This is a genomic window from Rhizobium ecuadorense, from assembly GCF_001187535.1.
Lineage (GTDB): Bacteria > Pseudomonadota > Alphaproteobacteria > Rhizobiales > Rhizobiaceae > Rhizobium > Rhizobium ecuadorense.
Window position 1 is genome coordinate 165511 of record NZ_LFIO01000381.1, and the last position, 112579, is coordinate 278089.

115 protein-coding genes (2 of these 115 running past the window's edge) are annotated in these 112579 nt (G+C 61.7%); 72 read left to right on the plus strand and 43 right to left on the minus strand.

The features are described 5' to 3' along the window. Positions 1–58 carry the end of a L,D-transpeptidase gene (locus tag AF337_RS09015; protein WP_049731878.1) on the plus strand. 371 nt of this gene lie to the left of the window's left edge, so 58 of the gene's 429 nt are visible here — the last part of the coding sequence; its start codon lies off the left edge, out of view; its stop codon occupies positions 56–58. Here AF337_RS09015 and AF337_RS09020 read toward each other — a convergent pair. Further along, positions 48–770 (minus strand): Crp/Fnr family transcriptional regulator, encoded by a 723-nt coding sequence (locus AF337_RS09020; RefSeq protein WP_049731879.1) that lies wholly within the window; start codon positions 768–770, stop codon positions 48–50. The two genes, AF337_RS09015 and AF337_RS09020, sit on opposite strands and share 11 nt — an antisense overlap. Before the next feature lie 441 nt (positions 771–1211). Between AF337_RS09020 and AF337_RS09025 the strand changes: the two genes are divergently transcribed. The 7 genes from AF337_RS09025 (at position 1212) to AF337_RS09055 (ending at position 7712) form a co-directional block, all read left to right on the plus strand. Next, positions 1212–1490, plus strand: a complete 279-nt coding sequence (locus AF337_RS09025; protein WP_003540486.1) for an acyl carrier protein — start codon at positions 1212–1214, stop codon at positions 1488–1490. Between the two features lie 115 nt (positions 1491–1605). After that, positions 1606–2088 carry a 3-hydroxyacyl-ACP dehydratase FabZ family protein gene (locus AF337_RS09030; RefSeq protein WP_049731880.1) on the plus strand — a complete coding sequence of 161 codons (483 nt, stop codon included), beginning with the start codon at positions 1606–1608 and terminating at the stop codon, positions 2086–2088. Next, the gene (locus AF337_RS09035) at positions 2085–3290 is read left to right on the plus strand and encodes a beta-ketoacyl-ACP synthase (RefSeq protein ID WP_049731881.1); all 1206 of its coding nucleotides are present in this window, start codon (positions 2085–2087) and stop codon (positions 3288–3290) included. Before AF337_RS09030 ends, AF337_RS09035 begins: the two co-directional genes overlap by 4 nt. A gap of 12 nt (positions 3291–3302) precedes the next feature. Next, the gene (locus tag AF337_RS09040) at positions 3303–4589 is read left to right on the plus strand and encodes a beta-ketoacyl-ACP synthase (protein ID WP_049731882.1); all 1287 of its coding nucleotides are present in this window, start codon (positions 3303–3305) and stop codon (positions 4587–4589) included. Between the two features lie 151 nt (positions 4590–4740). Further along, entirely contained in the window at positions 4741–5769 is a 1029-nt protein-coding gene (locus AF337_RS09045) for a zinc-binding dehydrogenase (protein WP_049731883.1), read from the plus strand. 7 nt (positions 5770–5776) lie between these two features. Beyond that, positions 5777–6712, plus strand: a complete 936-nt coding sequence (locus AF337_RS09050; protein WP_049731884.1) for a lipid A biosynthesis lauroyl acyltransferase — start codon at positions 5777–5779, stop codon at positions 6710–6712. Positions 6713–6995: 283 nt separating this feature from the next. Further along, the gene (locus tag AF337_RS09055; protein ID WP_049732039.1) at positions 6996–7712 is read left to right on the plus strand and encodes a PAS domain-containing protein; all 717 of its coding nucleotides are present in this window, start codon (positions 6996–6998) and stop codon (positions 7710–7712) included. Between the two features lie 14 nt (positions 7713–7726). Here the strand turns inward: AF337_RS09055 and AF337_RS09060 are convergent, their stop codons facing one another. The 3 genes from AF337_RS09060 to AF337_RS09070 form a co-directional block, all read right to left on the minus strand. Next, a complete protein-coding gene (locus tag AF337_RS09060; protein WP_049731885.1) occupies positions 7727–8086 on the minus strand; it encodes a VOC family protein in 360 nt (119 codons plus the stop codon). Continuing rightward, a complete protein-coding gene (locus AF337_RS09065) occupies positions 8087–8485 on the minus strand; it encodes a polyketide cyclase (RefSeq protein WP_049731886.1) in 399 nt (132 codons plus the stop codon). A gap of 70 nt (positions 8486–8555) precedes the next feature. Continuing rightward, positions 8556–9347, minus strand: a complete 792-nt coding sequence (locus AF337_RS09070) for a helix-turn-helix domain-containing protein (RefSeq protein WP_049732040.1) — start codon at positions 9345–9347, stop codon at positions 8556–8558. A 204-nt stretch (positions 9348–9551) separates the two neighbouring features. On the opposite strand from AF337_RS09070, the gene gndA reads away from it, so the two are divergent. The 5 genes from gndA to AF337_RS09095 all read left to right on the plus strand — a co-directional run bounded on the left by gndA (position 9552) and on the right by AF337_RS09095 (position 13619). Beyond that, complete coding sequence (gene gndA, locus AF337_RS09075; protein WP_193393590.1) at positions 9552–11003, plus strand: NADP-dependent phosphogluconate dehydrogenase; 1452 nt, start codon at positions 9552–9554, stop codon at positions 11001–11003. A gap of 102 nt (positions 11004–11105) precedes the next feature. After that, a complete protein-coding gene (locus tag AF337_RS09080) occupies positions 11106–11864 on the plus strand; it encodes a carbon-nitrogen hydrolase family protein (protein ID WP_049732041.1) in 759 nt (252 codons plus the stop codon). Positions 11865–11877: 13 nt separating this feature from the next. Beyond that, on the plus strand, positions 11878–12384 hold the full coding sequence (locus AF337_RS09085; protein ID WP_049731888.1) for a GNAT family N-acetyltransferase: 507 nt from the start codon (positions 11878–11880) through the stop codon (positions 12382–12384). A 13-nt stretch (positions 12385–12397) separates the two neighbouring features. Then, entirely contained in the window at positions 12398–12907 is a 510-nt protein-coding gene (locus AF337_RS09090) for a GNAT family N-acetyltransferase (RefSeq protein ID WP_049731889.1), read from the plus strand. A gap of 94 nt (positions 12908–13001) precedes the next feature. Beyond that, positions 13002–13619: a class I SAM-dependent methyltransferase gene (locus AF337_RS09095; RefSeq protein ID WP_049731890.1), complete on the plus strand. Its 618-nt coding sequence runs from the start codon at positions 13002–13004 to the stop codon at positions 13617–13619. Between the two features lie 31 nt (positions 13620–13650). On the opposite strand, the gene AF337_RS09100 is transcribed toward AF337_RS09095, so the two are convergent. The 3 genes from AF337_RS09100 to AF337_RS09110 are packed head-to-tail and all read right to left on the minus strand — an operon-like array spanning position 13651 to position 15910. Beyond that, the gene (locus AF337_RS09100) at positions 13651–14184 is read right to left on the minus strand and encodes an AAA family ATPase (protein WP_049731891.1); all 534 of its coding nucleotides are present in this window, start codon (positions 14182–14184) and stop codon (positions 13651–13653) included. 2 nt (positions 14185–14186) lie between these two features. Beyond that, entirely contained in the window at positions 14187–15263 is a 1077-nt protein-coding gene (locus AF337_RS09105) for a D-alanine--D-alanine ligase family protein (protein WP_049731892.1), read from the minus strand. A 32-nt stretch (positions 15264–15295) separates the two neighbouring features. Further along, positions 15296–15910 carry a C39 family peptidase gene (locus AF337_RS09110; protein ID WP_049732042.1) on the minus strand — a complete coding sequence of 205 codons (615 nt, stop codon included), beginning with the start codon at positions 15908–15910 and terminating at the stop codon, positions 15296–15298. Positions 15911–16083: 173 nt separating this feature from the next. Here AF337_RS09110 and AF337_RS09115 point away from each other — a divergent pair, with 173 nt between their 5' ends. After that, positions 16084–17001, plus strand: coding sequence for a LysR family transcriptional regulator (locus AF337_RS09115; protein WP_049731893.1), 918 nt, complete (start codon positions 16084–16086; stop codon positions 16999–17001). Positions 17002–17031: 30 nt separating this feature from the next. Here the strand turns inward: AF337_RS09115 and AF337_RS09120 are convergent, their stop codons facing one another. Next, complete coding sequence (locus tag AF337_RS09120) at positions 17032–18069, minus strand: LacI family transcriptional regulator (RefSeq protein WP_049731894.1); 1038 nt, start codon at positions 18067–18069, stop codon at positions 17032–17034. A gap of 453 nt (positions 18070–18522) precedes the next feature. Here AF337_RS09120 and AF337_RS09125 point away from each other — a divergent pair, with 453 nt between their 5' ends. The 12 genes from AF337_RS09125 to AF337_RS09180 all read left to right on the plus strand — a co-directional run bounded on the left by AF337_RS09125 (position 18523) and on the right by AF337_RS09180 (position 33675). Then, on the plus strand, positions 18523–19758 hold the full coding sequence (locus tag AF337_RS09125; protein ID WP_049731895.1) for an ABC transporter substrate-binding protein: 1236 nt from the start codon (positions 18523–18525) through the stop codon (positions 19756–19758). A gap of 166 nt (positions 19759–19924) precedes the next feature. After that, a complete protein-coding gene (locus AF337_RS09130; protein WP_049731896.1) occupies positions 19925–20833 on the plus strand; it encodes a carbohydrate ABC transporter permease in 909 nt (302 codons plus the stop codon). Beyond that, complete coding sequence (locus AF337_RS09135) at positions 20826–21770, plus strand: carbohydrate ABC transporter permease (RefSeq protein WP_049731897.1); 945 nt, start codon at positions 20826–20828, stop codon at positions 21768–21770. Before AF337_RS09130 ends, AF337_RS09135 begins: the two co-directional genes overlap by 8 nt. Positions 21771–21774: 4 nt before the next feature. Beyond that, positions 21775–22881, plus strand: coding sequence for an ABC transporter ATP-binding protein (locus tag AF337_RS09140; RefSeq protein WP_049731898.1), 1107 nt, complete (start codon positions 21775–21777; stop codon positions 22879–22881). A gap of 294 nt (positions 22882–23175) precedes the next feature. Then, the gene (locus AF337_RS09145) at positions 23176–25635 is read left to right on the plus strand and encodes a beta-mannosidase (protein WP_049731899.1); all 2460 of its coding nucleotides are present in this window, start codon (positions 23176–23178) and stop codon (positions 25633–25635) included. Positions 25636–25673: 38 nt separating this feature from the next. Continuing rightward, positions 25674–26435 (plus strand): sugar phosphate isomerase/epimerase family protein, encoded by a 762-nt coding sequence (locus tag AF337_RS09150; protein ID WP_049731900.1) that lies wholly within the window; start codon positions 25674–25676, stop codon positions 26433–26435. 8 nt (positions 26436–26443) lie between these two features. Then, positions 26444–27577 (plus strand): Gfo/Idh/MocA family protein, encoded by a 1134-nt coding sequence (locus AF337_RS09155; RefSeq protein ID WP_049731901.1) that lies wholly within the window; start codon positions 26444–26446, stop codon positions 27575–27577. A gap of 206 nt (positions 27578–27783) precedes the next feature. Further along, positions 27784–28815: an L-glyceraldehyde 3-phosphate reductase gene (gene mgrA / locus AF337_RS09160; protein WP_049731902.1), complete on the plus strand. Its 1032-nt coding sequence runs from the start codon at positions 27784–27786 to the stop codon at positions 28813–28815. A 249-nt stretch (positions 28816–29064) separates the two neighbouring features. Then, positions 29065–30678 (plus strand): glycoside hydrolase family 43 protein, encoded by a 1614-nt coding sequence (locus AF337_RS09165; RefSeq protein ID WP_049731903.1) that lies wholly within the window; start codon positions 29065–29067, stop codon positions 30676–30678. A gap of 466 nt (positions 30679–31144) precedes the next feature. After that, positions 31145–32071 carry an ABC transporter ATP-binding protein gene (locus AF337_RS09170; protein ID WP_049731904.1) on the plus strand — a complete coding sequence of 309 codons (927 nt, stop codon included), beginning with the start codon at positions 31145–31147 and terminating at the stop codon, positions 32069–32071. Further along, positions 32068–32829: an ABC transporter permease gene (locus AF337_RS09175; protein WP_049731905.1), complete on the plus strand. Its 762-nt coding sequence runs from the start codon at positions 32068–32070 to the stop codon at positions 32827–32829. Before AF337_RS09170 ends, AF337_RS09175 begins: the two co-directional genes overlap by 4 nt. 108 nt (positions 32830–32937) lie before the next feature. Next, positions 32938–33675, plus strand: coding sequence for an SDR family oxidoreductase (locus tag AF337_RS09180; RefSeq protein ID WP_049731906.1), 738 nt, complete (start codon positions 32938–32940; stop codon positions 33673–33675). Here AF337_RS09180 and AF337_RS09185 read toward each other — a convergent pair. The 5 genes from AF337_RS09185 to AF337_RS09200 all read right to left on the minus strand — a co-directional run bounded on the left by AF337_RS09185 (position 33638) and on the right by AF337_RS09200 (position 36995). Then, positions 33638–34564, minus strand: a complete 927-nt coding sequence (locus AF337_RS09185; protein WP_049731907.1) for a LysR family transcriptional regulator — start codon at positions 34562–34564, stop codon at positions 33638–33640. The genes AF337_RS09180 and AF337_RS09185 overlap by 38 nt on opposite strands. A 114-nt stretch (positions 34565–34678) precedes the next feature. After that, complete coding sequence (locus AF337_RS09190; RefSeq protein ID WP_049731908.1) at positions 34679–35116, minus strand: EamA family transporter; 438 nt, start codon at positions 35114–35116, stop codon at positions 34679–34681. A 161-nt stretch (positions 35117–35277) separates the two neighbouring features. Continuing rightward, positions 35278–35979 (minus strand): TIGR02281 family clan AA aspartic protease, encoded by a 702-nt coding sequence (locus tag AF337_RS09195; RefSeq protein WP_049731909.1) that lies wholly within the window; start codon positions 35977–35979, stop codon positions 35278–35280. Next, positions 35976–36194, minus strand: coding sequence for a DUF1289 domain-containing protein (locus AF337_RS40010; RefSeq protein ID WP_082336779.1), 219 nt, complete (start codon positions 36192–36194; stop codon positions 35976–35978). Before AF337_RS40010 ends, AF337_RS09195 begins: the two co-directional genes overlap by 4 nt. Positions 36195–36212: 18 nt before the next feature. Then, complete coding sequence (locus AF337_RS09200) at positions 36213–36995, minus strand: adenosylcobinamide-GDP ribazoletransferase (protein ID WP_049731910.1); 783 nt, start codon at positions 36993–36995, stop codon at positions 36213–36215. A 188-nt stretch (positions 36996–37183) separates the two neighbouring features. Between AF337_RS09200 and cobT the strand changes: the two genes are divergently transcribed. Then, complete coding sequence (gene cobT / locus AF337_RS09205; protein WP_049731911.1) at positions 37184–38200, plus strand: nicotinate-nucleotide--dimethylbenzimidazole phosphoribosyltransferase; 1017 nt, start codon at positions 37184–37186, stop codon at positions 38198–38200. Between the two features lie 127 nt (positions 38201–38327). Next, the gene (locus AF337_RS09210; protein WP_049731912.1) at positions 38328–38717 is read left to right on the plus strand and encodes a diacylglycerol kinase; all 390 of its coding nucleotides are present in this window, start codon (positions 38328–38330) and stop codon (positions 38715–38717) included. Positions 38718–38765: 48 nt separating this feature from the next. Here AF337_RS09210 and AF337_RS09215 read toward each other — a convergent pair whose 3' ends face one another. Beyond that, complete coding sequence (locus tag AF337_RS09215) at positions 38766–40301, minus strand: sensor histidine kinase (RefSeq protein ID WP_049731913.1); 1536 nt, start codon at positions 40299–40301, stop codon at positions 38766–38768. Between the two features lie 106 nt (positions 40302–40407). Here AF337_RS09215 and AF337_RS09220 point away from each other — a divergent pair, with 106 nt between their 5' ends. From AF337_RS09220 to AF337_RS09240, 5 genes are all read left to right on the plus strand, one after another. Then, a complete protein-coding gene (locus AF337_RS09220) occupies positions 40408–40965 on the plus strand; it encodes a thermonuclease family protein (RefSeq protein ID WP_049731914.1) in 558 nt (185 codons plus the stop codon). A 4-nt stretch (positions 40966–40969) separates the two neighbouring features. Then, complete coding sequence (locus AF337_RS09225; protein ID WP_049731915.1) at positions 40970–41602, plus strand: uracil-DNA glycosylase family protein; 633 nt, start codon at positions 40970–40972, stop codon at positions 41600–41602. A 69-nt stretch (positions 41603–41671) separates the two neighbouring features. Then, positions 41672–42160 (plus strand): Lrp/AsnC family transcriptional regulator, encoded by a 489-nt coding sequence (locus AF337_RS09230; protein ID WP_003540387.1) that lies wholly within the window; start codon positions 41672–41674, stop codon positions 42158–42160. A 660-nt stretch (positions 42161–42820) separates the two neighbouring features. After that, positions 42821–43843, plus strand: coding sequence for a porin (locus tag AF337_RS09235; RefSeq protein WP_049731916.1), 1023 nt, complete (start codon positions 42821–42823; stop codon positions 43841–43843). A gap of 449 nt (positions 43844–44292) precedes the next feature. Beyond that, positions 44293–45192, plus strand: coding sequence for a LysR substrate-binding domain-containing protein (locus tag AF337_RS09240; protein ID WP_049731917.1), 900 nt, complete (start codon positions 44293–44295; stop codon positions 45190–45192). A 45-nt stretch (positions 45193–45237) separates the two neighbouring features. Here AF337_RS09240 and AF337_RS09245 read toward each other — a convergent pair whose 3' ends face one another. Next, a complete protein-coding gene (locus AF337_RS09245) occupies positions 45238–45921 on the minus strand; it encodes a DNA alkylation repair protein (RefSeq protein ID WP_049731918.1) in 684 nt (227 codons plus the stop codon). Then, positions 45918–46787 (minus strand): NAD(P)-dependent oxidoreductase, encoded by an 870-nt coding sequence (locus AF337_RS09250; RefSeq protein ID WP_049731919.1) that lies wholly within the window; start codon positions 46785–46787, stop codon positions 45918–45920. Before AF337_RS09250 ends, AF337_RS09245 begins: the two co-directional genes overlap by 4 nt. Positions 46788–46948: 161 nt before the next feature. On the opposite strand from AF337_RS09250, the gene AF337_RS09255 reads away from it, so the two are divergent. The 9 genes from AF337_RS09255 to AF337_RS09290 all read left to right on the plus strand — a co-directional run bounded on the left by AF337_RS09255 (position 46949) and on the right by AF337_RS09290 (position 55936). Further along, positions 46949–47320, plus strand: coding sequence for a hypothetical protein (locus AF337_RS09255; RefSeq protein ID WP_049731920.1), 372 nt, complete (start codon positions 46949–46951; stop codon positions 47318–47320). Positions 47321–47670: 350 nt separating this feature from the next. Further along, on the plus strand, positions 47671–48846 hold the full coding sequence (gene ssuD, locus AF337_RS09260; protein ID WP_049731921.1) for an FMNH2-dependent alkanesulfonate monooxygenase: 1176 nt from the start codon (positions 47671–47673) through the stop codon (positions 48844–48846). Between the two features lie 476 nt (positions 48847–49322). Continuing rightward, on the plus strand, positions 49323–51005 hold the full coding sequence (locus AF337_RS09265) for a molecular chaperone HscC (protein WP_049731922.1): 1683 nt from the start codon (positions 49323–49325) through the stop codon (positions 51003–51005). Positions 51006–51009: 4 nt separating this feature from the next. Further along, on the plus strand, positions 51010–53790 hold the full coding sequence (locus AF337_RS09270) for a hypothetical protein (RefSeq protein WP_049731923.1): 2781 nt from the start codon (positions 51010–51012) through the stop codon (positions 53788–53790). Positions 53791–54001: 211 nt separating this feature from the next. Beyond that, positions 54002–54325, plus strand: coding sequence for an ArsR/SmtB family transcription factor (locus tag AF337_RS09275; protein ID WP_003594094.1), 324 nt, complete (start codon positions 54002–54004; stop codon positions 54323–54325). Continuing rightward, the gene (locus AF337_RS09280; RefSeq protein WP_049731924.1) at positions 54322–54732 is read left to right on the plus strand and encodes an SRPBCC family protein; all 411 of its coding nucleotides are present in this window, start codon (positions 54322–54324) and stop codon (positions 54730–54732) included. The genes AF337_RS09275 and AF337_RS09280 overlap by 4 nt, the downstream gene beginning before the upstream one ends. A gap of 35 nt (positions 54733–54767) precedes the next feature. Then, entirely contained in the window at positions 54768–55016 is a 249-nt protein-coding gene (locus AF337_RS40020) for a hypothetical protein (protein WP_082336771.1), read from the plus strand. Further along, positions 54986–55456 (plus strand): DUF1801 domain-containing protein, encoded by a 471-nt coding sequence (locus tag AF337_RS09285; protein WP_049731925.1) that lies wholly within the window; start codon positions 54986–54988, stop codon positions 55454–55456. The genes AF337_RS40020 and AF337_RS09285 overlap by 31 nt, the downstream gene beginning before the upstream one ends. A 36-nt stretch (positions 55457–55492) precedes the next feature. After that, complete coding sequence (locus AF337_RS09290; RefSeq protein ID WP_049731926.1) at positions 55493–55936, plus strand: DUF1801 domain-containing protein; 444 nt, start codon at positions 55493–55495, stop codon at positions 55934–55936. Positions 55937–55952: 16 nt separating this feature from the next. On the opposite strand, the gene AF337_RS09295 is transcribed toward AF337_RS09290, so the two are convergent. From AF337_RS09295 to AF337_RS09310, 4 genes are all read right to left on the minus strand, one after another. Further along, positions 55953–56429: an SRPBCC family protein gene (locus AF337_RS09295; RefSeq protein WP_049731927.1), complete on the minus strand. Its 477-nt coding sequence runs from the start codon at positions 56427–56429 to the stop codon at positions 55953–55955. Then, positions 56426–56767: an ArsR/SmtB family transcription factor gene (locus tag AF337_RS09300; RefSeq protein ID WP_049731928.1), complete on the minus strand. Its 342-nt coding sequence runs from the start codon at positions 56765–56767 to the stop codon at positions 56426–56428. Before AF337_RS09300 ends, AF337_RS09295 begins: the two co-directional genes overlap by 4 nt. Beyond that, positions 56764–57450 (minus strand): glutathione S-transferase family protein, encoded by a 687-nt coding sequence (locus AF337_RS09305; protein ID WP_049731929.1) that lies wholly within the window; start codon positions 57448–57450, stop codon positions 56764–56766. The genes AF337_RS09300 and AF337_RS09305 overlap by 4 nt, the downstream gene beginning before the upstream one ends. Before the next feature lie 102 nt (positions 57451–57552). Beyond that, complete coding sequence (locus AF337_RS09310) at positions 57553–58371, minus strand: class I SAM-dependent DNA methyltransferase (protein WP_049731930.1); 819 nt, start codon at positions 58369–58371, stop codon at positions 57553–57555. 114 nt (positions 58372–58485) lie between these two features. On the opposite strand from AF337_RS09310, the gene AF337_RS09315 reads away from it, so the two are divergent. After that, complete coding sequence (locus AF337_RS09315; RefSeq protein ID WP_049731931.1) at positions 58486–59211, plus strand: DUF2270 domain-containing protein; 726 nt, start codon at positions 58486–58488, stop codon at positions 59209–59211. Between the two features lie 16 nt (positions 59212–59227). On the opposite strand, the gene AF337_RS09320 is transcribed toward AF337_RS09315, so the two are convergent. From AF337_RS09320 to AF337_RS09335, 4 genes are all read right to left on the minus strand, one after another. Beyond that, positions 59228–59494 (minus strand): usg protein, encoded by a 267-nt coding sequence (locus AF337_RS09320; RefSeq protein WP_003594110.1) that lies wholly within the window; start codon positions 59492–59494, stop codon positions 59228–59230. Between the two features lie 172 nt (positions 59495–59666). Continuing rightward, the gene (locus AF337_RS09325; protein ID WP_049731932.1) at positions 59667–60497 is read right to left on the minus strand and encodes an ABC transporter permease; all 831 of its coding nucleotides are present in this window, start codon (positions 60495–60497) and stop codon (positions 59667–59669) included. Next, on the minus strand, positions 60494–61300 hold the full coding sequence (locus AF337_RS09330) for an ABC transporter permease (RefSeq protein WP_049731933.1): 807 nt from the start codon (positions 61298–61300) through the stop codon (positions 60494–60496). The genes AF337_RS09325 and AF337_RS09330 overlap by 4 nt, the downstream gene beginning before the upstream one ends. A gap of 113 nt (positions 61301–61413) precedes the next feature. Beyond that, positions 61414–62187, minus strand: coding sequence for a transporter substrate-binding domain-containing protein (locus AF337_RS09335; RefSeq protein ID WP_049731934.1), 774 nt, complete (start codon positions 62185–62187; stop codon positions 61414–61416). A gap of 330 nt (positions 62188–62517) precedes the next feature. On the opposite strand from AF337_RS09335, the gene AF337_RS09340 reads away from it, so the two are divergent. Continuing rightward, positions 62518–64713 (plus strand): OmpA family protein, encoded by a 2196-nt coding sequence (locus AF337_RS09340; RefSeq protein WP_049731935.1) that lies wholly within the window; start codon positions 62518–62520, stop codon positions 64711–64713. 88 nt (positions 64714–64801) lie between these two features. Here the strand turns inward: AF337_RS09340 and AF337_RS09345 are convergent, their stop codons facing one another. Together AF337_RS09345 and AF337_RS09350 are read right to left on the minus strand one after the other, a co-directional pair. Then, positions 64802–65560 carry an alpha/beta fold hydrolase gene (locus AF337_RS09345; protein WP_049731936.1) on the minus strand — a complete coding sequence of 253 codons (759 nt, stop codon included), beginning with the start codon at positions 65558–65560 and terminating at the stop codon, positions 64802–64804. A gap of 53 nt (positions 65561–65613) precedes the next feature. Next, positions 65614–67380 carry a cytochrome c biogenesis protein DipZ gene (locus tag AF337_RS09350; protein WP_049731937.1) on the minus strand — a complete coding sequence of 589 codons (1767 nt, stop codon included), beginning with the start codon at positions 67378–67380 and terminating at the stop codon, positions 65614–65616. Between the two features lie 327 nt (positions 67381–67707). Between AF337_RS09350 and AF337_RS09355 the strand changes: the two genes are divergently transcribed. The 9 genes from AF337_RS09355 to AF337_RS40025 all read left to right on the plus strand — a co-directional run bounded on the left by AF337_RS09355 (position 67708) and on the right by AF337_RS40025 (position 75039). After that, positions 67708–68742 (plus strand): alpha/beta fold hydrolase, encoded by a 1035-nt coding sequence (locus tag AF337_RS09355; protein WP_049731938.1) that lies wholly within the window; start codon positions 67708–67710, stop codon positions 68740–68742. Between the two features lie 114 nt (positions 68743–68856). Beyond that, positions 68857–69597, plus strand: coding sequence for a response regulator (locus AF337_RS09360; RefSeq protein WP_049731939.1), 741 nt, complete (start codon positions 68857–68859; stop codon positions 69595–69597). Next, positions 69594–70916 (plus strand): sensor histidine kinase, encoded by a 1323-nt coding sequence (locus tag AF337_RS09365; protein ID WP_049731940.1) that lies wholly within the window; start codon positions 69594–69596, stop codon positions 70914–70916. Before AF337_RS09360 ends, AF337_RS09365 begins: the two co-directional genes overlap by 4 nt. A 211-nt stretch (positions 70917–71127) precedes the next feature. Continuing rightward, positions 71128–71547: an organic hydroperoxide resistance protein gene (locus AF337_RS09370; protein WP_049731941.1), complete on the plus strand. Its 420-nt coding sequence runs from the start codon at positions 71128–71130 to the stop codon at positions 71545–71547. A gap of 31 nt (positions 71548–71578) precedes the next feature. Continuing rightward, positions 71579–71731, plus strand: a complete 153-nt coding sequence (locus AF337_RS43600) for a hypothetical protein (protein WP_167347735.1) — start codon at positions 71579–71581, stop codon at positions 71729–71731. Continuing rightward, complete coding sequence (gene maiA, locus AF337_RS09375; RefSeq protein WP_049731942.1) at positions 71728–72363, plus strand: maleylacetoacetate isomerase; 636 nt, start codon at positions 71728–71730, stop codon at positions 72361–72363. The genes AF337_RS43600 and maiA overlap by 4 nt, the downstream gene beginning before the upstream one ends. A 285-nt stretch (positions 72364–72648) precedes the next feature. Continuing rightward, positions 72649–73779 (plus strand): RNA ligase, encoded by a 1131-nt coding sequence (locus AF337_RS09380; RefSeq protein ID WP_049731943.1) that lies wholly within the window; start codon positions 72649–72651, stop codon positions 73777–73779. 61 nt (positions 73780–73840) lie between these two features. Continuing rightward, complete coding sequence (locus tag AF337_RS09385) at positions 73841–74149, plus strand: hypothetical protein (RefSeq protein ID WP_049731944.1); 309 nt, start codon at positions 73841–73843, stop codon at positions 74147–74149. A gap of 230 nt (positions 74150–74379) precedes the next feature. After that, a complete protein-coding gene (locus AF337_RS40025; RefSeq protein ID WP_082336772.1) occupies positions 74380–75039 on the plus strand; it encodes an IMP cyclohydrolase in 660 nt (219 codons plus the stop codon). A gap of 106 nt (positions 75040–75145) precedes the next feature. On the opposite strand, the gene AF337_RS09395 is transcribed toward AF337_RS40025, so the two are convergent. Then, positions 75146–76135, minus strand: coding sequence for an aldo/keto reductase (locus AF337_RS09395; RefSeq protein ID WP_049731946.1), 990 nt, complete (start codon positions 76133–76135; stop codon positions 75146–75148). Between the two features lie 117 nt (positions 76136–76252). Next, the gene (locus tag AF337_RS09400; protein WP_049732043.1) at positions 76253–76648 is read right to left on the minus strand and encodes a (R)-mandelonitrile lyase; all 396 of its coding nucleotides are present in this window, start codon (positions 76646–76648) and stop codon (positions 76253–76255) included. Positions 76649–76797: 149 nt separating this feature from the next. On the opposite strand from AF337_RS09400, the gene AF337_RS09405 reads away from it, so the two are divergent. The 3 genes from AF337_RS09405 to AF337_RS09415 all read left to right on the plus strand — a co-directional run bounded on the left by AF337_RS09405 (position 76798) and on the right by AF337_RS09415 (position 81496). Further along, positions 76798–77691 (plus strand): LysR family transcriptional regulator, encoded by an 894-nt coding sequence (locus AF337_RS09405; protein WP_049731947.1) that lies wholly within the window; start codon positions 76798–76800, stop codon positions 77689–77691. A 159-nt stretch (positions 77692–77850) separates the two neighbouring features. Next, positions 77851–79362 (plus strand): ATPase domain-containing protein, encoded by a 1512-nt coding sequence (locus AF337_RS09410; protein WP_049731948.1) that lies wholly within the window; start codon positions 77851–77853, stop codon positions 79360–79362. Continuing rightward, positions 79355–81496, plus strand: a complete 2142-nt coding sequence (locus tag AF337_RS09415; RefSeq protein ID WP_280138838.1) for an ATP-binding protein — start codon at positions 79355–79357, stop codon at positions 81494–81496. The genes AF337_RS09410 and AF337_RS09415 overlap by 8 nt, the downstream gene beginning before the upstream one ends. On the opposite strand, the gene mobB is transcribed toward AF337_RS09415, so the two are convergent. Genes mobB through AF337_RS09430 form a run of 3 tightly spaced genes read right to left on the minus strand, consistent with a single transcriptional unit; the run spans position 81431 to position 83493 of the window. After that, positions 81431–81949, minus strand: coding sequence for a molybdopterin-guanine dinucleotide biosynthesis protein B (gene mobB / locus AF337_RS09420; protein ID WP_049731950.1), 519 nt, complete (start codon positions 81947–81949; stop codon positions 81431–81433). The two genes, AF337_RS09415 and mobB, sit on opposite strands and share 66 nt — an antisense overlap. Continuing rightward, entirely contained in the window at positions 81946–82575 is a 630-nt protein-coding gene (gene mobA / locus AF337_RS09425; RefSeq protein ID WP_049732044.1) for a molybdenum cofactor guanylyltransferase MobA, read from the minus strand. Before mobA ends, mobB begins: the two co-directional genes overlap by 4 nt. 9 nt (positions 82576–82584) lie before the next feature. After that, positions 82585–83493 (minus strand): DMT family transporter, encoded by a 909-nt coding sequence (locus AF337_RS09430; protein WP_049731951.1) that lies wholly within the window; start codon positions 83491–83493, stop codon positions 82585–82587. Between the two features lie 342 nt (positions 83494–83835). Between AF337_RS09430 and AF337_RS09435 the strand changes: the two genes are divergently transcribed. Then, complete coding sequence (locus AF337_RS09435) at positions 83836–84603, plus strand: SDR family oxidoreductase (RefSeq protein WP_049731952.1); 768 nt, start codon at positions 83836–83838, stop codon at positions 84601–84603. A 213-nt stretch (positions 84604–84816) separates the two neighbouring features. Here AF337_RS09435 and AF337_RS09440 read toward each other — a convergent pair whose 3' ends face one another. Further along, positions 84817–85479 carry a GntR family transcriptional regulator gene (locus AF337_RS09440; protein WP_049731953.1) on the minus strand — a complete coding sequence of 221 codons (663 nt, stop codon included), beginning with the start codon at positions 85477–85479 and terminating at the stop codon, positions 84817–84819. Between the two features lie 417 nt (positions 85480–85896). Here AF337_RS09440 and AF337_RS09445 point away from each other — a divergent pair, with 417 nt between their 5' ends. The 5 genes from AF337_RS09445 to AF337_RS09465 all read left to right on the plus strand — a co-directional run bounded on the left by AF337_RS09445 (position 85897) and on the right by AF337_RS09465 (position 92276). Then, positions 85897–87153 carry an NRAMP family divalent metal transporter gene (locus AF337_RS09445; RefSeq protein ID WP_049731954.1) on the plus strand — a complete coding sequence of 419 codons (1257 nt, stop codon included), beginning with the start codon at positions 85897–85899 and terminating at the stop codon, positions 87151–87153. A gap of 124 nt (positions 87154–87277) precedes the next feature. Next, positions 87278–88042, plus strand: a complete 765-nt coding sequence (locus AF337_RS09450) for a LamB/YcsF family protein (protein ID WP_049731955.1) — start codon at positions 87278–87280, stop codon at positions 88040–88042. A gap of 20 nt (positions 88043–88062) precedes the next feature. Then, positions 88063–88869 carry a putative hydro-lyase gene (locus AF337_RS09455; protein WP_049731956.1) on the plus strand — a complete coding sequence of 269 codons (807 nt, stop codon included), beginning with the start codon at positions 88063–88065 and terminating at the stop codon, positions 88867–88869. A gap of 7 nt (positions 88870–88876) precedes the next feature. After that, positions 88877–90508, plus strand: a complete 1632-nt coding sequence (locus AF337_RS09460) for a 5-oxoprolinase subunit B/C family protein (protein ID WP_049731957.1) — start codon at positions 88877–88879, stop codon at positions 90506–90508. Positions 90509–90518: 10 nt separating this feature from the next. Continuing rightward, a complete protein-coding gene (locus tag AF337_RS09465; protein WP_049731958.1) occupies positions 90519–92276 on the plus strand; it encodes an acetyl/propionyl/methylcrotonyl-CoA carboxylase subunit alpha in 1758 nt (585 codons plus the stop codon). On the opposite strand, the gene AF337_RS09470 is transcribed toward AF337_RS09465, so the two are convergent. The 5 genes from AF337_RS09470 to AF337_RS09490 all read right to left on the minus strand — a co-directional run bounded on the left by AF337_RS09470 (position 92266) and on the right by AF337_RS09490 (position 97621). Continuing rightward, entirely contained in the window at positions 92266–93048 is a 783-nt protein-coding gene (locus AF337_RS09470; RefSeq protein ID WP_049731959.1) for a glucose 1-dehydrogenase, read from the minus strand. The two genes, AF337_RS09465 and AF337_RS09470, sit on opposite strands and share 11 nt — an antisense overlap. Before the next feature lie 229 nt (positions 93049–93277). Then, positions 93278–94066, minus strand: coding sequence for an SDR family oxidoreductase (locus AF337_RS09475; RefSeq protein ID WP_049731960.1), 789 nt, complete (start codon positions 94064–94066; stop codon positions 93278–93280). Between the two features lie 22 nt (positions 94067–94088). Beyond that, entirely contained in the window at positions 94089–95567 is a 1479-nt protein-coding gene (locus AF337_RS09480; protein ID WP_049731961.1) for a sugar ABC transporter ATP-binding protein, read from the minus strand. Between the two features lie 28 nt (positions 95568–95595). Further along, complete coding sequence (locus AF337_RS09485) at positions 95596–96525, minus strand: sugar ABC transporter substrate-binding protein (RefSeq protein ID WP_003540275.1); 930 nt, start codon at positions 96523–96525, stop codon at positions 95596–95598. 115 nt (positions 96526–96640) lie between these two features. Continuing rightward, the gene (locus tag AF337_RS09490) at positions 96641–97621 is read right to left on the minus strand and encodes an ABC transporter permease (RefSeq protein ID WP_049731962.1); all 981 of its coding nucleotides are present in this window, start codon (positions 97619–97621) and stop codon (positions 96641–96643) included. A gap of 211 nt (positions 97622–97832) precedes the next feature. On the opposite strand from AF337_RS09490, the gene AF337_RS09495 reads away from it, so the two are divergent. From AF337_RS09495 to AF337_RS09510, 4 genes are all read left to right on the plus strand, one after another. Next, complete coding sequence (locus tag AF337_RS09495; protein WP_049732045.1) at positions 97833–98642, plus strand: transketolase; 810 nt, start codon at positions 97833–97835, stop codon at positions 98640–98642. After that, the gene (locus AF337_RS09500; protein ID WP_049731963.1) at positions 98642–99598 is read left to right on the plus strand and encodes a transketolase family protein; all 957 of its coding nucleotides are present in this window, start codon (positions 98642–98644) and stop codon (positions 99596–99598) included. Before AF337_RS09495 ends, AF337_RS09500 begins: the two co-directional genes overlap by 1 nt. Before the next feature lie 69 nt (positions 99599–99667). After that, the gene (locus AF337_RS09505; RefSeq protein WP_049731964.1) at positions 99668–101134 is read left to right on the plus strand and encodes an FGGY family carbohydrate kinase; all 1467 of its coding nucleotides are present in this window, start codon (positions 99668–99670) and stop codon (positions 101132–101134) included. A gap of 21 nt (positions 101135–101155) precedes the next feature. Beyond that, the gene (locus AF337_RS09510) at positions 101156–102106 is read left to right on the plus strand and encodes a sugar-binding transcriptional regulator (protein WP_049731965.1); all 951 of its coding nucleotides are present in this window, start codon (positions 101156–101158) and stop codon (positions 102104–102106) included. Between the two features lie 348 nt (positions 102107–102454). On the opposite strand, the gene AF337_RS09515 is transcribed toward AF337_RS09510, so the two are convergent. The 3 genes from AF337_RS09515 to AF337_RS09525 are packed head-to-tail and all read right to left on the minus strand — an operon-like array spanning position 102455 to position 105414. After that, complete coding sequence (locus AF337_RS09515) at positions 102455–103207, minus strand: ABC transporter ATP-binding protein (RefSeq protein ID WP_049731966.1); 753 nt, start codon at positions 103205–103207, stop codon at positions 102455–102457. Then, positions 103201–104271 (minus strand): FecCD family ABC transporter permease, encoded by a 1071-nt coding sequence (locus tag AF337_RS09520; RefSeq protein ID WP_049731967.1) that lies wholly within the window; start codon positions 104269–104271, stop codon positions 103201–103203. The genes AF337_RS09515 and AF337_RS09520 overlap by 7 nt, the downstream gene beginning before the upstream one ends. A 6-nt stretch (positions 104272–104277) precedes the next feature. Then, complete coding sequence (locus AF337_RS09525) at positions 104278–105414, minus strand: ABC transporter substrate-binding protein (RefSeq protein WP_049731968.1); 1137 nt, start codon at positions 105412–105414, stop codon at positions 104278–104280. 115 nt (positions 105415–105529) lie between these two features. Here AF337_RS09525 and AF337_RS09530 point away from each other — a divergent pair, with 115 nt between their 5' ends. Next, positions 105530–106315 carry a class I SAM-dependent methyltransferase gene (locus AF337_RS09530; RefSeq protein ID WP_049731969.1) on the plus strand — a complete coding sequence of 262 codons (786 nt, stop codon included), beginning with the start codon at positions 105530–105532 and terminating at the stop codon, positions 106313–106315. Between the two features lie 192 nt (positions 106316–106507). On the opposite strand, the gene moaA is transcribed toward AF337_RS09530, so the two are convergent. Then, positions 106508–107554 (minus strand): GTP 3',8-cyclase MoaA, encoded by a 1047-nt coding sequence (moaA, locus tag AF337_RS09535; protein WP_049731970.1) that lies wholly within the window; start codon positions 107552–107554, stop codon positions 106508–106510. Positions 107555–107686: 132 nt separating this feature from the next. On the opposite strand from moaA, the gene AF337_RS09540 reads away from it, so the two are divergent. The 3 genes from AF337_RS09540 to AF337_RS09550 are packed head-to-tail and all read left to right on the plus strand — an operon-like array spanning position 107687 to position 109654. Beyond that, positions 107687–108064: a gamma-butyrobetaine hydroxylase family protein gene (locus AF337_RS09540; protein WP_193393591.1), complete on the plus strand. Its 378-nt coding sequence runs from the start codon at positions 107687–107689 to the stop codon at positions 108062–108064. Between the two features lie 23 nt (positions 108065–108087). Further along, complete coding sequence (locus AF337_RS09545) at positions 108088–109278, plus strand: low temperature requirement protein A (protein ID WP_049731971.1); 1191 nt, start codon at positions 108088–108090, stop codon at positions 109276–109278. A gap of 13 nt (positions 109279–109291) precedes the next feature. Next, positions 109292–109654, plus strand: coding sequence for a pentapeptide repeat-containing protein (locus AF337_RS09550; protein ID WP_049731972.1), 363 nt, complete (start codon positions 109292–109294; stop codon positions 109652–109654). A 46-nt stretch (positions 109655–109700) separates the two neighbouring features. Here the strand turns inward: AF337_RS09550 and AF337_RS09555 are convergent, their stop codons facing one another. After that, a complete protein-coding gene (locus AF337_RS09555) occupies positions 109701–110168 on the minus strand; it encodes a MarR family winged helix-turn-helix transcriptional regulator (RefSeq protein ID WP_049731973.1) in 468 nt (155 codons plus the stop codon). A 47-nt stretch (positions 110169–110215) separates the two neighbouring features. On the opposite strand from AF337_RS09555, the gene AF337_RS09560 reads away from it, so the two are divergent. Beyond that, complete coding sequence (locus AF337_RS09560) at positions 110216–111196, plus strand: alpha/beta hydrolase (RefSeq protein ID WP_049731974.1); 981 nt, start codon at positions 110216–110218, stop codon at positions 111194–111196. A 35-nt stretch (positions 111197–111231) separates the two neighbouring features. Next, entirely contained in the window at positions 111232–111843 is a 612-nt protein-coding gene (locus AF337_RS09565; RefSeq protein WP_049731975.1) for a pyridoxamine 5'-phosphate oxidase family protein, read from the plus strand. 49 nt (positions 111844–111892) lie between these two features. Here AF337_RS09565 and AF337_RS09570 read toward each other — a convergent pair whose 3' ends face one another. Beyond that, positions 111893–112579, minus strand: the 3' portion of a protein-coding gene (locus tag AF337_RS09570) for a GGDEF domain-containing protein (protein ID WP_049731976.1). Its footprint extends 381 nt past the window's final position; 687 of the gene's 1068 nt are visible here — the last part of the coding sequence; its start codon lies beyond the right edge, outside the window; the stop codon is at positions 111893–111895.

Sequence of the window (112579 nt, forward strand, 5' to 3'; positions counted from 1 at the left end):
CTTCTCGCTGGCGCGCCAGGCCGGCCTTGCCAATACCCGTGTGGTGATTACGCGCTGATTTTCTTTTCCAGTTCATCCATATCGGGGACGACGATATGCCGGATGTTCTCGATGCGGATGACGCCGCTCTTGCGCAGCCGGGTCAACTGGCGGCTGACGGTTTCGATCGTCAGCCCGAGAAAATCGGCGATCTCGGTGCGCGATAGCGGTAGGTCGAAGGCGGTGCTGGTGGCCGTTTCCGGCTCGGCGTGCGTGGCGATGAGGTAGAGCAGGCTTGCGACCTTCTCCTCGGCGGTGCGCCGGCCGAGCGTCAGCATCCATTCGCGCGCGGCATCCAGTTCCTTCAACGCCTGACCGTGCAGGCTGCGCTGCAGTTTCGGCGTCTCCAATATCATGCGGTCGAGCAGATTGCGGGGGAAGACGCAGATCTCCGCATCGGTCGCAGCCTCGGCCGACAGCGTGCTTTCGCGCATGAAGGGCCTGCCGACGAAATCGGGGGCGAATTGCAGGCCGACGATCTGCTGGCGGCCGTCCGGCATCACCTTGCAGAGCTTCACCACCCCGCGCATGATGTTCGAATAGAAAGAGCTTTCCGACCCCTGAGCGACGATCTCTGAGCCGGCATCGATTTTGCGGCGCAGCGAGTGGCGGCCGAGTTCTCGCAGCTGGCTGCTCGACAAGGCGCCGCAGACGACGCCGTGCCGCGCCTGGCAGGAACGGCAAGCGACAGGCGTGCCGGCCTCGGAAACCTCACGGCGTGCGACGTCCATCTCCTGATCCCTTCGAAATCCTGGCATGCCCGGGCATGGCCAGCATGCCGAGAGGCATGGCTGACGCTTCCGAGACGATGACGCCGCGATTGCGGGTTCGGATATCCCGATCTCTTCCCGCGCCGCTTGATGATTATCAAATTCGCCGGGCTTGCGATTTGATCCAGATCAACTGTCCGTGCTTGCGGCTCCGGCCGGGAAGGGCGCTCGCGCCGAGGCGAGACCGTATGCGGCTTCGATTCGGACGGCTTGTTTACGCCGCCGGCGCAGGGGGCTGCAGCGGCATCGCCGCGCCTCGGGTGATTGCAACGGCCTGCATTCCATTGCTGTTTAGGCAACACCCGATCGCCAAATTGCCGCAACGCCCGGACGAAAGCATTGGCTTTTGAAATGGATTTGCCTATGAGGGGATTTAAATCGTCATTTCATGAGGTACAGCGCGTGACCGCTACATTCGATAAAGTTGCCGACATTATTGCAGAAACCAGCGAGATCGACCGCGCGACGATCACGCCGGAGAGCCATACGATCGACGACCTCGGTATCGACAGCCTCGATTTCCTCGACATCGTCTTTGCGATCGACAAGGAATTCGGCATCAAGATTCCGCTCGAAAAGTGGACGCAGGAAGTCAACGAGGGCAAGGTTTCCACCGAAGAATATTTCGTGCTGAAGAACCTCTGTGCCAAGATCGACGAGCTTAAAGCAGCCAAGGCCTGAGGACATAATCGTCTTTTTTGACCGCCCTGCCGCCTGACTATGGCGGCCGGGCGGTTTCGTTCCTAACTAGGCGTCACCGGCGGGCGGATCTGGCCTGTCGGGCCGGAGGATCCGAATGCTGCTGGAATATTTCCAGATGATTGACCGCGTCGAAGCGGTGGACCTGAAGAAGGGCACGCTGAAGGCGCGATCCGTCGTGCCGGCCAAGAGCCCTGTCTTCGAGGGTCATTTTCCCGGCATGCCGCTCGTTCCCGGTGTGCTTTTGATCGAGACCATGGCGCAGGCCTCCGGCATGCTGGTGCTTGCCGTCACCAATTTTGCCGCCATGCCCTTCCTGATGACGGTCGATGGCGCCAAGATGCGCACCTTCGTCGAACCGGAAGCCGTGCTCGATATCGAGGCGGTGCTCGAACACGACGGTTCGGGTTTCGCGGTTACCAAGGCTAAAATCACCAGCGCCGGCAAGAAGGTCTGCGATGCGCAGCTAAAGCTTCGCACTATGCCGTTTTCCGAGGTGCCGCTCGGCGATATCGTGAAAAAACGTGCCGGCGAGATCGGGCTTCTCGAAGCGATCGCGGCGCAGGGAGTGATTGGATGAGCAAGGCTGCAAACGACGTCGTCATCTCGGGCATCGGCATCGTCACCTGTCAGGGCGTCGGCAAGGATGCGCATATCGCCCTTCTCCAGGCCGACAAAGCTCCGAAGGCGATCGTCGAAACCGAGAAGTTCAAGCCCTATCCGGTGCATCCGCTGCCCGAGATCGACTGGTCGCAGCAGATCGCCAAGCGCGGCGACCAGCGCCAGATGGAAAACTGGCAGCGCATCGGCGTCTTCGCCGCCGGCTTGGCACTCGACGATGCCGGCTTTAAGGACGATCTCGAGGCCTGCGGCACGATGGACATGATCGTGGCGGCCGGCGGCGGCGAGCGCGACATCAATGTCGATACGCTGATCGTGGACGAGGCGCTGAAGCGCAACGACCGCGAATTGCTGCTGAACGAGAAGCTGACGACGGAGCTCAGGCCGACGCTGTTCCTCGCCCAGCTTTCCAACCTGCTCGCAGGCAATATCTCGATCGTGCACAAGGTCACCGGTTCGTCGCGCACCTTCATGGGCGAGGAAGCGGCAGGCATTTCAGCCGTCGAGACCGCCTTCTACCGTATCAAATCGGGCGAATCCTCGCATGCGCTGGTTGGCGGCGCCTTTGCGGCGGAGCGGCCTGATATGATCCTGCTCACCGAAGCGATCGGCGCTCATGCACGCGGCGACTGGGTGCCGCTCTGGTCACGCAAATCAAGCGACGGCGGCGGGATGATCACCGGTTCGGCCGGCGCCTTCCTGGTGATGGAATCGCGCCAGCATGCGGAAGCGCGCGGCGCTCACATCTATGCCGTCATCGACGCGGTCGAGGGCGACCGCGGCAACCGCAATGCCGGCAATCTCGAGGTCCGGTTGGAGCGGCTTTTAGCACCCGCCGCCGAGCTTGCCGCCGAAAGCACGGCGATTTTTTCCGGCTCGACCGGCATGCACGACCTTGCCGCCCGCGAGCGGGCGGTGCTCGAACACCAGCTGCCGGGGGCCGCCATCCGCGGCTTCGGCGGCGTCACCGGCCATACGATCGAAACGCAGTTCACGCTGGGTCTGGCGCTTGCAGCACTTGCCGTCGACGGCAAGGCCAAGGTTCCGCCCTTCGATGCCGCCCATGAGGCGCCGATGCGGGCAGGCGCCACCGCCGCCGTCGTGACCGCGGTCGGACACCAGCGCGGCGAGGGCGTCGCCGTCCTTTCCGCAAATGCGTGAGGAGTGAAAGATATGACAGCTTCCGCTTACAGGGATCATCTCGGCCGCCCTATCGTGGCCGTGACCGGCATGGGTATCATCACCTCCCTCGGTCAGGGTCTCAGCGATAACTGGGCAGCGCTTTCGTCAGGCACGTCGGGTATTCACGAGATCAATCGTTTCCCGACCGAGGGACTGTCGACGCGGATCGCCGGCACCGTTGATTTTATCGGCATCCCGGCCCCGAATGCCGTCGAGCGCTCCTACGCCTTCGCCCGCGAGACGACGATCGAGGCGCTTGCCGATGCCGGCCTTTCCGGCGATTTCAACGGCCCGCTGTTCCTGGCCGCCCCGCCGATCGAGCCGGAATGGAGCGCGCGTTTCGAACTTGCCGACCGTTCGCCGGCCTCCGAGCGTCCCGGCGACGCCTATGAGCGTTTCCTGACGGCGCTACGCCAGCGGCCGGACCCGGCCTTCCATGAGGCGGCCCTGTTCGGCGCTATTTCCGAGCGGCTTGCCGACCGGTTCGGCACACGCGGCCTTCCCGTCACGCTGTCGACGGCCTGTGCTTCCGGCGTCACCGCGATCCAGCTCGGCATCGAGGCGATCCGCCAGGGCCGGACAACCCGCGCGCTGACGGTTGCAACCGACGGCTCTCTGAGCGCCGAAGCGCTGATCCGTTTCTCACTGCTCTCGGCTCTTTCGACGCAGAACGATCCGCCGACCAAGGCCTCCAAGCCGTTCAGCAAGGATCGCGATGGTTTCGTCATCGCCGAAGGTGCGGCGACCCTGGTGCTGGAATCGCTGGAAGCGGCGGTCGCCCGCGGCGCCAAGGTGCTCGGCATCATGAAGGGCGCCGGCGACAAGGCCGACAGCTTCCACCGCACGCGGTCGTCGCCGGATGGCGGACCGGCGATCGCGACGATCCGCGCAGCCCTTGCCGATGCCGGCATCGACGAGAGCGGCATCGGCTATATCAATGCCCATGGCACGTCGACGCCCGAGAACGACAAGATGGAATATGGGGCGATGTCGGCCGTCTTCGGCGAACGGATCGCCGGCATCCCGGTTTCCTCGAACAAGTCGATGATCGGCCATACGCTGACGGCGGCGGGCGCAGTCGAGGCGGTGTTCTCGCTGCAGACGATGCTGACAGGCACGCTGCCGCCGACGATCAACTATACCAATCCCGATCCGTCGATCGTTCTCGATGTCGTGCCGAACAAGAAGCGGCAAGCGCAGGTTTCCGCCGTGCTTTCCAACTCCTTCGGCTTCGGCGGGCAGAATGCCAGCCTTGTCATGGCGCTCGAACCGGCTTAGAGACCCTCCTTGATTTTGGGACGAAGTGGTTTTTAACGTCATCCTCGGGCTTGTCCCGAGGATCTACTTGCATCACTCAATGACCGCTGGCAGATGCTCGGGACAAGCCCGAGCATGACGACGATCCACGTAGAAGAAAGAACTATAAATCATGCGCGCTTTGCAACTGATCGATGACCGCAAGCTTGAGATCACCGACCTGCCGGAACCGGATGCGCCTGCCGCCGGCGAGGTGACGCTGCGCGTCAAGGCGGTGGCGCTCAACCATATCGACGTCTGGGGCTGGCGCGGCATGGCTTTCGCCAAGCGCAAGATGCCGCTGGTCATCGGTGCCGAGGCTTCCGGCGTCGTGGAAGCGATCGGCGCGGGTGTCGCCAATGTGCTGCCGGGCCAGCTCGTCTCGATCTACGGCGCGCGCACCTGCGGTCTCTGCCGCCCCTGCCGCGAAGGCCGCGACAATCTCTGCGAACATGTCTCCGGCGTGCACGGCTTCCATCTCGACGGCTTCGCGCAGGAGAAGGTCAACCTTCCCGCGCGGCTGCTCGTGCCGGCTCCTCCCGGTGTCGATGCGATCGGTGCTGCACTTGCGCCCGTCACCTTCGGCACCGTCGAGCACATGCTGTTCGACAATGCCAGGCTCGAGCCCGGCGAGACGATCCTCGTCCACGCCGGCGGCTCGGGTATCGGCACGGCGGCGATCCAGCTGGCCAAGAAGATCGGCTGCACTGTCATCACCACGGTTGGTTCGGACGACAAGATCGAAAAGGCCAAGGCTCTCGGCGCCGATCACGTCATCAACTACCGCACCGACCGCTTCGAGGGCGTGGTGCGCAAGCTCACCAAGAAGAAGGGCGTCGACGTCGTCTTCGAACATGTCGGCAAGGATACCTGGGCAGGCTCGATGCTCTGCATGAAGCGCGGCGGGCGGCTCGTCACCTGCGGCTCGACCTCGGGTGTTTCCACGGAGATGAACCTGATGATGCTGTTCCAGCAGCAGCTGAAGCTCTTCGGTTCCTTCGGCTGCCGGATGGAGAACATGGCCGATGCGATGCAGAAGATGGGCCGCGGGCTCGTGCATCCCGTCATCGACACCGAGGTCAGCTTCAGCGATATCGACCGGGCGCTGGAGCGGATGGAATCGCGCCAGATCTTCGGCAAGATCATCCTGAAGATGGATTGAGCCCCAAGTGAAGCTCTTCATCACCCGGATCGTTCTGGCGCTCAGGCACTTCCAGCAATGGCTGGTGGCGCAGGTGATGTTCGGTTTTCTGAACGTGCTGAAGCTGTTTCCGGCTGATGGCGCGATTCGCTTCGCCGACAGGATGATGCGCCGCCTCGGCCGGCGGACACGCCGCCACAGGCTGATGCTCGTCAATCTGCGCAACGCCTTTCCCGAGAAGAGCGAGGCCGAGATCGAAGAGATCGCGCTCGGAAGCTGGGGCAATATGGGCCGGCTTGCGGCCGAATACGTGTTCCTCGACCAGTTGTTCGACTACGACCCTGAAAAATCGGAGCCGGGCAGGGTGGAGGTGTCGGGTATCCCGATCTTCCTCGATCTGCGCGACAATCCGCGCCCCTTCATCGTCTTTACCGGCCATACCGCCAATTTCGAGCTGCTGCCGGTGGCCGGCGCCGCCTTCGGGCTTCATGTGACCGTGCTCTTCCGGCCGCCGAACAATCCCTATGTCGCCAAGAAGGTCTTCGATTTCAGGAGCGCGCGGATGGGCAAGCTGGTGCCCTCGCATGCGGGCTCCTCCTTCGCGCTCGCCCGTCAGCTGGAAGCCGGCCAGGGCGTGGGCGTGCTCGTCGACCAGAAATTCCGCAAGGGGCTGAAGGGCACTTTCTTCGGGCGCGACGTCAAGACCAATCCGCTGCTGCCGAAGCTGGTGCGCCAGTTCGACTGCGAGGTCTATCCGGCGCGCTGCGTCCGGCTGCCCGACAACCGCTACCGGCTGGAAATCGAGCCGCGGCTGGACATGCCGCGCGATGCCAAGGGCAATCTCGACCTGCCGGCGGCAGCCCAACTGCTCAACGACAAGGTGGAAAGCTGGGTGCGGGAATACCCGGAACAGTGGCTCTGGTATCATGACCGCTGGCAGATCAAGCAGACGCTCGACTCCTAGCACGCGTCGCGATCTTTCGGATTCGCTCTTCGCGCTTCTTGTTTTGACGCATGTCGTTATCGCAAAACCGCGACGCACTTTTGCGAGACATGCTCCAGGAATATCCACCCTCATTTATCAGCGGTGAAAAGCGGCAGGTGCTCGCGGATTGAAACTGAGTGTAAATTCATGGTACCCGTCGCTACCAAAACGCGAACAATGTCTACCGAAAGGCGCATTTTTCGAAAGATGCAGCCATGTCAGGTCTCGGACATGTCTCTTGGGCCAATGGGAGTTGGGCGTCTTGCTGGAGCTTTTTCGAGCTTTTTCCTTGCGTTGCACGCAGATAGAGGAAGCCATACGCTTGGGTGACGATCAGCGCGTCACGGCGCTCGACGGCCATGTCGAGCCGCTGGTCGAGGCAATCCTCGCCCATCAAGCGGTCAATCTGCTCGAAGCCTACATGCAGCTGCAGTTTGTGACTCATCTGATCGGCCAGGACGCCGACGACAGCGCCAGCGTCGCCGAGCACACGACGGTCCTTTCCTACCTGCTCGACCGCTATTTCGGCACGCATGGGCCGGACTGGCGTGTGCCGTCGCCGCAGGACGTGCGCATCGAGCCGCCGCCGGCCTATGTGCCGGATACCGACAACGGCCAGTTCCTCAATTCGGCGATCCTCGAAAGCCTGCCGGACCGGGTGGCGGTGCTGACCAAGGACTATCGCTTCCTCTATTCCAATCCAGCCAACTGCGCCCATCTCAACAAGAAGCCGATGGAGCTTATCGGCCGCCATCTTTCCGAATTCATCGGAGAGGAGCTGTTTGCCGCGTGCGCCAAATACAAGCTCGACGCCTGCTTTGCCGGTGAGCAGATCGACTATGCCTATAAATGTCCGGACGGCAACGGCGGATCAGGGCAGGTGCGCTGTCGCATGTCGCCGCTGCGCGATGCCGGCGGTACCGTGATTGGCGCGCTGCTCGTCATGGAGGATATCGATCGACAGCGGCCAACTGGCTGATCAATCGGCCGCCTTCAGGCGGCCGCCCAGACGGCGAGCTCATACCCGTCGCGGTCGAGGAAGTGGAAGCGCCGGCCGCCTGGGAAATCGGTGATCGGCCGGACGATCGTGCCGCCAGCCCTCTCGACCGAGATCAGCACCTCTTCGAGATTCCTGGCATAGACGACGACCAGCGGGCCGCCCGGCCGCACGGGGCCGAAATCGGTGAAGCCGCCCTTCAGCCGGCCATCGTCGAATTCGCAGTAGTTCGGGCCGTAATCGGTGAAACGCCAGCCGAAGGCCGAGCCGTAAAAGGCTTTGGCGGCGGCGATGTCGGCGACGTTGAATTCGACATAATCGATGCGGCGGTCGTTGTTGTCTGATTTGACGGTCATCTATCTCTCCATCAGGGCTTTCAGCATGTCGAGATCCTTCTCGACATGGGCGGCATCGGCTGAAAACTGCGCATCGGTCATGCCGGGCAGCCGCAACAGCGTGAACATGACCTCGCAGCCATCGCCGTTCGGCACAATGCGCAGCGCATTATAGACCCTGAGGCCGGATTCGATCGTCACCGTGTGGTCGATCACACCGAATTCATTGCCGGGCACGAAGCTGATCTTGATGGTTCCGAGAGGGCCGTCGGCGATCCAGTCGGCGCCGTGAGGCTCGAGGCCGCTTGCAAGGCCGGAGGCCCAGAGCGGCATGTTCTCCGGCTTGCCGGCGAAGTCGTAGACGTCGCGCCAGTCGCGCTCGATCGATTGGTGGATGATTTTCGCGGGCATCGTCGACATGGCTTGCAGGTCCTTGATATCGGGTCTCGCTGTCGTAGCAGGCTGATCTGCGGCGTCTTGAACAAAACGGTCAGCCTGGTCTTTTCGGCATGCCGAGTTGGCCGACAATGACGGCGGGTGTCAGGCTCGAGAGTTCGCCGACCTCGCGCGTCATGTGGGCCTGATCGGCAAAGCCCGCTTCGAGCGCAAGGCGGGCAAGCGGCATCGTGCCCGCCTTGCGGCAGAGATCGAGGAAACGCTGGAACCGGCGGATGCGTTCCAGCGTCTTGGCGCCATAGCCGAAATGGTGGTGGCAGCGGCGGCGCAACTCCCTTTCGCTCACGCCGAGCCGGCTGAGCAGCTCGGACGCCGGACGGCCGCCATCGGCGGCGGCGAAGATAACCGCGGCGTCCCGGGCCGGTTCGTCGGTATCGCGCGCGGCCTCTTCGAGCAAGCGGGCGAATAGCGCCATGGCATTCGAGGGATCGGGACAATCGCCAAGCCGTGCCTCGAATTCGGCCGTGTCCTTCCAGCCGATTTCGGCAAGCGGCACCGAGCAGCCGACCAGCGCCGAGAGCGGCGTCTTCAGCCAGGGCGCGGCGGCGCCCGGCGCAAAACGTGCGCCGATGATGGTCGCGTCCGGCCGGAGAACGGGAAAGGCCGCCGTCCTGTCGGGTCCGGCAACGGCCAGCCGGCCGTCGATCCAGAGGAGGTCGCAATAGCCGTCCGGCACGATTGCCACATGTGCCGGCGGTCCGTCATGGAGCGTATGTGACCAGAACCGGCTGAAATGGCGCCGCAGCGGCGGCGACGGCGCATATTCGCGGTAGCGGCCGGCACGGGCGGCGAGCAGGGCCGTATCTTTTCGTCTTCCCGATTCCAAGGCGAGATCTCCCGAAATGCCGATGATACCACCAGATAGGGCATCAAGGGCAGGTCGCGAAAAAACTTGGTTGCCGATCAGCCGGCGCAAGCGGTTGTCGGACAAGTCGCGATATTGCAAGCTTCATTTCATTGTTTTTGCGAACCGATTAGACCCTTGCGAGACTTGCCGTTTGACCGAGACAGTGCCACAACACCGGTCCAAATGACACATCGGAGGTTTGTCGTGGAAAAGGCAGAAATCGGACTGATCGGTCTTGCGGTCATGGGCTCAAACTTGGCGCTCAACATCGCGGAGAAAGGCAATAAAATTGCGGTCTTCAACCGTACGCCTGAGAAAACCGACGAATTCTACGAAAGCGCCGGCGATCTGAAAAAGCAGATCATTCCCTGCAAGACGATCGAAGAGTTCGTCGATGCGATCCGGCCGCCGCGCCCGATCATCATCATGATCAAGGCCGGCGATGCCGTCGATCAGCAGATGGAGGCGTTGCGCCCGCATCTGTCCAAGGGCGACATCATGATCGATGCCGGCAACGCCAATTTCCGCGATACCGTCGCCCGCTTCGACCGCCTCAAGGACACGGATCTGACCTTCATCGGCATGGGCGTTTCCGGCGGCGAAGAAGGTGCGCGCCACGGCCCGTCGATCATGGTCGGCGGCACCGAGGAATCCTGGAAGCGCGTCGAGAAGGTGCTGACCTCGATTGCCGCCCGCTACAATGACGAGCCCTGCGTTGCCTGGCTCGGCAATGACGGCGCCGGCCATTTCGTCAAGACCATCCATAACGGCATCGAATATGCCGACATGCAGATGATCGCCGAAATCTACGGCATCCTGCGCGACGGTCTCGGCAAGAGCGCCTCCGACATCTCCGGCATCTTCGGCGAGTGGAACAAGGGCCGGCTGAACTCCTACCTGATCGAGATTTCCGAGAAGGTGCTTGCCGCGACCGATCCGGTTTCCGGCGGGCCGATGGTCGACATGATCCTCGACAAGGCCGGCCAGAAGGGCACCGGCAAATGGTCGGCGATCGAAGCGCAGAACATGGGCATTCCGGCAACGGCAATCGAGGCCGCGGTCGCCGCTCGCAGCCTCTCCTCGATGAAGTCGCAGCGCGAAGCCGCCGAAAAGATTTTCGGCACGCAGGCCGCATCCTTCCCGATCGCTTACGGTCCCGAACTCAACAAGGATCTGGAGCTGGCGCTGTTTGCCGCCAAGATCGGCGCCTATGCGCAGGGCTTCGCGGTGATGGCGGAAGCCTCGCGCGAATTCAACTGGTCGCTGCCGATGCCGACGATTGCCAGGATCTGGCGCGCCGGCTGCATCATCCGCTCGCAGTTCCTCGACGAGATCACCTCGGCCTTCACCAAGGCGCCTGATGCCGCCAACCTGATCGTCACGCCGGCCTTCTCCGACATGGTCAAGGAATCGATCCCGGCGCTGCGCCGCGTCGTCGCCGCCGCCATTTCCTCTGGCCTGCCGGTGCCGGCGCTGACCTCGGCGCTGACCTATTTCGATGCCTACCGCCAGGGCAGGGGAACGGCCAACCTCATCCAGGCTCAGCGCGACTTCTTCGGCGCCCACGGCTTCGACCGCCTGGATGGCAAGGACTTCCACCACGGCCCCTGGGGCAGCGGTGCGGCGAGCTTCTAAGGTTTGCCGAGGGAAGACATCAAGGAAGAGCCCGGCCGTCGCGCCGGGCTTTTTCGTAGCTTTGGCCGCTCGGACGGTGAGACGTTCGAAAGGGAGATCGACGTGGGAAGCATCCGGATAGCCGCTGCGCAGACGCCGGAATTTCGGGAAAATGTCGGGGCGGCCTTGGATTATGCCATTGGGATCGCAGCACTGGCCGAGACCGATGGCGTGGCCTTGCTGCTCTTTCCCGAGGGGTTTCTCCAGGGCTACCTGACCGATGAACCGTCGGCACGTCGCGTTGCCCTCGATCTCGCATCGCCTGCGTTCGTGGCGGTCCTGGATCGGTTACCGAAGTCAGGACCGATGCTGGTCATGGGGCTGATCGAGATCGATGACGGGCGATTGTTCAACACAGCCATCGTCGTCGAACGCGGCGTTCTCCTCGGCCGCTACCGGAAAGCCCATTTGCTGCGTGGCGAACAGGCCTTCGAAGCGGGGGAAGAGAGTCCACTCTTTGCGATCGGCGATCTGCGCTTTGGTATAAACATCTGCTACGACACCAACTTTCCTGAAGCGGCCGCAAAGCTCGAAGCGCTGGGTGCATCCCTGATCTTATGTTGCTCCAACAATATGATGCCACGAGATAAGGCGGAAATATTCAAGGAGCGGCACAATGTGGTCCGCGCCGAGAGATGCCGTGAAACAGGCCTATGGATGATATCGTCCGATGTGACGGGCGAGCGCGACGGGCGCGTCGCCTGGGGACCGACGGCGGTGCTGAACGCGGAAGGGCAGATCGTGGCGCAATTGCCGCTGGAAGAACCCGGCTTGCTGATTTTCGACTATCACTGCACGGCATCCGCGGTAGATCAGGCATGAGGAGTTGACCGCGATGCTCATCCGATATGAAACACCGGCGGATATCGATGCGATCCATGATCTGACCGAGGTAGCGTTCAAGCCAATGCCCTACAGCGACGGTACCGAAGCGGAGATTGTCAGCAGGCTTCGCGCAGCGGGCGATCTGACGATATCGCTGGTTGCTGAAGAAGAAGGCGAGATCCTGGGGCATGTCGCATTTTCGCCGGTGACGATCGACGGCGTGCATGGTGGCTGGTTCGGACTGGGTCCGATATCCGTCAAACCGGAGAGACAGCGGCAGGGGATCGGCAAGGCGTTGATTGTCAGGGGATTTGACCTGTTGAAGGAGAGCGGTGCCGCCGGCTGTGCGTTGATCGGAAACCCAGACATCTATAGCCGCGTCGGTTTCAGCAACGATGGGCAGCTGACGTATCTCGACTTCGATAGGCGGCTCGTACAACGGATTGTTTTCCGCGGGACCACGCCAAGCGGAATGCTGCAATTTGCCCCAGCCTTTGAAACGCCAAACCCCATCTGACAGAGGCGACGACATGTCCGAAACCGGCGCGATAAAAATCCGAACCGAGCGTCTGAGACTTCGCATGCCTAGTATAGACGATTTCGCCGCCTATGCGCGGCTCATGGCCTCGCCGCGGTCGGCCGGGATGGGCGGGCCGTTCGATCTGCGCGCGGCCTGGGGAATGTTCTGTCACGACGTGGCGCTCTGGCAACTGTTCGGGCACGGGGCGCTGATGATCGACCTTGCCGAGACCGGCGAATGCGTCGGTCAGGTGGGGATCAATCACGGGCCGCTCTTTCCGGAAAAGGAGCTGGGCTGGTTCGTCTATGAGAGCCATGAGGGCAGGGGGTATGCGACCGAGGCGGTCATGACGTTACGAGACTGGGCCTTTGCGACGCTCGGCCTGCCGTCGCTCGTCAGCTATATCGCCCCCGGCAACAAAGCCTCGATTGCCGTGGCGGAGCGGCTGGGGGCGCGTCTCGATCCGACGGCATCTCGAACCGATCCCGCGGATCTCGTTTATCGTCATTCCGCTTCCTGATAAAATGGTCATGGGAACGGCGCTTGGAGGCAGACGTCTCAATCCTTACATGTTGATCGGTCAGGATCGGGCGCTGCAAAAATGGGGATGCCGGATGACGGAGGCGAAGCGGGAGCATTGGGACGCGGTCTACCGCACGAAAGCTGCCGACAGCGTCAGCTGGTATCAGCCGACGCCCGAGCCTTCCCTGCGGGCGCTTGACGCGCTGCAACTGCCGGTCACGGCTTCGCTGATCGATGTCGGCGGCGGCGCATCGAGCCTTGTCGATCGTCTTCTCGAGCGCGGATGGTCCGATCTCACCGTTCTCGACATCGCTGCGCCGGCGCTCGATGTTGCCAAGGCGCGGCTGGGGGACGAGGCGGCCCGCATCGCCTGGATGATTGAAGATGTCACCGTGTGGCGACCAGGACGTCAGTACGATGTGTGGCACGACCGCGCCGTCTTTCACTTCCTCACCGAGCGCGAGCAGCGGCTGGCTTATCGCCGCGCACTCGAAACCGGCACGGCGCCGGGCAGCGCCGTGATCATTGCCTCTTTCGCACCGGACGGGCCGGAACGATGCAGCGGCCTGCCGGTCGAACGTTACGACGCGGCCGCTCTTGCACGCGAAGTCTCGTCCGCCTTCGCGCTTCAACGCGACTGGCGCGAGGAGCACACGACCCCCGGCGGTGGCCGGCAGTCGTTTCAGTGGTGCGTCTTCCGCAGGCGCTGAGGTTCCCCTTGAGAAAGCAGCCGAGAGGCGGCTACCTCGTTTTTAGTCGATCGAGGATGAAATCCGCCCGGTCGGCGACCGCGATTTTCGGCAGCATGACGACGTCGTAGCCAAGCGCCGGATAGATTGCGACAAGCCGGTCATATTCGGCGACCGCCTCGTCGAAGCCATGGCGCCGCTCGCGATCGGTGACGTAGATTTCCGGCCATGGCGGGGTGAGAAAAACGCTGCTGTTATAACGGTGGAGGGCGCTTAGTCTTTCCAGGACCGGTTCCCCGGTCAGGTGCTGAAGCGCTGCTGCGGCATCGATCAGCCCTCGGTCGAAAAACGTCCAGCCGGCCCGCCCGCACGCCGCCGCGTGGTCGGCCGTTGCGAACTCGATGGCGCGGCGGGCGAAGGCCGCCATGTCGATCCAGGGCAGGGCTGAACCGTCGCTTTCGAGCTCCTGCCTGACGATCCGTCGGCCCGGTTCTTCGACGATCGCATGACCGCGACGGCCAAGTTCGGCCAGCAGCGTCGATTTCCCGCCGCCGGAACAGCCTGAAATCAGGACCGACCTGTTCATGCTCAGGCAGCCCGGCCGGCGCGCGCCAGGCCGTGATCGACGAGGCGGTCGATGATCTCGGCGTAACCGACGCCGCTTGCCGCCATCGCCTTGGAATACATGCTGATATCGGTGAAGCCGGGGATGGTATTGAGCTCGTTGACGAGGAACCGCATGTCATCCGTCAGGAAGAAATCGACGCGGGCCATGCCGTCGCAGCCGACCGCCCGGAAAGCTCTCGCGGCCATGTCGCGCATGGCGGCCTCGACCTCCTCAGGCAGGTCGGCCGGGACTTTCAGCGCCGCGCCCTGTTCGTCGATATATTTGGCATCGTAGCTGTAGAAGCCATGGCTTTCGGCCGGCACGATCTCGCCCGGCCGGGAGACGAAGAGTTCGCCGGCCGCATCCTCCAGCACGCTGAATTCGATCTCGCGGCCGGCAACGAACTCCTCGGCGAGCAGTATCCGATCGTGGCGGAAGGCCTCGGCAAGGGCGCCTGCGAATTCCTGGCTGGCATGGACCTTGGCGACGCCGACCGACGATCCCTGCCGCGCCGGCTTGATGAAGAGCGGCAGTCCAAGCTCGCTTTCGAGAGCTGCCAGCGAGGGGGCAGTATCCTCGCGCACCGTCACGGCACGCGCCACCGGCAGGCCGGCCGCCCTGAGCAGGCGTTTGGCGATGTCCTTGTCGAGCGCCGCGGCCGAGCCAAGAATGCCGCAGCCGGCGAGCGGCACGCGCGCCACCTCCGCCAGACCCTGCACCGATCCGTCTTCGCCATGCAGGCCGTGCAGCACGGGAAACAGGATGTCGATCCCCGGCAATTCATGGGCCGCGCCATGGGCCGGGATCGCTAGCATCCGGCCGCGTCCGCCCGGCACGAGGCAGATTTCGACGCCTGATGACGGTGTCGCCAATATGCCGTCCTCAAAATTGCTCAGCAGCCATTGTCCCTCGCGGGTGATGAAAACGGGGATGGCATCATATTTCTCGGGCTTGAGCGCGCCCATGACATTGGTTGCCGAAAGGATGGAAACCTCATGCTCGGCCGAGCGGCCGCCGAAGAGCACGGCGATGCGCAGCCTGTTTGGGGAAGGGGTCATGCAAGCCTCCGAAACGATCTGGTGTTGAAAGGTCAGGCGTCGACAGATATGCCGCGATTGGCGAAGAAGCGGTCGAAGACGGCAAGCGGCAGCGTCACATCAGCCTGGCTCGCCTCATCATGGCCGGACGGGTTGTGGAAGCGGATCGTCTCGTCGCTTGCTGCTGTCACCAGCACCAGATGCCCGCCCTTCGAAGGTGGCTGGCGCTCCGGCCAGCGGATGCCCGAATGCACAGAGGCGATGAAGAAGCGCCGTTTCGATAGAAGCTCTGGAATGGCCGATGTCTCGACGCCTGTCATCGTCTCCGCATTCAGCGCGAATCGGTCGGCGGCGAAGCGGACGAAGGGTGCGTAGATCAGCCCCTTGATCGAGGCATCGATCTCGCTGACGACATAACCGCCATATCTAGTGCAGGCCCGGGCAAGCTCGAGGGTCGGATGGGTCTCACCGCGGGCGGCCAGGATCATCTTCAAGCAGGCCATGCCGCAGACATTGACGGCCCAGCGCGCATATTCCTCGATCGTCGCGGCGCCGGAATGGCGCCAGAGCGGATCGCCGAGCAAGGCCTGCGACCCCTCGGCAAGCACCGGCAGCGTCATGCCCGGTGTTTCCCATTGGCTGAAATAGGGCACGCTGCTTTCTTGCATTCTGTCGATATCTCCGTAACTGGCTGCGAGATGGCGGAACATCTTGGCTTTTTTCGAGTCAGGCCGTTTGCGATTTTCCACGCTAGGAAGAGATTTTCTTCAGGTCCACTTAATTAAAATAAGAATATAGTTTAGAAATTTTGGCTGATTGATCGGCTGGAGAGGAGCAGGGTTTGGACTTTTTCAGATTGCGCACACTTCGCGAACTCTCACGCCGCGAAACGATGGCGGCGGTCGCCGATGCGCTCGGCATTTCGTCGTCTGCGGTTTCCCAACAGATCGCCCAGCTCGAGGATGAAGTCGGCATTGCACTTGTCGAGCGGCGCGGGCGAGGGGTGACGCTGACACCGGCCGGCCAGCGGCTCGTCCTGCATGCCGACCGGATATTTGCCGTCGTCGAGGAAGCCAGAACCGATATTGCCGAGCTGCAAAACATTGTCGCGGGTGAACTCCGGATCGCCGCCCAACCCTCGGCGGCGTCATCCTTCATTCCGGTTGCGATGCGTCAGCTTGCGCTCGACCATCCGCATCTCGACATCGTCATGACGACGATGGGACCTGCTGAAGGGGTCGCGGCGCTTAGAGCTTGGCAGGCCAATATCGTCATTGCCGACGACATATCGTTCGATCCGCATACCTTGGCGGACACGGTCGATCCGCTGTTCCTGTGCCGAGACCAACTCTTCGTGCTTCTACCCCCCGGCCACAGGCTGGAAGCCGAGGCGGTCATCGACCTCGCACAGTTGAGGAATGAATGCTGGGCGCTCGACGTCGCCTCCAGCGCATATTGCCAGATGATGCGCCAAGTGTGCCGCGATACGGGTTTCGAGCCTGTCATCAACGGTTTCAGCGACAGTTTCGAAGTGGTGTTTGCGCTTGTCGAAGCCGGTTGCTCGATTTCGGTGATGCCGGGACTGGCGCTTCGGGAGTTTGGCGAAAGCCTGATCGTCAAACCGCTCGCGCCACCGGTCTATCGCGGTATCCATGCCATCACGCGGCGCGGCGAGGGACGCAACCCGAAGATCGCGGCGGTGCTGGGGCAGTTGGCGAGGAGCGCACCGCGCGGTCTGGAGGCGGTTCAAACAGGCTGAGATCAGCCGTCCACCTCCGCCAATCCCAACTTACTTCCCGCCCTCCGGCCAGATCGGCTGGCTGATGCTCTGCAGCAGTTCCGGTTCGACGCCGTCGATGCGGGCGATGACGGCTTTGGCCATTTCGCGGCCGGCCTGGCGCACGTCTTCCTGGACGGTGATGATCTCGGGGCGGATCCAGTTGAGGATCGGCACCGATTGCTTCGACACCATGTCGAGATCGCGGCCGAGCGCCTTGCCGGCAGCCTCGATGCCGGCATTGACGGCGATTGCCGCGCTGCCGGCGGAACAGACGATGCCGTCGGGGGCATTGGGTGAGCGCATCATCACCTCGACGACATCGCGGATGTCGGCGAGCGGCGCATCGCTGTTGATGCGCAGCGGCACTTCCTCGGCGCCGTAGTCATGCAGGCCGGTCTGGAAGCCGATGCGGATATGGGCGTAATAGGTGAGCTTGCTCGGCGGCTGCAGCAGGGCAATGCGCCGCCGGCCGCGCTTGACCAGCCGCTCCACCGCCTGGTGGGCGAAGGCTTCGTTGTTGAAATCGTGGAAGGGGTGGGTCAGACCCGCATCGGTGCGCCCATGAGTGGCGAAGGGCATGCCGCGCTCGGTCAGCAGCCGCACGCGCGGATCGTCCGGCTCGATGCGCGAGATGATGACGCCGTCGGCCGAGCCGGTATCGAGGATATAGCGCACCGGCAGCATCGGATCCTTGCTGTGGGAATGCGGCGTGACGACAATATGATAGGGCGTGCCGGACAATACCTCGGAGATGCCGAAGACCATCTGGCTGGAGAATCCCATGATCTCCTCGTCGATGCTGAGGACCAGGGCGATGACGTTGGTCTTGCCGGTGCGCAGGCGCACACCCGCCCTGTTCGGCTGGTAACCGAGCTGGCGGGCGACCATGCGCACCCGCTCCTTGGTCTCAGCCCCGATGTCGGGCGCATCCTTCAGCGCACGCGACACCGTGGTCACGCCAAGGCCGGTCATGAAGGCGATCGTCTTCAGCGTGGGGCGCTCGCGCGACGCCGGCGCCGCTTGCCCGAAATTTCCGTTGTTTTCCATCCCTGTAGGCCTGCCTCGCGCGAATTGGTGTCGCTTATAGAGGCTTTTTCAAGCGCCGTAAGCCCGCCGCCTGCCAAAATCGCGCCTCCCTAAGGGATACAATCTGTAACGATACAGTAGAAATGTCGAGGGCTTTTTCGTGTGTGCGCTGCGGTGTTGTGCGCATAGGTTGAATTTTTGATTCATCTCTATTTTTCTGCACTTGCGAAGAGGGTGAAGCGGATGAAGAAGCCAATAACAAAAAATTTATACATATTTTCAATGTGATAAATTGATTGTGCATATGCGGAATCGTGGGGCCGGATGTGCGTTAGAAGGCTCTTATGATCCGACTGGAAACAGGTACAAGTAGCAATTCCCGTTCTCGCGGAAAAATTTGGAGGCGGACGGTTGCGCGCTCAAATCGATTGATCTAAGTTTTTCCGGCAACGTTTCAGTGAGGGAGGAAAACTCATGAAAATCCGTATCACGGTGGCCGTGCTTGCCGCTTCGGTCGCGCTTCCGTTCGGCGCCGCCAATGCTACCGATCTCGAAGTCACGCATTGGTGGACTTCAGGCGGCGAATCGGCTGCCGTCGCCGAGCTGGCAAAGGCGTTCGACGCCACCGGCAATCACTGGGTCGACGGCGCTATCGCCGGTTCCGGCGGTACTGCCCGTCCGATCATGATCAGCCGCATCACCGGCGGCGACCCGATGGGCGCCACCCAGTTCAACCACGGCCGTCAGGCCGAGGAACTCGTCCAGGCCGGGCTGATGCGCGACCTGACCGACGTGGCGACCGCCGAGCACTGGAAGGACATCATTCGTCCGGCAAGCCTGCTCGATTCCTGCACTATCGACGGCAAGATCTACTGCGCCCCCGTCAACATCCACTCCTGGCAGTGGCTGTGGCTTTCGAACGCCGCCTTCAAGAAGGCCGGCGTGGAGGTTCCGAAGAACTGGGACGAGTTCGTCGCTGCCGCTCCGGCTCTCGAAAAGGCCGGCATCATTCCGCTCGCCGTCGGCGGCCAGCCGTGGCAGGCGACAGGCGCCTTCGACGTGCTGATGGTCGCCGTCGCCGGCAAGGATACCTTCAACAAGGTCTTCAAGGACAAGGATGCGGAAGTTGCTGCCGGTCCTGAGATCGCCAAGGTGTTCAAGGCGGCCGACGATGCACGGCGCATGGCCAAGGGCAGCAACGTACAGGACTGGAACCAGGCCACCAACCTCGTCATCACAGGCAAGGCCGGCGGCCAGATCATGGGTGACTGGGCGCAGGGCGAGTTCGCGCTTGCCGGCCAGAAGGCCGGCGCCGACTATACCTGCCTGCCGGGCCTCGGCGTCAACGAGATCATCTCGACCGGCGGCGACGCCTTCTACTTCCCGCTGCTGAAGGACGAGGAAAAGTCCAAGGCGCAGGCCGTTCTTGCCAAGACCCTGCTGGATCCCAAGACCCAGGTTGCCTTCAACCTGAAGAAGGGCTCTCTGCCGGTTCGCGGCGATGTCGATCTCGCCGCCGCCAATGATTGCATGAAGAAGGGTCTCGATATCCTGGCGAAGGGCAACGTGATTCAGGGCACCGACCAGCTGCTTTCGGCCGATAGCCAGAAGCAGAAGGAAGACCTCTTCTCCGAATTCTTCGCCAACCCATCGATGACGCCGGAAGACGCTCAGAAGCGCTTCGCCGGGATCATCGCTTCGGCTGACTGATCGATAGATACGCTGCCTTCACGATCCGGCTCCGCAAGAGCCGGATCGTACCCGGACAAATGTTCGGGCGGCGGCGTCTCTCCGACATCCCGGCAAGCCGGGCAGGGATGGCAGACGGCAAATCCGCTCTGTCACGGTCGCGGCTGCGATTTGAGGAGAAGAGTTCATGACGACGGGTCAAGCGCAAGCAGGCCGGCCAATCAAGTTACTGCGCAATCTGAATGCCAAGATTGCGTCCATACCGATGATCCTGACGGCGCTGGTGATTTTTGTCGGCGGCACGTTCTGGACGGTCTTTTATTCCTTCACCAATTCCAAGCTCCTTCCGCGGTTGAGTTTCGTCGGCATCGATCAGTACGAACGCCTCTGGGCGGCACCCCGCTGGGTGACGGCGATCGAGAACCTGGCTCTCTACGGCGTGCTCTCGCTGATCTTCAGCCTGGTCATCGGTTTCATGCTCGCCGCGCTGATGGACCAGAAGATCCGTTTCGAAAACACCTTCCGCACCATCTTCCTCTATCCCTTCGCGCTGTCCTTCATCGTGACGGGCCTCGTCTGGCAATGGGTTCTGAACCCGGATTTCGGCATTCAGTCGGTCGTGCGTTCGATGGGCTGGACGAGCTTTACCTTCAATCCGCTCTATACGCCTGAAATCGTCATCTACGGCATTCTGATCGCCGCGCTGTGGCAGGGAACGGGTCTCGTTATGTGCCTGATGCTGGCCGGCCTGCGCGGCATCGACGAGGATATCTGGAAGGCCGCGCGCGTCGACGGTATCCCGATGTGGAAGACCTATCTCCAGATCGTCATTCCCATGATGCGGCCGGTTTTCATCACGACGATCGTCATCATCGCCTCCGGTATCGTCAAGGTCTACGACCTCGTCGTGGCGCAGACTTCGGGCGGACCGGGCATTTCGTCGGAAGTGCCGGCGAAATATGTCTACGACTACATGTTCCAGGCGCAGAACCTGGGGCAGGGCTTTGCTGCCTCGACCATGATGCTCGTCACCGTCGCGATCATCATCGTTCCGTGGGCCTATCTGGAATTCGGCGGAGGGCGCAAGCGTGGCTGATGTAGGAACTCTCAACACCACCGCTGCCGGCATCGATGCCGTCGCACCGAGACTCGGCGAAGGCCCGAGCGGCGCGAAACCGCGCCCGGCGCTGTCGTCGCGCAACATCGTGCTCTACGGCACGCTGACCGTCGCCGCGCTCTACTATCTGCTGCCGCTCTACGTGATGGTCGTGACGTCGCTGAAGGGCATGCCGGAAATCCGTCTCGGCAACATCTTCTCGCCGCCGATGGAGATCACTTTCGAGCCTTGGGTGAAAGCCTGGGCCGAAGCCTGCACCGGCCTCAACTGCGATGGCCTGTCGCGCGGTTTCTGGAACTCGGTGCGCATCACGGTGCCATCGGTGATCATCTCGATCGCGATCGCCTCTGTGAACGGCTACGCGCTGGCGAACTGGCGTTTTAAAGGATCCGAGCTTTTCTTCTCGATCCTCATCATCGGGGCGTTCATTCCCTATCAGGTGATGATCTATCCGATCGTCATCATCCTGCGCGAAATCGGCATCTACGGCACGCTGACCGGCCTCGTCATCGTGCATTCGATTTTCGGCATGCCGATCCTGACATTGCTGTTCCGCAATTATTTCGTCTCGCTGCCGGAAGAACTGTTCAAGGCGGCGCGTGTCGATGGGGCGGGCTTCTGGCAGATCTTCCTGAAGATCATGCTGCCGATGTCGCTGCCGATCTTCGTCGTGGCGATGATCCTGCAGGTGACCGGCATCTGGAACGACTTCCTGTTCGGCGTCGTCTTCACCCGGCCGGATACCTATCCGATGACCGTGCAGCTCAACAATATCGTCAATTCCGTCCAGGGCGTGAAGGAATACAACGTCAACATGGCGGCAACGATCCTGACGGGTCTGGTGCCGCTGATCGTCTATTTCGTGTCGGGACGGCTTTTCGTCCGCGGCATCGCCGCCGGCGCAGTGAAGGGTTGATCGCATGAACATGAATTCGAGTGTCTCCAATTCAAGTGTTTCCATCAGGGATCTGTCGCTGAACTTCGGCGCGGTCAGCGTGCTGAAGGATCTGAACCTCGACATCAATGACGGTGAATTCCTGGTGCTGCTCGGCTCGTCCGGCTGCGGCAAGTCGACCTTGCTGAATTGCATTGCCGGCCTGCTCGATGCCTCGGAAGGGCAGATCTTCATCAAGGGAAAGAACGTCACCTGGGAGGAGCCGAAGGACCGCGGCATCGGCATGGTGTTCCAGTCCTATGCGCTCTATCCGCAGATGACCGTCGAGAAGAACCTTTCCTTCGGCCTTCGGGTCGCCAAGGTCCCGCAGACCGAGATCGACAAGCGGGTGGCGCGTGCCTCCGAGATCCTGCAGATCCAGCCGCTCTTGAAGCGCAAGCCGGCCGAACTATCCGGCGGCCAGCGCCAGCGCGTGGCGATCGGCCGGGCGCTGGTGCGCGATGTCGACGTCTTCCTGTTCGACGAGCCGCTGTCCAACCTCGACGCCAAGCTCCGCTCGGAGCTGCGCGTCGAGATCAAGCGCCTGCACCAGTCGCTGAAGAACACGATGATCTATGTCACCCACGACCAGATCGAGGCGCTGACGCTCGCCGACCGCATCGCCATCATGAAGAGCGGCATCATCCAGCAGCTCGACGATCCGACGACGATCTACAACCGGCCGCGCAATCTTTTCGTCGCCGGCTTCATCGGCTCGCCGTCGATGAATTTCCTGCGCGGCGAGCTGGTCAAGTCAGGCGACGGCATTGCCTTTTCCGCCAACGGCGTCATTTTCTCGCTCGCTGCTTACGAGGCCAGCGAGGCGCTGCAGCCCGGCCGCAAGGTGGTGCTCGGCGTTCGCCCGGAGCACATCAAGGTCAACGAGAATGCCGGCGGCGAAGAACATGACGCCACCGTCGATATCGAGGAGCCGATGGGCGCGGACAATCTTCTGTGGCTGAAACATGCCGGTCACACGATGTCGGTACGCGTCAATGGTGCCCGCCGCTTCAACGTCGGAGCCAAGGTGAAACTGAGCTTCGACATGACGGTCGCTTCGGTGTTCGATGCCGAGAGTGAGTTGCGGCTCTAGGAGAGGTTCTGCGGGCGGGGCCGGATGGTGCCACCTGCTTGCAAGGCTGTTTGTATGAATTCGACTAACGCTCCACCCTCCCTCAGGCCGGCGCGAGCTTGGCAAGAGGCCAACTCCGCTCTCCGTCATCCTCGGGCTTGACCCGAGGATCCATGCCGCGGCTGCTGCTGGATGCCGAGTGGATGCTCGGGTCAAGCCCGAGCATGACGGAGGAGAAGGGGTCACAACGAACGACAATGACCGGACGGCGATCATGCGCCATCCATTTCAAAAACGTGAATCGGAATTGAAATCGTGACTCAACAACCGCCCCCCTCCAGCATCGACCTTTCCGGTTCGTGGCAGCTCGCCTCCGTCGACGGTGAGATTCGCACTGCGATCATGCTGCCGGGCGACGTGCATACCGCGCTTCACCGGGCAAGCCTGATCCCCGATCCCTATTTCGGCCGCAACGAGGAAAAGGTGCAGTGGGTTGCCCAGCGCGAATGGGTGGTCGAGCGCAGCTTCACGCTGCAGGAGGTCGAAGGCGACTGGTATCTCGATATCGATTATCTCGACACGGTCGCCAGCGTCCATGTCAACGGCGTCCTGGCGCTCGAAGCCGACAACAGCTTCCGCCGCTATCGGCCTGACGTGTCGAGCATGCTGAAATCCGGCGACAATGTCATCCGTATCGTCTTCGCCTCCAACCCCGCCGTTGGCGCCGAGCGCCAGAAGAAGCAGCCTTTCTATATTCCTTACAGTACCGGCAATTCGCCGATCCCCGACGGCAACATGCTGCGCAAGCCGCAATGCCATTTCGGCTGGGACTGGAATATCGCCATTGCGCCGCTCGGCCTTTACGGCACGATTGCGCTGAAAAAGCTCGAGACCGCGCGCATCGAGCATGTGGTTACCCGCCAGAGCCATAATTTCGATGGTTCGGTCGATCTGATGGTGACGGCGACGCTCCATTCCAAAGGGCCGAGCATTGCCCAGGTCTATTTCGATCTCGACGGCGAGCGGGTGCGCCTCGATGTCGGCGTCCATGGCGAGACCCATGTCAACCACCTCTTCCATATCGACAATCCGCGGCTTTGGTGGCCTTCCGGCAGCGGCGAGCAGGCGCTCTACAGGCTGTCCGTCGCATTGCCGGCGGACGAGGTGACGAAGCAGATCGGCCTTCGCACCATCGAGCTGATCACCGCGCCGGATGCATCAGGCAGCCGTTTCGCCTTCAAGGTCAACGGCCGCGAGATCTTCTGCCGCGGCGCCAACTGGATCCCGGCCGACGCGCTCTATTCGCTGTCCTCGCCCGAGAAGACCGAAGATCTCCTGCAATCGGCGAAAGCCGCCAACATGAACATGATCCGTGTCTGGGGCGGCGGCTTCTACGAGCAGGATCATTTCTACGATCTATGCGACCGGCTGGGCCTGATGGTCTGGCAGGACTTCATGTTCGCCTGCAACCTCTATCCCTCGACCGACGACTTCCTCGGCAATGTGGCTGTTGAGGTCGATTACCAGGTGCGCCGGCTTTCGTCGCACCCGTCGATCGTGCTCTGGTGCGGCGATAACGAACTTGTGGGAGCACTCACCTGGTTCGAAGAATCGCGCAAGGACCGCGACCGTTATCTCGTCTCTTACGACCGGCTCAACCGGACGATCGAGCAGGCGGTGAAGAAGGCGCTGCCGGGCGCGCTTTGGTGGCCGTCGAGCCCGGCCTCGGGCTATCTCGATTTCGGCGATGCCTGGCATGCCGACGGATCCGGCGACATGCATTACTGGTCGGTCTGGCACGAGAACAAGTCGTTCGACAATTACCGTTCGGTGCGGCCGCGCTTCTGTTCGGAATTCGGCTTCCAGTCCTATACCTCGCTGCCGGTCATCAAGACCTATGCCGAGGAGAAGGACATGAATGTCGCTTCCCCGGTCATGGAGCTGCACCAGAAGAACGCCGGCGGCAATGAGCGCATCGCCGGCACGATGTTCCGCTATTTCCGTTTCCCCAAGGATTTTCCGAACTTCGTCTATCTCTCGCAGATCCAGCAGGGGTTGGCCATCAAGACGGCGGTGGAATACTGGCGGTCGCTGAAACCCCATTGCATGGGCACGATCTACTGGCAGCTGAACGACACCTGGCCGGTCGCCTCGTGGTCGAGCCTCGACTATGGCGGCCGCTGGAAAGCGATGCATTATCTGGTCAAGCGCTTCTTCCAGCCGGTCGCGGTCGCCGCCATTCCTTCCGAGGACGGCAAGACGATCCGCTTTTCGCTGGTCAACGACACGCTTGAAGATGTCAGCATCGATCTTTCGATGTCTATCCTGACGATGAAAGGCGAACGTCGGCACGTGAAAGACGTGCAAGCCGTATGCTCGCCGGATGCGGCGGTTACGGCTGCGACAATCGACGTCTCCGACATTGACGAGGGCACGCTGCTTGCCTGGCATTTCACCGCATCGAACGGCATGGGCGGCGAGGGGCATTACGTCAACGGCACCTATAAGGCGTTGGAATTGGAGCCTTCGGGCCTGACCATTACCCACGAATATGTCGAGGCGAGCGGCGCGATCGATATCAACGTCACCGCCAGGGGACTTGCGCTCTTCGTGATGATCGAGAGCGAGACGGACGGCAAATATTCCGACAATGCCTTTGATCTTGCGGCCGGCGAGAGCCGCCGCATCAGCTTTACCCCGGCGCGGCCGCTCGATCGCGGCGCGCTTCCGGAGTTCCGGTTCTACGACCTGCATTCCTGCCAATCGGCGGATTGATCTTCCCAAGCATGGGCACGAGGCCCAAGGAGAATATGATGACGAAACTTAGCTACCAGCTGTACAGCGCCCGCAATTTCCAGCCTTATTCAGTGATTTTCGAAAAGCTCGGCAAGGCGGGCTATGCCGAGGTCGAGGGCTTCGGCGGCATTTATGCCGATCTCGACGATGCCGGGCTGAAGAGCCTACGCGCCGATCTCGACAAGAACGGCCTGGTGATGGCGACCGGCCATTTCAGCCCTGATTTCCTGGAGAAGGACGTGCAGAAGTCGCTGAACATTGCCAAGATTCTCGGCATGGATTCGATCTATGCGCCGCATCTGGCAGCTGACCAGCGCCCATCCGATGCCGCCGGCTGGACCGCCTTCGGCAAGCGGCTGCAGGAGATGAGCAAGCCCTACAAGGAAGCCGGCTACGAGTTCGGCTGGCACAATCATGATTTCGAATTCGTCAAGCTGGCCGACGGCTCGCTGCCGATCGAGCGCATCTTCGAAGGCGCGCCCGACATTTCCTGGGAAGCCGATATCGCCTGGGTCATCCGTGGCGGCGCCGATCCGTTCGCCTGGGTCGAGAAGCTCGGGCCGCGCATCACTGCAGTCCACGTCAAGGATATTGCGCCGGCCGGCGAAGCGACGGATGAAGACGGCTGGGCCGATGTCGGCCATGGCAAGGTCGAGTGGGCGAAGCTGATTGCGGCCCTGCGCGCCACCAAAGCCAAGCACTTCGTCGTTGAACATGACAATCCCAAAGACATCGACCGCAACATCAGCCGTTCGATTGCATCCTTTCAGACTTATTGAGGCACATCATGACCAGGGAACTTGGCGTCGGCATCATCGGATGCGGCAATATCTCCACCACCTATTTCTCGCTCGCACCGCTCTTCAAGGGGCTGAAGGTGCTGGCCTGCGCCGATATCAATCTGCAGGCCGCCGAGGCGCGCGCCAAGGAATATGGCGTCAAAGCACAGACGATCGACGCGCTTCTCGCCAATGACGAGATCGACGTCGTCGTCAACCTGACGATCCCGGATGCGCATTTCCGCGTGTCGAAGTCGATCCTCGAGGCCGGAAAACACGTCTATTCGGAAAAGCCGCTGGTGCTTTCGCTCGAAGAAGGCGAGGAACTTCGCCGTATTGCCAAGGCGAAGAACCTCGCCGTCGGCTGCGCGCCTGACACCTTCCTCGGCGGCGCCCACCAACTCGCCCGCAAGTTCATCGACGATGGCGGCATCGGCCGGGTGACTTCGGGAGCCTGCTACGTGATGAGCCCCGGCATGGAGATGTGGCATCCGAACCCGGATTTCTTCTTCCTGCCGGGCGGCGGCCCGATCCTCGATCTCGGCCCCTACTACATCGCCAATCTGATCAATCTGATCGGCCCGGTCAAACGTGTCGGCGCCATGACTTCGATGGCGTCGCCGACCCGCACCATCACGAGCGAGCCACGCAACGGCGAGATCATCCCGGTCAAGACGCCGACGACGATCCAGGCGCTGCTCGAATTCGTCTCCGGCGCCACCGTGACGCTGACGGCGAGCTGGGATGTATGGTCGCATCGTCACGCCAATATGGAGCTCTACGGCACCGACGGCTCGCTCTACGTGCCGGATCCGAACTTCTTCGGCGGTGTCGTCGAGGCAAGCGGCCGCGACAAGGAGATCAAGCCGCTCGACGTCTGGGAGCATCCATTCGGCAAGATCAACCAGGAAAGCCCGAGCGGCTCGCGCGCCAACTACCGCACCGCCGGCCTTGCCGACATGGCGATGGCGCTGATTGAAGGCCGCGACGCGCGCTGCTCGCTCGACCGCACGCTGCACGGCGTCGACGTCATGACCTCGATCCTGAAGTCGGGCGAGGAAGGCCGTTTCATCGACCTGACCACGACCTGCACGCAGCCGGCGGCACTCGGTATCGAAGAGGCGCAGGCGCTGTTGAAGTGATAGGATAGCGCGCATCCGCCCGGCGCGCGCTCCCAAGCTTCCGTTATCCTCGGGCTTGTCCCGAGGATCTGCCGCGCTGTTAGTAGATCCTCGGGACAAGCCCGAGGATAACGACGTTGGAAGGTGGAGATGTTTTTAGCTTTCGGCCGTCGCTCAGGACGGATACGAAAGGGAAGCAATTTTAGACAGGTTCAGGAGACTTCCAAATGAGCTGGCAACCAGCCGCAGACCGTTATTCGAAGATGAAATATAACCGCACGGGCCGTTCCGGCCTGAAGCTGCCGGCCGTCTCCCTCGGCCTCTGGCACAATTTCGGCGGCGACACGTCGCATGACCGCAAGATCGACATGTGCCGCACGGCCTTCGACCTCGGCATTACCCATTTCGACCTCGCCAACAATTACGGTCCGCCTCCCGGCAGCGCCGAGACCGCTTTCGGCGAGATCCTGCGCACCGAATTTTCCGGGCTTCGCGACGAACTGATCATCTCCTCCAAGGCCGGCTACGATATGTGGCCGGGCCCTTACGGCGAGTGGGGCAGCCGCAAATATCTGATCGCCTCCTGCGACCAGAGCCTGAAGCGCATGGGCCTCGATTATGTCGACATCTTCTATTCCCACCGTTTCGACCCCGAAACCCCACTCGAAGAAACCTGCGGCGCACTCGACCATATCGTCCGCTCCGGCCGGGCGCTCTATGTCGGCATCTCCTCCTACAATTCGCAACGCAGCCGCGAAGCCGCCGCCATCCTCAAGGATCTCGGTACGCCCTGCCTGATCCACCAGCCGAGCTATTCGATGCTCAACCGCTGGGTCGAGGACGACAGACTGCTCGATACGCTCGACGAGGTCGGTATGGGTTCGATCGTGTTCTCGCCGCTCGCCCAGGGCATGCTGACGACAAAGTATCTCGGCGGTATTCCCGATGACAGCCGCGCGGCGCAGAACCATTTCCTGAAGCGCGACTTCATCCGCCCTTCGATCATCGACAATATCAGGAAGCTCAACGACATCGCCGAAAGGCGCGGCCAGACGCTGGCGCAGATGGCGATCGCCTGGGTGCTGCGCGGCGGACGCGTGACCTCGGCACTGATCGGCGCCAGCCGCTCGTCGCAGATCGTCGATTGCGTCAAGGCGCTGGATAATCTTGAATTTTCGGCCGAGGAGCTCGCCGAGATCGACGTCTATGCCCGTGAGGCGGATATCAATCTCTGGGCGAAGTCGGCGGAGCGGGAATAGGTAGGTCGAGCCGGAGTTTGGGGCGGCACGATGCAACACCGCCCTCATCTCTGTGACCTCAGGGCTTGCCTGAGGGATGCCACAGAGATCCAGCCAGCCCAAGTCCTTGGGCGGAATGGGTTCTTTTCGCCGCGCGGACGCGCGGCGGCTGGATTCCTGCGACGAGCACAGGAATGAGGGTGGGGAGGTGAAGTAACCGCCCACATTTGACGTACGTACCACAACAATAATCTCGGAGGAGGCCGCATTATGATTCGCAATCCCATCCTGCCTGGGTTCAACCCTGATCCGTCGATCTGCCGCGTCGGCGCGGATTACTATATCGCGACCTCGACCTTCGAATGGTATCCCGGCGTGCAGATCCACCATTCGCGGGATCTGGTGAACTGGACGCTGGTGCGCCGGCCGCTGGAGCGCCGGTCGCAGCTCGACATGCGCGGCAATCCCGACAGCTGCGGCATCTGGGCGCCGTGCCTTTCCTATGCCGACGGGCAGTTCTGGCTTGTTTATACCGACGTCAAGCGTTTCGACGGCAGTTTCAAGGATGCGCCGAACTACATCGTGACGGCGCCCTCGATCGAGGCGGAATGGTCCGACCCCGTCTATGTCAATTCCTCCGGCTTCGATCCCTCGCTGTTCCATGACGACGACGGCCGCAAGTGGTTCGTCAACATGCAGTGGAACCACCGCACCGAAAGTTATGGCGGCTCGCCGAAATCGCCAGCCTTCGACGGCATCCTGCTGCAGGAGTGGGATCCGGCGACGAAGGCGCTGAAGGGCCCGATCAAGAACATCTTTGCCGGTAGCCCGCTCGGCCTCGTCGAGGGCCCGCATCTCTTCAGGCGCAATGGCTGGTATTATCTGACGACAGCCGAAGGCGGCACCGGCTACGACCACGCCGTCACCATGGCGCGCGCGCGCCGCATCGAAGGGCCTTATGAGATGCATCCGAACATGCATCTCATCACCTCCAAGGATCATCCGGGGGCGGTGCTGCAGCGGGCAGGTCACGGCCAATATGTCGAGACGCCGGACGGTGCGGCCTATCACACCCATCTCTGCGGCCGGCCGCTGCCGCCGAAACGGCGCTGCACGCTGGGGCGAGAGACGAGCCTGCAGAAGTGCGTCTGGCGCGACGATGACTGGCTCTATCTCGAGAACGGCACCTCGGTGCCCGATGTCGATGTGCCCGGTCTGTTCGGCGCTGTGCCCGCGGAAAAGCCGATGCGCAGCGAATACGGCTTCGACGGCGGCACGCTACCGGCCGATTTCCAGTGGCTGCGCACGCCCGAGCCCGCGCGCATCTTCAACCTGATGGACCGTCCCGGCCATCTCAGGCTGATCGGGCGAGAAAGCGTCGGTTCCTGGTTCGAGCAGTCGCTGGTCGCCCGCCGCCAGGAGCATCACAGCTTCCGCGCCGAGACCGTGGTCGAGTTCTCGCCCGACACCTATCAACAGGTCGCGGGGCTGGCGCATTATTACAACCGACACAAGTTCCACGCCGTTGCCGTGACGCTGCACGAAACACTCGGCCGCTGTGTGACGATCCTCTCCTGCAACGGCGATTATCCGAACGGACGCCTCAACTTTCCTGCCGAAAGCGGTGTGGCGATCCCAGCCGATGGCCGCGTCCAGCTCGCCATGGAAATTCGCGAGAACGACCTGCAATTTTTCTGGCAGACCGAAGGCAAGGGCGCCTGGCAGCCGATCGGCCCGATCCTCGACGCCGGCATGATTTCCGACGAAGGCGGACGCGGCGAACACGGCTCCTTCACCGGCGCCTTCGCCGGCATGTTTGCCTTCGATACGTCGGGGCGAGGGAAGGTCGCGGATTTCGACTGGTTTAATTATGACGAGTTGTGAGGGGACACTCTCGCTTTCCTCCCGAAGGGACATTGAAGGCCGAGGACGGCCACCGTCCAGTCCCCGCAAAAAGAAAGCCGGCGCAGGGCCGGCTAAGACGAACGCGGCCGACAGGGGATGCGGGCCGGTTCCAAGCACTTCGTGACTGAACAATAACTTTCACTATATGCCGAGGCAGCAAAAAAGGGGTGCAACGAGAACACCCGGAGACGGATCCGCAAAGGGGTAGGCGGCGGGGCGGATGCCGGTGCTGGCCTCGGCTCTGTTATGGGGCACGAAGATCACCGGATGATGACATCCGAAATCGGCCGCAGCCTTTCTCTCTCGCGGCCGAATAGCCTACGCCGATGGCCGACGGTGTTGGCGGGGCGTGAATGCTGTGTTCACGTTCCCAAGGATGTCAAAGCGTCATGAAGGCATTATATAGCGGGCCGAAGTAACACTTAAGAATCCGCAAGAGTACCGCATGGCCCCCATCATTTCCGTTCAGAATCTCACCAAGACCTACGCCAATGGGTTCGAGGCCCTGAAAGGCATCAACCTCGACGTCGAAAAGGGCGAGATCCTGGCGCTGCTCGGGCCGAACGGCGCTGGCAAGACGACGCTGATCTCGATCATCTGCGGCATCGCCAATCCGAGCGGCGGCCAGGTGCTGGTTGCCGGCCACGATGTCGTCAAGGATTTTCGCGCCACCCGTGGAATGATCGGGCTGGTGCCGCAGGAACTGACCACCGATCAGTTCGAGACGGTGTTCAATACGGTGAGTTTCTCGCGCGGACTGCACGGCAAGAAGGCCAATCCAGCCCATATCGAGAAGGTGCTGCGGGCGCTTTCGCTCTGGGACAAGAAGGACAATATGCTGCGCCAGCTCTCCGGCGGCATGAAACGGCGGGTGCTGATCGCCAAGGCGCTTTCGCATGAGCCGGATATTCTTTTCCTCGATGAACCCACAGCCGGCGTCGACGTGACGCTGCGCAAGGACATGTGGAATGTCGTTCAGGAGCTGCGGGCCTCGGGCGTCACCATCATCCTGACCACCCATTATATCGAAGAGGCGGAGGAAATCGCCGACCGCGTCGGTGTGATCAATGGCGGGCAATTGCTGCTCGTCGAGGACAAGGCGGCGCTGATGGCCAAGCTCGGCCGCAAGCAGCTCATTCTCGATCTCACCGAGCCGCTCGAGCGGCTTCCGGATTGTTTTGCCGGCAACGGACTGACGCTGGAAGCCGGCGGCAGCCGGCTGACTTATGATTTCGACGCCGACAACGAGCAGGAGAGCATCGCGACGCTGCTGACCCGGCTCGGTGAAAACAATATCCATTTCAAGGATCTCTCGACGCGGCAGAGCACGCTGGAAGACATCTTCGTGGCGCTGGTAGGAGCGGACAAATGAACATCGAGGCGATCAAATCGATCTATTTTTTCGAGATGGCACGCACGCGCCGCACGTTGCTGCAAAGCGTCATCTCGCCGGTGATTTCGACCTCGCTCTATTTCATCGTCTTCGGCGCCGCGGTCGGCTCGCGCATCCAGGAGGTGGAGGGCGTATCCTACGGCGCCTTCATCACGCCCGGCCTGATCATGCTGACGCTGCTCGGCCAATGCATCAGCAACGGCTCCTTCGGCATCTATTTCCCGAAATTCACCGGCACGATCTACGAGGTGCTGTCGGCGCCGGTGGCGATGACGGAGATCCTGCTCGGTTACGTCGGGGCCGCCGCCACCAAGGGGATGCTCATCGGCTTCATCATCCTGCTCACAGCCAATCTCTTCGTCGATGTCAGGATCGAACATCCCTTCATGATGATCCTGTTCTTCCTGCTGACGGCAATCACGTTCAGCCTGTTCGGCTTCATGATCGGCATCTGGGCCGGCAATTTCGAACAGCTGAACCTCATTCCCATGCTGGTCGTGCCGCCGCTGACCTTCCTCGGCGGCAGCTTCTACTCGGTCAATATGCTGCCGCCCTTCTGGCAGGCGGTCAGCCATCTCAACCCGGTGCTCTATCTCGTCAGCGGTTTCCGCTGGAGTTTTTACGGTATTGCCGACGTCAACCCGGCAATCAGCCTGGCGATGATCACGGTGTTCCTGGCGATCTGCCTGGGCACGCTCGGCTGGATCTTCAGGACCGGCTACCGGCTGCGCAATTGATCGCTTCCTGAGTAGCATCATCGGGAAAGCCGATGATGCTATCGGTTTCTTCCGTTTTTCTTCCGCTTCGATCCGAGGCATCTGCTCTCTCATTCAAGGAGATGCGAGATGACTGAAATCAGGATCGAAGGTGCGAAGGTGTTGATCGTCGGCGGCAGCTCGGGCATGGGACTGGCGCTTGCCAGGCGCCTGCTCGACGAGGGGGCGTGGGTGACGATCGCGGGGCGCAGCAAAGAGAGGCTTGCGGCGGCTTGCCACCAGCTCGGCGCCCATCCGAAACTCGGGACGTGCGCTGCCGATATATCGCGGGAGGAGAAGGTCGCGGCGCTGTTTCGGGATAGCGGACCGGTCGACCATATCGTCAGCACGGCGGCCGATATTGAAGGCGCCTATCAGTTGCTGCCGTCGATCGAGCTTGCCGCAGCGCAACGGGTGGTCGAGAGCAAGTTCTACGGGCCGCTGCTGCTGGCGAAATATGGCGCCGCCCACCTGCCGCCGGCGGGATCGATCACCTTTACGTCAGGTATCGCCGCCTATCGACCGGCGGCGCGCGGATCTGTGGTCGCCGCCGTCAATGCGGCGCTCGAAGGCCTGGTAAGAGCGCTTGCCGTCGAGCTGGCGCCGCTCCGTATCAATGCCGTGTCGCCGGGGTGGGTGGATACGCCGATCTGGAATTCCGTTGCCGGTGACGCCAAGCAGGCAACGCTCGACGCGATGGCGCAACGGCTGCCGGCCGGGCGTGTAGGCCAGCCGGAGGATATCGCCGATGCGATTCGCTTCCTGATCGGTAACGCTTTCACCACAGGCACTATCCTGCATGTCGAAGGCGGGCATCGGCTGGTCTGAGGGGCAAAAATTCTTCGCTGGCCGATTGCAGCAGGAGGGCGAGCGCCGGCGGCTGCACGCGCCGGCGCCGCCACATCATCATCAGCGAGGCGGCCGGGGGAGCGCCGCCCGGCCACGGCAGTTCGACGACATCGCTGCGCGCAGCGGCCGGGCCGACTGCAAGACGCGGGACGAGGCCGTAACCGGCGCCCGATGCAACGAACCGGATGATCGTTGCGATACTGTCGGCTTGCGCGACGATGGGCGGTGCCGGCAGGCCTGCTTCTTCAAAAGTGGTGTCGAAAAGGTAGCGATAAACGCAGCCGGTTTCGGTCGCGACGAAGGGCGCCGTGCTCAGCGCCGCGAGACTTTCAAATGATGGGGCCTGCGAATTGCGGCCGGCGATCAACACCAGCGGCTCGCTGGAGATGCGGCGCGTCGCGAAGCGCTCGTCCTGCTGGCCGCGATCGAAGGTGAAGGCGACGTCGATCGAGCCGTGCTGCAATTGCGATTGCAATTCGCCGCTGCCGCCGATCTTGATTTTGAGAGCAAGGCCGGGGTTCTGCCTGCGGAAGAGGGAGAGCCAGGGCGCCAGCCTTTCGGCGGCAATTGTTTCGAGCGTGCCCAGGATGATGGACTGCTCGCTTCTGCCGACTGCAGCATAGACGGCGGCCTTTGCCTCGTCATTCAGCGCCAGGATCTCCTCCGCATAGGCCTTTAGGGCCACACCCGCCGGCGTCGGGGCGACACCCTGGCGGGAGCGGAAGAGGAGCTCGACGCCGAGTTCTTCCTCCAGCGCCTGTATCTGGTCGCTGAGGCTCGATTGGGCGAGATTGACCTCGGCAGCAGCGCGCGTGAGGTTTCCATGGCGGATCACCGCAAGGAATGTCTTCAATTGTCGTGGATTCATCTCGAGCTCCGGTGGGCGCGCAGGCGCCTTGACGCAAGATATTAATAAAGCGGAACCTGCTGCAACGCAGGAGCATTTTCGACGAAGGGCCCGTCTGTGTTGCGCCCTTTCTCCTCAGGCGCTGCTGACGAGCAGGGCGCCTGAGATGATGAGGAGAGTGCCGGCGACGAGCTTCGCGATGTTCAACTCGGCGGCTTCGCCGAGAAACAGAGCACCGATTGCCAGCGTCACCAGCACGTTGCAGCTCCAGATCGGGGCGAGTTTCGAGACAGGGATGCCGTAAGCGAAGAGCGCGAAGCTGATGAGGCCGGTGCCGAAAGCGAAGCAGGCGCCTGCGGTGGCGGCAAAACCAATACCTTCGACCGTCCAGGGGGCGGGGCGCCAGATCAATGCGGCGATCAGGCCGGCCAGCGCACAGGCGGCGCCGAAAGCGATCAGATAGACGGCGGAGCCGGTGGCTGATGTGGCGCTCTGCTTCTGAAAGATGGCGGTGATGCCCCAGAATAACGCCGGCAAAACGCCGCCGATGACGATCGGCCAGAGTGAATTCATCGCGAAACTCCTGTCGTACCCGTGGATCAGGGGCCTCGCCGAAGGCGAAAGCCGGTCGAACGTGCGGTGCCACCAGACTAGGAGTTTCTTTTTGCTCTTTGTGGTCTTGTTGTTGCGTTTGAAGGTGACAGATCCGAATGCCGGCGTAAAGCTGGGCCGGTTCAATTCCGCATGCGGAGCTCGTCGGTCTGCATCTGCAGCGAACCCAGCGTTTCCAGGAAGCTCATACCGAGCAGGCTCTGGTCGAGCCGGCCGTCCTCGGCGACGCTGGCTGCGACATTGTTGCGGACGATCGGGCCGATCGCCACCTGGTCGAGCGTGACGGGTGCTGCGCGGCCGCGGCCGTTGGCGGTCATGACGGTCATGGAATAGCTGAGGCGGGAAAGGTCGATGCCGATCCGCTCGGCATCTTCGTGCGACAGCGCCACCATGCTGGCGCCGGTATCGACGAGCATCTCGATCGTCTGGCCGTTGACGGCGACATCGGCCTCGAAATGGCCGTTCAGCAGCTTATGCAGAATGATCTCCTGGCCGCCTTCGCTTGTGGTGACGACGACGGCGCGGCCGGGAACGAGGCCGGCGAGCAGCCGGTTGCCGACGCCGAGTGCTTCCTGGCGATAGAGATAGACGGTGACGAGCGCCAGGATGATCACCAGCCAGATCATCATGTGGCGCATCGTTTCGCCGAGGTTGCGCCGGCTCGCCCAGATGCCGGCCGACAGCATCAGCGCAATCGGCAGCAGATAGACGACGCGGACGAAATCATCACTCTGCAGGCCGATGATCCGGCTGCTGTCATTGTTGACGATCAGCACGGCAAGGCCGATGCCGATCACGACGAGGACGACGGTCAAACGGATCATAAAGGCCGCTCCGGCCCGCTGGTGAGGCCTGTTTCCATGTGGTTCGATACCGCGGCGGCGCCTGCAAGCCTTGCCGGCAGCAGCGCCATGATCCGGCTTCGCTCGATGTCGGAGTAGCTCACCCAGTTGCCGATTTCCTGGAGAGTCCGGCCGCATCCGGCGCAAAATCCGGTGGCTGAAACCAGTGAGCAGACGTGAATGCAGGGTGTTTGCATGAAGGACATATCGGAGTTTCAAAGAGCCGTGGCAAGGGCGCAAAGGGTGGCGATCTCGCAAATTTGCTGTGTCGCGCCCAGCGTGTCGCCGGTGTGGCCGGCAAGCTTGCGGCGGATGAAAGCGGTAAAGGCAAGTGCGGCGATGCCGGTGGCGAGCAGGCTGGCGACCAGCGGCCGCAGGCCGAAGGCCGGCCAGATCAGAAGCGCTGCGACGAGGCCGGCCGAGGCGAGGGCAAATTGCATCGCCGCTTCATCCGGCTGGCCGGTCGAAGCGGCGATGCCATCGGCCTTGGCCGGCGGCAGCCGCTGCCAGTGCCAGGCGATGGCGCCACGGCTGAGCGCGGCGACGGCGGGAATGGCAAGGGCCGACGTGAGCGGCGAGGCGTGGCGGGCAATGGTGGCAAGTGCTGCGGCGCGGATCGCGAAGGAGAGGATCAGCGCGATCGCTCCATAGGTGCCGATCCGGCTGTCCTTCATGATGGCGAGGCTGTGCTCGCGGCTCTTGCCGCCGCCAATGCCGTCGGCGGTATCGGCCAGACCATCCTCGTGCAGCGCGCCGGTGACGATGACCTGGATGGAAAGGGCGATCAGGGCGGCCATCAGCGGATCGGCGCGCAGCCCCAAAGCCAAGAAGAGGGCGAATGCGGGAACGAGGCCGATGACGATGCCGGCGAAGGGAAAGGCGCGCACCAGCCGGCCGAGCCTGCCGTCATAGGTTTTGAACAGCGATTGCGGCATGGGAATGCGGCTGAGAAAGGCGACGGCGCGGGCGGTATCGACCGCATGGTCCTTGATCTTCATTCTGCTTCGTTCTGCTCAAGGTTTCGGCTTATCACGTTGGCTTATGGTCGCGGCGGTACTTTTGGTGTTGTTCGCCCCGTCGGCCCGCTTTAAGAGAATTGCGACCCGCAAAGAAGCTGATTTGCTCGACGCAAACAAGTGGTTTGCGTGAAAACAAGAATACCCGGATTCATAGGAAAACCGCACAGATGAGCGTTTCAGGCCTGCCGTTCGACGATTTCCGTACCCTGCTCCGCGACCTGCCGGGGCCGGACGCCCGTGCGCTGGTGGCCGCGCGCGAACGCGACGCGCAGCTGACCAAGCCGCCGGGCGCGCTCGGGCGACTCGAGGAAATCGCCTTCTGGCTTGCCGCCTGGACGGGCCGCTCCCCTGCCGTCAACCGGCCGCTGGTGGCGATCTTCGCCGGCAATCACGGCGTCACCAAGCAGGGAATCACGCCCTTTCCGCCGGCTGTGACGCAGCAGATGGTGGAGAATTTCGCCGCCGGGGGGGCTGCGATCAACCAGATCTGCGTCGCTTACGATCTCGGGCTGAAGGTGTTCGATCTGGCGCTGGATTACCCCACCGGCGACATCACCGAGGAAGCGGCGCTTTCCGAGCGCGATTGCGCCGCAACCATGGCTTTCGGCATGGAGGCGATTGCCGGCGGCACCGACCTGCTCTGCGTCGGCGAAATGGGCATCGGCAATACGACGATTGCCGCGGCGATCAATTATGCGCTCTATGGCGGTTCGGCGCGGGACTGGGTCGGACCCGGCACCGGCTCGGAAGGCGAGATGCTGGAGCGCAAGGTCGCGGCGGTGGAAAAGGCCGTCGAGCTCCACGGCGATCATCTCGACGATCCGCTGGAAATCATGCGACGCCTCGGCGGCCGTGAGATCGCGGCGATGGCCGGTGCCATCCTTGCCGCGCGGATGGAGCGCATTCCGGTGCTGATCGATGGTTATGTCGCGACTGCTGCTGCGGCGATCCTCAAAGCCGCCAATCCCTCCGCGCTCGATCATTGCCTGATCGGCCACGTTTCCGCAGAGCCCGGACATCTGCGCGCGATCGAGATGCTCGGCAAGACGCCGCTTCTGGCGCTTGGCATGCGGCTCGGCGAAGGCACGGGCGCAGCGCTCGCCGCCGGCATCGTCAAAGCCGCCGCTGCCTGCCATTCCGGCATGGCGACGTTTGCCCAGGCCGGTGTGAGCGGCAAGGATTGACGCGCGGTCGGCGCCGCCGATCCGCACGCGGCTTCGCTTGCGCCGCCCAGATGGATTCGGTATCTGCGTATTCGGTCATCAAGCGGGGCGGCAAAGCCTTTCCCGGTCTGCGAGAGGAGAGGGCGCCTTGACGAAGCCTGCGGTGACGAAAGAGACCGGAATTCGGCACTTCATCGCCGCCGCCAGCTATTCCTGGGCAGGCTTCCTGCGAGTTCTAAGAGAGGCAGCCTTCCGCCAAGAACTCGGGTTCTCAGTCATTTCGATCGCGGCGCTGGCGCTGGTCGGGGCGAGCGCCGGCGAGATCGTCGTTGCAGTGTTGCTGTTTCTCGGGCTGTTTTCGATGGAGGCGATGAATACCGCCGTCGAAGAGGTGATCGACCGGATTTCGCCCGAGATTTCGATCGTCGGCAAACATGCCAAGGATCTCGGCTCCTTTGCGGTGAGCTGCATGATCGCAGCCTGCTGCCTCTATCTCGGCTTCATCCTCGGCAAACATATCTTCTTTGGATCCGCATGATGTCGTCCGAAAACCGCTCACACTTTTCGGCATTATGCTTTAGCTGAATCAGGCGAAACTCTTGCGCTTGCGGGCGACGGCCTGGGCCTCTTCCACGGCCGGCAGGCTTTGGAGCACGCGCTTGGCGGGCAGGATGGCGATGACCTCGGTGCCCTCGCGCAGCTTCGATTTCAGCAGGAACTGTCCGTCATGCTTGGCAAGGATCGCCTGGACGATCGGCAGGCCGAGGCCGGTGCCCTGTTCGGCGCTCTTGATGGCGATCGAGCCCTGGCCGAAGGCCGACAGGACGACGGGAATCTCTTCTTCCGGAATGCCGGGGCCGTTGTCCTTGATCGAAATGTACTGACCGCCGCCGGCCGTCCAGCCGACCTTGACGTTGATTTCGCCGCCCTGCGGGGTGAACTTGACCGCATTGGAGAGAAGGTTGAGCACCACTTGGCGCATCGACTTTTCGTCCGCCCAGATGGCCGGCAGCTGCCGCTCGAATTGATCCGAAATGGCGATGTTCTTGGCGCGGGCGCGCAACTGCACCATGCCGATGCAATCCTCGGTGATATCGAGAAGCGATATCGCCTCCTCGCTCAACTCGTATTTGCCGGCCTCGATGCGGGAGAGGTCGAGGATCTCATTGATGAGATCGAGCAGATGCTGGCCGGAGCGGTGGATATCGCCGGCATATTCCTTGTAGGTCGGATTGGCGAGCGGCCCCATGACTTCGGCCGACATCACCTCGGAGAAGCCGAGGATAGCGTTGAGCGGGGTCCTGAGCTCGTGCGACATGGAGGCAAGGAAGCGGGACTTGGCGAGGTTTGCCTCCTCGGCGCGGCGGCGCGCCTCGTCCGACATCGATTTCGCCACTTCAAGCTCGGCGATCAGGTCGTCCTTTTCCGACTGGTAGGAAAGGATCCTGAGGTTCGACTTGAACAGCCGGTCGCTGATATAGTTGAAGAAGACGAGGGTGCTGGTGAAGAGCCCCGTCAGGCTGATTTCGAGAAGGTCGCGGGACAGGCCGCTCTTGGCGGCGAGGGCCAGAACCGCCGGCGCGAAGGTAGCGAGCACGGCAGGCGTCAGCATGAAATTCGACATCGCCGTGACGGAGAGCGCGATCAAAAGCGTCGCACCTTTATAAAGGATGAAGCTCGACGGCTCGCAGGTATCGCAGCCCTGCAGCGCGAAGACCGCCCAGCAGCAGCCGAGCAGCAACTGGCCGAGCAGCAGCAGGCGGCGCCATTTGCGGGCGCTCTCGGAGGTGATTTCCTGACGGCGCGCGCGCCGCGCCAGCAGGATATTGCCGGTGTGACAGGTGAGCGTCAGCAGCGCCCACAAAAGCAACTGCGTATCCTGCGTGAAATAAACACCGAGGGCGGTGATGATGACGACGAAGAGCGGCATGATCGTCGCGCTCTGCAGCATCGACGCCACATACATCTTGAGCGCGTCACGGTCGAAGGAGGAATTGGACGCATGGCCGGACTGAAGACGTTCGCGCGTTTGCCGCACGGCCTTGGAAACGGCCTTGTTGCGGTGGCTGCGCGACCTGTCGACGATAATCTTGTCGGTCGATGTGCTTACGCCGGTACTCATGTGCACGTTGAAACTTCATCCCAGGGTGGATAAGAGCTTAACCGGCAATTCTTAAGAAGATGTTTGCCATCTTTGCCAAGGATTTGTTTTTTAAGGAGGCGAAAGCGTGACACGGAGCCTGCGCCTGATTCGCGACGGCGTGACCGCTCTTGCCCTGCTGGCGCTCCTGGCGCTGATCGCCGCCAAGCTCAACGATGCAGGAAGAATCGAACATGCGGGCGCTTTCCATGCTGCCGATGGCGACAGTCTGACTTTAGGAGAGGAACGTTTGCGCCTCGAAGGCATCGATGCACCGGAGCTCAACCAGAGCTGCGAGCGCGCGGGACATGCCTGGGCCTGCGGGCGGGCGGCGCGTGAGGCGCTGCAGGGCATGGTTCTGGCATCGGGAACGCTTTGCCGGGGCAGCCGGCGCGACCGCTACGACAGACTGCTTGTCATCTGCCGGAGCGGGACGATCGGCGACATCAACGCCGCTATGGTGCGCCGGGGCATGGCAATCTCCTATGGCGATTACGGCAAGGAGGAGGCCGAGGCGAGGGCCGCGAAGGCGGGGCTCTGGGTGGGGACTTTCGAGCGACCGCGCGATGTGCGCGACCACGCGCGCCAGAGGTCTGCTTCCGATGGCCCCCTGCGCTTCATCAGGCGGATCGTCGGATGGGAGTGAGGTCATGACGAATGAAATCGGACTGGAAGGCATGCGGCTGGAAATCGCCTCCTGCCGTATCTGTCGTGACGCGCCGTTGAAAGGCCTCGCATATCGGCTGCCGCACGAGCCGCGGCCGGTGGCAGTGATTTCGTCGAGCGCACGCATCCTGATCGCCGGGCAGGCGCCCGGGCTTCGGGTGCATGAGAGCGGCCTGCCGTTCGACGATGCTTCGGGCGACCGGCTGCGGTCATGGCTCGGCGTTGATACAGCAAGCTTCTACGACCGCGACCGATTCGCCATCGTGCCGATGGGTTTCTGCTTTCCCGGCTATGACGCCGAGGGCGCGGATCTGCCGCCGCGTCGCGAATGCGCGCCGTTCTGGCGGCAACGGGTGATTGCGGCCATGCCGCAGATCGAACTGGTGCTGGTCATCGGCCAATATGCGCAGGCCTGGCATATGGGGGCGGAAAGGCGGGGCAATATGACTGAGACGGTGCGGGCGTGGCGGGACAGCCTTCTGTCCAATCGGTCGCCGGCGGTGCTGCCACTGCCGCATCCGAGCTGGCGCAACAGCGGCTGGCTGAAGCGCAATCCGTGGTTCGAGGAAGAATTGCTCCCGGTCTTGCGGGATCGGACAAAAATGCTGCTTTCCTGAAACAAAATTCTTTTCGTCGGGCGGAATCGCGTTATACAAAGAAAATAATTCGAAAGGACTGTTGCTCGCATGGATCGCCTCGACCGAAAAATACTGCGTCTTCTACAAGAAGATTCGACCCTGGCCGTGGCCGACCTCGCCAAAAAAGTCGGGCTGTCGACGACGCCATGCTGGCGGCGCATCCAGAAAATGGAAGAAGATGGCGTCATCAAGCGCCGAGTCGCCATCCTTGATCCGGAGAAGGTCAACACCAAGGTCACGGTCTTCGTGTCGATTCGCACGGCCACCCATTCGATCGAATGGCTGCGGCGCTTTTCCGAGGTGGTCGCCGAATTCCCCGAAGTGGTGGAATTCTACCGGATGAGCGGCGATGTCGACTATCTCCTGCGAGTCGTCGTGCCGGATATCGCCGCCTATGACGCCTTTTATAAGCGGATGATCGCCAAAATCGAGATTCGCGACGTCTCCTCCGCCTTTGCGATGGAGCAGATCAAGTATTCGACGCAACTGCCGCTCGACTATATGATTCTCGACAATGCCAAATCCAATGAGGATTGAAATCGGCGTTCGGCGCACGACCCGAAGGCCTGAGGATTGTGCTATCTGAGTCGATCCGGCCACATCTGAGTGCGCCAATCCGGTAAGTGCGGAGGGGTGAAATGCGATCAAGACTGCAGAAAAGCCTCAGAAATAGCGAAAAAACGCTCGAATCCCGCCTAGGTTCGGAAAAATACATAGCCTGGTAAGAAATACGAGGCTATGTTGAATGGAACCAGTGCGCGTTGTGTCATCATTTCGTCTCATTGGTATCGAATTCAGGACACGATGTTCTAAACTGCTGCCTTGTATGTGTTGATTAGCCGGCGGTAGAGTTTATGCACTTCACCAATATGTTCGACGGGGGTCGAACGGTGGAGAATTTGACAAATGGGGCGTAGCGTTTGCGGCTTGCGATGGAGGATTTCCGTCGCGAGGCCGCTTGGCGTTTCTGTCGTCTAGATAATTGAAATTGTTGTATAAAAATCACGTTGCCGGGGAAACTTGCTCTAGGGGGGCCATCTTGCGTGTGTCGAGAATTGCTTGAGAGGACCTCATATGGGATGACGGTTTGGCGGTTCGATCGATCCGCACGCCGAGATGGCTGTTCAAACTGGGCCGGCTTCAAATCGACTACCCGATTGGAAGCCAGCCCCGATCGACAAAGGAATGGATTGGTAAATGAACATCAGAATGGTTTTGCTTGCATCAGCAGCAGCATTTGCTGCATCGACGCCGGTTCTTGCAGCTGACGCTATCGTTGCTGCTGAGCCGGAACCGGTTGAATATGTTCGCGTCTGCGACGCTTACGGCACCGGCTACTTCTACATCCCGGGCACCGAAACCTGCCTCAAGATCGAAGGTTACATCCGTTTCCAGGTTAACGTCGGCGAAGATGTCGGCGGCGATTCGGACTGGGATGCCGTTACCCGCGGTCAGGTTCAGTTCACGGCCAAGAGCGACACCGAGTATGGTCCGCTGACCGGCGTCATCGTCATGCAGTTCAATGCTGACAACGCCACCGATCAGGACGCCATCCTCGACTCCGCTTACCTCGACATCGCGGGCTTCCGCGCTGGTCTGTTCTACAGCTGGTGGGACGACGGCCTCTCCGGCGAAACCGACGACATCGGTTCTGTCGTAACGCTGCATAACTCCATGCGTTACCAGTATGAAAGCGGCACCTTCTACGCCGGTCTCAGCGTCGACGAACTGGAAGACGGCGTTTACAAGGCTGGCGAAGAAGCCAACAACGTTGGCGTTGCCTTCGGCGTCGGCGGCACGGCTGGCGCGTTCAGCTACCAGGTTACTGGCGGCTGGGACTTCGACAACGAAGATGGCGCAATCCGCGCAATGGGTACGGTTGACATCGGCCCCGGCACGCTCGGCCTCGCTGGCGTATACTCCTCCGGCCCGAACTCCTACTACTCTTCGGCTGAGTGGGCTGTTGCTGCCGAATACGCCATCAAGGCAACCGACAAGCTGAAGATCACCCCGGCCGTTCAGTACTACGGCAACTACTTCGGCGGTGGCAAGGCTGTTCCGGATGACTACGACGGTCTCGGCGATGCTTGGAAGGTCGGTCTGACGGTTGATTACCAGATCGTCGACAACTTCTATGCCAAGGCTTCGGTTCAGTACCTCGATCCGGATGATGGCGACGACTCCACGACGGGCTACTTCCGCCTGCAGCGTTCGTTCTAATCCACTTAGTGGATGCTCCCGGTCTTCGGACCGGGGGCACTTCAAATCAGTTTCTGATCCGAGTGACCTCCGATCAGCTACGGGGACGGGTCCGGTCTTCCCTGCCGGACCGTCCTTGCAGCGTGTTTGACACGCAGTCCTCTGGGCATCTTTCAGAAGCCTTTTCTGAGGAGCCGAACCGGTTCGGTGCGTATCGCACGCCGGTTTCTTGCCAAGTTTGTTCTAGAGACACTCCCATTTCAATTTTCAAGCGAGCTGGATCGGTCGACAGCATCGTCGCGCGCACGCAACTGTTGGTCTCTTCCGTTTTGGCCGTCGGCCGGCGTTGCCGTAACAGGTCGCGCAAAGAAAATCCAATGCCGACAATGTGATTACAGCTTTTTGGGAGAGGGGATACAACCTCTGCAGGGGGCCGGCATTCATTTCCTCCTCGCGGGCAGCTTGTTCTTATGGACGATCTCAATGACTACTATTATTTCGCCGCTGTCGTCTCCAGCGGCGGCTTCGCTTCTGCAAGTCGCGATCTCAAGATCCCGCGATCGAAGCTGAGCAGGCGGGTCAGCCGCCTTGAGGAAGGGCTTGGCGCAAGGCTAATAGAACGCTCGACACGCCATTTCCGGGTGACGGAGATCGGTCAGGCTTTCTACGAAAGATGCCAGACCATTTTACAAGAAGCCGACCGCGCCAAGTCGATCGTCAGCGAGGCTCAATCCGATCCGCAAGGTGTGGTGCGGATGGGCTGCCCGCTCGGCCTCGTCGATATCTCCGTCGGCGGAATCCTGCCTGAATTCCTGGAACGCTATCCGAAGATCAAGCTGCAGATCATCGGCTCCGACCGGCGCGCCGACCTCATCAACGAACGGATCGATCTTGAGGTGAGGGCAACCAACGAGCCGGAGACGCAGACGAGCTTGACGATGCGCAAGCTCGAGCGGGCGCGGCGTATTCTGGTCGCAAGTCCCTCGCTGGTCGAGCGCACCGGCGGCCTGAATTGTGTGGACGAACTCGCCGAGCTTCCGACGCTGGCCATGACGTCATGGGTGTCGTTCCACAGCTGGGAATTGATCGGACCGAATGATGCCAAACGGGTGATTCGGCATCAGCCGCGGCTCACCTGCCGCAGCATGACCGCCATCCTCGACGCGGCCCGTGCCGGTCTCGGCTTCGGGCTTTTGCTCGAAAGCGCCTGCGAAGCCGATCTCCAGACCGGCAGACTGGTGCGGGTGCTGCCGGATTGGCAGTCGGAGGAGAGCCAGTTTTATATCGTCTTCACGACCGCCAAGGGCATGCCGCCGGCAGTGAGGGTGCTGATCGATTTCCTGGTCGAAAAATCCCGGCAGCATTCATAAGGCAGCATTGACGAAGAAGGGCTTCAGCTTGACGCCTGCATGCGTTTATTTCAGCCGTGTCGTTAGCTTTTCGCCGGCCAATTCCTTGACGGCGTCCTTGCCGATCCAGCGGGCAGTTTTGTCAGAGCTTTCCGCGAGCGCCCTTGCAAGGGCGAGCGCCGGCGTATGGCAGGCGAGATTGCGCTTGCCGATGCTGCGGAGCGCCCAATTGATCGCCTTGCGCACGAAGTTCCGAGGGTCGCCCGAATGGGCTCTGATCAGCGGCAGCCAGGCAAGGATGCTGGTGTCGGGCTCTGTCTTGCGATGGACGGCGGCGCCTGCAATCATGGCGAAGGCAGTGCGCCTGACAAATTCGCGCTCGTCGTCAGCGAATTCTGCGATGAGTTCGTCCAGCCGGGCCTCGACGAAAAGGTCGGCAGCGCAATCGACGATTTCCCAGGAGTTGAAATCATTGGTCCAATTCCGGGCTTCTTCCGCCGTCAGCCGGCTCGGCTCGGCTGTAAAGAGGGCGAGCAGACGGGCTTCGCGGATGTCGCTACGCCAGAGATTCATTGCTCTGGCGTGATCCTTCTTCGCTTGCCTGGCGATCGCCTTGACATCGGGATTGGGAATGCCGAGGGCGCTGGTGGTGACGATGCCGAAGCGCGCCATGCCGGCGATATTCTCCTCCGAACGCAGCGTTTCGAGATGCGCGATCAGTTCGGCTGCATCGGAGGAGGGGGCAATCATTTTTCGAGACGGGCGAGCAGCGAGGATGTATCCCAGCGATTGCCGCCCATCGCCTGGACGTCGCCATAGAACTGGTCGACGAGGGCGGTGACCGGCAGCTTGGCGCCGTTGCGGCGGGATTCGGTGAGCACGATTCCGAGATCCTTGCGCATCCAGTCGACCGCGAAGCCGAAATCATATTTGCCCGCGTTCATGGTCTTGTGGCGGTTTTCCATCTGCCAGGAGCCCGCCGCACCCTTGGAAATCACCTCGACGACCTTTTCGATATCAAGGCCGGCGCGCTTGCCGAAATGCAGCCCTTCGGCAAGCCCCTGGACGAGGCCGGCGATGCAGATCTGGTTGACCATCTTGGTCAGTTGGCCAGAGCCTGCCGGCCCCATCAGGCCGACCATGCGGGCATAGGCGTCGATAACGGGCCTGGCGCGTTCGAAGGCGGCCTCGTCGCCGCCGCACATCACGGTCAGGACGCCGTTTTCAGCGCCGGCTTGGCCGCCGGAAACGGGAGCGTCGATGAAATCGACGCCTTTTTCCTTGGCCGCGGCATAAAGTTCGCGGGCGACCTCGGCGCTGGCGGTGGTGTTGTCGATCAGCACCGACCCCGGCCTCATGCCGTGCAGGACGCCGTTTTCTCCCGATGTCACCGACCGGAGATCTTCGTCATTGCCGACGCAGACGAAGACGAAATCGGCGCCTGCGGCAGCCTCGGCCGGGGTGGATGCGGATTTGCCGGAGAATTTTTCTGCCCAGGCGACGGCTTTTTCGGCCGTACGATTATAGACGGTGACATCGTGGCCGCCCTTCGTCTTCAGATGACCGGCCATGGGAAAACCCATGACGCCGAGACCGATGAATGCGACTTTAGCCATATGTCCTGTCCTTATCCGGAGTGCGAGGCCCTGAGGATTAACCGAAACGGCCGGGGCAGAAAAGCCGTGAAGACGGACTTCCTTGCGATAGACGGATATGAGGCTGGTCGCCGTTCGCCTCAGCCCTAGATGGGAACCAGGCAAATGTGTACGGGGATGACATGCGCGAAGTTCCGACGATCGAGCCGCGGCGTAAAGGCCGCAGTGGAATGCAGTCGATGCTTATTCCATCGCAGCAGATGGTCGCAGAAGAGATTCGATCGGCGCAGCAAGGTGTTTTCACCGAGCTTGGCATCCTTCGCCGCCGCCTCGCTGCCGAATACGGGGCGGACGCCTGTTGTCCGGTCACCGTGCAGCGGCATCTGCGCGCGATTGCCGATCTGTCCTTCCTCGCGCTGCAAAAGGGTGAACCGGTTTCGACGATCACGCCCTATTGGCGCATGGTCGATCCCACCAGCCTGCTGGCGAGGCGCCTTGCCGGCGGGGCCGGCTTTATCCGGGAGCGGCTGGCTGCCGAACGTCGGGAGGGATAGCGAAAGAAGGCCGCTATCGGCAGGCGCTTGCCGACGAGCAACAGAACGGGAAAAATTATTCCTCGAAGCGGACGACAATGGAAAATTGATATTGTCGATATAATTTGTAGTCTATGGCAATATTCCGGCGATCGAAGGCGACTCCCGCTTCCTGCCAGCCGCGATCGATCGACAGGATATTTCAGATGTTCACGCGCAACCAAAGCCCCGGCATTCGCTCCGCCGCCACCGCGATCCTCCTAAGCATCCGCGTGGCGGCGCGCCAGATATGTCCTGCATGTGGTCGCATGCCGGAGGCCAGCTAAACCGCGCGGGCTGATTTTCGAATTTCGCAGCAAAGGACCGTTTCCATGACCGCCACATCCGATCCCATCAATTTCCTCTGGTTCATCCCGACATCGGGCGACGGCACCTATCTCGGTTCCGCCGATCTCAACCGCGCGCCCGAGATCGGCTATCTCACGCAGATCGCCCAGGCCGTCGACCGGCTCGGCTATTCCGGCGTGCTGTTGCCGACAGGGGTTGCCTGCGAGGAATCCTTCGTGACGGCAGCGGCGCTCGCAGCCAAGACCGAGAAGCTGCAGTTCCTGGTGGCGATCCGCCCCGGCACGGCGTCGCCGGCCTATTACGCGCGCCTGGCGACGACGCTCGACCGCATCTCCAACGGCCGCCTGCTGCTCAATATCGTCGTCGGCGGCAGCCCGGCCGAGCTTGCCGGTGACGGCATCCATCTCGAACATGACGAGCGTTATGCCCATGCCGAGGAGTTCTTCACCGTCTTCGAGGAACTGCTGGACAAGGGCACGGCGAGCTTTGACGGAAAATATATCAAAGCGACCAACGCGCGCCTTGGCTTTCCCTCGGTGCAGAACCCGCGCCCGCCGCTCTATTTCGGCGGCTCGTCGGATGCCGGCATCGATTTCTCGGTCGGCCGCGTCGACAAGTATCTGACCTGGGGTGAGCCGCCGGCGCAGGTGGCCGAAAAGGTCGCCAAGGTGCGCAAGGCCGCCGCCGAGCGTGGCCGTGAGGTGAGCTTTGGTATCCGCCTGCATTTCATCGTGCGCGAAACCGACGAAGAGGCATGGGAGGCGGCGGAGCGGCTGATCCGCCACCTCGACGACGATACCATCCGCGAGGCGCAGGAGCGCTTCGTCCATGAATCCGACTCGGTCGGCCAGAAGCGCATGGCTGCCCTTCACGGCGGCCGCCGTGACAAGCTCGAGGTCTCGCCGAATCTCTGGGCTGGCGTCGGTCTGGTGCGCGCTGGCGCCGGCACGGCGCTTGTGGGCTCGCCGAAGACGGTGGCCGCGCGCCTTGCGGAATACCAGGAGATCGGCATCGATACGGTGATCGGCTCCGGTTATCCGCACCTTGAAGAAGCCTATCGCGTCGCCGAGTTGCTCTTCCCTGAGCTCGGCATCACCCGCGAGCAGCAGCGCCTGGCCTTCAACAACGAGTTCGGCCGCAAGCAGGTTTTCGCAGGCGGCAGCCATGGCGGCAATCTGAAGGTCGTTTCCGGTTCCTGAGGTCGAACGAAGCGGGTAAGTCTGAATCGCCGGAAGCCGCCCGTGGCTTTCGGCGTTTTTACTGTATGAGGTGCTGGCGAGTTAGGTCGTGTCTGACGGCGATCCTGCCGCGACTGTCCGGAGGGCCGGTTATGATTGCGCGACCTGACGCCAAGCCGGACTCTGAAGGTCAACACATCCATCTATAAATTTTTATCGGCTTTTTGAAGCATGTTGCAATTTAGATCAACTATGAGATGTATAAAGACATCTCGCCTGTTATTGAGAATGCATCCCACACCCTCCAAATATCCAGTTCCCGTCAATCGTTGGTCGCCCAAAGCGCATTTTTGCTCGCCGCCCGGCTTCATGCCGTACCGAGTCGAACACGCAGTGCGGCCAGTTCTCGAACTAGGATGACCCGCGCGGGATAGAAGACGACCCATTGTTTCCATCCAGGTAGCGGGCGCGCCACCCTATTCGTATTTGAGGTTTTTATGGCAATTGTCGGTATCGATCTTGGCACATCCAATTCGTTGGTGGCGGTCTGGTCCGAGAGTGGTGCGGAACTCGTTCCCAATGCGCTTGGCGAAACCCTGACGCCGTCGGCGGTCAGCGTTGCCGATGACGGCGTGTTGCTGGTGGGACGGGCGGCGGCCGACCGGTTGATCACGCATCCGGAGCGCTCCGTCGCCTCCTTCAAGCGGTGGATGGGAAGCGCCAACAGCGCACAGCTCGTCGGCAAGTCCTGGCGGGCCGAGGAACTGTCGGCGCTGGTGCTGAAGTCGCTCAAGGACGATGTCGAGGCCAAGCTTGGCGAAAAGATCGTCGAGGCGGTGATTTCGGTTCCCGCCTATTTCAACGATCCGCAGCGCAAGGCAACGCTGGATGCGGCGCGGCTCGCCGGTCTGAATGTCGAGCGGTTGATCAATGAGCCAACAGCAGCGGCGCTGGCGCATGGGTTGGAGGCGACCGGAGACGGTTGTTTCCTGATCCTCGACCTTGGTGGCGGAACGTTCGACGTATCGCTTCTGCACAAGTACGAGAACGTGATGGAAATCCGGGCGTCTGCTGGCGATTCCCTGCTTGGCGGCAATGATTTTCGTGATGTGTTCGTCGAATTCCTGGTCAAGCGGCATAAGTTGAACGAAGCCAGGCTCGATCCGGCCGAGCGGGCGCGACTGCTGCGCGAGGCGGAAGCGCTCAAACTCGCGCTGACCGACAAGGCGGAAGCGGCTTATGATTTCTCGCTCGGCAAGACCCAATGCGCAGGGGAAGTCAGCCGTGCTGCATTCGAGGAGGCGGCAGCGCCGCTCTTGAGGCGGATGCGTACGCCGATCGAAAGCGCCGTTCGCGACGCCCGCATCGACATTGCCAAGATCGATCAGATCGTCTTGGTCGGCGGCGCCACAAGGATGCCGCTGGTGCGCAACCTCGTTACTAGGCTGTTCGGCCGCTTTCCGTTGATCCATGCGCGGCCCGACCACGCCATTGCGATCGGTGCAGCGGTGCAGGCGGGCTTAAAGCATCGCCGCGGTGCTCTCGATGAAATCATCATGACCGATGTATGCCCCTTCACCCTGGGGACGTCGGTCCTCGATCCAAGGGCGCCTGATGGTGTCATTCTGTCACCAATCATCGAGCGCAATGCCGTAGTCCCCATCAGCCGGGAAAATATCTATTGGACGGCGTCGAACATGCAGACGCACGTAAGCATCGAGGTGCTGCAGGGGGAGCACATGCGGCCGTCCCAGAATGTGCGGATCGGCACCGTGGATGTATCGGTCCCGCCGGGGCCAGCCGGCCGGGAATCTGTAGGCGTACGATTCACCTATGACATCAACGGTGCCCTGGAAGTCGAGGTCAAGGTGACTTCGACGAAGCATGTCGAACGGAAAGTCTTCCGCAACCAATCCAATCTCAGCGACCACGAACTCGACAAGAGCTTCGCGGCACTCGCGTCCATCAAGCTAGCGCCACGCGACCAGCAGGAAAATCGTTCGCTGATCGCGCGGGCGGAAAGACTATACGTCGAATCGCTCGGACCCGTGCGGGAGCATATCGCGCAGCTTCTCCTACAATTCGAAACCGCGCTGAACGATCAGGCGAACCACGATCTCGGAGCCGTACGCCGCGCATTCGCCGAAACATTGAACCAGTTCGAACACAGAATGCTTTGATCCCATGGCTGAAACTTGCTGGACGCTCCTGCAGATCGCACCGACTCAGGATGAGAACGACATTCGACGCGCCTATGCCCGGCGGCTGCGCGATTTTCGGCCCGATGAGGATCCGGAGGGATTCCAGCGGTTGGTCGGCGCGAAAGAAGCGGCGCTGAACTGGGCGAGTGCGCAGCATGTCGACTTGCCGGCTTTGACCATCGAGGGGTGGGACGATCCGGAGAGGAATGCCGACCTTGCGCTGCTGACGAGGACTGATGCCGCCGACGACTCGGATGAGCAGCGGAAATTGGATAAGCCGGGCGAAATGCCGCAACCCGAAACACCGGCCGTAAAGCCTGCGGAATTTTCGCTCGAGATCGAGCCGAACGATGACGGGGATGATGGTTTAGTCTTTGTGCGCTTGAACGAAATTGTGGCCCGGGAAAAAGGGCGCCCCTGGGGAACTGATCCGGCGCAGTACGAGGCTCAACCGTGGATCGAGCTGTTTGATCTCGCTGCGGGAATGAGCCTGCAACGTCACGAGCTTTTCCTCGAAGCTATTGGTCGCGAGTTTCCATCGATTCTTCCGCAAATCGGGCTTCAAGGGCTGGAAACCGTAAGGGAGTTTGCCGAAGGGCACGGCATTTCTGCTGTCGTTGAAGCGATCGAGCAGCAATGCAGATTTGGGGAGCGTCCGGCCACCCTTGTGCATCTTTGCGGTCAAGAGACCGCGATGATTTATTTCTCGTGGCTGGCGCATGCGCAATCGGCTCGTAGCGTATTGCAACGTCGAGCGGCCGGGCGGGCCGCCTATTCGGACGGACGCACTGGGATGCCGGTCTTTCCGGCAGAAGACAGGCTTTTCGCCTTGGAAACGGCTGAGTTGGTCAAATTCCACAAGGAAACGGTCGACCGTGGTCGCTGGCCGTTCCGTATTGACTTCAAAACCTTAGTCATTCCGACAACGCGGTTGGTATCTGCCGGATTGGCCTGGCAAGGTGGCCTTTTTCTTCTGGTTCTGGCAGCGATTGCGATGGGCGGCTTCTCGTTGGCCAACGACACCGCGCAGATCAGTGCCTTGGCAGCCATTCCTGTTCTATTCGGCGGCCGCATCGCTATGGCGTTCTTGCTCAACCGACTGGCGGTCGGAGCGGCGCTGCAGCGGGTGATGTATGCCGACCGTCTTGGGCTGTGGTCAAGGAAACCGAGACCGGACGCCTTGCGCAATAATTGGCGCGAGTACGAGCGCCCCATTTTCCTGTGCGAGCTCTTTGTGTCCTTGATGGTGCTCGTCTCGATACCGATCGCAATCTCGAACTTCTGGCAGCTGAAGGATGACCTGGATAAGCCCGTCGAAACCGTCGTTTCCGAGATTGTTGTCTCTGCGCTCAATAGCGTTGCAAGCGACGATCGGCTGCCTGACAGTACGCTCTTCGATTTGATAGACTTCGTCGTCAAGTCCGAGCAGACGAATTTCAGCGATCGCGGCAAGGACGCCGACCTACTCGTGCGCGATGTCAAAAACCGCGGATGGCTGGCCGAACTGCGCCGCCGCCAGGATCAACTGCTCGGCGAGAGCTGGCTGCGAGGCTCGGAGCGAGTATTGATTGGTCCCACTATCGCAACGGTAGCAGCAGAACGTGAACGCAAACTGCGGGTCCTTGCCGACCTATACCACGCGGCAACGCCGGAGGCGCGCATGCAGATCGAACGATCGCTTGCATCCTGGAAGCTGACGCTCAACTTTGCAAAGGACCCACAAACCATCGCAGCAGTATGGGCCGCCATTCCGCCGCGCAGCAACGGTTCAAACCTGGACGCCTTCCCGGAGGAAATGCGAAGGCTGCTGATTAGTAAATTCCTGTCGAACGCGATCGGCAATTTTGTCGATGGCGATGTCCAACTCGCCAGTCAATTCCATTGGCTGCTGACGGCTCCGGCCGATAGGCTTTACGACGTGGGGCCACTCCGGCCGTTCGATTCGACCGCTCTGGTTCCGGCGGGCGGAAACGAAGCGACTGTTATTGGCGGTGATGCGGCAAGCGGTCCGCCTCTGGCGGCCGGCGGTCAGAAAGAAAACGTCGTTGCACGCTATTCCAAACAGCAGGGCGATCGCCCGGCGTCCGAAGCCTACTTGCCGGCCCTGTCTCGCATGGATGCGGCACTGGCGCGCTCAAGCTATTTCGATATAGCCCGCACGTGCTTTGACGTAACCAGCGAAAAGGATCGATTATATATGCGCGAGGTGTTCGCCCGATCCCTGGCAAATCCCCCTGACGCCGCCATTTCGTCGAGCGCCGATCTTTGGCTGAGACTGGGACGGGCCGCGCTCGCAGAACCTGCGTGCTATCGTATGGCTTCCGTAACTGGAAGAGTGGCCGGGGCTGAACTGCCGCTCCGCCAGGTGGATGATCAGTTCGACGCCATTGATGATGAACTGGATCATTTGGCCGAGGCCGAACCGGACGCCGTGGGAGAAGTTCTCCAGTTTGTTGTCCCGCAAGAAGGCATTTACAGTTTTACCCGCAATCGAGTGGTCTCGCATGCCCATTTTCTGCTTGGCAACTGGTTCCTCAACAAGCGGGAGTATCGCAGCGCGATTCTGGAGTACGATCAGGCGCTGAAAGCGAAGCAGTGCAACGAGTTTTATGTTCGTCGAGGCGAAGCGCTTCGGGCAGCAGGCGATGAAAAACGGGCAAACGCAGACTTTCAGCTGGCACGCGAGACCTCCCAATGGTGCCTGATTGGCGGCACGGATGGCTTGCAGTCGTTGCGTACGGCGTTGGAAGAGAACAGCCATTGATCCCAGTCCGGCTACGGTGCCGACGATATTCCACGGCGAAAGAAGATTATAGGAATGTATAGCTTGTAGGCTATCCGTTGTCCGTGGATAAATTATATCAGGATCTTGCGGCGTACTGCCTGTTTTCTTTCTCGCTCCAGCTTGATCGCTTGACTCACCCATACCTCTGTGGCTATACGTTAATTCATAGCTGAATAGGTATGAATTACAAATGTCCGATGCTCAAGACGCGCTGTTCAAAACGCTCGCTGATCCGACCCGGCGGGCTCTGTTCGAGCGGTTGTGCCGGGAAGGGGAGAAGACGGTGGGGGCTCTGACGGCTCGGGCCGGGGTCTCGCAGCCGGTCGTTTCAAAACATCTCGGCATATTGAAGCAGGCCGGATTGGTACGCGACCGCCATGAGGGCCGCCAGACGCATTATAGCGCGCAGCTCGGTGCGCTTGCTCCGCTGGTCGACTGGACCAGCGAGATGGCCGGGTTCTGGCAAAACCGCTTCAACGATCTCGAAGATTTGCTGAAAAGGATGGATCAATGACCGACATATCGACAGAAACGCGCTCCGTCGTCATCGAACGGGAAATCCCTTTTCCTTCGGAAAAGATCTGGCGGGCGCTGACCCAGCCGCACCTGATCCAGGAGTGGCTGATGACAAGCGACTTCAAGCCGGCCGTTGATCATCGCTTCAGCTTCAACGCCGATTGGGGCTCGGTCGACTGCAAGGTTCTGGAGGTCGAGCCGAACAAGACCCTGTCCTATAGCTGGGATGCCTACGGTCTTGAAAGCACCGTCACCTGGACTCTCACTCCGACCGGCACGGGAACGCATCTGCGTATGGAGCAGTCGGGTTTCCGGCCGGATCAGCGGCAGGCTTACGGCGGCGCCAGAAGCGGGTGGACGCAGTTCCTTGGAAATCTGGAGCAGGTGCTGGCGCGGATAGAGTGAGGCCGCCCGGGCTGATTTAAACGGGGGAGGCCCTATTGAGCTGGAGCAACTGGTTGCGGCAGATCCCCCGCTGGCTGTCCGTTGCCTTTACCGTGGCGGTCATTCTCAATATTATCGCCATGGTACAGGAGAGATCGACCGTCTGGGGCGGCGTCTTGGCACTGCTGCCGCTTGGCCCGCTGTTGCTGGCCGGTCTTTACCTCTTCCTGCTGCCCTATGCCGGCAGATGGTGTGGGAGATTAGGAGTGACGCAATGGCCGGCAAGACGTCCAAGACCCAAATGACGCTCACCACGAAGACCGTCGCCAAGCCGACGGCTGCGGAGCCGACCCTTCTTTCGGGCGGCAATCCGCAGATCGCCAAGGGTTACGGCGAAGCTCCGGTGCAGGCCTATATCGCCGCGATGCCGGGCTGGAAAAGCGACGTCGGGCGCCGCCTCGATGCACTGATCACACGCACCGTGCCCAATGTATATAAGGCAGTTAAATGGAACTCGCCCTTCTACGGCATTGAGGGCGAGGGCTGGTTCCTGGGCGTTCATTGCTTCACGAAATACGTCAAGGTGGCATTCTTCCGGGGCGCGTCGCTGCAGCCTCTGCCGCCCGGTCATTCCAAGCAGAAGGAAGTTCGTTACCTCGACATCCGCGAGGACGACGAAATCGATGAAGCCCAGCTTGCCGCCTGGGTGGAGCAGGCGAGCCGATTGCCCGGCGAACGGATGTGATAACCAATACCCCTCGATTGGTGGGCGGGAGGAACCATGAAGAAGCCGACAGCAGCCATGAAGAAGAGCGATTCCCGGGAAGCAGAGGGGGGAGCCTCCCCATCTCAGCTGATCGATGCGAGGATCGAGGAACTCGGCGATTGGCGCGGCGAAGTGCTCGCCCGGGTTCGGGCGCTCATCAAGCAAGCCGAGCCCGCGGTGGTCGAGGAATGGAAGTGGCGAGGGGTTCCGGTGTGGGAGCGTTCCGGCATCATCTGCACCGGCGAAACCTATAAGAGCGCGGTGAAGCTGACCTTCGCCAAGGGCGCCTCATTGGAGGATCCTTCAGGTCTCTTCAATTCCAGCCTCGACGGCAACACGAGGCGCGCCATCGATTTCCATGAGGGCGACGAGATCGACGAGGAGGCGTTGAAGGCGCTCTTTCGCGCCGCTGCGGCATTGAATATGTCAGCAAAGGCTGCGGCCTCCCGGAAGAGGTGAAGCGGTTGAGATTCGGCTAGTGGATCGGGCTCGCCTCGCGCTCGAGAAAGAGTTCGAGATTGTCGAGGCCGATCTCGGTGCCCTGGAGGCGGGCGCCGTTGTCGGCGTAGCCGTCGAGAAAGACCACCTGCTCGGTGAAGACCATCCTGGTGCCGTCGGCTTGGGCTTCGAAGGTGACGGTGGTGAGCGAGGCGGAGATACGGGTTTCGCCGAGCTTCATCTCATAGGCATAGATGATGCGGGTATCCGGCACGATATCGATGTAATGGGCGTCATAGGCGTGCAGAAGCCCATCGGTGTCCGCGACGTGGTTCCTTTCCGTACCGCCCGGTCTGAAATCGAGCCCGTATTCCAGCGGCAGCCATTCGCCGTGGCAGGCGAACCACTGGCGCTTGGCCTCCGGCGTCGACCAGGCGCGGAAGACGCGAGAGACCGGCGCCTTCAGGTGGCGCTCGATGACGAGGGTGGCGTGTTCGGTGGATCGTGTCGTCATTCGGAAAAGGTCTCCGGTTCTTCGGCGAGATATTGATCCAGCCTGTCGAAGCTGGCGGTCAATCGGCTCTTTCGCTGTTCCACCCAGCGTTCGACGGCGGCAAGCGCATCCTGCTGCAGGCGGTAGGTTCGCACCCGGCCGGATTTTTCGGAGAGTACGAGGCCGCTTTCCTCCAGCACCTGCAGATGTTTCATTACCGTCGGCAGGGCGACCGCAAGCGGCGCGGCCAGCTCGGTGACGGAAGCCGGGCCGCGGCCGAGGCGGTCGATCATGCCGCGGCGACTGCGGTCGGAAAGCGCGTGGAACATGCGGTCAAGACCCGCCTGGCCGTCGATCATCCCGCCGTATCCCGGAAGCGGCCAGGCAGCCTGTCATGGTAGGGATAGAACTTGAAATAGGGGCGGGCTTCCTCCAGCGCCCTTGCAAAGGACGGGCGGGCGAGAAGCCGGTCGTAATAGGCGCGAAGCTTCGGCTGCTCCTCTAAAAACGGGACCAGCGTCTCGGCGTAGAAGAGGGCGGGGGCTGCGGCGCAATCGGCCATGGTAAAGGCCTCGCCTGAGATCCATGGGCTTTCGGAGAGCTGTTTTTCGATCATCGCATAGGCGGTGGCAAGCGTTGCCTTGCAGGCGGCCACCTCCGTCTCGTCCTCCTTGCCCTCGGGGCGCCGGCGATTGCTGACGATGGTCTGCATCGGCGCCTGGACGTAATGGTCGAAGAAGCGATCCCAGAGGCGGACCTGCAGCGCCCGGTCGATTTCCAGCGGCAGCAGGGAAACGGGGCCGGGATAATAATGGTCGAGATATTCGATGATGATCGACGTCTCGGGAACCGTGCTGTCGCGCGCTTCGTCCCTGAGCAGCGGCATCTTGCCGATCGGCCAGAAGCGGAAAAGATCGGCGCGCGAGGCCTCGTCGGACAGATCGACGAGGCGATTTTCGAAGGGCGTGCCGTTTTCGTAAAGCGCGATCAGCACCTTGTGGCAGAAGGAGGCGAGCGGATGCCCATAGAACACGAGCGACATGCGGCGACCTTTCCTGTTTGGTGGAAAACTTTACCGACCGACTAAGTATCAGGCCGGAAAGGAATACGCAACAGATAGTTCGCCGATCGTGTAACTATTATCTCAGGAGATATATCTGGCGATCACCAGATGGCCGGGTGTCGGCTGGCCGTCTTCCATGCGCACGTTGATATCCGATATCTCGACGAGTTCGAAGCCGGTGGCCGCCAGGCGTTCTTTCACATAGGCGTCGGCATGGGCGAAGCGCTGGTGCGGGCCGACCATGTAGGCGCGGCCGGCGAGGGTCTCTTCAGGCAGGGTCTCCGAGGAGAAGATGAACAGGCCGCCCTGCGTCAGGTTCTCGGCGGCGCCGAAGAACAGCGGTTCGAGTGCGCCGAGATAGGGCAGCACGTCGGTGGCGGTGATGATGTCGAAGGCTTCCTCATCATTGTCGTCGAGGAAATCCTCGACCTCGGCGACGAAAAGCGTCTCGTAGAGATCCTTCTCATGGGCGATCTCGACCATCTTCTCCGAAAGGTCGATGCCGGTCATATCCTCGCAGAGGTCGCGTAGCGCGCCGCCGGTGAGGCCCGTGCCGCAGCCGAGATCGAGCAGCCGCTTGAACGGCCCAAGTTTCAGCGCCTGCAGGCGCTGGCGTACCAGCATCGGCACGTGATAGCCGAGTTGCTCGACGAGCACATCCTCGAAAACCTCGGCATGCTGGTCGAACAGGGTCTCGACATAGGCATCGGGCGCCCTGACCGGCGTTTCGCCGCGGCCCATCGCGGCGATGCGCACGGCGGCACCGCCGTGATCGTCAGGATCGATCGCCAGGACTTCCTCATAGGCCGCAACGGCCGCGTCGACATCGCCGGCCTTCTCCAGCGCCAGCGCGCGGTTATAGGCTTCGCCAAGGGCTTCTTCGTCGATCTTCTTTGCCATCGCGGTCCATCGTCCTTCTGTTTCAGCCATGGCTCTAAGGCGGCTTTCGATGTTTTGCAATGGCGTGGCGACTGGCGCAGAATGGCAGAAAAGAAGACCAAGGGAGGAACAGCCATGGATATGGAGCAGGACACGGTGCCATCGGCAAGGGAAGGCGAGGGCGCACGAACCCTGCTGCTGCCCAGCACGCCGGGCGAGGTCACCAATACGCTCATTCATTATTACCGCGGCGAACTGGGTCGGATGACGAGCTGGCGCGACCGCATCGACCGGACGTCGAACTGGGCGATCACCGTGGTGGCAGCTCTGCTCTCGGTGTCGCTGTCGACGCCGACCTCGCATCACGGCGTGCTGTTGTTCGGGATAATGCTGGTGACGCTGCTTCTGATGATCGAGGCACGGCGCTACCGCTTCTTCGATATCTACCGCGCCCGCATCCGGCAGATCGAGCGCTGCTATTTCGCGCAAATCCTAGCACCGGACGCCAAGGCCGGCAGCGAATGGGGAGAGGTGGTCGCCAATAGTTTGCGTCACCCGCGCTTCCTGCTCAGCTATTCGGAAGCAATGCACCGTCGTCTCAAACGCAATTATGGTTGGATGTATTTCATCTTGTTCCTCGCCTGGTGCCTGAAGATTTCGACGCCGAAACTCCAGACGGAGGGCGTGCAGGCGCTGCAGGCGCACTCATGGAGCTATGTCATCGACAATGCCGTGCTCGGGCCGGTTCCCGGCCTTGCGGTCATCGCAATCGTCGTCGCCTTTTATCTCGGCATTCTTTGTTTCGCCCTGCGTGCGGATCGCGACGAGGGCGAATTCGGCCATGGCGAGGCGCATGTCTGATGCTGAGCATGCCGGATCAATGCAGGATGAACTCTCCCTTCAGCGCCCGCCACTCGGTCGCCGAGATCAGCTTGCGGTGGATGTAGCGCACCGAATGCAGCGGTCCGTCGAGCTTCTCTTCCCAGAATTTCAGGAAGCCGCGCATTTCGGGGAAATCGGGGGCGAGATCATATTCCTGCCAGACATATGTCTGCAGAATCGCCGGATGATCCGGCAGGTGGTAGAGGATCTGGGCGGTTGTCAGACCATAGCCCTGCAGTTGTTTTTCCATGTCCTTGTGCATCGTGTTCACTTCTTCTCGTTCCCACTCGCGCGCTTGTTAGCGCTACGTGATATGGAAACATGCGAGTGGTTAACGGAAGCTTTACAGATACTTCATAAAAGGACAATTCATTTTTGATATCAATGGCTTGGCAGCATCGATCCGAGAGTGCTGCCAAGTCCGGCCGAATTCATCAACGCTTGAGATGCCGGGTCAAGCGGCGTTCGATCCAAGCCCAGAGGTGGCGTAGCGCTTCGACGATGGTGAGGTAGAAGATCGCCGCCCAGAGATAGGTCTGATAGTCGAAGGTGCGGGAGAAGGCGTAGCGGGTTTCGCCCATCAGATCGAGTACGGTGATGATGGCAACGACCGCCGAGCCCTTGATCAAAAGGATGATCTCGTTGCCATAGGGGCGCAACGCGACGATGAGAGCCTGCGGCAGAACGATCTTGCGGAAGGCGATGAACTTGTGGATGCCGAGGGCGGCTGCCGCCTCGCGCTGGCCGTGCGGTACGCTCTCGATGGCGCCGCGCAGGATTTCCGCCTGATAGGCCGCGGTATTGATGGTCATGGCAAAAAGGCCGCAATACCAGGCTTCGCGGAAGAACCACCAGATGCCGACGGTCTCAAGCTGCGGCCGGAATACGCCGAGGCCGTAATAGACCAGGAACAGCTGGGCAAGCAGCGGCGTGCCGCGGAAGAAATAGATATAGCCGTAGGCGAGCGCATTCAGCACCCGGTTCTTCGACATGCGCGCCGCGGCAAGCGGCAGCGACAGAACTGCGCCGCAGATGACAGAAATGAAAACGAGGCTGAGTGTAACCCCGAGACCGTGGAGATAGCGCGGTCCGTAGCGGGTGAATTTTTCCGGATCCCAGCCGTTGACCACGGAGATCACCAGCAGCGCGCCGAATACTGCCCAGACGGCGACGAAAATATAGCCGGCCATACGCGCCGGCGTCATCGGCTTCATCACTTCGCGAGGTGCGGGCTGCGGCGGGATCAGCGTTTCGGCGTAGCTCATCGGCGGACCTCCGAACGTCTGGCCCATCGCTCGACATAGACGAGCAGAAAGGAGGAGAGGATGGCGAGCACCAGATAGAGGCAGCAGGCCAGGCCATAAAAGAAGAAGGGTTCTTTGGTCACGCGCACGGCGACACTCGTCTGGCGCAGGATGTCGGCAAGGCTGATGATCGAGACGTAGGAAGTGTCCTTCAGGAGCACCATCCAGAGGTTCGTCAGGCCCGGCAGCGCGATCCGCACGAGCTGCGGCAGGATGATCAGGCGCAGCGTGCGGCCGTGATGCAGCCCAAGCGCATCGCCTGCTTCATACTGCCCCTTGGGAATGGCGCGAAAGGCCGAGAGCAGCACTTCCGAACAGTAGGCAGAAAAAACCACCGAAAGCGCGATGACGCCGGCGAGGAAGGCGTTGATTTCGACCGGCGGCCCGTCATAACCGACGAAGGTCAGCAGAGACTGGATCAGCATCTGCATGCCGTAATAGATGATGAAGAGAGTCAGAAGTTCCGGCAGGCCGCGGAAGATCGTCGTGTAGATGCCGGCCGCCAGTCGCAGCGGCTTTTCTTCCGACTGCTGGCCGAGCGCCACCAGAAAGCCGATGGCGAGGCCGATCGGCAGGGTGACGATCGCCACCGAAACGGTGACCTGCAGGCCAAGAGCGATCTCGTCGCCCCAGCCGGTATCGCCACAGGCAAGGATCGTCGACTGACCTAACCAGGTAAAGATGCCAACGGGTCCGCACAGCGGATCGAAAATGTGCACAAGTGAGCTCCAGAAGGAGCCGAACGCGGAAAATAATCCGCCCATGCGTGAATTCCCCTCACGGCTTTTGCCGTTTTGATCTTGCAATCTTTGTCAAACAAAAATGGCGGAAGAGCAAGCCTTCCGCCATTACCTTGATCGGCCAGATAGCGAATTTCTTATTCGCCGTAAACGTCGAAGTCGAAGTACTTGTCCTGGATCTTCTTGTATTCACCGCTGGCGCGGATCGCAGCGATTGCCGTGTTCAGCTTTTCCTTGAGCGGATCACCCTTGCGGATGGCAATGCCTGCGCCGTTGCCGTTGATTTCCTTGTCGACCGGCAGGGTCGTCAGGATCTTGCAGCAGGCGCCGGCGTCGGACTTGACCCATTCGGAGAGAACGACGACGTCGTCGATGACGGCGTCGACACGGCCGCTGGCAACGTCGAGCTTGTATTCGTCAGCTGTGGGATAGAGCTTGAGCTCGGTGTCGGCCAGATGCTTTTCGGCATAGTTGGCGTGCGTCGTGGAGGTCTGCGCGCCGATCACCTTGCCTTTGAGGCCGGCAACGTCAGCGATCTTCGAATCCTTCGGCACGGCGATGGCCGGCGGGGTGTTGTAGTACTTGTTGGAGAAGTCGACGAGTTTCAGACGCTCCGGCGTGATCGACATGGAGGAAACGATCATGTCGAACTTCTTGGCGTTGAGCGCCGGAATGATGCCATCCCAGTCGGTGCTGACGAAGGAGCATTCGGCTTTCATCTCGGCGCAGAGTGCTTTGGTGATGTCGATGTCGAAGCCCTGGATCGTGCCGCTGGCGTCGACGAATTCGAAGGGCGGATAGGTCGAATCGGTGCCGATCACATACTTCTCGCCATCGGCCATGGCCGAGCCGGCGAAAAGGGACATTGCCGCGATCGAGGCTGCCGCGAAAATACGGGTGGAGATATGCATGAGGATCCTCTCTGTTGGTAGCCGCCGCTCTTTTTCTCGTGGGCTGACGGCCGCAGTTCAACGGTACCGAGACCGCCTTGCGGCGATAATCAGACTTTTTTTCAGGGAATTGCAACACAAATCCCACCGCAATTGGGCGGTGCAAATAGCAGGCGAGATGAACCTCGGCAGACTGCAACATTCACGCGAGGTTAATCCTCGGCTTCCTAGAACCGGAACAAATCGGCGCTTCGGCGATTGCCATTTCGCCGTTTCGCCTCATTGCGACGCTAGGGGCGGAAGCAGGGCCTGTCGGCCTTCAGGAAGCTCAAACAGGATCGAGGAAACCCGATGGGCATGAAATCAAGATTGTTCGCAAGCGCGGCTTTTCCGCTGCTTTCCCTCTCGCTGGCATTCCAGCCGGCATCGGCAATGGCTGCCGTGCGCGACGTCGCGACGCAGGCACAGGCCGTGCGGCAAGTCGAACAAGGCAGTTTCGAGGTGGCGCAGGACGCGTCTCAGGATGCGCCTTCCGATGAGGAGTTGCTGAAGAAGAAGCGTAAGCAGAAGGAAGAGGCTCCGGCCGAAAAGGCACCGGCCGCCGAGCAGCCGAAGGAGGCGCCTGCCGAAAAGCCGAAGGCCGAGCGCAAGGAGGCACCGGCGCCTGAACCCAAGGCAGAGCCGGAACCGCCGAAGGCCGAAGCGCCGAAGGAAAAACCCGCGCCGCAAGCCGAAAGCAAACCCGAACGGAAAGCCAAGCAGGAAGCTCAGCCCGAGGCAAAGCCGGAGGCCGCGCCGCAGCAGGAGCAGCCGGTAACGCAGGAGAAGCCGAGGAAGCCGAAGAAGCAGGCGGAGCCGGAGGCTCAGCCGCAGTCCGAACAGCAGCCGGCAGCAAAGGAAGCTCAGCCGGAGACGGATCAGGCGCAGCCGGAAGCCAAGCCGGAAGGCGGCAAGCGGGCCAAAGGGCAGGACAAGGCTCAGGGCAAAGATAAAGCTAAGGGCAAGGCCGAGACCGCCGCTCCCGAGGCTGTGACGCCGGCCGAGGAGCAGGCCAAGCCCGAAGTCAAGCCGGAGGCAAAACCCGCCGCCGAGGCGCCGGCTGAGAAGAAGCCGGCAAAGGGTGAAGCCGCAGCACCCGCGGAGAAGCCGATCGAAGGCAAGCCGACCGAAAGTAAAGCGCCCGAGGACAAAGCGGCGGCACCAGAGGCCGCACCCGCCGAAAAGCCGAAGGACGGCACCGCGGCAAAGCCTGCCGGCGAGCAGCCTGCCGGCGAGAAGCCGGCCGCGCCTGCGACCGACACTGCCCAGCCACTGCCGGATGCCAGCGGCGGCAAGCAGGTGGAACAGGCCATTCCTGCGCCGGAAAAGGCTTCACCCGAAGAGCTGGAGCGTCGCAAGAAGATCGCCGCAGATCCGGCCAAGAGCAACGAGACCGTCGTGCTGCCGGTCGAAAACGGTGCCGCCGTACTCGACAGCGACAAGGATGCCGACCGCAGCAAGGGCCGGGAAGGCCGCCGGGATCGCGACAGGCAGCGCGCCGATAGCCAGGAGGTGAAGGTGCCGACCTCGGATGCCGATGCGCAGGCCGCCAGCGGCGCCAAGGCGCCGACGATCAAGCTCGAGGCGGTAACCAGCGAGAAGGGCAAGAAGCTCGATGCGCGGCCGCAATTCGTCCGCCCCGATGGCGCGCGCGTCGACGACAGCACCGACGACAATCGTGTAATCATCCAATACGACAATCGGGTGATCGTGCGTGGCGACGACGACAGGCGGTTCCTGCGCGACGGCGAACGGCCGAGCTACGAGGAGCTGTCGGGCGATCGCTACCGCGAAACGATCACGCGGCCGGAGGGTTACCGCATCGTGACGATCCGCAACCGCTATGGCGACATCATTCAGCGGTCGCGCGTCGATGCCCGCGGGCGCGAGCATGTGCTCTATTATTCGCAGGACCTCTACGAAGATCCGGACCGCGACTATTTCGAGGATCCGGGCGCCGACCTGCCGCCGATGCGTCTGCGCGTGCCGCTCAGCGATTACATCATCGATACCCGCAGTGATCCGGACCGGGATTACTACGAGTTCCTGAGCGAGCCACCCGTCGAGCCGGTGGAGCGTGTCTACTCGCTTGACGAAGTGAAGTATTCGGCCCGCATCCGCGACAAGGTGCGCCGCATCGACCTCGACACGATCACCTTCGCGACCGGCAGCGCCGATATCCCGATGACGCAGGCGCGCACCCTGCGCAAGGTTGCCGATGCGATCAGCCAGGTGTTGAAGAAGGATCCGAGCGAGACCTTCCTGATCGAAGGCCATACGGATGCCGTCGGGACCGATCAGAGCAATCTGATCCTCTCCGACCAGCGTGCGGAATCGGTCGCCAACGTGCTCTCCGACGTCTACGGCATCCCGCCGGAGAACCTGGCGACACAGGGCTATGGCGAGCAATATCTGAAGGTCAATACGTCGGGCCCCGAACAGGAAAACCGCCGCGTCACCGTCCGCCGCGTCACGCCGCTGGTTCGTCCGGTGGCTGCCAACCAGTAAATACCGTTGCCCCTCTCCATTCGTGGGGAGGGGCATCTTGTTGGCTGAGGGCGGCCGTAGATTATCTGCCGCCCTCATCCCACCGGTTCTACTCGCCGGCTTTCCCAGCCGCCTTTTCGATGACGTCGGCGACCTTTTCTGCTTGGGATGCGAAGACGGCGTGGCTTGCCTTGATCTCGGTCACCTCGCTGCCGGCTCGTTTGGCCATGTCGCGCTCCAATTCGGGGTTGATGGCGCGATCCTCAGTGGCGACGATGGACCAGCTCGGTTTTGTCCGCCATGCCGGGTCTTTGATTTTGGCGGAAAACGCCTGCTTCGCAGCGAAGACCTGTGACTTTGCCAGGAAGTCGGCGTCTGCTTTTGGAAGATCGGCGGCGAAATCCGCGGCGAAGGCGCCCGGGTCGAGATAGAGATACTTACCGTCCTTCGTTTCCTTGATATCCATACTGCCGGCCGGCTTGGAGCTGGCGAGACTTAGCAGGCTTTCACCTTTGTCGGGCTGGAAGGCCGCGACATAGACGAGGCCTGCGACATTGGGGTCGTTTCCGGCTTCGGTAATGACCATGCCGCCATAGCTGTGGCCGACGAGCAGGCTTGGTCCTTGCTGGAGGTCGAGAACCCGCTTCGTCGCTGCCACATCGTCGTCGAGCGAGGTGATCGGCTCCTGGACGATGGTGACGTTGAAGCCGCGCTTCTCGAGAAGCTCCGTCGTCTTGCGCCATCCCGAGCCGTCGGCGAGCGCGCCGTGGACGATGACGATGTTCTTCACCGTGGCAGCCTCTGCTGCGAAGGCGATGGCGGTGGTGGCGAAGGCAAGGGCTGCGGTGAAAAGAAGACGTCTGTTCATGGGGGATTGCTCCTTTGGTCGTCGTTGAGGATCGGAATTGATCGGTCTGCGGCTCAGCCGAAGGTGAAGGCGTAGGCCTGCACCCCGGGATCGAGGAAGTGGATCTCGAAATTGCGGGCGCCGACCGTGCCGGACTGGCGGACGAGCTGATAAAGCCTGGTCGCGGTCACCGTGCCTTTGCCATCGGCATCGATGTCGGAACCGTGGTCCGGCCCGGGCACCTTGCCGTCGACCGTCACCTGGAAGCGGATCGGCTTGCCGTCGGCGCCAGGCCCGAGGACGAGATGCAGGTCGCGGGCGCTGAAGCGATAGGTGATGCCGCCGCCGGCCTGATCAAGCGTCGCCTGATCCTTGCCGACAGTCCAGGTTCCCGACAGGCCCCAGCCGTTGAGGCCGGGTTCTGCGATCGAATAGTTTTGCGGGGCGTCGGCCTGGAGCCCTTCGGGCGAGGCAAAATTCGCCGCCCGTTCGTAGCCGAGATAGGTTTCGCCGGAGCGGATATTGCCGAGGTCCGGAGCTGCTTCCACGCCCTTGGCATTGGGTGCGACCGGCGCACTTGCCGTCATCTGGCTGCCGGCTTCGCGCAGCAGGTCCTGAATGGCTTTTTCCGTCCTGCCGTAATTGCCTTCGCCGAAATGGTGGTAGCGGATCTGCCCCTTGGCGTCGATCAGATAGCCGGCAGGCCAGTAGCTGTTTTCGAAGGCGCGCCAGATTTTGTAATCATTGTCGATCGCAACGGGATAGCCGATCTGGAAGTTCTCGACCGCCTTCCTGACGTTGTCGATCTTCTTTTCGAAGGCGAATTCCGGCGCGTGGACGCCGATCACCACGAGGCCCTGATCCGCGTATTTTTCCGCCCAGCCCCTGACGTAGGGGATCGTGCGAATGCAGTTGATGCAGGAATACGTCCAGAAATCGACGAGCACCACTTTGCCCCGCAGCTGCTCGTTGGTCAGAGGCTTGGAGTTCAGCCATTCGACCGCGCCGTCGAGCGAAGGGGCATAACCTTCGACCGGCAGATCGCTGAGAAACGGCTTCTTTGCATCGGCGATCGTCGCGTCGTTGCTGGCGAGCTCGGAGGGGGCGCCGCCGACGGGCTTTGCATGCAGGCGGTCGAGCACGGCCTGTTCCAGCGAGGCGGTGCTGGCATAGGAAAGCCGCGCCAGCAGGCTGGTGTCGAGGCCAAGCGCTATGATGGCGACGCCCGCGAGTACCGCAGCACCGAGTCCCTGGCGAATCCGGTCTCCAAAGCCGAGCGACCGTTTCATGGCCGCGAATATCCTGCCGCCGACAAGCAGGGCGACGGCAAGCGAGGTCGCAGCACCGGCGGCATAGGCGGCCAGCAGGAAGGTCGTCTGCAGATTGGCGCCCTGCAGGGCGGCGCCGGTGAGGACAAGGCCGAGAATCGGCCCGGCGCAGGGCGCCCAGAGCAGGCCGGTGGCGACGCCGAGGATGAGGGCGCTCTTGACCGTCGGCGCGGCGCGTCCACTGCCGCTGGCAACCATATTGTTGCCGAGATCGACGATCGGGCGGGCAAGGGTGCTTGCGAAGCGCGGCGAAAGCAGGCTGGCGCCGAAGAGCGCCAGCAGGACGATCGCGGCAAGGCGGCCATATTCGTTGGCGCGAATGACCCAGCTGCCGCCGACCGCAGCCAGCGTGGCGACCAGGGCGAAGGTGGCGGCCATGCCCGCCAGCATCGGCAGCGTGCTCCTGACGAAGGGCTGGCCGGCGCGGGCGAAGACGAAGGGCAAGATCGGGAGGATGCAGGGGCTGAGGATCGTCAGCGCGCCTCCGAGATAGGCAATGATCAGAAGTGTCATCATCGTTTCCTTTGAAACCGATTGATCGGGCTCTGGACGGCGATGGGCCTGAACCAGCAACGGCGGGGATATGGCCGGGCGGACGTATCCCGGATGTGTCCGGTTTTTCGGGAAAATGTACCGAAGTGTTGCTGATCAGCTTGGCCGATACAAAGCGACACAAACCGGCGTCGCGACGGCGGCCAACGATGAAAATGGCGCGATTGTATCAGAATGTGTCCCGGCGGCCGGAAGTTACATCAGCATTCAATAATGGTCGCTCATGACATATCGCTGATACAAGTGGAACGTCTTTTGAGGACGTGATTCATTCGACAGGAGAGACCGATGTCAGAGCAAATCAACCATCACCGCCGCCGCTTCTTCGGCATGACGGCCATCGCCCTTGCGGCCGTTGAATTCGGCGTGGCCGGCACGGCCGTCGCTCAGTCGGCGCTGCCTGACGTGAAGGCCGGAAGCAACACGTCTTTTGAAGCACTGAAGCAGGTGAATGCCGGGGTGCTCGATATCGGTTATGCCGAGGCGGGCAGGGCGGATGGACCGGTCGTGCTGTTGCTGCATGGCTGGCCCTATGACATCTATAGTTTCGTCGATGTCGCGCCGCTGCTGGCCTCGGCGGGCTATCGCGTGATCGTGCCTTATCTGCGTGGTTACGGCACGACCCGGTTTCTGGACCAGGCAACGGCGCGCAACGGTCAGCCGTCGGCGCTCGCCGCGGATATGATCGCGCTGCTCGATGCGCTCGATATCGAGAAGGCGGTGATTGCCGGTTATGACTGGGGCGGGCGGACGGCCAACATTATGGCGGCATTGTGGCCGGAGCGCTGCAAGGCGATGGTCTCGGTCAGCGGCTATCTGATCGGCAGCCAGGAGGCGAACCTCAAGCCGCTGCCGCCGAAGGCTGAGCTGGCCTGGTGGTATCAGTTCTATTTTGCAACCGAACGTGGGCGGCTCGGTTACGAGAGCAATACGCATGATTTCGCAAAGCTCATCTGGCAGACGGCCTCGCCGAAGTGGAATTTCGACGATGCGACTTTCGACAGGTCGGCCGCCGCCTTCGACAATCCCGACCATGTCGCGATCGTCATTCACAATTATCGCTGGCGCCTCGGACTTGTCGAAGGCGAGGCCAAATACGATGCCTATGAGAAGACGCTTGCCGCATTGCCGATGATCTCCGTGCCGACGATCACCATGGAGGGGGATGCGAACGGCGCGCCGCATCCGGAGCCTTCCGCCTATGCCGGAAAATTCTCCGGCCGATACGAGCATCGCACCATCGGCGGCGGCATCGGCCACAACCTGCCGCAGGAGGCACCGCAGGCTTTTGCGCAGGCGGTGATCGACGTCGACCGCTTCTGATCGCAGGCGGCCGGCCGCATTGCTCCGGCCGGCGGAATATGCCTAGGTCGCGTCAGCCGCCTCGATGCCGAGGAGGAGGGCGCGGCTGCTCTATCGGTAAGGGAACAGGGACATATGGATCATGTCGATCACATCCTGGTCGTCGACGACGATCGCGAAATCCGCGAGCTGGTCTCGGGCTATCTGCAGAAGAACGGCCTGAGGACCAGCGTTGCCGCGGACGGGCGGCAGATGCGCAGTTTTCTCGAAGCCAACTCCGTCGACCTGATCGTGCTCGACGTGATGATGCCCGGCGACGACGGCCTCGTGCTGTGCCGCGAGTTGCGCGCCGGCCGGCACAAGGCGATCCCGATCCTGATGCTGACGGCCCGCACCGACGAGATGGACAGGATCCTCGGGCTGGAGATGGGCGCCGACGACTATCTCGCCAAACCCTTTGCCGCGCGCGAGCTGCTGGCCCGCATCAAGGCGGTGCTGCGGCGCACGCGTATGCTGCCGCCCAACCTGCAGATCAGCGAAGCGGGGCAGTTGCTGAGCTTCGGCGACTGGCGGCTCGACACGGTCGCCCGGCATCTTCTCGACAAGGAGGGGACGGCGATTGCGCTCAGCGGCGCCGAATACCGTCTGCTTCGCGTCTTCATCGATCACCCGCAGCGGGTGCTCAACCGCGACCAGCTTCTGAGCCTGACGCAGGGCCGCGACGCCGATCTTTTCGATCGTTCGATCGATCTCCTGGTCAGCCGCCTGCGCCAGCGGCTGGGGGACGATGCGCGCGAACCGACCTACATCAAGACGGTGCGCAGCGAAGGCTATGTGTTTTCCGTTCCCGTCGAAATCATGGAGCTGCGTCCATGAGGGCGGCGATCTCTTCGTTGCCGGGTTTGAGGTGGCCGAGGACGTTGCGGTCGCGGATATTCCTTATCCTGCTGATCGGTCTCGCCCTTGCCTACGGGCTCTCCTTCAGCGTGCTCTATATGGAGCGCACCATGTCGGCGAAAGCCGTGATGCTCGGCACACTGGAGAATGACGTCGCAACGTCGATCGCCGTTCTCGACCGGCTTCCGCCAGCCGAGCGCGGTGATCTCCTCGACCGGCTGAGCCGCGGCAACTACCGCTTCGTGCTCGGACCAGGCCTCCCCGGCGTGCCCGATACGTCGAGCAAAGGCGCGGAGATATCGGGCAAGATCGAGGATGCGATCGGGCACCGCTTTCCGATCAGCATCGAACGGATCCCGGGCGAGGTGAACCGGCTGCAGGCGCATCTGACGCTGAGCGACGGAAGCCCGCTGACGATCGACGTCACGCCGAAGGGCGTCATGCCGATCGCCGCATGGCTGCCCTATGTCTTTATCATCCAGATGCTGCTGCTCATCCTCTGCACCTGGTTTGCGGTTCGCCAGGCGATCCGGCCGCTCGGCGCGCTTGCCGCCGCCGCCGATGCCCTCGACCCCAGCAAGGACGGTTCCGCCTTGAGTGAGGCCGGTCCGAGCGAGGTCGCGCATGCGGCGAGGGCATTCAATGCGATGCGGGAGAGGATCGCCCACTATCTCGAAGAGCGCGTGCAGATACTGGCGGCCATCTCGCACGACCTGCAGACGCCGATCACCCGCATGCGGCTGCGCGCGGATATGGCCGAGGATTCGCCCGAGAAGGACAAGCTGGTGCATGATCTCGGCGAGATCCAGCGCCTCGTCCAGGACGGCATAGCCTATGCGCGCAGCGCCCACGGCAGCGGTGAGAAGAATGCCCGCATCGATCTTGCCTCATTCATCGACAGCATATCCTACGACTATCAGGACACCGGCAAGGCGGTGACGGTCGTCGGGCTGGTTCAGGGCGCTGCCTCGACCAAGCCGCACGCCCTTCGCCGCATCCTGTCGAACTTCATCGACAATGCGTTGAAGTTTGCAGGGGCCGCCGAAATCAGCGTCGAGCACAATGCGGAAAACAATGTCGTCATCACCGTGATGGATCGAGGGCCTGGTATCCCTGACGATATGCTCGAAGCTGCCATGCAGCCCTTCTTCCGGCTGGAGCAATCCCGCAACCGGGAGACCGGCGGCACCGGTCTCGGTCTTGCAATCGCCCAGCAGCTGACGGCCAAGATCGGCGGATCGCTCCGGCTCTACAATCGCCCCGGCGGCGGGCTGGCGGCGGAAGTCACCCTTCGGTGACGGTTGGGCGGCCGGAAATTTTCCGGCGGTTTTGTACGAGAAAATGTCCTGGATACCGAATGCTACGTTTTGTGACATTTCGGCCGATTTCGGAAACATGCCGGATATATCAGCCGGTCAAACCACACTCCGTTCAACCCCAGTCGCCTGAGGCGATCCGGTCGCAAGTCGCGACCAATCGTTTGGGGCGACCCACCCAAGGAGTGTTTCCATGACCAAGATCGACAAGGTTCTTTATACCGGCAAGACCCGCACCACCGGCGGGCGCGACGGCGCTTCGCGAAGCGACGACGGCGAGCTGGATATCAAGCTCTCGCCTCCCGGCAGCGCGCGGCCGGGCACCAATCCGGAACAGCTTTTCGCTGCCGGCTGGTCGGCCTGCTTCATCGGCGCAATCGGCATTGCCGCGGGCAAGCTGAAGGTCAAGCTTCCGGCAGAGACCGCCGTGAATGCCGAGGTCGATCTCGGAACGACCGACGGCGACTATTTCCTGCAGGCCCGCCTCAAGGTCAGCCTGCCCGGTATTGAAGCGGATGTCGCAAAGGCGCTGGTGGATGAGGCGCACCGGACCTGCCCCTATTCGAAGGCGACGCGCGGCAATATCCATGTCGAATTGACCGTTGCGGGATGACGACCGATCGGCCTTGCCGATGGAGGATTTGATGAGATTGACGATCATCTGCATTCTGGGAGCGGCGGTCTTCGCCGCGCCCTGCATCTACGATGTAAGCTCGCGGGAGCCTTCGCCGCTCGCCGGCCTCATGACGGCGGCGTCCACGATTTCCTCTTCAGGCCATCAGGGAGAAAGACAGTGAAACTCTATCAGAACGAAATTTCCTCGGCGACCGCAAGAGTCCGGATCGCGCTCGCCCTGAAGGGGCTGACGGCCGAGGCGCTGCGGGTCACCATCCTCGGCGAAGAGGCCGAGAGCCGGCAGATCGGATATCGCAGCGTCAATCCGCAAGGGCTGGTGCCGGCCTTGCTGACGGATGGCGGCATCCTCATTACCCAGTCGCTGGCGATCGTCGAATATCTCGACGAGATCCAGCCACAACCGCCGCTGCTGCCCGACACGGCGGAGGGCAGGGCGCTGGCGCGGTCGATCGCGCTGGCGATTGCAGCCGAGATCCACGCGCTGCTGCCGCCGCGCATCGGCCTGCATCTCAAAACGGCCTTCCAGGCCGATGCCGATGCCATTGCCGCCTGGAGCCGCCATTGGGTTGGCGAGGGAATGGCCGCGGTGGAAACGATGATCGCCGGCCGCAGGCAAGGCGCCTTCGCCGTCGGCGATCGGCCTGGTATTGGCGATATCTTTCTCTTCCCGCAGGCGATCAGCGCCCGGCGCATGGGCTTCGATCTCGCCCGGTGGCCAAATATCGCGGAGATTGTCGGCAGGCTCGAGACGATCCCGGCTTTCCAGGAGAACGCGCCGGCGCCGAGGAAATGATGTGAGCGATGAAGAGGCGGCCGCAAGGGATGGCGACCGCTTCGGTTTGTCGATGCCTCGTTCCATCTCGAATCGGATTCACGCTTCGACGCGGGGATCGCGAACGCCAGTAGCGAAATCATTGGCAAAGGCTGTGCTGGGTCCGAACCCAATACGCGTTGCATCCATCAGAGCGGACAATCAAATCTATTAGTAAATCGCGTTTGACGGCGTGGAACGGCTGAACAATTGATAAATTCAGCCAAAATTAATTCTGAAGGCGATAAAAGAGGGTGGTGTGAAAAGATGAACGACACGATACACCCTGCACGCCAAATCCCGTTTCCCGACCTTATCGCTGGCTTGAAGCGAGCCCAAGGGCTTGGCCATGTCCATCGCCGTCAGAACGCAACCGGTACTTTGCAGCTCTACATCTATACGCCCCGGTGCGTATATGAGGATGGCTGGGATCAGTTTTCGCTGATCGCTCGCGGTCTCATTGTGGACGAGGGCGCTGGTCGGGTCGTTGCCACGCCGTTTCCGAAGTTTTTCAATGTCGGCGAGCGGCATAGTGAAGTACCCGATCTGCCGTTTGAGGCGTTCGAAAAGCTCGATGGTAGTCTGATAATCGTGTTCAATGATGCTGGCCGTTGGCACGCAGCCACCAAAGGCGCGTTCGACTCCGAACAGGCCCTGTGGGCTCAAGCACGCTTGGATGTCCACGATCTCTCCGGTCTGTCGCCGGATACGACATACCTGTTCGAGGCGGTATATCCGGAAAACAGAATTGTCGTGCGATATGCGGAGCCTGCCATGGTGATGTTGGCGGCCTACCACGCTTCAGGTCTTGAAGTAACCTACGACGAGGTTCGAACGACCAGCCAAGCGTTGGGATGGCGTGCGGCCGAACGCCATGAGTTCGGGAATATGGCGGACATGATGCTCCATACTGCAACGCTCCCACGCGACAACGAGGGATTTGTCGCTAGATTCACAAATGGCTTGCGCCTCAAACTCAAAGGCTCCGAGTACCGTCGTATCCATGCGTTGATCTCACGCTGCACGCCACTGGCAATGTGGGAAGCAATGGCCGCTGGGGACGACATGGCCGCGATTCGTCGTGATTTGCCGGAAGAGTTTTGGAGCGATTTTGACAACATCGTACTCCTCCTGACGAAGGCATACGCGGCGATGGAAAGGAAGGTCGCTGAACTGGCAGCATCTGTCGCCCATCTTTCCGATAAAGAGTTGGGATTGTCGCTCAATTCACTGCCTGCTGACGTGGGTCCTTACGTTTTTGGATTGCGAAAAGCAGGCGCAATCGTAGGCAAGTCCCGAGACGCGTTGATGCGTTCCATCAGACCCACTGGCAATGTGTTGCCAGGTTACCAGCCGTCATATGCCATGGGGCGTGTGATTGATGAGGCAACATCGTAGATTTGCAGCGTACAGTAGCTCTGGCGTGAATACGGGATTCGTCGGACCACTTGATGCGACCATGTATGACCTTCAGGGGGATGTCGCACTCCCACCCCGACTTTTATTGCCAAGCAACGTTCACTCGCTCATCGACCGTCTCGATCAAGAATATCTTAGCTGCCTCAACCCATTGTATCCACCCGATCCAAGCCTCTGGACGCAAGCCAGGTGCGACCGCTTTAACAGCGATGTGGACCAGTTCCTGCTTTTGCTTCAGGTCGAGTTAGGTACAAACTTCGTGATTATCGATCAGCAGAAACGCCATGCCGAGGACCCAGCTCTTTGCGGATTCCTCGCCGCGAATCCCAATCAGAAGCCGATGCCCTAGAAAAAGTCCGGATGGCGGTAATGAGCCAACCCGGACTTCAGGAGTGTGTTCTCTCGGGGTACTTGCACGGCATCGATCCGGCTCTGCCGTGATGGAGGTGGCGACCTTGCGGCAGAAGCGCTCCGCCAGGCAGTTCGAAGGTTCAGTTGAGTATGACACCGCCGGCAATCTGTGCAGCCTGAGAATTCGTTGCTACGGTCACCGGCATTGTAAGCTGGAGAATTTGCGAGATGTATGTTGGTCGAATTGTTGGAGTAGGTCGCAGTCAAGAAGGGAACTTAATCGCGGCCTACCGAGTATCGAGCAGATCGTTTCCCAACAGGAACGTAGAACAGCTCGGTGACACTATGCGAATTGTCGCCCAACAAGGAAGCGCTGATGCAGCGTCCGACAGCCCATACATTGCCTACGAATGTCTCATTTGGAACTCTCGTTTTGCTGTTGTCAGTAATGGCACCCACACCAGGCCGATTTACGAGCGGCTAAGGGCAGGAAACGCCCCGCGAGATGCGATCGTGAGCGTTCTCGTAGGCCTAGACCGGGAGTTCGATCGGCACGATACGCCGCGAATTTGTGGCCTGGTTGATTTGGCCGAAAACATGCTTTGGCTCGGCAGCATAACCGCCGCCAGCTTGTCCGTTATTCCAATCGAGGCTCAGCCTGGCCAACTCGCGTACATCACGACCTATGAGTTTCCGCTTCCTTGCGCCGAGCAGATAGATCAGGACCTTAATGCGGTTGACCCAAATGCGGTCTGCCGCCATATCGCCGGTGAATCGGTCTTCTCTCAATTCGAGAACCCTGTTTGCGCAGCTTCCTGGATTGGGTCGGCATCGGGACGTAAGACCGCAACGTTCAACTCTATCAACAGACCGTATGCAGCGAGATAGCTGTTTTGAGCCGATGCCGGGTGAACACGTAACCGGTCGGAGCCGGCAGGCAAGCGACTGGTTCCGCCGGGATCCGGTGTTGTTATCCGGCGAATGACATCGCTTCTCAGCGGTTGACCCTTGCCTGTAGATGCGCGGGATACCGATCGCCTTCCACCTTGATGGTGGCGAGCGCGCTTTCGATATTGCCGAGATCCTCCGCTGTCAGTTCGACCCCGGCGGCGGCGATGTTCTCCTCCAGGCGGTGCAGCTTGGTGGTGCCGGGGATCGGCACGATCCAGGGTTTTTGCGCCAGCAGCCAGGCAAGCGCCACCTGCGCCGAGGTTGCCTTCTTGCGCGCGGCGATCTCTGCGAGGAGATCGACGAGCGCCTGGTTGGCCTTTCGCGCTTCTGCCGAAAACCGCGGCACGACGTTGCGGAAGTCCTTGCTGTCGAAGCTGGTCGTCTCGTTAATCGCGCCGGTGAGGAAGCCCTTGCCGAGCGGGCTGAACGGCACGAAGCCGATGCCAAGCTCTTCGAGCACCGGTAGGATCTCCTGCTCGGGCTCGCGCCACCACAGCGAATATTCGCTCTGCAGCGCCGTCACCGGCTGGACCGCATGGGCGCGGCGGATCGTCTGGGCGCCGGCTTCCGAGAGGCCGAAATGCCTGACCTTGCCTTCAGCGATCAGCGTCTTGACCGTGCCTGCGACATCCTCGATCGGAACATCCGGATCGACGCGATGCTGGTAGAACAGATCGATGACATCGGTCTTCAAGCGCTTCAGCGCCTGGTCGGCAACCGCGCGGATCTGCTCCGGACGGCTGTTCATGCCGCTCTGGCCGCCATTGGCATCGAAGTTGAAGCCGAATTTCGTGGCGATCACCACCTCGCCGCGGAAGGGAGCAAGCGCTTCTCCCAGAAGCTCTTCGTTCTTATAGGGTCCATAGGCCTCGGCGGTGTCGAAGAAGGTTACGCCGCGTTCGAATGCCTGCAGGATCAGGGCGACCGCTTCCTGAATATCTGTCGCCGGACCATATCCATAACTCAGCCCCATGCAGCCGAGACCGATGGCCGAGACTTCGAGACCGCTCTTTCCGAGTTCACGCTTTTGCATCGCCGTTTCCTTTCCTAAAGCACGTCGCGTCAAACTTGATTCAAGCGACGCGCTTTAGCTCTTTGTTTTTACGCATGTCGTTGCCGCAAAACCGCGGCCACTTTTGCGCGACATGCCTTAAGCTTGATATTGCGTGTCGGTGACGTGCTCCATCCAGTCGACCACCTTGCCGTCGAGCTGTTCCTGGATGGCGATATGGGTCATTGCCGTCGTCGGCGCTGCGCCGTGCCAATGGCGTTCATCCGGTGCGAACCAGACGACGTCGCCGGCGCGGATCTCCTCGATCGGCCCGCCTTCGCGCTGGACGCGGCCGCAGCCGGATGTGACGATCAGCGTCTGGCCAAGCGGATGGGTGTGCCAGGCGGTGCGGGCGCCGGGCTCGAAGGTGACACTGGCGCCGGCCGCGCGGGCCGGGTCGGTCACCTGAAACAGAGGATCGATGCGCACCGTGCCGGTGAACCAGTCCGCCGGTCCCTTGGCCGAAGGCTGCGAGCCGCTTCGCTTGATTTCCATGATCATCGTCCTTTCCTGTGTCGGAGACCGTGGGACGGTTCGTCCGCCGCGGCGGATGTCTTCGTCCTCAGATAACAGGATATTTAGCGCGTGCCTTTGGTCGCGATTAGATGGTAATTGTGGCAAGGACTTATGAGAAAGTTTCATAAATGCTGCGTCCAGCCGTCAATGATCTGATCGCCTTCCTTGCCGTTGCCCGCGCACGGAGCTTCACGAAGGCGGCAGGGAGGCTCGGCGTGTCGCAATCGGCGCTCAGCCATACCATCCGGGGACTTGAGGAGCGGCTTGGGTTGCGCTTGCTGACACGCACGACGCGCAGCGTCTCGCCGACGGAGGCGGGTGAACGCCTGCTTCTCACCATCGGGCCGCGGATCGACGAGATCGAGACAGAGCTTGCGGCCTTGAGCGCGTTTCGGGAAAAGCCGGCCGGCACCGTCCGCATCAATGCCGGAGAACATGCGGCGGATGCCATCCTCTGGCCCGCCTTGGAAAAACTCCTGCCTGACTATCCCGACATCCATGTCGAGATCATCGTCGATTACGGCCTGACCGACATCGTCGCCGAACGCTACGATGCGGGTGTGCGCCTCGGTGAACAGGTGGCGAAGGATATGATTGCGGTGCGCATCGGCCCCGACATGCGCATGGCTGTGGTCGGTGCTCCCGCCTATTTCGAGATGCGGTCGACACCGTTGACGCCGCGGGATCTCACCGATCACAACTGCATCAATCTGCGCCTGCCGACCTATGGCAGTGTCTATGCCTGGGAGTTCGAGCGGGACGGGCACGAGATGAAGGTTCGCGTCGAGGGACAGTTGACCTTCAATAACATCGCCCTCAGGCTGAACGCGGCGCTTGCCGGGGCGGGACTGACATATCTGCCTGAAGATGCCGTGCAGGCGCATCTTGCCGACGGGCGGCTGGTGCGCGTGCTTGAAGACTGGTGTGCGCCGTTCCCCGGCTACCATCTCTACTATCCCAGCCGCCGGCACGCTTCGGCGGCCTTCACCCTTCTCGTCGATGCGCTTCGTTATCGAGGATAGCAGCCGACATTTACAGATCCCGCCAATCAGCGGGTATCCGCGCAGAGCCTGTTCTACCTCCTGAGAGGCTCTATGCCGCAGGCGAAAACATGCTGCGCCGGCGATTTGACATTCCATCAGTCGCCACTAATTGACACTTGAAACTGAAGGAAACAATGAATGAATACTGCGCTTCCTGCCACGAAAGCCCGGACCGGGGTGTCCGGTTTGGACACAATACTGGCGGGAGGGCTTTCGACGGGCCACGTTTTTCTCCTGGAGGGAAATCCTGGAGCGGGCAAGACAACCATTGCACTGCAGTTTCTGATCGAAGGCGCGCGGCTCGGCGAGCAGGGGCTCTACATCACCCTTTCGGAAACCGAGAGCGAGCTGCGGGCCGGTGCCGCATCGCACGGCATGGCGATCGACGGAAATATCGAGGTCTTCGAACTCGTGCCTCCGGAAAGCTTGCTGGATACAGACCAGCAGCAAAGCCTGCTTTATTCGTCGGATCTTGAACTCGGTGAGTCGACACAAGAAATCTTCACGGCTTTCGAGCGGGTCAAACCGAGCCGGGTGGTTCTCGACAGCCTGTCCGAAATAAGGCTGCTGGCCCAAAGCTCGCTGCGTTACCGCCGGCAGATTCTTGCGCTCAAACACTATTTTGCCCGACAGGGGGCGACCGTCCTTCTCCTCGACGATATGACCTCCGACACGCTCGACAAGACGGTGCACAGTGTGGTGCACGGGGTGATCCATCTCGACGAATTGGCCCCGAATTACGGCGCCGAACGGCGACGCTTAAGGGTGATGAAATACCGCGGGCAGGCCTTCCTCGGTGGCTATCACGATTTCATTATCCAGACCGGCGGTGTCGTCGTATTTCCGCGCCTCGTCGCCGCCGAACACAGGACGAGTTATCTTCGCGATCAGCTTTCCAGCGGTATTGCCGGGCTGGACCTGCTCCTCGGCGGTGGGCTCGAACGAGGATCGAGTACGCTGATCCTCGGTCCTGCCGGCACCGGCAAGAGCACCTTCTCTTTTCAATTTGTGATGGCGGCCATCGCGCGCGGCGAAAAGGCGGCTGTTTTCATTTTTGACGAGGAACTCGGCTTGCTGCTCATGCGCCTGAAACAGCTCGGCATGGATCTCGAGGCCCTGAGGGATGAGGGTCTGCTGCATATCGAGCAGCTCGATGCCGCGGAGTTGTCGCCCGGTGAATTTGCCCATCGCGTATGTGCTTCCGTCGACAGGTCGGGAGCGAAAACCGTGGTCATCGACAGCATCAACGGCTATCAGGCCTCGATGCCGGATGAAAATTCGCTGATATTGCACATGCATGAGCTGTTGCAATATCTGAACAGGCAAGGCGCAAACACCTTCCTCACCGTCGCCCAGCACGGACTGGTCGGCGACATGAAGGCACCCGTCGACGTGACCTATCTCGCCGACACCGTCATCTTGCTGCGTTACTTCGAGGCGGTCGGACGTGTGCGGCGAGCGGTCTCCGTCATCAAGAAGAGGACGGGCTACCACGAGGACACCATCCGGGAGTATCGGATCGATGCCGGCGGCCTGACTTTCGGAGAGCCCATCGTCGGTTTCCAGGGGGTGCTTCGCGGCGTTCCGGAATTCGTCTCAACGTCCGCTCCGCTTTTGCCCACCGACAACAAGGACGGCGGCAATTCCTAATTTTAACAACCCGAAGGCCCTGATCTATGCACCGGCCGGACGCGATGCCCAGGTCGCGGCATCGTTGACCGATGAGACTGGACTGCCATCGATAGCCGTTACCGATTTGACACTCTTCGCGTCATCACTCGATGATGAAATCGCGGTTGGCATTCTGACTGAGGAGGCCGTCCGCGGGAGCGACCTGAAACCGATTGCTGCCTGGGTTGCCGGCCAGCCAAGCTGGTCCGACCTGCCGTTCATCGTTCTCACCCAACGCGGTGGGGGACCTGAACGAAATCCCGCCGCCGCGATGCTTTCCGAGGTTCTCGGCAATGTGACTTTTCTGGAGAGGCCGTTCCATGCCACGTCCTTCATCAGCGTTGCGCGGACCGCACTGAAAGGCCGGCTGCGCCAATATGAAGCGCGCGCCCGGCTCGAGGCTCTGGGCGAGGGAGAGCGGCGGTTGCAGACCGCGCTCGCCGCCGGCCGCCTTGGTGCATGGGAGCTGGAACTGTCCACGATGGCCCTGTCGGCTTCGGCGACCTGCAAGGAAATCTTCGGCCGAGCGCCGGATGATGAGGTGAGCTACGACGATCTGGTTGCGAGCATCCACCCCGACGATCGCGACCTTGTTCTGGCACGCCTGCGGCAGACGGTCGATACCGGTCGCGACTATTCGATCGAACACAGGACGATCTGGCCGGATGGATCACTGCATTGGACCGAGGTGCATGCCCAGCTTTATGCGGACAGATATGGATCGGCCAGGAAGCTTGTCGGAGTCTGCTCCGATACCACCGTCCGCAAGACCATCGAGGAAAATCTGAGACGGCTCAATGAGACGCTCGAAGAGCGTGTCAGGGAACGGACCCGGGAGGTCAATGCCGCCCACCAGACCCTGCTCGAAGAGGTCGCCCAACGTGAGAGAGCCGAGGAGCAGCTTCGCCAATCCCAGAAAATGGAGGCGATCGGTCAACTCACAGGCGGCGTTGCGCATGATTTCAACAATCTGCTGATGGTGGTTCTCGGAAATCTGGAACTGCTCGGCAAACACGTTGCCGGAGATGCCAAGGCGGCGCGTCTGGTCGATGGCGCCCTTCAAGGCGCGCGCCGCGGCGCGGCGCTGACGCAGCGCCTGCTGGCTTTTGCCAGGCAGCAGGATCTGCAGGTCAAGCCCGTCGATCTGGCCGAACTGGTCTCCGGCATGAATGACCTGCTGCGGCGTTCGGTCGGATCCTCCGTCAGCATCGAGACCATTCTGCCGGCGGCTTTGCCGCCCGCCTTGGTCGATGCGAACCAGCTCGAACTGGCGCTGCTCAACCTTGCGGTCAATGCCCGTGATGCGATGCCTGATGGCGGAAAACTATCGATATCGCTGCGCGAGGAACAGGTTGCCGGTCATCACGCCGATCTCGGCGAGGGAACCTATCTGGTGTTGGCGGTGGCCGACAGCGGCACCGGCATGGACGCGGAGACGCTGAAGAAGGCAGTCGACCCGTTTTTCTCGACCAAGGAACTCGGAAAGGGCACCGGCCTGGGCTTGTCGATGATCCATGGACTTGCCGTTCAGCTCAATGGCGCACTTCTTCTGATAAGTGCGCCTGGGGTGGGAACGACCGCCGAATTGTGGCTTCCGGCGACCGAACGCTGGCCTGAGCGGCGCGCCGAGCCGGAGCAGCCCACCCCACGGGCCGCATCCAGACTGAAGATCTTGCTGGTCGACGACGATGCCTTGATCGCCATGAGTTCGGTCGACATGCTCGAAGATCTCGGCCATGAGGTCGTCGAGACAAATTCCGGTGCAGCGGCCCTGGAGTTGATCACGGCTGGTCAGCATTTCGATATGATGATCACCGACTATTCGATGCCCGGTATGACCGGCGCACAGCTTGCCGAAGCCGTGCGCGACATTCATCCGGGGCTGCCGATCGTGCTGGCAACGGGTTATGCCGACCTTCCCGCCGGCACCGATATCGATATTCCGAGGTTGGGAAAGCCTTATAATCAGGCCCAGCTTGCGAAGGAAATCGCCAAGGCGCTGGCCCGCGAGAGGGGTCCGGGGATGGGATCCGTCAGCGCGCGTGGTTCAGGGACGCTGTTCAAGGCCGACGATCGCTGCGATGAAATCGGCGATGGCGCCCGTATCGTCTAGATCGAAGACGGGCAGGGCGGTATCCGTAACGGCATGATCGGCGGCGATGGCGCGGATATGAGGATCGCTCGGCGCCAGCGGCTGGCGATTGGCGGCCTCCAGGCGGCGGGCCTCGATCTTCGGGATCGGCTCGCGCTTGTAGCCTTCGATCAGCACGAGATCGCAGGGGGCGAGACGGGCAAGGATTTCCTCGAATTCCGGTTCGGGCGCGCCGCGCAGCTCGTGCATGATGGCGTAGCGGGTGCCGGAGACGATGGTGACTTCATGGGCGCCGGCCTCGCGATGCCGGTAGCTGTCGGCCCCGACCTTGTCGATGTCGAAATCGTGATGGGCGTGCTTGATCGTCGAGATCGTGTAGCCGCGGCGGGCGAATTCCGTCACCAGCCGGACGGCGAGCCCCGTCTTGCCCGAGTTCTTCCAGCCGGCGATGCCGAAGATTTTGGGTGCGGTCATGCGCGAAGGGCCTCCAGCCAGCGTTCCGCCTCGATCAGGTCGTCAGGCGTGTTGATGTTGAAGAAGGGATCGAGCAGGCTGGCCCGGGTCGGATGCAGCGGAAACGCCACTTCCGTTACGTCATGCCGTAACAGGAAGTCGCGCACGCGGCGCTTTTCGTCGGTGGCGATCCAGGTCTCGAGATCGGCGGCGAGCGTCACCGGCCAGAGCCCGAAAACGGGATGGCTGCGGCCTTCGGAAGCGGCAATGGCGATCTGCGACGGGCGTTCGAGCGCTGCGGCCAACCGGGCGACGAGATCGGTCGGGAAGAACGGGCAATCCACAGAGACGGTGACGACATGGGTGATCGCGGGAACGGTGGCGGCATAGACCATCGCCGCATGGATGCCGGCCAATGGCCCAGCCTTGCCGGGAAACCGGTCTGGGACGACAGGCGCATCCTCGCCGGCGGCATCGGCATTGACGGCAACGGGGGCGACCTGTTGCGAAAGGCGGGTCAGCACATGGCGGAGCAGGCTTTCGGCCCCGAGCATTGCGCCCGCCTTGTCGCGGCCCATGCGCTGCGATCGGCCGCCGGCCAGCACGACGCCTGCTATATCGGATCTGTCGAGTGAGAATTCTGTCATCATCCTGCCTCAAACCGGTGAGCGCGGCGCGGATTCCTGCGCGATCGGCGGCACGCGGCGCTTGGCTTCACGATAGAACGTATAGAGGCCGGAAGCGATGACGATCGCAGCTCCGAGCAGCGTCCAGTTGTCGGGCACTTCGGCGAAGAAGAAAAAGCCGAGCAGCGAGGAAAAGATAAGGCTGGTATAGCGGAATGGTGCGACGAAGGAGATTTCGCCGGTGCGCATGGCGAGGATCACCGACTGATAGCCGACGAGCACCAGCACCGAGGCGAGCAGGAGATGTCCGAGCGACGTGGCGCTAACCGGCTGCCAGCCGCCGAGCACCGGGAGGAGCAAAGCGCCGAAGACGGAGATGGAGACGGCGGTGATGACGGTGATCATCAGCGAGGGAATCTCCGGATCGATCGAGCGGGTGGCGAGATCGCGGCCGGCCGTCGTCAGCACCGCGCCGACGCAGAGCAGGGCGGCGGCGGTGAAACCTTCCGGTCCGGGGCGGATGATGATCATCACTCCGACGAGGCCGACTGTTATCGCCGACCAGCGCCGCCAGCCGACGGGCTCGCGGAAAAAGAGCGCAGCGCCGAAGGTGACGACCAGCGGCAGCGATTGCAGGATCGCCGAGGCATTGGCGATCGGCATCATCCCGAGCGCGGTGATATAGGTGACGGCGGATAACATCTCGCAGATGATGCGGAGAATGATGATCGGCTTAAGCACGAGGCGCCAGGAGCGCAGCGCGCCCATTTTCCTGGCGATCAGATAAACGAGCAGGCTGGTGAAGAGGCCACGCAGGAACATGATCTCGCCGGCATTCATATAGGCGACCACCGATTTGGAGAGAGCATCGCTCGCGGAAAAGCCGGCCATCGCCATGCTCATATAGATGGCGCCCTCAGTATTGCGTGACCGCGGCATGAAGAGATTCCCTTTACCTGTGCGCCCCTTCTTAGTCGGGAAGATACATGAAGGGAATCGGATGAATGTCACACCCGGGATAAATCGATGACGCACCGCACAATGGTGCTGACGCTGGGGTAGGTGTGTGTTTGGGACACCCAGCAAGTCAGCGTTTTACAATGCAAATTCCGATATTTCCAACGCGTCGATCGAGACTTCCGACCTCCTTCGGCGATGAAGCTAATCACTGGCCGAGATCATCGGTCATAGGCGTTTTTCGTTTGTCCGCGCGGGAAACGGGTGGCTGCATCGCCGGATGTTTGCGATCCCGGATGCCTCGACAACTGAGGAGAAACGGACATGGCACTTCTGAACGACAAGGTCGCGATCATCACCGGCGCAAGCTCCGGCATCGGCCGCGCGGCGGCGAAACTTTTTGCGCGGGAGGGTGCGAAGCTGGTGGTCACCGGTCGGCGACAGGCGGCGCTTGATGCCGTCGTCGGCGAAATCGAGGCGGAGGGCGGGCAGGCCGTCGCCATATCGGGCGATGTCCGGGACGAGACGCTGCAGGCAAGGCTCGTCGAGACTGCGGTCTCACGCTTTGGCCGGCTCGACATAGGTTTCAACAATGCCGGCATCCTCGGCGAGATGGGGCCGGTCGCCGGGCTGTCGCTCGAGGGTTGGCGCGAAACGATCGAGACCAATCTCACCGCCGCCTTCGTCGGCGCCAAACACCAGTCGGCGGCGATGGGAAAAGGCGGCGGGTCGCTGATCTTCACCTCCACTTTCGTCGGCCACACCGCCGGCATGCCTGGGATGGCCGCCTATGCGGCTGGTAAGGCGGGGCTTATCGGCTTCGTGCAGGTGCTCGCCGCCGAACTCGGCCGGCAGAACATCCGCGTCAACGCGCTGCTGCCCGGCGGCACCGATACGCCGGCTGCGATCACCAACGCGCCCGATGCGACGCCGGAACTGCTCGCTTTTGTGGAGGGGCTGCACGCGCTGAAGCGCATGGCCCAGCCGGAAGAGATCGCCAATGCGGCGTTGTTCCTGGCCTCCGACATGTCGAGTTTCGTGACCGGGACCGCGATGCTCGCCGACGGCGGGGTTTCAATCAGCCGGACGTAGGATGGGTGAGGGCGGGATCGGCAGGCTAAAGCGCGTCGCGATCTTTCAGATTCGCTTGTCACGCTTTAGGTCTCTGTTTTTAGCATGTCTTTATCGCAAACCGCTGCACCGTTTTGCGAGACATGCTCCATGGTCGCGGACCTGTTGAAATCCATCCGCCACCGATGCGCCGCGGGCCTATGCGGCATCGAGAGGCGCGGCCCCGCGTGCGGTTCATTCGGCGCCGGCAATGCGTGAGAAAGCGGCGAGAACAGTGCGCTCAGACTGCATCAGATACACCTCAAGTGCCGCTGAGGCTTCGGCCGTCATCCCTGCCTCAAGCTTTTCAAGGATCGCCGCATTGAGGTCGACGTAAGGAGCGTGCAACAGCTCGGGCTCGGAAAGCAGGCCGAAGCTGAGTCGCAGCTCTGCGGCGATCTGCGCATAAAAGATGTTCAGACGGTGACTGTCGGCGAGATCTACGATCGCCGCGTGAAAGACCATGTTCTCACTGCCGACCATGCCCCAGTCCTTGGCCTCGCGCGCGAGCTTGGCACGCGTGACGGCCGCGCGCATGCGTGCCACCGCCGGATGGTTGGGATACGCCTTGGCGAGCGCCTGGCATTCGATCACACGGCGCACGCGATAGATGTCGATGATCGAGGCCATACTGGGTGTGGCGACAAAAACGCCGCGATTCGGCTCGTGCCGCAAGAGCCCCTCTTTTGTCAGGAGGCGGAATGCCTCACGCAAAGAGTTGCGCGATACATCCAGGCCTGCACTTAGCGCTGTCTCGGAAAGGCGCTGGCCCGGCTTCAATTCGCCAGCAATCAGTTTGTCGCGGATTTCCTCCGCCAGCCGCGACGCAAGCGCCGATGTGATATTTTGTTCGACCATCAAAGCCCCTAATGCACAGGCACGGATGAAACGTCCGCGCTCTTGCGCATCGATATAGCGGTTTGCATCTCCGGGAGCCATAAGAGGAGTGGCTTGACCACGCGGGCCGGGTCAACGCTAGGCGCCGTACATGGCCCCCCGGGCAGACAGGAAACGAAAAGTCCGCAACCGCTTCCTTATCGTTGATGCACAAAAGGAGGCAAGCGCCACTTCGGAATTGGCAGCACTTGCAACAATCAAGGACATCGCGCCCAAGTGAGTTGATTGCCGCCGAATTTTGGTCGCCTGGTAGAACGATATAGAAAAATCGTTGAACAATCTTGACAGGATTGTAAAACATGTCACCGTGATGCCTGTCAACAAACCTAGGCGGGCCCGCCGAGATTTCGGCGGCGATCTGCACATAAGGAGGGGTTCATGGAACAGTCAGCCATTTCAATTGCAGCCGCTGCGCCGGCGCAGATGTCGGCCAAGTCGCGCCGCGCTGCGCTGATGGCGGCCATCTTCCTGATGGCCACGTCTGCCATCGGTCCGGGCTTCATCACCCAGACGGCGACGTTCACAACAAAACTCGGTGCGGCCTTCGCCTTCGCGATCCTTGCCTCTATCCTGATCGATTTCGTCGTTCAGCTGAACATCTGGCGGATCGTGACGCTGACGAAGATGCGGGCTTCCGATCTCGCCAATGCGGCCCTCCCGGGCTCCGGCTATCTGCTCGCAATTCTCGTCATCGTCGGCGGATTGTTCTTCAACATCGGCAACATCGGGGGCACAGGCCTCGGCATCAATGCGATGATCGGCCTTGATCCCAAGCTTGGCGGGGCGATCAGCGCGCTGCTTTCGATCGGCATCTTCCTGTCGAAGCGTGCCGGCATGGCGGTCGATCGCTTCATTATCCTGGCCGGTATCCTGATGATCGCCTTGACAGTCTATGTCGCCTTCGCCTCGGCTCCGCCAGTTGGCGACGCGCTGTTCCAGACCTTTCTGCCGTCCACCATCGATTTCGCCACCATCACCACCATCGTCGGCGGCACGGTCGGGGGCTACATCACCTATTCCGGCGCACACCGACTGCTCGACAAGGGCACGGTCGGCATCGAGAATCTCGGTGCGATCAACCGTGCAGCGCTGACCGGCATCGCCGTCACCGGCCTGATGCGCTACGTGCTTTTCCTGGCCGTCCTCGGCGTGGTTGCGGGCGGGGCGGCCATCGATGTTTCCGGCGCAGGTGCGAATCCGGCTGCTCAGGCTTTCCAGGCCGCGGCTGGCAACATTGGCCTGCGCATCTTCGGCGTCATCCTCTGGGCCGCCGCGATCACATCTGTGATCGGCGCCGCTTACACCTCGGTCTCCTTCATCACCATTTTCAAGAAAGACATCACCGAGCGGGCCCGCAACATCGCGACTGTCATCTTCATTGCCGTGTCGCTGTTCTTCTACGTGATCATCACCACGCCGCCGGCACAGATGCTGGTCTTCGTCGGGGGGCTGAACGGATTGATCCTGCCGATCGGCCTGTCGATCTTCATCTATGCGGCCTGGGCTCGGTCCGACCTGATGGGAGGCTATCGCTATCCGCGTTGGCTGCTGTTGCTCGGCGTCATGGTCTGCGCACTGACCTGGTACATGGGCTACAAGTCGATCGGCCCGATCTTCGCGCTGCTTGCCGCGTAACGGCAGGACGAGGAAAGGTGCGGGCGCGTTTGCGCCCGGCCCCGCTCTGACTTTCAGAATTGATCACGCTTTCGGTTCGCGACAGCCCGGCCTACATCGTTCGTTATTCACAGGGAGATCTGACATGACTGCCATCGATTTGAACAGCGATCTCGGCGAGAGCTACGGCGCCTGGGGCATGGGCGACGACGCCGCTATGCTGGCCATCGTCTCCAGCGCCAATATCGCCTGCGGCTTCCATGCCGGCGATCCGCTCGGCATTCTGAAGACTGTCAAAGCCGCCGCTGTCCGGGGCGTTTCGATCGGAGCCCATGTTTCCTATCCCGACCGCGTCGGCTTCGGACGGCGCGACATGGACGTCACGAGTGCGGAGCTGACGGCCGACGTTATCTATCAAATCGGTGCGCTGAAGGGCGTTGCCGCAGCCGCCGGTGTAACCGTCGGTTACGTCAAGCCGCACGGCGCTCTCTATAACCGCATTGCCCATGATCCGAAGCAGGGTCAGGCGGTGATCGACGCCATCAGGGCGGTCGATCCGGATCTCGTGCTGATGGGCCTGGCCGGTGCACCCATCCTCAAACTCGCGCACAAATCCGGCCTCAAGACGGTGGCCGAGGCCTTCGCCGACCGCGCCTATACGCCCGGCGGGGAACTCGTTTCGCGTCGGGAACCGGGCGCAGTTCTGCACGACGCAAACGCGATCGCCCGTCGCATGCTGCAGCTTGCTCACGAGGGTACGATCGAAGCGACCGACGGCTCGACCATCAAGGTCGATGCTCAGTCGATCTGCGTCCATGGCGACAGCCCCGGTGCCGTGGCGATCGCCCAGGCAATTCGCCAGGCCTTTGAGACCGACGGGATCACCGTTCGCTCGTTCCTGGCGGCATAAGCAAATATCGGGAGGAAACCATGATTGCGATTGAGAACCTCGGCCACATCGATGCCGAAGCGGCGCGCCTCGCGCGTCGGCGCTATCGGGCCGGCAGTGCCGAGCCGACGTCGGGTGTGGCGCCGGGATTTACCCAGGCAAACATGATCGTCCTGCCGCGCGACTGGGCCTTCGATTTCCTGCTCTTTGCGCAGCGCAATCCGAAGGCCTGTCCGTTGCTCGACGTTTCCGATCCCTGCTCGCACATGACGCTTCTGGCTCCAGGGGCCGATCTTCGCACGGATCTGCCGCTCTATCGCATTTGGCGCGACGGCAGGCTCGCCGAGGAAATCGCGGATGCGACGAGGGCCTGGGCGGAACATGCCGATCTCGTCAGCTTCCTCATCGGTTGCAGCTTCACCTTCGAAACGTCGATGGTCGAGGCGGGCATCGAGATCCGGCATATCACCGATAAGTCGAACGTTCCGATGTATCTGACCAACCGTGCCTGCCGCCCGGCAGGCCGGCTGCGCGGCAACATGGTCGTGTCGATGCGGCCGATCAAGGCGAGCCGCGTTGCCGATGCCGCGACGATCTCCGGCCGCTTCCCGGCGGTGCATGGCGCGCCCATCCATATCGGTGCGCCGGAAGAGATCGGCATCCGGGACCTGTCGAAGCCGGAATTCGGCGATCCGGTGCGTATCGAGCCTGGTGAAATCCCGGTGTTCTGGGCCTGCGGTGTGACCCCGCAGGCCGCCGTGATGGCATCCGGCGTGCCCTTTGCCATCACCCACGCGCCGGGGCATATGTTCATTACCGACATTCCCGACACCGCCTATCACGCCTGAGGATCCGATGCGTTTCCTGCCCGTCAACCTGACGACCCTTTTGGTCGAACTCGACGATCTCGACCAGACGCTGGCACTGTTTGCTTCGCTCGAAACCGATCCGGTGGAGGGCATCGAAGACATAGTGCCGGCCGCCCGCACGCTGATGATCGGCTTTCGCGCAGAAAAGCTCACCGCGGAACGGCTCGCCGGCGAGATCGCCATCCGCGACCTTTCGGCCCGCATCGCGCCGTCCGACCAGTTCGTCGAAATCCCGGTTCACTATGACGGCGAAGACCTTGCCGATGTGGCGCAACTGACCGGTCTGGCAGTCGAAGAGGTCATCCGTCGTCACACCGAGAGCACCTTCACCGTTGCCTTCTGTGGCTTTGCCCCCGGTTTCGGTTATCTTGTCGGTGGTGATCCCGCGCTGCAGGTGCCGCGGCGCCAAAGCCCGCGGACCCGGATTCCGGCGGGTTCGGTCGCCCTTGCCGGCGCCTTTTCCGGCGTCTATCCGCAGGCAAGTCCCGGCGGCTGGCAGATCATCGGCACGACGCCGGAAAAAATGTGGGACCTGTCGCGCGATCCGCCGGCCTTGTTCCAACCCGGCTACCGCGTCCGCTTCTTCGATCTCGAAAAGCGGCCGGTTGCGGTTTCCACTCCGGCGACGAAGGTCGTGGATCCGGGCCCGGCCGAGTTCACCGGCGAGGCCGTGACACTAAAGGTCCTGGCCGCACCCATGCCGGCACTGTTCCAGGATCTCGGCCGCTTCGGCCAGACCGGCCAGGGCGTGTCCTCATCAGGGGCGCTCGATCAAGGGGCACTCAAGGCCGCCAACCGCATCGTCGGCAACGCTGCCGGCACCCCCTGCCTCGAAATCATCCTCGGCGGCTTTTCATTCGAAGTGTCGGGCCGGGCGGTGATGGCACTCACCGGCGCGCCCTGTCCCATATCCATCCGCGATGCCCAGGGGCGCACCATCGCCGTCGAAACCTATCGGCCTATCTCGCTGGAGCCCGGCGACGTGGTGACCCTTGGTCATGCGCCGTGCGGCATGCGAAGCTATGTTTCGATCCGCGGCGGCCTCTGCGTCGGGCCGGTGCTCGGCAGCGCCTCGACCGATACGCTTGCCGTCGTCGGTCCGGACCCGGTCACTACGGGAACGATTTTGACAGTGAAAACGGCGGTGCAGTCTCTTGACAGCGTATCGCTTTCCGAAGCGCCGGCATTCGCGTTTCCGGCTTCCGGCGAGATCGTGACGCTCGACGTGATCATGGGACCGCGCAGCGACTGGTTCACCGAGGCGGGCATCGCCAGTCTCTCGGGTCAACTCTGGCAGGTGACGCCGCAGTCCAACCGCGTCGGCATCCGTCTTTCCGGCGACACAGCGCTCGAGCGCAAGGACAAGGCGGAACTGCCGAGCGAGGGAACGGCGACCGGCGCGATCCAGGTGCCGCATAGCGGCCAGCCGGTGCTTTTCCTTGCGGATCATCCGATGACCGGCGGTTACCCGGTCATCGGCACTGTCGCCGAATATCATCTCGATCTCGCCGGGCAGATCCCGGTCAATGCCCGGATATGCTTCCGGCCCGTGACGAAGTTTGCCGAAGTTCGGCCGCCCGTGCAGGACACCGAAGCGATGGCGCCCAGAAATAAGTGAGGAGACATCCATGCAGAAAGTCCTGATCGCCAACCGGGGCGAGATTGCGGTGCGCATCATCCGGGCCTGCCGCGATCACGGCCTGCAATCGGTCGCCGTCTATGCCGATCCGGACATGGATGCGCTCTTCGTCAAGCTAGCGGACCAAGCCTACGGGCTTCCCGGCAGCCGTCCGGCGGAAACCTATCTCGATATCGACAAACTGATCGGCATTGCCAAGCGTTCGGGCGCCGATGCCGTTCATCCCGGCTACGGGTTCCTGTCCGAGCGTGCCGAGTTCGCCCGAGCCGTGATCGATGCGGGCCTCATCTGGATCGGACCGGACCCGCATGTCATCGAAGCGCTTGGCGACAAGGTCGAGGCCCGGCGCATTGCGCTAAGTGTCGGCGCGCCTCTCGTCGTCGGCAGTGACGGTCCGGTCGAGACCGCCGCGGAAGTCACCGCCTTTGCTGAGAAACACGGCCTGCCCGTTGCCATCAAGGCGGCGCATGGGGGTGGCGGACGCGGCCTGAAGGTTGCCTTGAAGATGGAGGAGGTGGCGGAACTCTACGAATCCGCCGTGCGCGAGGCCAAGGCCGCCTTCGGCCGCGGCGAGTGTTTCCTCGAACGTTTCCTCGATCGTCCGCGCCACATCGAGGCGCAGGTGCTGGCTGACAAGCATGGCAATGTGCTCGTTCTCGGCACCCGTGACTGCTCGCTACAGCGGCGCAACCAGAAGCTCGTCGAGGAGGCGCCGGCACCGTTTCTGACCGACGCTCAGCGCCAGTCGATCCACGACGCCGCGAAGAAGATCTGTGCGGCGGCCGGCTACTCGGGCGCTGGAACGGTCGAGTTCCTGCTCGGCGTCGACGGCACGATCTCCTTCCTCGAAGTGAACACGCGCCTTCAGGTCGAGCATCCGGTCACCGAGGAGACGACCGGCATCGATCTCGTGATCGAGCAGTTCCGCATCGCCGATGGCCTGCCGCTGCGCATCACCGAAACGCCTACCCCGCGTGGCCACTCGATCGAGTTCCGTATCAACGCCGAAGATCCGGGCCGTGGCTTCCTGCCGACACCCGGTGCGATCACTGTTTTCGACGCACCCTCCGGTCCCGGCATCCGTCTCGACACCGGCGTCGGCGTGGGTTCGACCGTTCCCGGCACCTTCGATTCCCTGATGGCGAAGCTGATCGTCACGGGCAGTACACGTGAGGAGGCGTTGAGACGCGCCCGCCGCGCCCTGAAGGAGTTCCGGATCGAGGGCGTCGCAACGGTCCTTCCGTTCCACCGCGCCGCGATCGAGGCCGACGAATTTATCGGGGAGACGGGATTCACGGTGCACACGCGCTGGATCGAGACCGGATTCGCCGATCGGCTTTCGGCCGTCGCCCGACCCGAGCCGGTTGCCGACGGCGACCTGATCCGCACCCACGTCGAAATCGACGGCAAGCGACATGAACTCGGCATTCCCGCGGCTCTTCTTGCCGGTCTCGGCAAACTTGCGGGCGCGGGTAACGGAGGTGCGACATCACCAAAGACCGAAGACGCAGCGACCATAACCGCACCGATTTCCGGCACGCTGCAGGCTTTCAAGGTCGAAGATGGCGCGGAGGTTGTTGCCGGTGACTTCATCGCCGTCATGGAGGCGATGAAGATGGAAACCCAGGTCACGGCATCGCGGGCAGGCAAGATTCGGATCAAGGCAGAGGTTGGCGCATATCTCCAGGCCGGAGCGGAAATCGCCCGCTTCGAGGACCCGCTGTTCTCTGCTCCGCCTATGACATGATCAACCCGCCATCGACATTGATCGTCTGGCCGGTGATGTAGGCGGCGTCATCGCTGGCGAGGAAGGTGACCAGGCCGGCGACGTCCTCGCCGGAGCCGGCGCGTTTCATCGGGATGCCTTCGACCCATTCCTTCATCAGTTCGCCGGGGGCGTAGCTGCCCAGCAGCTTGCCCCAGGCCTGGTCGTTATAGGCCCACATGTCGGTCTCGATGATGCCGGGGCAGAAGGCGTTGACGGTGATGTTTTCGGTCGCGACTTCCTTGGCCAGGCTCTGGGTGATGCCGACCACGCCCATTTTCGAGGCGGCGTAGTGCGGCGTGAAAATGAAGCCGTCGCGGGCCTGGCCGGAGGCGGTGTTGATGATGCGGCCGCCGCGCTTGTGCTTGCGCATGCGCGATATCGCCTCCTGGGCGCAGAGGAAGACGCCCTTGGTGTTGACGGCCATGACCTTGTCCCACTCGTTCTCCGTCAGGTCCTCGACGCGGGCGATGGTGATGACGCCGGCATTCTGGATCGAGACGTCGACAGAGCCAAATTCCGCCTCGGCCGCATCGTAGAGGGCGATGACGCTTGTTTTGTCGGTAACGTCGCCGATGAAGGAGATCGCCTTGCCGCCTTCGGCCCGGATCTGCTCGGCAACGCCGTGGACCAGATCCTCGTTGGCCGAAACGACAAGATTGGCGCCTTCGCGGGCAAAACGCCTGGCGATCGCCGCGCCGATGCCGCGGCTGCTTCCGGTAATGACGACCGTCTTTTGCTCAAAGCGTTTCATGCTCTTTCCTTCCCGGTATCCTGATATAAACGGCAAATCTGCGCGCGACCTACCGTGCGATCATTGTTGAAGCTCAAGCGGCTGCGACAGCCGTTCGATCAGCGCGAAGGGCGGGCAGGCGGCGATATTGCGCCGTCTTGCCCGTTGGTCCCTTCAGCGCCTCGGTCTCAGCCAGGGAGGAAGCGAGACCGGTTCATTTTCTGTTGCCGGCAATGCGTCTTCTTATCCATCACCAGCAGCAGAAACCGCCGTCGACGAGAAGATCGACGCCGGTGACGAAACTTGCCGCATTCGACAGCAGGAACACCGCCGGACCGACCATTTCGTCGACCGCTGCCATGCGCTGCATCGGCGTCTGCTCCTCGAAAAGCTTGGTCTGATGAACCATCTCCGGACGGGTGTTCATCGGCGTTGCCGTATATCCGGGGGAGATGGTGTTGACGCGAATGCCGCGGTCGACCCATTCCATCGCCATAGACTTCGACATGTGGATCACGCCCGCCTTGGAGGCGTTGTAATGCGCCTGGCTCAGCCCCCGGTTGACGATCACGCCCGACATGGAAGCGATGTTGACGATGGAGCCGCGTCCATTCTTCAGCATGGCGCGGGCCTCGGCCTGGCAGGAAAGAAAGATGCCTTTGAGGTTGATATCCATCAACGTCTGGTATTGATCCTCTTCCATCTCTTCGGCCGCGTTCGCATTGGCGATGCCTGCGGCGTTGACGGCCAGCGTCAAGGCGCCGAGGTCCGCTTCGGTCCGTGCGACTGCTTCTCCGAGGGAAGACTTGCTCGTCACGTCAGCTGCGATCTCGATCGCGCGGCGGCCGGCGGCGCGGATATGTTCAGCCGTATTGGCCAGTCCGTCATCGGTCCGGCGGTCGAGCAGGGCCACGTCGGCGCCGCATTGCGCAAGGCCGATGGCAATGCGCTGCCCAATGCCGCTCCCGGCGCCGGTGACGATGGCAACCTGGCCGCTGAGATCGAAAAGCTTCGGGGCGTTCAGAGTGATGTCGGACACCGCTCTTCCTTTCTCTGTCTGTTTAGATGGTAGCCAGTTCCATGACCGAAACGTCATTGGCCTGGTCACGATTGAGAATCCCCGCCTGCTTGCCTTGCGCAAGCACGAGAATGCGATTGGAGACGCCGAGAACTTCCTCGAGGTCCGAGCTTACGACGATGACCGCGACGCCCTGTTTGGCGAGATTGACGATGATGTCGTAGATGCCCGCGCGGGCGCCAACATCGATGCCTCTCGTCGGTTCGTCGAGCACGACGACCTTGGGATCGCGCATGAGCCATTTGGCGATCACGACCTTCTGCTGGTTGCCGCCTGATAGGTCCGAGGCGTACTGCTCGGCACGGCCCTTGACGCCGAATTTGGCAACGGCCTTTTCCGCAAAGGAGCGCTTGATGCGCGGTGTGATCCAGCCGCCGCCCAGCTTGTCGAGATTGGCGTAGATAATGTTCTCGCTGATCCGGTGCCCGACGATCAGGCCTTGCTCCTTGCGGTCTTCCGGAACCATCACGATCCCCCTGGCGATGGCGTCCGCCGGGTCGCGCAGTCTGAGTTCCTCGCCTTCCAGCTTGATCGAACCAGCACTGATCGCATCGGCGCCCGAAATCGCCCGCACCAGTTCGGTGCGGCCGGCGCCGACCAGCCCGGCGATGCCGAGAATTTCGCCGGCCCGCACCTCGAAGGTAACGTCACGGAACGAGTCGTCCGGCGAGCTTAGCCCGGACACTTCAAGCACCGGACGATCTGTCGGAACGGGCAGAGTGGGGAACAAACGGTCAAGCGGGCGTCCGACCATGCTCTCGACAATCGTTCGCACCGGGGTCGCGCTGTCGGAGAATTCCTGCACGCGCTCGCCGTCGCGAAGAACGACGATGCGGTCGGTGATCTGCTTGATCTCTTCCATTCGGTGGGAAATGTAGACGATGCCGACGCCTTCCGAGCGAAGCTTGCGAACCTGTTCGAAGAGAGCTTCCGTCTCCGCGCCGCCAAGGGCGGCTGTCGGCTCATCGAGGATCAGCAGCTTTGCGTTGAGAGCCAGCGCCTTGGCGATCTCGATGAGCTGCTGATTTGCCGTGGAAAGGCCGGCAACCTTCCGCGTCGCGGGTATGTGAAGGTTCAAGCGAGCGAGTTGGTCCTGGGCTCGGCGAACCATCTGGGCACGGTCGACGGCGCCGTTCTTCATCGGCCAGCGTCCGATGAAGACGTTTTCCGCGATAGACAGCTGCGGCAGAAGCTGCAGCTCCTGATGGATCAGGACGACGCCCTTGTCGATGGCTTCCCTCGGGGTGGCCGGGGCATAAGGCTGCCCCAGCCATGTCATGGATCCTTCGGAGGGCGTGCGTGAGCCGGCGATGATGCCCGACAGTGTCGACTTGCCCGCTCCGTTTTCACCGAGAAGTGCAACGACTTCGCCCGGATAGACGTCCAAGCTGACATCCTTCAGAACCTGGAGCGGCCCATACCACTTGGATATGCCCCTCAGGGAAAGAACGGGATCAGTCACGGCACACCTCCTCAAGACCTCAACTTTATCAGGGATGGTTGGCGATGAAGCCTGCCACGTTTTCCTTGGTGGTCAGCGTGGCATCCAGGAGCTGGACCGGCGGCACCTTTTCTCCGGCGACAAGCTTGGCGGCATTTTCAACCGCATCGCGGCCCATCTTCTGCGTCTGCTGCGTCGCCGTCACGTTGAAGACGCCCTTGCTGAGGGCTTCGAGTGCCGCGGTGTCGCCATCGAAACCGCCAACCACGATCTTCTGCGACGGATTGGCGACCTTGATCGCCTGGGCAGCGCCAAGGGCGAGACCGTCGGCCTGTGCAAAGACGATCGAAACATCAGGGTTTGCCTGCAGCATGTTCTGCATGATCTGGAAGCCTTCGTCCTGGCTCCAGATGTTCGAGAACTGCTCGGCGACAACCTTCACGTCAGGATAGGCCTTGAGGGATTCAGCGCAGCCCTTCGAGCGATCGACTTCCGGCGTCGTGCCCTTCTGGCCGTGGATGATGACCATCTTCCCCTTGCCGCCGGCTTCCTTCAGAATGTAGTCGCAGACCGCCTTGGCTGAGGCGACGGAATCCGTTGCGAGGAAGGTATCGCCCGGTGCACCCTCGGCGTTGCGGTCGACGTTGACGACCGGGATGCCGGCGCTCTTGGCCAGCTTGACCGGAACGGTCGCAGCCGCTGCACCTGCCGGAATGTAGATCAGCGCGTCGATTTTCTGGGTCAGAAGATCCTGGATCTGGTTGACCTGCGTCGGTCCGTCGCCCTTTGCGTCGACCGTGATGACTTCGATGCCGCGCTTCTTGGCTTCGGCCTCGACCGATTGCTTGATCTGGTTGAAGAAGTTTGCCTGAAGATTGGCGACGGCCAGGCCGAGCTTCTTCAGTTCCGCCGCGTGCACGGGGCCGAGCATGAGACCGAGCAGTGCAGCAGATGCGAGCATGGTGCGCGCTATTTTCATTGTATTTCCTCCGTTGTTGATGGAACCCTCGGGTATGTCCTCCCCCTCGGGGTATTGATCCGCCCCCAATTTCGGGGCGGAATTTTGGGGCCGCCAACGCGGCGGACCCTGCTCGTCAGGCGCGACGCCGACGAATGGTCTCCGCGCCGACCGCGAGCACGATGACGATGCCGATGATCACCTGCTGCAGGAACGGCGAGACGTTGAGAAGATTGAGCCCGTTGCGAAGCACGCCGATGATGAGAACACCGATCAGTGTTCCTCCGATACCGCCCGCGCCGCCGGAGAGCGAAGTTCCGCCGATGACGACCGCGGCGATGGTGTCCAGTTCATAGCCGAGACCGCTGGACGGTTGGACGGAATCCAGCCGGGCGGCGAGTACGATGCCTGCGAGCCCCGCAAGCACTGAACTTACGACGTAGACGCCAATCGTCACGAGCGGGACGTTGATACCCGCAAGGCGCGCGACTTCCGGATTTCCTCCGACCGCGTAGAGCATGCGACCTTCGGACCGGAAGTGCAGGAAAAGCCACGCCGCAAGAACAACAGCAAGCATGAGAAACACGGTGGCGGTCAACACGCCGAAATGGCGATCGATTGCCAGCATCATGAACCAGTCAGGGAATCCAACGATCTGCTGGCCGTCCGTGATCATATTGGCGACGCCGCGAGCTGCGGACATCATCGCAAGCGTGGCAATAAAGGCTGGAACCCTGAACTGCGTCACCAGAAGCCCGACGATCAGCCCCGAAACCCCCGATGCGACCAGAGCAAAAGCGATCGCGACGGGCAGCGGCAGGCCGGCGACATTGGCGGTCCAGCCCATGACCATCATCGCCAGGGCAAGTGCCGAGCCGACGGAGAGATCGATGCCGCCGATCAGGATGACGAAGGTCATTCCAACCGCCATGATGCCGAGAACGGTGATCTGGTCGAGGATGTTGAGGCCGTTTCGAACCGAAAGAAACGTGTCCGTGCTGAGGCTCAGAAAGACGCAGAGCGCAAGCAGTCCCACGAGCGGGCCGGTAGCTCCCTTGAGCTTGCCGAGCCAGGCGCCGGACGAAAGCCTGTGTTCATTGATATCGAGCGCCACCATTGCTCCTCCCTATGCTTAGGCCTGTATCCGATATTCGTTCAGGTGAGAATAAATATTCATGCCTGCTGGAAAATTCATTAACAACTTGCTTTCCGGCTGTCAACAAGATTTCGTTGGATGGATGTTCGAGGTAGTTGGTATAAAGGGGTTGACTAATCGGCTTCTTGTGCAAAAATATTGAATAGTGAATATTTATGCACACGAGGAATCGATGGATACGACAGAACTTGAGCGCATCGCCCGCGAGATCCGATTGCGCGATCTCCAGGCGGTCTTTGAAGCGGGCGCCGGCCATATTGGCGGGGAGATGTCGGTCATCGACATTTTGACGGCGCTCTATTTTCGTGTCCTGAATGTCTGGCCGGATGAGCCGAGACATCCCGACCGCGACAGGTTCGTTCTTTCAAAGGGGCATACGGCATGCGCTCTGTATGTGACGCTCGCAAAACGCGGCTTCATCCCGGAGGAGGAGATTTCCACCTTCTTGCAGCCGCATTCGAGGTTGAACGGGCATCCGAATTGCAACAAGGTTCCCGGCGTCGAAACGAATACCGGGCCGCTCGGCCACGGTCTTCCGGTCGCAGTCGGAATGGCGAAAGCCGCCAAGCTGTCAGGCGCCGGATATTACACCTATGTCGTCACCGGCGACGGTGAGATGCAGGAGGGCTCCAACTGGGAGGCGATCATGGCGGCCGCGCAGTTCAAGCTCGATAACTTGACGCTGGTGATCGACCACAACAGGTTCCAGCAGGGGGCGGCGCTTTCGGAAACCAACGATCTCGCCCCGCTTCGTCCGAAGCTCGAGGCCTTCGATTGGGAGGTCACCGAGATCAACGGCAACATAATGAGCGAGATCGTTCCGGCGCTCGAACACCGGGGATCGAGACCGCATTGCATCGTTGCCCATACCAACAAGGGCCATGGAATTTCGTTCATGCAGGACCGGGTCGACTGGCACCACAAGGTGCCCAATAGGGAACAATACGAAATCGCAGTGGCAGAATTGTCGGAGGCACTCTAATGAACGCGCCAGTAAACCCACCCAAGCTCCACGATTGCCGCGACGCCTTTGCTTCCACGCTCGAGCGGCTGGCAGCTGAAAACGAAACGATCGTTGCCGTCTGCAACGACTCCGTCGGCTCCTCCAAGCTCGGCGGTTTCAAGTCGAAGTTCGGAGAGCGCCTCGTCAACGTCGGCATTGCCGAGCAGAACATGGTCGGCGTTGGAGCGGGCCTTGCCAATGGCGGGCGTCTTCCATTCGTGTGCGCCGCTGCCCCGTTTCTCACGGGGCGGTCGCTGGAGCAGATCAAGGCCGATATTTCCTACTCGAATGCCAACGTCAAACTTGTGGGTATTTCTTCCGGAATGGCATATGGCGAGCTCGGCCCGACGCATCACTCGATCGAAGATTTCGCCTGGCTGCGGGTCCTGCCCAATCTCCCGGTCATTGCGCCCTGCGACCGCATCGAAACCGCTGCCGCCGTTGCGTGGGCCGCGACTTACAACGGGCCCTGTTTCCTGCGTCTGTCTCGCGTCGGCGTGCCCGATCTGCTTCCGGAGGGTCATAGGTTCGAACTTGGCAAGGCAAATCTCCTTCGCCAGGGTTCCGACGTCACCCTTATCGCCAACGGCACTTTGACCCATCGTATCGTGAAGGCGGCCGAAATCCTCGCAGCCCGCGGCATCGATGCCAGGGTTCTCAACCTCGCAACGGTTCGTCCGATCGACGAAGAGGCCATCATCGCCGCGGCGAGGGAAACCGGAGCGATCGTCACGGCCGAAGAGCATTCGATCTTCGGCGGGCTCGGTTCCGCGGTCGCCGAAGTGGTGGTCGACAATGCTCCGGTGCCGATGAAACGTCTCGGCGTTCCCGGCGTCTATGCCCCCACAGGTTCGGCAGAGTTCCTGCTCGACGAATACGGGATGGCGCCGTCGGCAATCGCCGACGCTGCACAGGCGCTGATCAAGCGCAAGTAACTGGGGATCGCGTGAAGCGGCCGGGGTGCATTTTGCCACTGCGGCCGCCACCTGATCTGGGAGGATGGAATGCGGGCAATTCTGGCAATCGACCAGGGCACGACCAATTCAAAGGCAGTTCTCGTTTCCGAAAAGGGAGAAATCGTCGGAAGGGGTTCGGCTCCTGTCGGCATCTCCTATCCGAAGCCGGGCTGGGTCGAACAAGACCCGCGCCGGCTCTACGCATCGGTCTGCGAAGCGATCGACGCCTGCCTGAAGGCCAGCCCGGCTGTGGTGATCGAGGCGGTCGCCATTTCCAACCAGCGCGAGTCCGTCACCGCCTGGGACGCCGAAACGGGAGAGCCGCTCGGACCGGTGGTCAGCTGGCAGTGCCGTCGAACGGCGCAGGATTGCGAACGTCTGATTGCCGAAGGCCGCCTTGACCGGGTGCAGGCGCTGACCGGTCTGCCACTGGATCCGATGTTCCCAGGTTCGAAATTCCGATGGCTGCTCGACCGGATTCCTGCCGGGCGATCGGTGCGGCTCGGAACGATCGACAGCTGGCTCGTCCACTGCCTGACGGGCGGGCGCCGGCATGTATGCGACGCGTCCAATGCCGCCAGGAGCCAGCTGTTCGATCTCCAGGAGCAGAGATGGAGCGAGGAGCTTGGCGCGATCTTCGGCGTCGATATCGCGCTGCTGCCCGAGGTGCTCGACAGCTCCGCCGATTTCGGCAGAACGCAAGGATTGCCGGGAGTGGCGGACGGCACGCCCATCATGGCCGCGATCGGCGACAGCCACGCAGCCCTGTTCGGCCATGGAGCCTTCAAGCCGGGCGACGGCAAGGTGACCTTCGGAACCGGCTCTTCTATCATGACGACGCTGCCGCAATTCATCGCCCCGCGCAACGGCGTCACAACCACCGTCGCATGGCGTATCGGGGGAAAGCCGACTTTCGCGTTCGAAGGCAATATTCTGGTTTGCGCCGCCAGCCTGCCCTGGATGGCGGATATTCTCGGCCTTGCGGATGTGGCGGCCCTTGTCGAACTTGCGGCGAGTGCTGCGCCTGGAGGACCCGGTTTCGTGCCGGCCTTCGTCGGACTGGGCGCGCCTTACTGGCATTCCGACGCCCGCGCCCTGTTCTCCCAGATCAACTTCAACACGACACGGGCGCAAATGGCGCGGTCGGTCACCGACTCCATCGCCTTCCAGGTGCATGACGTGATCGCGGCCATGCGGGCACAGAGCGGCGGCGCGCTTGGGGCGCTCTATGTGGATGGGGGCCCGAGCCAGAACCGCTTCCTGATGCAGTGCGTCGCCGACCTCATCCAACATCCCGTGATCCAATGCGAGGCACCCGAGGCGTCGGCTTTGGGCGCCGCCTATCTGGCGGGGCTGTCCCTCGGCTTGTGGAGCGATCTCCACATGGTCGCGGGCTTGCCGAGAAACACCCAAACCATTGGGCCGCAACCCGTGGATCGCGCAGCACTTCTCCACACTTGGAATGATGCGCTCGCCCGCTCGACGTCCCGCGAAACACAGGCTAAAGGTGAATAAAAATTCACTCTGGGATTAGCGATGACTCGCCTCAATGAACTCCGCCTCATTTCAAGGGTCGCCCAGATGTACCACATCGAGGGGCGGCGGCAGGCGGAGATCGCAGAGCACCTTCGCCTGTCGCAGGCGACGGTGTCGCGCATGCTCAAGCGTGCCGAGGCTGAAGATATCGTGCGAACCAGCGTCATCCCTCCCGTCGGTACCTACAGCGAACTCGAGAGCGCGCTTCGCGAAAAATACGATCTGCCGGAGGCGATCGTCGTCGAGTGCACGGAAGACCGGGACGGCGCCATCATGGCCCGTATCGGCGAGGCGGCGGCGCATCTCCTGGAGGTGACGCTTGCGCCAGGAGAGATCATCGGCGTTTCGAGCTGGAGCCAGACCATTTTCAAGATGGTCGAAAACATTCATCCTTCGAAGAGCGCTCAGGTGAAATACGTCGTCCAGACCCTTGGCGGCATGGGCGATCCTTCGGTGCAGACGCACGCGACGCAGCTGACCACGCGGCTTGCACGGCTGACCGGCGCCGAGCCGAAACTGCTCCCCGTGCAGGGCGTGACGACGTCGAGGGAGGCAAAGCTTCTGATGCAGGCCGACCCTTTCGTCCGCGAGACGATGGATCTGTTCGGCAGCATCACGCTGGCGATCGTCGGCATCGGAGCCGTCGAGCCCTCCGAACTTCTCGCTCGATCCGGCAACATCTTTTCGTCTCGGGAACTCTCCGATCTCGCGGAAGCGGGCGCCGTCGGCGACATTTCGCTTCGCTTCTTCGATAAGAACGGCAAGCCGGTGAAGACGCCCCTGGATGACCGGGTCATAGGGCTTCCGCTCGAGGATCTCGAACGGGTGGACCGGGTCATTGCACTGGCCGGCGGGTCCAAGAAGACCGACGCTATCGCAGGCGCGCTGCGCGTCGGGGTGATCGATATGTTGGTTACGGACAAGTTTACGGCGCAGCGATTGATCGATTGATGAGATAGCGGCAGCCTCCACGGGTCCTCATCCTTGTGATCCGCAGGATCGCCTCGAAGGATGCTGCCGCAACGTGGCCTATGTCGTTACTCAAGATGTTTGCGCCTGGGGTGGGAGCGCCCGCCTCGTCCTTCGAGGCTTCGCCCTACGGGCTACTTGCCCCAGGATGAGGCTCTCTTGGGCGTTGCCATCTTAGGCTGAGGCGTTTTCGGGCGTTTCTCAGGTGCGGCGCGCTCGGGTGTTGGCACTTCAGGCTGAGGCTTTCCTGGGTGTTGACGCCTCAGAATGCGGCTTTCATGGGCCATGGCGCTTCAGGATGCGCTTTCTTTCGCGTTGGCCCTGCCAGCCTCAATGCGCCGTCCCATCCACGATCACATGATCGTATTCCAGCGAGCATTTCTCGATCCGGGCTTCGACCCTGTAGATTTCCCGCAGCATCTCGGCGGTAACGACATCTCTTGGCGCGCCGCAGGCGCGCATGCGGCCGTTGGCGATGACCAGGACCTTGTCGGCGAAGCGCAGCGCCTGGTTGAGGTCGTGGATGGCGATGAGCACGATCATGCCTTTGGCGCGGGCCTGGCGGCGCATGAAGTCGAGGACTTCGACCTGGCGGTGGAGGTCGAGCGCGCTTGTGGGTTCGTCCATCAGCATGATTTCGGGCTCGCGGACGAGCGCCTGGGCGATCGAGACGAGCTGGCGCTGGCCGCCTGAGAGCGCGCCGAGATCGCGGAAGGCCAGGGCGGTGATATCGAGCGCTGCCATGATGTCGTCGATGAAATACAGGTCGCCATCGCCGACGGCCCAGGACTGGCCCTGCTTGCGGGCGAGCAGGATGGATTCGTAGACGGTCAGGACCGCATTGGCGGAGGTATCCTGCGGCATGTAGCTGATGGCGTTCTTCGCCTTCGAGCCTTCGACGACGACATCGCCTGGACCCTTGAGCAGGCCGGTGATGCGCTTGAAGAGCGTCGATTTGCCGGCAGCGTTCGGGCCGATCACGGCGACGACCTCGCCTGACTTCATCACCGGCGTCGTTACGTCTTCGACGAAGAGCTTGCGGCCGTGATAGGCGCCGACCGACTGCAATTGAAGCGCTACCAAGACCGGCTCCTGTTCGAGAGGATGAGCGAGAAGAAGAAGGGCACGCCAACCAGCGCGGTGATGATGCCGATCGGGAAGACGACGCCGGGGATGATCGACTTCGAGACGATCGAGGTCAGCGACAGCAGCAGCGCGCCCGAAAGGATAGAGCCCGGCAGGAAGAAGCGCTGATCCTCGCCGAGGATCATGCGGGCGATGTGCGGCCCGACGAGGCCGACGAAACCGATGGTGCCGACGAAGCTCACGGGGACTGCGGCCAGCAGCGAGACGACGAGCATGGTTTCCAGGCGGATGCGGCGGACATTGACGCCGAAGCTTGCGGCTTTGTCCTCGCCGAGGCGGATGGCGGTCAGTGCCCAGGCATTGCGGGCAAAGAGCGGCAGGGCAAGCAGCAGAATGGCAAGCGTCACCCAGATCTTCGGCCAGGTGGCTTTTGTGAGACTGCCCATCGTCCAGAAGACGACGGCCGATAGCGCCTGCTCGGAGGCGAGATATTGCAGGAAGGCGAGGGCCGCGTTGAAGGTGAAGACCAGAGCGATGCCGAGCAGCACCACCGTTTGCACCGAGACGCCGCGGGCCTGCGAGACGAAATGGATGAAGAGGGTGGCGATCAGCGCCATGATGAAGGCATTGACCGGCACCAGCAGGCCGGCGGCCACCGGCAGAAGCGGAACGCTGGTGACGATCGCCAGAGCCGCGCCAAAGCTTGCGGCCGCCGAGATGCCGAGCGTGAAGGGGCTGGCGAGCGGATTGGCGAGGATCGTCTGCATCTGCGCGCCGGCGACGGAGAGTGAGGCGCCGACGACGATCGCCATGACGGCGACCGGCATGCGGATGTCCCAGACGACGGCGCGGATCTGATCGGAAACCGAAGACGGGTCGAGGAGGGCGGAGACGACCTCACCGAGGCTGTAGCGGGCCGGTCCCCAGGCGAGATCGACGGCGAAGGACAGACATAGTGCTGCCGTCATGGCGAAAAGGATCAGCAGCTTGCGCCGGGCGAGGGCGCGGTAGCGCTCCCTCCCGGCTTCCACGTCTATCGAATGTGCGGCGATCTCGGCCATTGCGATTTACTGGCCGGCCTTGGCGTCGACCCAGTAACCCGGCTGATAGGCGACCGGCAGGAATTTCTCGTGGAATTCCTTGAAGGTGGCATCCGGGTCGAGATCGGCGAAGAGGTTCGGATGGAACCACTTTGCCAGCTGCTGGACGGCGACGAACTGATAGGGGCTGGTATAGAACTGGTGCCAGATCGCATGGACATTGCCGCCGGCCACCGCCTTGGAGCCGGTGAAGGCGGGGTTTTCCATCAGCGTGATCAATGCCTTGCGGCTGTCGCCGAGGGTGGCAGCGGCGTTCGGGCCGACATTGACGAAATCCTTGGCATCCTTGGTCTGGCTCCAGTTGGAGCCGGTGACGACGATGACCTCCGGATTGGAGGCGACGACCTGTTCGGCATTGATCGAGCCGGTATAACCGGGCAGGAAATCGGAGCCGAGATTGTGGCCGCCGGCCCAATCGACCATCATGCCGAAATTATCGGGGCCGAAGGTGCCGCAGCATTCCACCAGGCCGGCGGCGCGGTACATGAAGACATTCGGCTTCGGCGGATTGGCGGCCTTCAGCCTGTCGGTCACCCGCGCCATCTGCTCTTTCCAGTAGGCGGCGACGGCTTCGGCGCGATCCTCATGGCCGAAGAGCTGGCCGAGGATCTTCAGGCTCGGTTCGGTGTTGGCGAGGATGTGCTCGCGGAAATCGATATAGACGATCTTCACGCCGATGCCGTTCAGCATGTCTTCGAGTTTCACCTCGTCGGCGGCCGTCTTATTGCCGATCGGCAGCAGCAGCACATCCGGATGCAGCTTGACGACCGTCTCGGTCTGCAGCGTGCCGTCGGTCAAGTTGCCGAGGAAGGGCAGGTCCTTGCCCTTGGGAAACTTCTCGACATAGGCGTTGAAGCCGTCCTTGTCGGTGGTCCAGAGGTCGTTGCGCCAGCCGACGATCTTGGCGAAGGGATCTTCCTTCTCGATCGGCGCGACGGCGTAGAGCATGCGGCCTTCCCCAAGGATCACACGCTCGACCGGCTTGTCGAAGGCCACTTCGCGGCCCGCGACATCCTTGATGGTGAAGGATTGCGCCCAAGCCGAAAGCGGCATCAAGCCGGCAATCGCAGCTGCGGAGACTGCGAACATTTTTGCGAAATTCATCTGGAAATTCCCCTGACGTCTGAATAATGTCCGCAGGCATAAGAAATATGACTTTGTGAATCAAGTTATATGTTTTAGAGCATTTCCAAACTGATGTTATGCCGGGTCCCTCAAGATGAATTCCATGAATACAAACTACTCCATCCGCGACGAAATCCGCGATTTCTGGTCGGAACGGGCAGCAACCTTCGACCAGAGCGTCGGCCATGAAATCTTTTCGGAAGAAGAGCGAAAGGGCTGGCAGCGGCTGATCCGGAAGCATCTCGGCGAAGGCCAGGGGCGCCCGCTGCTCGATCTTGCCTGCGGTACGGCCGTCATTTCGCATCTGATGCATGATGTCGGTTTCAAGGTGACCGGCCTCGATTGGTCGGATGCAATGCTGGCGCAGGCGCGCGCCAAGGCGAAGAAGCGCGGCACCGATATCCGCTTCATCTCCGGCGACGCCGAAAACACCATGGAGCCGAAGGACAGCTACGACGCCATCACCAACCGGCATCTCGTCTGGACGCTGGTAGACCCGGCTTCGGCCTTCAAGGAATGGTTTTCGGTGCTGAAGCCGGGCGGTAAGGTGCTGATCGTCGACGGCAATATGGGCCGGGAAACCTGGGTGAAGAGCCTGCAGAAGTTTTGGACAAAGGTGACGGGCAAGCCGGCGGCAAGCCATATGTCACCGGAGATGATGGCGCGGCACCAGAAAATCCGCTCCCGCGTGCATTTCTCCCATGACATGCCGGCCGAAGCGGTGGTCGAGCTTCTCCGTCAGGCGGGTTTTGTGGACATCGTGGTCGACCGCAAGCTTGGCGATATTCACTGGGCGCAGGCGCGCAAGATGCCGTTCCTGCGCGGGCTGGAGCGGATGGTGCAGGAGCGGTTTGCGATTTGTGCGCGGAAGCCGGGGTGAGGGGGTTTTCCCTTCTCCCCAGCGGGGGTCCGAAGGACGGGCGAGACCTGTGGCTCGACCCGTCCTTCGGACCCCCGCTGGGGAGAAGAGGGAGTTTGCCGCACCGTATCCCGGCCCTTCGCTTGGGCTCAGGGCGTTCGACGCTGCGATCGATTCACTGGATCGATCGCTCCCGCTTCGCGGGACCGCGTCTCACCCACCCGTAACACTCATATGCCGGGCCACGGCCGGCCTATTGTGCGTGCGGTCGATGATGAAGTCGTGGCCCTTCGGTTTGCGGGTGATGGCCTCGTCGATGGCGGTGCGGAGGAGGGCGTCGTCTTGGCTGGCGCGCAGGGCGGCGCGCAGATCGGCGGCGTCGTTCTGGCCGAGGCACATATAGAGCGTGCCGGTGCAGGTGAGGCGCACACGGTTGCAGCTCTCGCAGAAATTATGGGTCATCGGTGTGATGAAGCCGAGGCGGCCGCCGGTTTCTCCCACCCTGACGTAACGCGCCGGGCCGCCGGTCTGGTAGTCGATATCGGTGAGCGTGAACTGCCTCTCCAGATCGGCGCGCAGCGCGGAGAGCGGCAGGTACTGGTCGGTGCGGTCCTCGTCGATCTCGCCCATCGGCATGGTTTCGATGACGGTGAGGTCCATGCGGCGGCCATGGGCGAAGCGCAGGAGATCGGGCATCTCGGTGTCGTTGAAATCCTTCAGCGCCACGGCGTTGAGCTTGATCTTGATGCCGGCCTTCTGCGCTGCGTCGATGCCTTCCATCACCTTGGCAAAATCGCCCCAGCGGGTGATCTTGCGGAATTTGTCGGGATCGAGCGTATCGAGCGAGACGTTGATGCGGCGCACGCCGCACTCATAGAGCTCCTCGGCATGGCGGGCGAGCTGTGAGCCGTTGGTGGTCAGCGTCAGCTCGTCGAGGCCGGCGCCGATCTTTTCGCCGAGCCGGCGGACCAGATACATGATATTCTTGCGTACCAGCGGTTCGCCGCCGGTGAGCCTGATCTTCCTCACGCCCTTGGCGACGAAGGCGGAACAGAGCCGATCGAGTTCCTCAAGCGTCAACAGATCCTTCTTCGGCAGGAAGGTCATATTCTCGGCCATGCAATAGGTGCAGCGGAAATCGCAGCGGTCGGTGACGGAGACGCGCAGATAGGTGACGGCCCGGCCGAACGGGTCGATCATCGGATGTGCATCCGCCGTGAGCGGCGATGCATCGCCTATCGTTCCTACCCTGGTATTCACCTGTATCTCCGTGGTCTCTTCAATGTGGGCATATGCTATTGTCGCGTCAAGGGAAACAGCTGGTGCGCCATGCCAATTTCAGCTTGCGCTGAAAAACATCAGCGCCTACTCCTCGCAGGAGAAGAGGACAAAATGATGAGCGATATCTGGCCGAGCGAACTTCGCGTTTCGAAAGACCGGCAGCGGCTGGCGATAACCTTCGACGACGGCCAGAGCTTCGACCTGTCGGCCGAGCTTTTGCGCGTGCTGTCGCCGTCGGCCGAGGTGCAGGGCCACGGGCCGGGGCAGCGGGTGACGGTGCCGGGCAAGCGCAATGTTGCGATCATCGCGATGACGCCGACCGGCAATTATGCCGTGAGGATCGGTTTCGACGACATGCACGACACCGGCATCTACACCTGGACCTATCTGCGCGAACTCGGCGAACGGGGCGCGGAGCTGTTTTCGGCCTATGAGGACGAGCTCAGGGAAAAAGGCATGAACCGCGATACGGCGGAAAAGCCGCGCTGAAATCAACGGGTATCGGGGGATACATGACAAAAGCGAACGGAAAGAACTGGCTGCGCGCCAAGGGGAGTGCGGCCGGCAGCAAGGTGACCTTCCTCGAGCTGTTCTTCGACCTGGTCTTCGTCTTTTCGATCTCGCAGCTTTCGCATGCGCTTGCCGCTCATTATACGCTGCTCGGTGCGGCCGAAGCGGCGCTGATGACCTTTGCCGTCTGGTGGGTGTGGATCTTCACCGCCTGGGTGACGAACTGGCTCGATCCCGACAAAATGCCGGTGCGCGGCATGCTTGTGGCGCTGATGATGCTCGGACTGCTGCTGTCGGCCTCGATCCCCGAAGCCTTCGGCGACAAGGGGCTGCTCTTTGCCGGCGCCTATGTGGCGATGCAGGTCGGGCGCTCGCTGTTTACGACCTATGCGATGACGCGCGTTGACCGCGCCAATACGCTGAATTTCGTCCGCATCACCACCTGGCTGGTGGTGGCTGCGATCTTCTGGATCGCCGGCGGGCTGCTCGATCATGAGGCCCGGCTGATCGCCTGGGTGATCGCGCTGGCGATCGAATATATCGGGCCGGCCGCCGGCTTTGCCGTGCCGGGGTTCGGCCGCTCGACGCCGAGCGACTGGGATGTTTCCGGCGCCCATATGGCTGAGCGCTGCGCGCTCTTCGTCATCATCTGTCTCGGCGAAGCGATCCTGGTTTCCGGCCGCACCTTTTCGGAGCTGCCGGTTTCGGGGCTGACCGGCATCGTCTTCATCACCGGCTTCGTCGGCACGGTCGCCATGTGGTGGCTTTATTTCCGCTTCGGCCACGGGCGCGCCGCCCACCGCATCGAGCATGAGGCGACCCCGGGGGCACTGGCGCGGCAGGCTTTCACCTACGGGCATATCCCGATCCTTGCCGGCATCATCGTGCATGCGGTCGCCGTCGAGTTCATGTTCTCGCATCCGCATGAGACGGGCGATCTCGGCATCGCTGCGGCAGTGCTCGGCGGCTCCGGCCTGTTCCTGATCGGCAATCTCTGGTTCAAGGGCGCGACCAGCGGGCAGCTGCCGCTGTCGCATCTTGCCGGCCTGGTGCTGCTGATCCTGCTTGCCTTCGCGGCACCCTTCATCGAGATTTATCTGCTGGGCATTCTGGCGACGCTGGTGCTGATCATCGTCGCTGCCTGGGAATATCGCTCGCTGAGCGGTGCATCGCCGGCGCCGACGCTGCATTGAGGAACTGCCCGGTATGAGTCGTCACCCCAAATCCGAAAAAATCCTGACCCGCTATGCGACGGGAGAACGCAATTTTCGAGGGCTGGACCTCGATGATGAATTTTATGATTTCAGTCACGTCGATCTTCGCGGGGCTGTCTTCACCGGAAGCTGGATTGTTGCGAGCTTTACAAGGGCCAATCTTGAAGGCGCTGACTTTTCTCATTGCAACGTAAAAACCTGCGATTTTTCGGGAGCAAGGTTGGCATCGGCAACCTTCTTCGGATCGGCAATCGATGCGGCCGTCTTCGATGGCGCGGACCTGACGGGCACTATTTTCGAAAAGGCCGGCGCTTTCGGGTATATTCTTGGCAAAGGTGAATTGCCCCCACACTGAGGATGGCTGCCGACAAACGCTACGAAACCGATCGACTGAACGACAGTCAGTCCGGGTCCCTGAGATCCTGCAGCAGCACGGTGATGATGCGCTCCATTGAGGTGGCGGTCGCCATGCATTGCTCGATCGGCTCGTCGGAGAGGGTGCGTTCGATGAGATCGGTCTGGATCGCCATCGCCGCCTCGGTCAACGTGCGGCCTTCCGCAGTGAGGTAGAGGCGCAGCACGCGCTTGTCGCGCGCGTCGCCGCGCCGCTCGATCAGGTCCCGTTTTTCCATCTGCGGCAAGAGCATGCTCATATTGGAGCGGCCGACGAGCAGCTTGCGGGCCAGCTCCTGCTGCGAGATGCCCTCGAAACGATAGAGATTGACGAGAATGTCGAGGTGCGGCGGCTTGATGTCGAGATCGGCCAGCGAGCGCGTCAGCGACTGTTGCATCAGCTGGCAGGCGCGCGCCACCGCGATCCAGCTGCGAAAACGCGGATGATCCCAGGGAAGGGATTGATTTTTGTTCATCGTTGTACTTTATTGTTCAGTGTTGAACAGTCTTTTGGATTCTCACTATGGCAAATTTTGCGCTTGAGGTCACCCGTCTCGGGTTCTCGGTTCTGCAGGCGATTTCGCCCGATCTGGCCGGCAGGATGGCGTTCCAGCTGTTCTGCCGAACACCATCGCCGCGGCCGAAGGGAGCCAGGGCGAAGGCGGCGCATACGGCAGGTGCGGCCCGGCTTGCCGGCGCCGAGCGCTTCACGCTCAAGCTTGCCGGCGGCGCGAAAGCGCATGCCTATCGATTGAACGGCGGAGCGCAGGGAAAACGCAGGCGTTATCTGGTGACGCATGGCTGGGGCTCGAGCGCCGAATATATGGCCGAACTCGTATCGATGCTTGCGGCAACGGGTGCGGAGGTGGTGGCGCTCGATTTTCCCGGCCACGGGCACGCCGGCGGGCGCTTCCTGCATATGGGGCTTGCGGTCGGAGCGATCGCCGCGGCCGAGCAGCGCTTCGGCGCATTCGATGCGGTCATCGGCCATTCCTTCGGCGGTGCGGCGCTAATGGTAACAGCGGCGGGTCTGCTGCCTGAGGTGGCGCCTCTCGCCTGGGAGCGGCTGGTGCTGATCGGCGCGCCCAGCGAGATGCGCTGGCTGTTTGTCGATTTCGGCCGGATGATCGGCCTTCGCCCCGCCGCGCAGGCCGTGCTGGAGAATGACGTCCATCGCGTCACCGGTCGGCGACTTGAGGCGTTCGATGCGGATAATACGGCGGGCGGCATCGGCCGGCCGGTGCTCGTCATCCATGCCGAGGACGACAAGGAGGTGCCGCCGGCCCATGCCAGGCGTTATGGTGCGGCGGGCGGACGTGTACGGCTGTTCTGGGCGAACGGCTTCGGGCATCGGCGTATCGTCGGCGCGGCGCCTGTCCTTGACGCGATCGCGGCATTTCTCGACGGCGATCGGGACAAAGAGGCCATTTGCGACGAAAGCATCAAAAAAGATGCGGAGATCATTCCGTTTTTTGAGCTTCCGGCGCGGCGCGCCGCATTGTAGCGTCCGCCCTGATATCAGCCGCGGCGGGACGCCTTATGAAAATCATCAGCAGCATCGAAGAGCTTAACACGATCTATGGCGCCGGCCTGTCGCAGGCATCGGTCGACAAGGTGACGAAGCGGCTGACGCCGCTCTATCGCGAGATGATCGAGATCTCGCCGTTTGCCGCACTTGCGACCGTCGGGCCGGAGGGGCTCGACTGTTCGCCGCGCGGCGATCTCGGCGGCGTGGTGCGCATCGCCGACGACGAGACGCTGCATCTGCCGGACTGGCGCGGCAACAACCGCGTCGATTCACTCTCCAATATCGTGCGCGATCCGCGGCTGGCGCTGATGTTCCTGATCCCCGGCTCGAACACGACGATGCGCATCAACGGCCGCGGCGTCGTCTCCGACGACGAGGCGCTGCTTGCAAGTTTCGAAATGGATGGCAAACATCCCCGCACCGTCGTGGTGATTTCGATCGACGAGGTCTATTTCCAATGCGCCCGCGCCGTCATGCGGGCGGAACTATGGAATGCCGAGCACTTCGCCGATCCCGCCGGTCTGCCGACACCCGGCCAGATGCTGAAGGCCGCCGTCGGCGATTTCGACCAGGAAACCTATGACCGGGAATGGCCGGGACGCGCGGCGAAGACGATGTGGTAAAACTGCTGTCACCCCTGGGTGACAGAGCACCTGCGGCGCGGAATTGCCGTCAGCTCTTGTAGATCAGCCAGCTTTTGGTGAAATCCTTCTGCATGCCGTCCTGATAGAGGATGGTGCAGTTGCGGCCGGCATTCTTGGCGCCGTAAAGGGCGATGTCGGTCTTGCTGTAGAGTTCGCCGGCATCCTCGGCGCTGGAGGCCATGCAGATGCCGATCGAGACGGTGATCGGGCCGTAATTGACCCGCGTGCGGGAATTTTTGAACGGGGTCGTTTCCAGCGTGCGGCGGATGCGCTCGGCGATCGCGGTGATTTCCTCGGGCGTGTTGCCGTCGATAATGAGCGCGAATTCCTCGCCGCCGGCGCGCGCGACGAAGACATCGCGGCGGACATTGCTGCGGATGACGGAGGCGACGGTGGCGAGGATCTTGTCGCCGACGGGATGGCCGTATGTATCGTTGATCTTCTTGAAGTTGTCGATATCGGCAAGCAGCAGGGCCGTCACCGGCCGCATGCCGGGATTGTTGAAGACGGCGGCGAGGCGCTCGTCGAAGGCGCGGCGGTTGGAAAGGCGCGTCAGCGAATCGGTGTTGGCAATACGCTTGTATTCGTCGAGTTCCTTGCGGACCTGGTCCATCTCCTGCGAGCGCTGAACGACATCCTCGACGGTGCGTTCACCGTGCGCCATGGTGTCGCCGGTCGCTTGGCTGAGAAGCTCGATAGCGTTTTCGATCAGCTC

Coding starts and splice junctions, on each gene's coding strand:
- AF337_RS09020 (WP_049731879.1), bottom strand. CDS start 770: ATGGACGTCGCACGCCGTGAGGTTTCCGAGGCCGGCACGCCTGTCGCT.
- AF337_RS09030 (WP_049731880.1), top strand. CDS start 1,606: ATGCTGCTGGAATATTTCCAGATGATTGACCGCGTCGAAGCGGTGGAC.
- AF337_RS09035 (WP_049731881.1), top strand. CDS start 2,085: ATGAGCAAGGCTGCAAACGACGTCGTCATCTCGGGCATCGGCATCGTC.
- AF337_RS09040 (WP_049731882.1), top strand. CDS start 3,303: ATGACAGCTTCCGCTTACAGGGATCATCTCGGCCGCCCTATCGTGGCC.
- AF337_RS09045 (WP_049731883.1), top strand. CDS start 4,741: ATGCGCGCTTTGCAACTGATCGATGACCGCAAGCTTGAGATCACCGAC.
- AF337_RS09060 (WP_049731885.1), bottom strand. CDS start 8,086: ATGACCGTCAAATCAGACAACAACGACCGCCGCATCGATTATGTCGAA.
- AF337_RS09065 (WP_049731886.1), bottom strand. CDS start 8,485: ATGTCGACGATGCCCGCGAAAATCATCCACCAATCGATCGAGCGCGAC.
- gndA (WP_193393590.1), top strand. CDS start 9,552: ATGACACATCGGAGGTTTGTCGTGGAAAAGGCAGAAATCGGACTGATC.
- AF337_RS09085 (WP_049731888.1), top strand. CDS start 11,878: ATGCTCATCCGATATGAAACACCGGCGGATATCGATGCGATCCATGAT.
- AF337_RS09090 (WP_049731889.1), top strand. CDS start 12,398: ATGTCCGAAACCGGCGCGATAAAAATCCGAACCGAGCGTCTGAGACTT.
- AF337_RS09095 (WP_049731890.1), top strand. CDS start 13,002: ATGACGGAGGCGAAGCGGGAGCATTGGGACGCGGTCTACCGCACGAAA.
- AF337_RS09100 (WP_049731891.1), bottom strand. CDS start 14,184: ATGAACAGGTCGGTCCTGATTTCAGGCTGTTCCGGCGGCGGGAAATCG.
- AF337_RS09105 (WP_049731892.1), bottom strand. CDS start 15,263: ATGACCCCTTCCCCAAACAGGCTGCGCATCGCCGTGCTCTTCGGCGGC.
- AF337_RS09110 (WP_049732042.1), bottom strand. CDS start 15,910: ATGCAAGAAAGCAGCGTGCCCTATTTCAGCCAATGGGAAACACCGGGC.
- AF337_RS09120 (WP_049731894.1), bottom strand. CDS start 18,069: ATGGAAAACAACGGAAATTTCGGGCAAGCGGCGCCGGCGTCGCGCGAG.
- AF337_RS09125 (WP_049731895.1), top strand. CDS start 18,523: ATGAAAATCCGTATCACGGTGGCCGTGCTTGCCGCTTCGGTCGCGCTT.
- AF337_RS09130 (WP_049731896.1), top strand. CDS start 19,925: ATGACGACGGGTCAAGCGCAAGCAGGCCGGCCAATCAAGTTACTGCGC.
- AF337_RS09140 (WP_049731898.1), top strand. CDS start 21,775: ATGAACATGAATTCGAGTGTCTCCAATTCAAGTGTTTCCATCAGGGAT.
- AF337_RS09150 (WP_049731900.1), top strand. CDS start 25,674: ATGACGAAACTTAGCTACCAGCTGTACAGCGCCCGCAATTTCCAGCCT.
- AF337_RS09155 (WP_049731901.1), top strand. CDS start 26,444: ATGACCAGGGAACTTGGCGTCGGCATCATCGGATGCGGCAATATCTCC.
- mgrA (WP_049731902.1), top strand. CDS start 27,784: ATGAGCTGGCAACCAGCCGCAGACCGTTATTCGAAGATGAAATATAAC.
- AF337_RS09165 (WP_049731903.1), top strand. CDS start 29,065: ATGATTCGCAATCCCATCCTGCCTGGGTTCAACCCTGATCCGTCGATC.
- AF337_RS09170 (WP_049731904.1), top strand. CDS start 31,145: ATGGCCCCCATCATTTCCGTTCAGAATCTCACCAAGACCTACGCCAAT.
- AF337_RS09175 (WP_049731905.1), top strand. CDS start 32,068: ATGAACATCGAGGCGATCAAATCGATCTATTTTTTCGAGATGGCACGC.
- AF337_RS09180 (WP_049731906.1), top strand. CDS start 32,938: ATGACTGAAATCAGGATCGAAGGTGCGAAGGTGTTGATCGTCGGCGGC.
- AF337_RS09185 (WP_049731907.1), bottom strand. CDS start 34,564: ATGAATCCACGACAATTGAAGACATTCCTTGCGGTGATCCGCCATGGA.
- AF337_RS09190 (WP_049731908.1), bottom strand. CDS start 35,116: ATGAATTCACTCTGGCCGATCGTCATCGGCGGCGTTTTGCCGGCGTTA.
- AF337_RS09195 (WP_049731909.1), bottom strand. CDS start 35,979: ATGATCCGTTTGACCGTCGTCCTCGTCGTGATCGGCATCGGCCTTGCC.
- AF337_RS40010 (WP_082336779.1), bottom strand. CDS start 36,194: ATGCAAACACCCTGCATTCACGTCTGCTCACTGGTTTCAGCCACCGGA.
- AF337_RS09200 (WP_049731910.1), bottom strand. CDS start 36,995: ATGAAGATCAAGGACCATGCGGTCGATACCGCCCGCGCCGTCGCCTTT.
- cobT (WP_049731911.1), top strand. CDS start 37,184: ATGAGCGTTTCAGGCCTGCCGTTCGACGATTTCCGTACCCTGCTCCGC.
- AF337_RS09215 (WP_049731913.1), bottom strand. CDS start 40,301: ATGAGTACCGGCGTAAGCACATCGACCGACAAGATTATCGTCGACAGG.
- AF337_RS09225 (WP_049731915.1), top strand. CDS start 40,970: ATGACGAATGAAATCGGACTGGAAGGCATGCGGCTGGAAATCGCCTCC.
- AF337_RS09230 (WP_003540387.1), top strand. CDS start 41,672: ATGGATCGCCTCGACCGAAAAATACTGCGTCTTCTACAAGAAGATTCG.
- AF337_RS09235 (WP_049731916.1), top strand. CDS start 42,821: ATGAACATCAGAATGGTTTTGCTTGCATCAGCAGCAGCATTTGCTGCA.
- AF337_RS09240 (WP_049731917.1), top strand. CDS start 44,293: ATGGACGATCTCAATGACTACTATTATTTCGCCGCTGTCGTCTCCAGC.
- AF337_RS09245 (WP_049731918.1), bottom strand. CDS start 45,921: ATGATTGCCCCCTCCTCCGATGCAGCCGAACTGATCGCGCATCTCGAA.
- AF337_RS09250 (WP_049731919.1), bottom strand. CDS start 46,787: ATGGCTAAAGTCGCATTCATCGGTCTCGGCGTCATGGGTTTTCCCATG.
- AF337_RS09255 (WP_049731920.1), top strand. CDS start 46,949: ATGCGCGAAGTTCCGACGATCGAGCCGCGGCGTAAAGGCCGCAGTGGA.
- ssuD (WP_049731921.1), top strand. CDS start 47,671: ATGACCGCCACATCCGATCCCATCAATTTCCTCTGGTTCATCCCGACA.
- AF337_RS09265 (WP_049731922.1), top strand. CDS start 49,323: ATGGCAATTGTCGGTATCGATCTTGGCACATCCAATTCGTTGGTGGCG.
- AF337_RS09270 (WP_049731923.1), top strand. CDS start 51,010: ATGGCTGAAACTTGCTGGACGCTCCTGCAGATCGCACCGACTCAGGAT.
- AF337_RS09275 (WP_003594094.1), top strand. CDS start 54,002: ATGTCCGATGCTCAAGACGCGCTGTTCAAAACGCTCGCTGATCCGACC.
- AF337_RS09280 (WP_049731924.1), top strand. CDS start 54,322: ATGACCGACATATCGACAGAAACGCGCTCCGTCGTCATCGAACGGGAA.
- AF337_RS09285 (WP_049731925.1), top strand. CDS start 54,986: ATGGCCGGCAAGACGTCCAAGACCCAAATGACGCTCACCACGAAGACC.
- AF337_RS09290 (WP_049731926.1), top strand. CDS start 55,493: ATGAAGAAGCCGACAGCAGCCATGAAGAAGAGCGATTCCCGGGAAGCA.
- AF337_RS09295 (WP_049731927.1), bottom strand. CDS start 56,429: ATGACGACACGATCCACCGAACACGCCACCCTCGTCATCGAGCGCCAC.
- AF337_RS09300 (WP_049731928.1), bottom strand. CDS start 56,767: ATGATCGACGGCCAGGCGGGTCTTGACCGCATGTTCCACGCGCTTTCC.
- AF337_RS09305 (WP_049731929.1), bottom strand. CDS start 57,450: ATGTCGCTCGTGTTCTATGGGCATCCGCTCGCCTCCTTCTGCCACAAG.
- AF337_RS09310 (WP_049731930.1), bottom strand. CDS start 58,371: ATGGCAAAGAAGATCGACGAAGAAGCCCTTGGCGAAGCCTATAACCGC.
- AF337_RS09315 (WP_049731931.1), top strand. CDS start 58,486: ATGGATATGGAGCAGGACACGGTGCCATCGGCAAGGGAAGGCGAGGGC.
- AF337_RS09320 (WP_003594110.1), bottom strand. CDS start 59,494: ATGCACAAGGACATGGAAAAACAACTGCAGGGCTATGGTCTGACAACC.
- AF337_RS09325 (WP_049731932.1), bottom strand. CDS start 60,497: ATGAGCTACGCCGAAACGCTGATCCCGCCGCAGCCCGCACCTCGCGAA.
- AF337_RS09330 (WP_049731933.1), bottom strand. CDS start 61,300: ATGGGCGGATTATTTTCCGCGTTCGGCTCCTTCTGGAGCTCACTTGTG.
- AF337_RS09335 (WP_049731934.1), bottom strand. CDS start 62,187: ATGCATATCTCCACCCGTATTTTCGCGGCAGCCTCGATCGCGGCAATG.
- AF337_RS09340 (WP_049731935.1), top strand. CDS start 62,518: ATGGGCATGAAATCAAGATTGTTCGCAAGCGCGGCTTTTCCGCTGCTT.
- AF337_RS09345 (WP_049731936.1), bottom strand. CDS start 65,560: ATGAACAGACGTCTTCTTTTCACCGCAGCCCTTGCCTTCGCCACCACC.
- AF337_RS09350 (WP_049731937.1), bottom strand. CDS start 67,380: ATGACACTTCTGATCATTGCCTATCTCGGAGGCGCGCTGACGATCCTC.
- AF337_RS09355 (WP_049731938.1), top strand. CDS start 67,708: ATGTCAGAGCAAATCAACCATCACCGCCGCCGCTTCTTCGGCATGACG.
- AF337_RS09360 (WP_049731939.1), top strand. CDS start 68,857: ATGGATCATGTCGATCACATCCTGGTCGTCGACGACGATCGCGAAATC.
- AF337_RS09365 (WP_049731940.1), top strand. CDS start 69,594: ATGAGGGCGGCGATCTCTTCGTTGCCGGGTTTGAGGTGGCCGAGGACG.
- AF337_RS09370 (WP_049731941.1), top strand. CDS start 71,128: ATGACCAAGATCGACAAGGTTCTTTATACCGGCAAGACCCGCACCACC.
- AF337_RS43600 (WP_167347735.1), top strand. CDS start 71,579: ATGAGATTGACGATCATCTGCATTCTGGGAGCGGCGGTCTTCGCCGCG.
- AF337_RS09380 (WP_049731943.1), top strand. CDS start 72,649: ATGAACGACACGATACACCCTGCACGCCAAATCCCGTTTCCCGACCTT.
- AF337_RS09385 (WP_049731944.1), top strand. CDS start 73,841: ATGTATGACCTTCAGGGGGATGTCGCACTCCCACCCCGACTTTTATTG.
- AF337_RS40025 (WP_082336772.1), top strand. CDS start 74,380: ATGTATGTTGGTCGAATTGTTGGAGTAGGTCGCAGTCAAGAAGGGAAC.
- AF337_RS09395 (WP_049731946.1), bottom strand. CDS start 76,135: ATGCAAAAGCGTGAACTCGGAAAGAGCGGTCTCGAAGTCTCGGCCATC.
- AF337_RS09400 (WP_049732043.1), bottom strand. CDS start 76,648: ATGGAAATCAAGCGAAGCGGCTCGCAGCCTTCGGCCAAGGGACCGGCG.
- AF337_RS09405 (WP_049731947.1), top strand. CDS start 76,798: ATGCTGCGTCCAGCCGTCAATGATCTGATCGCCTTCCTTGCCGTTGCC.
- AF337_RS09410 (WP_049731948.1), top strand. CDS start 77,851: ATGAATACTGCGCTTCCTGCCACGAAAGCCCGGACCGGGGTGTCCGGT.
- mobB (WP_049731950.1), bottom strand. CDS start 81,949: ATGACCGCACCCAAAATCTTCGGCATCGCCGGCTGGAAGAACTCGGGC.
- mobA (WP_049732044.1), bottom strand. CDS start 82,575: ATGACAGAATTCTCACTCGACAGATCCGATATAGCAGGCGTCGTGCTG.
- AF337_RS09430 (WP_049731951.1), bottom strand. CDS start 83,493: ATGCCGCGGTCACGCAATACTGAGGGCGCCATCTATATGAGCATGGCG.
- AF337_RS09435 (WP_049731952.1), top strand. CDS start 83,836: ATGGCACTTCTGAACGACAAGGTCGCGATCATCACCGGCGCAAGCTCC.
- AF337_RS09440 (WP_049731953.1), bottom strand. CDS start 85,479: ATGGTCGAACAAAATATCACATCGGCGCTTGCGTCGCGGCTGGCGGAG.
- AF337_RS09445 (WP_049731954.1), top strand. CDS start 85,897: ATGGAACAGTCAGCCATTTCAATTGCAGCCGCTGCGCCGGCGCAGATG.
- AF337_RS09450 (WP_049731955.1), top strand. CDS start 87,278: ATGACTGCCATCGATTTGAACAGCGATCTCGGCGAGAGCTACGGCGCC.
- AF337_RS09455 (WP_049731956.1), top strand. CDS start 88,063: ATGATTGCGATTGAGAACCTCGGCCACATCGATGCCGAAGCGGCGCGC.
- AF337_RS09460 (WP_049731957.1), top strand. CDS start 88,877: ATGCGTTTCCTGCCCGTCAACCTGACGACCCTTTTGGTCGAACTCGAC.
- AF337_RS09465 (WP_049731958.1), top strand. CDS start 90,519: ATGCAGAAAGTCCTGATCGCCAACCGGGGCGAGATTGCGGTGCGCATC.
- AF337_RS09470 (WP_049731959.1), bottom strand. CDS start 93,048: ATGAAACGCTTTGAGCAAAAGACGGTCGTCATTACCGGAAGCAGCCGC.
- AF337_RS09485 (WP_003540275.1), bottom strand. CDS start 96,525: ATGAAAATAGCGCGCACCATGCTCGCATCTGCTGCACTGCTCGGTCTC.
- AF337_RS09490 (WP_049731962.1), bottom strand. CDS start 97,621: ATGGTGGCGCTCGATATCAATGAACACAGGCTTTCGTCCGGCGCCTGG.
- AF337_RS09495 (WP_049732045.1), top strand. CDS start 97,833: ATGGATACGACAGAACTTGAGCGCATCGCCCGCGAGATCCGATTGCGC.
- AF337_RS09500 (WP_049731963.1), top strand. CDS start 98,642: ATGAACGCGCCAGTAAACCCACCCAAGCTCCACGATTGCCGCGACGCC.
- AF337_RS09505 (WP_049731964.1), top strand. CDS start 99,668: ATGCGGGCAATTCTGGCAATCGACCAGGGCACGACCAATTCAAAGGCA.
- AF337_RS09510 (WP_049731965.1), top strand. CDS start 101,156: ATGACTCGCCTCAATGAACTCCGCCTCATTTCAAGGGTCGCCCAGATG.
- AF337_RS09520 (WP_049731967.1), bottom strand. CDS start 104,271: ATGGCCGAGATCGCCGCACATTCGATAGACGTGGAAGCCGGGAGGGAG.
- AF337_RS09525 (WP_049731968.1), bottom strand. CDS start 105,414: ATGAATTTCGCAAAAATGTTCGCAGTCTCCGCAGCTGCGATTGCCGGC.
- AF337_RS09530 (WP_049731969.1), top strand. CDS start 105,530: ATGAATTCCATGAATACAAACTACTCCATCCGCGACGAAATCCGCGAT.
- AF337_RS09540 (WP_193393591.1), top strand. CDS start 107,687: ATGATGAGCGATATCTGGCCGAGCGAACTTCGCGTTTCGAAAGACCGG.
- AF337_RS09545 (WP_049731971.1), top strand. CDS start 108,088: ATGACAAAAGCGAACGGAAAGAACTGGCTGCGCGCCAAGGGGAGTGCG.
- AF337_RS09550 (WP_049731972.1), top strand. CDS start 109,292: ATGAGTCGTCACCCCAAATCCGAAAAAATCCTGACCCGCTATGCGACG.
- AF337_RS09555 (WP_049731973.1), bottom strand. CDS start 110,168: ATGAACAAAAATCAATCCCTTCCCTGGGATCATCCGCGTTTTCGCAGC.
- AF337_RS09560 (WP_049731974.1), top strand. CDS start 110,216: ATGGCAAATTTTGCGCTTGAGGTCACCCGTCTCGGGTTCTCGGTTCTG.
- AF337_RS09565 (WP_049731975.1), top strand. CDS start 111,232: ATGAAAATCATCAGCAGCATCGAAGAGCTTAACACGATCTATGGCGCC.